Source organism: Flagellimonas crocea, assembly GCF_033441595.1.
Classification (GTDB): domain Bacteria; phylum Bacteroidota; class Bacteroidia; order Flavobacteriales; family Flavobacteriaceae; genus Flagellimonas; species Flagellimonas crocea.
The window spans coordinates 605,671-721,013 of the sequence record NZ_JAUZVX010000002.1; the positions used below are offsets into that span (position 1 = coordinate 605,671).

The following is a 115,343-nucleotide window of genomic DNA, read 5'->3' on the forward strand; positions in this document are numbered from 1 at the left end:
CACTTCGGCATCCACGTAGTTTTTCGTTGCGGCGTCCTGAGGGTCTGTGGGGTCCACGACGTTCAGGATTCTGTTGGTTCCAAGGTCTACGTCCGCGGCTGCGGCCCCAAACCCGCTTAATGGAATGTTGCCTTTATCAAGTTTATCGTTGGTGACATTTGCGTTTGCTATTTTAATCGTAGTAACCGCATCAGTGGCCAAATCTTCCGTAAGAATGGTTTCATTCAATATTTCATCTGTGGTCACCGCCCCTGTGTCAATTTCAAAAGCTGTGATCCCGCCTTCGGAAACATCCAAAGTGTAGGGGTTGATTTCATCGCCGTCGCCTTCCAACCTTAAAGTAGTATCAAACGGCCCTACCACTTCGTTTCCCACGATACTGTCCAGCTGGGTATTTAGCAGGTCGGCCCGGTTCACAAAATTCCAAGCGCTGCCATTGTACATATAAAGGTCACCGGCGCTGCTGGCATCCGCAAGATTGCTCAATCCAACCGCATCTTCCGCCAATTTGCGGCGGGTAACGGTTCCATCCTGTAACTTGGAATCCGCATTAATGGAGGTGTCCACAATGTTGGCACCCGTAATTCGATATACCTCAAAGTTGTAATTGGTGCTCCCGTCCGGGTTGGTCGATTGCAAAATGGCAATGGTATTTTCTCTGGCCTGTGGGTTGACCTGTCTTAAGGAATCTGCCCGTGTGCTCACCGTAAAGGAATCGTCCAATGCTTCGCAGATATTGATCCAGGCACTGCCGTTAAAATAGTGCAGGCACTCTTTGTCCGTATTGTAGACCACGGCGCCGCGCAATGGGTTAATGGTGCTCATCTGGGCATCGTTTACCCGGGTGATTACCAGGGCCCGGGTGGTGCTTTCCAGTTCTAAAAGGGAGGCAGGGTTCAGGTTTTGCGGGTTGTCGCCAATTTTTACCTGCGCGCTCAGGGAATTGATCAGGAGTAGGCCTATGACCAAGTAGACAATTGAAGTTTTCACAGTGTTTGTTATTTGAGGATTTCCAAACGTAAGCAACAAATCTAAACTTATGTTTCAAAATGATCAATAAATACCGTCAAAACACGCAATTCACGGGTGAACGGAATTCGGTTTGGTATATTTGTACAGCACAGAATTAACAAAAGTTTAGAATGGCTTAATTTTTTATATCATCTTCATGGGTTTTCTTTAACTTGTATTAAACATTCACAAATGAAAAATGCTTTTTTGATATTGTTCTCCCTATTGGTGTCCGGTTTTTCGCTGGCGCAGGAATCCCGACAAATGCTCAGGGGAAAGGTGCTCTACCGAAGTACGAGCGTGCCCAATGAGAACGTTATCAATTCCACCAGTGCCCAGGCCACCATCACCAATGACGATGGAGAATTTGTCATCGCGGTGAAGGAGGGCGACCAATTGGTATTTACTGCCGTGAACTACCAGTTGGAAGTGGTGACCATAACCCCCGAAATATTGGAAAATAACCGCTTGGTAGTGGAGGTGAACGAAAAAGTGCAGGAGCTGGACGAGGTGGTGGTGACCCCGGAAAACCAAGAAAAGTTCCTTCAGGTGAAGAATGAGGACTTTAAGCAGTTCGACTACGAAATTGATAGGAGCACCGAAGTGGAGAACGTGGCCAATTCCCGGATTACCCGCGGCATGAAGGACGGCCTCAACTTTGTGAACATTTTCAAGGCGCTCTTTAAATCCCAAGAGGTGGACGGACAGCAAAGGGCACCGCTCAAAGTGAGCGAGGTGCTACGACATGTGTACGATGACGAGTTTTTTGTGGTGGACCTTAGGTTGCCACAGGATAAAATAGATGCCTTTCTTTTGTACTGTGATGATAAAATACCATCGCAGACATTGCTGAGAAAGGAAAACGAATTTCAATTGATTGATTTTCTGGTGACGCAGAGCAAAGAGTATAGGGCAACGTTGAGCGAGGAATGAAAAACGGCTTTCTGCTATTGGTGTTTTTTGCCGCTCAATGGACTTTTGCCCAAGAGGATGAAGGCAAAGTGCTGCAGGGAAGGGTAGTGAGCACGGACAAGGACGTTGTAGGCGTGGTGGTGCAGAACCTCACCACCCGGGATGCCGTGATCACGGATATGGACGGTAATTTTGCCATTCGAGTGCGCTTGCAGGATACCTTGGTGTTCTCGGCGGTCCATTTTTTAAAGAAAACCATTACGGTGACCCCCAGCCTATACCAGTCCAACTTTGTTGAAGTGCCCATGGAAGAGTTTGTGAACCAACTACGGGAAGTAGTGGTGAGCCCCTACGACCTTACGGGCGACCTGAGCAAGGATATTGACCGGGTAACCCTGGAAAAGGATGTGAGCGCCGAAGCACTGAACCTGCCCAACGCCCATAGCAAGATTCCCACGCAGAGCGAAAGACGATTGCAACAGGCAACGGCCGGAAAATTCAATATGGGCATGATTCTGAGTCCTCCGCTAGATCCCATCATCAATGCGATAACCGGTCGCACGAAAATGCTGAAAAAGCGCGTGAAGATTGAGGGTGAATATGCAAAAACGCAAGAAATACAAGAATTTTACGGTGACTCCCTTCTAGTGACCACCCTTAAGATTCCCATGGAGAAAATGGAGGATTTTATGTATTTCTGTCAGGTGGACGAAACGTTTCAGGCAGCCATGGAATCAGAAGATAGACTTCGTATTTTGGACGTGATGCTGCAAAAGAGCCGTGATTATCGTAAAAACAATGGGCTGGATTGATTTTCTTTGCCGAGTTCTGATGTCTGAATACTAGTTTGGCAAGTTAATTGTAATCCTAAGAGCAAAATCAAAAAATAAAAGACCAAAACCCTATGGAAAAACTGAAAAAAACGAGAATGTTGGTGCTGCCCTGGGCAATGCTTTTGTTCCTTTCCTTTTCGTCCGCCCATAAATTTTATGTGAGCGTGACCAATATGGTATACTCGGAAGAGGACAGTGCTTTCCAGATTACCAGCAGGGTTTTTATAGATGATTTGGACAAACTGCTGAAGGAACGCTATGGTATAGAGGCCAAACTGGCCACTCCCAAAGAATCCAAAGTTGCGGATGAGTATATCGAAAAATATTTCAGGTCAAAGTTCGTGCTACAGTTCGACGGGGAGCCCGTTACCTATAATTTTCTGGGCAAACGGTACGATACCGATGTGGTGATCTGCTATTTGGAGATCCCGAAGGTAAAATTGTCGGAAATAAGCACGATTACCATCCAGAACGAGGTGCTCACCGACTTGTTCGACGAACAGCAGAACTTGGTCCATGTAAAGTGGAACGAAAACAAAAAAAGTTTTGTGTTGATCAAAGAGAAAAATAAAGGAATGTTAAACTTATGACGTATTCTTAACATTTGGTTAAAATATGTTATTTTTCACCTTTTAAAAATCAAATAGAAAATGAACAGATTCAAGTATTGCGTTGCTTCCGTATTGTTCCTTTTTGGAGCTGTGGCCATGGCCCAGGAAGAAGGAGACGTAAAACCGGAACGAGAGCCCGGCCATTACAACCAAAGTAAATTCAAACAATTATACGAGGAGTTTTCCACTCCCAACACCTACAGGTCCGCATCTGGTGCTCCAGGCCCTGATTACTATCAACAACAGGCGGACTATGTGATGGACATTTATCTGGACGATAAAAATGCCAAGATCAATGGGGAGGAAACCATTACTTACCACAACAATTCACCGGACGACCTTGAGTTTCTTTGGGTACAGTTGGACCAGAACGTCCGTGCCAAGGATTCCAAGTCGCCGCTTCGCGACGGGAACGGCGTAAACATAGCCTATACGGCCGGTAACTTTGCCGAAACGTACATCAGCGAGCCTTTTGATGGCGGTTTCAATATAGAATCCGTAAAGGACAACAGTGGAAAACCATTGTCATACACCATCAACCAGACCATGATGCGCGTGAATATTCCCCAACCGCTTAAAAGTGGCGAGAGCATTTCATTTTCCATCAAGTGGTGGTACAACATTCCGGACCATACCGTAAACAGGGCGCGTTCTGGATATGAGTATTTTCCCGAAGATGGCAACCGTGCCTACGTGATCGCCCAGTTTTTCCCAAGAATGGCCGTTTACAATGATGTGGAAGGATGGCAGAACCATCAATTCTGGGGAAGCGGAGAGTTTGCATTGCCATTCGGTAACTACGATGTCAGCATTACCGTTCCTGCCGATCACGTGTTGGACGCTACCGGAGAGTTGCAGAACCGCGACGATGTTTTCTCCAAGGAAATGATGAAACGTTACAAGCAAGCCAAAAAGTCGTATGACAAACCGGTGATCATTGTGACCCAAGAAGAGGTCGAAGCTGCGGAAAAGGGCTTCTCCACCGATACAAAAACATGGAAGTTCAAGGCTACCAATGTTAGGGATTATGCCTTTGCCACTTCCAGAAAGTTTATCTGGGACATGCAGGCCGTTAAAATCGGAAACAAAGATGTAATGGCCGTATCGCTTTATCCAAAAGAAGGTAACCCACTTTGGGAAGAACTGTCCACCAAAGCTGTGGCGCAGACCTTGAAAACATATTCTGAGCACACATTTGACTATCCTTATCACAAGGCTATTTCCGTTCATGCGAAAAACCAAGGTATGGAGTACCCAATGATCTGTTGGAACTACGGACGTCCCAACGAGGATGGAACCTACTCCGATAGGGTCAAGTATGGTATGATCAGTGTGATCATCCACGAAGTGGGCCATAACTTCTTCCCTATGATCGTAAATTCCGATGAGCGCCAGTGGGGATGGATGGATGAAGGTCTGGATACCTTTATGCAATATTTGGCAGAGCAGGATTTTGGAGAGAACAATCCAGAGGTCATCGCTCCAAACGAAAAATATCCATCAAGAAGGGGAGAACCTTCCAAGATAGTGCCGTACATGGCAGGTGATCAAAGCTATATCTCACCGATCATGTCCAATCCTGAGAACGTATATCAGTTAGGTCCCAACGCTTATGCAAAGCCCGCGACCGCTCTCAATATTCTTAGGGAAACCGTAATGGGAGAAGAGCTCTTTGACCATGCCTTCAAGACCTACGCACAACGTTGGATGTTCAAGCACCCGACCCCAGAAGATTTCTTCCGTACCATGGAAGATGCTTCCGCTGTGGATTTGGATTGGTACTGGAGAGGATGGTTCTACACCACCGATTATGTGGATATAGGTGTTTCAAATGTTAAAAAATACTTTGTATCCAATAAGCCTACCAAGGAAATGGAAAAATATATGGCCGACAGAAACCTTACCGAAGCCGACCTTCCACCATTGGTTTACTTGGCCGAAGAGGACAGTGAGGACTTTTCACCGGAGCTAAAAGGAAAATCTCCAACGGAAACTTCACAAAACCTCAAGGAATTTATGATGGACAACATGACTGAGGCCGAAAGATCTCAGGTTAAGGAGCCAAAGTATTTTTATGAAATCACTTTTGATAAGCCAGGAGGTATTCCAATGCCATTGATCGTAGAGTACACCTACGCGGATGGGACTACTGAAAACATCACCTATCCTCCTGAAATCTGGAGAAAGAACGATAAAGAGGTAAAAAGAGTGATGGCCACGGAAAAAGAATTGGTCGGAATCGTAGTAGATCCAAAATTGGAAACTGCCGATATCGATACTACCAACAACTCTTGGCCCAAGAAAGAAGAGAAGTCCGACTTTGATAAATTCAAGGAAAACATCAAAGGAGACAAATAGTATTAAAAACTATGTTAAGAGCCTCGTGATTTCACGGGGCTTTTTTTATTTTGGAATGAAGTTCTGATTATATTTGTGCCATGCAATTTCTATTTATCAGCGGAGCCGAAATTTTTTTCATCCTATTTATAGTGGTGATGGTGTTCGGCGCGGACAAGATTCCTGGAATAGCCAGGGGGCTAGGGAAAGGAATGCGACAGCTTAAGGACGCAACAGACGATATTAAAAGAGAAATCCAAAAGAGTGCGGATCATGTGGATACCGACTTTACGAAGAACATCCGTAAGGAGATCGACGATGTAAAGAAGAACGTTGACGAAGTTTCCGGCTCTATCAAAAGAGACCTCAATAAGTAGATTCCTATGCTGGAAAAACTGCTCAAATGGGATAGGGACACTTTTGTTTATCTCAACGGTTTGGGCATTGAAGATTACGATGTTTTCTGGTCCACTGTGACCGATATTACCACTTGGATTCCTTTATTTATCCTTTTCCTGCTACTTTTTTACCTTAAATTCTCCAGAACGGAAGCCCTTTATAAGTTTTTGACCATGCTAGGTTTGGTGGTCTTTATTACCCTGATTACCCATTTGACCAAAATATCCGTGGCACGGTTACGACCCAATAATACGGAAGAAATCAACACACTGATCCGTATTTTAAAAAGCCCAACGGATTACAGTTTTTTCTCGGGCCATGCTTCCAGCTCCTTTTCCATTACAGTTCTGGTTTTCCTTTTTCTCAGGCATAAGGTAAGATGGGCCTTTCTGTTTTTTATCTGGCCTATTTTGTTTGCCATGAGCCGTATTTATGTAGGGGTACATTTTCCCATAGACATTATTGTGGGAACTGTGGTAGGTATCCTATCCGGCTGGCTGTTTTATGTGCTGTACCAACGATTTATAGCACCCTACTCAACGTCAGCCCGTCCCTAATGGGCAACAATACCGTTTCTACCCGGGAATCCTCCTTTAATTTTTGATTGTATTCGAGCAAGGCAGTTGTGGCCTTGTCCGATTTTTGTACGGGCTCTACCACTTTTCCCGACCAAAGTACATTGTCCGATAGGATTACACTGCCCGGTTTGGTTTTTTGTATTACGGTCTCAAAATAGGCATTGTAGTTTACCTTTTGCGCATCAATAAAAACAAGGTCAAAAGTGTGCTTCAATTTGGGTACAATATCCAGCGCATCCCCAATATGTTGTTTAATTTGGGGCCCAAACCTACTTTTATCAAAATATTTACGCTGCATTTCATGGAGTTCCTCGTTTACTTCGACGGTATGCAATTCCCCATCCTGTTGTATGCCTTCGGCCAAGCATAAGGCGGAATAGCCTGTGTACGTTCCGATTTCCAAAATGTATTTGGGGTTGATGATCTTGGACAACATGCTCAATACCCTTCCCTGAAAATGCCCGGTGATCATTCGTGGCTGAACCACCTTCAAGTGCGTTTCTCGGGTAAGCTCCTGCAACAATTCAGGTTCGTCCTGCGAACTATTGGCAATGTAACTCTCCAGAATGGGCGATAGGAAATGCATGATATATTTTTCGCAAAAATATAGAAAAGAACTACATTGGAATACTTGTTAAACCAAAACCATCCTATGGCATTACCAAAGGTAAACATACGAACAGCAACACTGGACGACCTCCCCGTGCTGCTACAGTTTGAACAGGAGATCATAAAGGCAGAACGACCTTTTGATGTTACCATAAAGGAAGGACGGATAAGCTATTACGATATTGCCGAAATGATCAAAGACCCAAAGGCCCATGTAGCAGTCGCAGAGGCCGATGGGAAGGTGGTCGCTTCGGGCTATGCCATTCCCAAAAGGGCCAGACATTATCTAAATCACGAGCTTTATGCTTATTTGGGCTTTATGTATACTGACGAGGATTTTCGCGGTATGGGAATCAATGCGCAAATTGTTGATGAACTTAAAAAATGGTCCGAGCATGAAGGCTACACAGAAATCCGATTGACCGTTTATAACGAAAATCTGCCTGCCATCAAGGCCTATGAAAAAGTGGGTTTTAAAAAGCACATCATCGAAATGCGATTGCAGTAATTTTCTTTTCGTCAGATTACTTTCACAAATCGTATTTTTGATGCAAACCAAAAGAGCATGACGTTCGAAAATACCCTTGAATTTGCTAAAAATCTAGATGCATCCGATGCATTGGCTTCCTATAGAAATGAATTTCACTACCCGCAGGTCAATGGAAAAGATGTAATATACTTTACAGGAAACTCGCTTGGGCTTCAACCCAAACGGACCCAAAAATTTGTGGACGATGTGATGAAGGATTGGCGGGAATTGGCCGTGGAAGGTCACTTTTATGCCGATAAACCTTGGTGGGACTACCATGAAAGATTGGCCGAAGGTCTAGGCAAAGTCGTCGGGGCCATGCCCAAAGAAATTTCGGTGATGAACACCTTGACCGTAAACCTTCATTTGTTGATGGTTTCCTTTTACAGGCCCACTGAAAAACGTTTCAAGATTATCTGTGAGGAAAAAGCATTTCCGTCCGATCAATATATGCTGCAAAGTCAGGTGCGCTTTCATGGATTGGATCCCAAAGAAGCCATTGTTGAGGTGAAAAAACGGGAAGGCGAACATGCATGGCGCACGGAAGACATCATCCAGAAAATAAATGAGGTAGGGGATGAGTTGGCTTTGGTACTGATGGGCGGTGTCAACTACTACAACGGGCAAGTGCTGGATATGGAAGCCATTACCAAGGCAGGTAAATCCGCAGGTGCTTTTGTAGGTTGGGATTTGGCCCATGGCGTTGGGAACATCAAACTGAACCTGCATGATTGGGATGCCGATTTTGCTGCGTGGTGCAGTTACAAATATATGAACAGTGGCCCAGGGAACGCATCTGGGATTTTTGTGCACGAACGACATTTGGACAAAGAAGATATTCCCCGTTTTGAAGGTTGGTGGGGTACCAAAAAAGAGACCCGCTTTTTAATGAAACCTGAATTTGACCCTATAGAAAGCGCCGATGCATGGCAGTTGAGCAATCCGCCCATCTTATCGGTTGCCCCCTATTTGGCCTCTTTAGAGATATTTGATGAGGTGGGCATGGATGCCCTTATCGAAAAACAAAAGACCATTGTGGCATATTTGGAATTTGTGCTTCATGAAATTGATAAGGAGGTGGATTCCACATTTGAAATCATTACCCCAGAGGCGCGAGGTTGTCAGCTTTCCGTGTTTTTGCATGGAGAGGGCAAGGCCATTTTTGATTATTTAATGAAAAACGGTGTAATCACCGATTGGCGGGAGCCCAACGTTATCCGATTGGCCCCTGCGCCCCTGTATTGTTCGTACGAAGATATGTACCGCTTTGGACAAATCTTAAAAGAAGGAATACAGGGCAAATAATACCACGTACCGGAATGAACCGACCAAAACCGACCATTAAATGAAATCCCTGTGGCTTATTCTGTCCAATCCAATGTATTTTGGAGTGGCATGGGTCTTTACCAGTATCAATATTTGGTTTGGTACCTGGGCCATTTATATCCCCACGGTAAAGGAAAAACTGGAAATCAATAAGGCCGATCTCGGAATCGCGCTTTTTTGTTTGTCCCTTGGGGTTTTCACCATTTTTCCCGTAGCCTCCAAAATCATTAATAAACTTGGGGTGGGCAGGGCCTCGTGGTATGGGGTGGTTTTTGTTTCGTTAACGGCCATGCTGCCCCTGATGGCACCCAATTATTATTTGTTGATGGCGGCCCTTTATCTTTTTGGCGCTGGCAATGGTTTTATTGATATTGCCATAAACACCTTGGTCACCGAGATTGAAAAGGAGGATAAGCAAAACTTTATGTCCGCGGCCCATGGCTTCTTTAGTTTGGGCGGTATTTTGGTAGGTCTCGGCAGTTTCCTGATTCCCGTGATCGGAAACCCTGTTTTGCACATGGGGATTACCGTGGTCCTGGTCTTTTTCATCAACTTTTTTCTGAAGAAACATTACATCCATGTAGTGGCTGCTCCTGTGGAAAAAGAGCCCTTCAGCCTAAAATTGTTCAAACCGTTGCTGCTGTTGGGTATTATCGGTTTTGTGTCCTTTGGTAGCGAAGGCGCCATTATCGATTGGAGTGCGCTATATCTCAAAGAAATGACCATGGCCCCAGAACTTCTCATCGGAGCTGGGTTCTTGGCATTTTCCACCACCATGACCTTGGGTCGGTTTCTCGGGGATGGCATCAGTGCTAAAATAGGCCCTATAAAAATAGTGGGCCTGGGCGCCCTCATTGCCGCTGTTGGTTTTGTTCTGGTGCTGATGCAGCATACAGTTTGGTCCATTGTTGGATTTGCCTTTAACGGCCTTGGTTTTTCGGTCATCGTGCCCGAGTTGTTCCGAATTGGGGGCAATGTAAAAGGTGTGGATTCTTCCCAAGGGGTTGCTTTTATTGCTGGAGCGGGATATATGGGTTTTTTGTTGGGACCGGTAATTCTCGGATTTATAGCCGAAAGCGCCTCCTTGAACTATAGTTTCATTTTACTATTGTGCATGTCCCTATTGGTTTTTGGAATCACTTTTTTTCTTCGTAGAAGAGGTAGGTGAAGTGTTTCTTCCAAGAAGCACCAAAAAAAATCGGACATATTTGCCAAAGCTTACTGGGTATGTTTTTTATTGGCTAGATACAGGGATAAATTTTCCATTTAGAATTACGGAATAAATTTTTTGCGTGTTGGATATATGCTCCAATGGATTTTCATTGAGAATGACCAAATCTGCCAAGAACCCTTCCTTTATGGTCCCTAGGGAATTACTAAGGCCTAAATATTTGGCAGGATTGGTTGTGGCCGTTTGTAATGCTTCCAAGGGGGATAGCCCTGCTTCTACAAAAAGTTCAAGTTCTTGATGCAAACTATATCCAGGATAAATAAATAGTTGTCCGTAATCCGTGCCTGCCAACAAGCCCACATCATTATCCGAGAGAACAGATACCATTTTTTTATAGGTTTTCCAGCCTTGTTCCAATGATAGGGAGTCCCCAAAGAAAGTGTCATTGTTTTCTGCCAACGCCCTCATCCAATTTTCCCTCTCTTGTTTGGGCAATTGTGCCAAAAGAGAATCGATTACCCTGTCTTTTGTAATCCCAAGATACCATCGTTTTTCATTGATAAGTGTAGGTACTTGCCATTGGCCACCAGCTGAAATTGATCGGGCAATTTGTGTAAAAATAGAATCGTTATAAATCGTTGCGGCCTCTAACATTTGTTGGTCCAAAAGTCTGTATTCGTCTTCTACCTCATATGGATTATCATAAAACACTTTTCTTTCGTTCAAAAAAGCAGCTTCTCTATCAGTTCCTGCTATTTGCACCTGCCAAAGATGTTCATTTGTTTTTTGACCTACTTCCAGGGCCTTTGCCAATTCAACTTCCACTGGAATATGTCCACTAACCTCCATATCCACTTTATTGGCTTCGTCCACAATTGCTAAATAAATATTGGGTCGGATATGAGAATAGACCTTGACAAAGTCATACCCCACCTTTTTGGTTTGTCTTACAAATTCCCTGGCTTCTTCTTCATTGTTGACCAATGGCATGTTGGGTACCCATGGTGTATTTCCTCCTTCAACCAGACTGCCTACTGCGAGTATTCTTGGTAAAATTTCTCCTGAATCAAGCTCTTGCCGCCATTTTTGAATGGTTTTAACGGAATCCAAAGGAGTCCACATTTCCCTAATTCCCGTTACCCCATTTTTGATAAAAAGTGGAAGTGCCCACTCGTTGGGCGGTTTCTGAGATACATTGTTGAATAAATGGACATGCATGTCCATAAGGCCCGGTATCAAATATTTGTCGCTACAATCATAAGTCTTGGTGCCCGGATTTACGTTGCCATTGTAATCGATGGAAGTAATGGTGTTTTTCCGAATCAAAATGTTCCGATTCGCTAAAAGGTGGCCTGTAGCTATATCTACAATGGTTATATCCTTTAATAGTAGTTCATTGTCGGTATTCTTAGCTGTCTGACATGATAGCACTGTTACTAGAATAAGAATAAACGATATGGTCTTGATGTTTTTTATCATCCTTTTATTACCTATTGCTTAGAATCACTACCTAAAGGTGCTAAAATTTTTAGCGATTCATTTCTGATGGAAAACCAATCCTTTGATTTTTTGAATCTTAAAAGTATGAAAATTAGTTATGGAGAAGGAGAGCAATGAAATTCGGTCTATTTTTTCTCAGCAGTTTATGTTTTAAAAGGAATCCTTAAATCCTCCGTCTTGAACGTGGTTTTTAATTCCATTTTTCTTAGAAATTCCACAAATCCAGTTGAGTGTTGTAAAACATTTATTTTTTCAATCTTCGAATAAAGCTTCAAATACCCTGAAGTTTTATTGAATTTTATATTTTCAATATCAGTCCATTGAATAATTCGTTTTTTTCCTTTCCAGTTCGTTGAAATTATTTTCCTGTCATCAAAAACTAATTCATAGTTATAGTACAATACTAAAATTATGATTCCCATACCGTAGAATGTAAATATTACAATCGTTGCCATTGCAGCTATATCCTCATTCCAATGGCTTATTGCAGCACTCAAAAGGAATGAGGCAATAAGACAACAAACAGTTCCCGTCCATTTATAGCTGCTGTTCAGTTTTAGCGAGAACTGTCCATGAAGATTTTTCCTTAGTTTCTTTCCTGACTGTAAATCGGCGTAAAAAAGAAGTAAACCAGTTATAGTTGGTAAAATTAGTTCCATTTCTGTCAGTAAGTCATAACTTGAATAAATTTCTTTAAATGGATGTTAAACACAGCGATACACTCCCAAAAATGGGTGTTAAGTGATAAAAAACATCAAGTTTTAATTTGGGGGAATTTAATATGTTTCCTTTGTGGGCTTGGTTCATCCACAATGAATGGCTGCTACCTTACTCTTTGCTCACTGAAAGCCCCGTGAAATAAAGGCTGGTACCACCTTCGGGCCGGTTGTGCTGTTGTGCTAGTTTTAGCCCTTCCAAATCGGTATAATCTTCCCAAGTTGAGACCAGGTTCGGCTCTTCTTGGTTGGATTTGCGATAGGCCCACTCCCTGATAATATGGTCATCCTTGAAATAGAAATCGTAGGCATCGCCGGGGGTGTAACCGCCCTCGTTGGCATATACAATGGTAAGCTTGTGCATGGCCTCATTACTTATAGGTGCTGTAGCCCCTTCAGTATGTTCGTAGGTGTAGTTGCCTGAGTCCCACATCAAATTAAAAGGAGCCATCAACCAGTAACGGTCGTTGATAAAACCACTGTTGGTCTTTAACGCGATACTGTCCATTTTGGCCCTGTCGTAGGTCAATGTATCCGCACCGGAAATGGATGTCACCATATTGGTCTTTGGCTTCCAGTCCCAACTGCGTTCAAAATGCATGGAATCCCTATCCACGTTAAAAGTGAACGTTATTTCCGTTACATCCTTCCAGTTTTCAAAACCGTGTGCCGCCGCTATTTTTTCGGGAACCGTTTTTTCAGTTTCGGTAGGTTCTGCTGTTTCTTCGGTTTTTTTAGTTTCTGTCTTACAAGCTGAAAGGAACAATATGGAGCATAGTGCAAGGAGGTAATAGGTCTTCATGTCTGATTTTTAATCAAATATAACATGAAAATCCGTTATCCTTGACTTTTTCCCGCAAACATGGACAAATCCCGTTCCAGGAAGGCCCTGATTGGATGTTTTCTTGTTTGGAACGTGCTTATGAAACCCATTAATCGGCATTGTGAAAAACAAGTGGGGTAACTTCCTTGGAATTTGATTATTTTTGAAGTCTTACAACACATAAAAAATGAGTTCAAAAAAAGGAAAAGTTCAGGAATTGATCCAAGAGAAACTGTTAGAAGACCGCAAAGTGTTTTTGTGGGGCCAAGTAGACGATGATTCTGCAAAGCACGTGATAGACAGATTGCTGTATTTGGACATGTTGAACAATAAAGAAATTCAATTGATCATCAACAGCCCAGGAGGTTACGTAACCTCTGGTTTTGCTATTTACGATACCATTAAACAAATAAAAAGCCCTGTGTCTACCGTATGTTCAGGTTTGGCCGCCTCTATGGGTTCCATACTTTTATCGGTGGGCGAAAAGGGTAGAAGGTTTATCCAACCGCACGCCCGTGTCATGATTCACCAGCCAAGTGGTGGTGCAAGGGGGCAGGCTTCCAATATCGAGATTCAGGCAAGGGAAATCATCAAAACAAAAGAACTTGGCGCTAAAATTCTATCGGAGAATTGTGGACAGCCATTTGAAAAGGTCATGAAGGATTTTGATCGCGATTACTGGATGAGCGCCGAAGAATCGGTAGAATATGGTATTGTGGATGGAATCCTGTAAATAGGACCATAACTCTTAAAAAGTGAAAAGTCCTTCGCAACGTATTGTGAAGGACTTTTTATATATAGGCGCCGTAGCGGAATATTTTATTTGATAGATATACGACAAGGTAGCAGCCCACAGATTTTAAAGAATTGTTAAAATCAAAAATTGTCAGGATTTTGTATGATTTTTTCTGCTCGTTCCTTTAATTCAGAAAGTTCCTGCTGACTTTTCTTTTCCAGCAAGCTCAACATCATCGACATGCGTTGGTTGTTTTTAAAATGTGCTTTCTTTTCCTCCAAAAAGTTCCAGTAAAGCGAATTAAATGGACAAGAGTTCTCACCTGACTTTACAGTATGACTATAGGAGCATTCCTTACAATAATTGCCCATTTTATTAATGTAATTGGCACTGCTCACATAGGGTTTGGTGGCAATAATGCCTCCATCGGCAAATTGGCTCATTCCTCTGGTGTTGGTGATCTCTACCCATTCAATGGCATCTATATATACACCTAGATACCATGCATCTACTTCGGAGGGGTCTACTTGGGTGAGCAGAGCGTAGTTGCCGATGACCATTAAGCGTTGAATGTGATGGGCATAAGCATCGTCCAAACTCTGTGTGATGGCTTTTTGCAGACAGTTCATTTTGGTTTTCCCCGTCCAAAAGAAATCCGGGAGCGGATTATGGTTCTCCAGTTTGTTCAATTCAGCGTAGTTTGGCATTTCTTTCCAATACACACCGCGCATATATTCCCGCCAACCCAATATCTGGCGGATAAATCCCTCGACTTGCGAAATATCGATATCATCTTTATGCTCGTAATAGTGTTCCAGCACGGTGTTGATGACTTCTTTTGGCGAGAGCATTTTACTGTTCATCGCAAAGGACAATCGGGAATGGAACAAGTATTTCTCTTGGTTATGCAATGCATCCTGATAGTCCCCGAAATAGATCAATAGTTTGGAACAGAAAAAATCCAATAGCTCCGTACATTCTTCGTAGGAGGTAGGCCAAGGAAAGTTTTTGGCATCAATGTTCCCAAAGGTCTTTACTTCCGCGCTTTGGATTTCTTCCAGCAGTTCGGTAACATCCGCGTTGAATGACAGTTCCTTTGGAATGCTAGGGGAACCATCCCATTTTTTACGGTTGCTCTGATCAAAATTCCATTTTCCGCCTTCAGGCTGGTCGTTCTCCATCAGAATGTTGTGCTTCTTTCGCATCATCCGATAGAAACTTTCCATCAACAATTGCTTTTTGCCCTTAAAGTGATCTTTGAGTTCTTCCCTTTTCGTGTAGAAGTGTTCCGTATCAAAAACTTCTGATGGAACGGAAATGGATTCGCAAATTTCTTGAAGCTGTTGGTCCAATCGGTATTCATCGGGCAATTGGTATTCAAACTTTTCAATTTTGTGCTCGGAAATAGTTTGCTCAATAAGATCGGGCAGGTTTTGGGGATTGTTTTGATCACCGATTTTAAAATAAACCACGTTATGACCCTTTTTTTTCAAGGCATCCGCAAAATTTCGCATGGCACGGAAAAAGCCGACCACTTTTTGAACATGGTGCTTTACATAATCCGTCTCTTGCCGCATTTCGGCCATCAGGTACATATGGTCATCGTTCTCTTGGTCCAGCCAGCTGTGCGATAGATTAAGCTGGTCGCCGAGTATAAGTCTGAGTGTTTTCATGAATCAAAATAAAGTGGGTTGGAGCCAAAGGCTTTGGAATTTTCTGTTCGGGTCGTAGCGTTCTGCCTGACTTTTGGTATTAAAGGTCCTGTTCCTAGGGTCGTTCCCCACGCCACTGTTGTACATCCAATTGCCCCAATTGCTATGCACATCGTAATCAATGAGCATAGCTTCAAAATAGGAGGCTCCGATACGCCAATCCTGTTTAAGATGCTTGGACCAATAACTGGCCACGTTCTGGCGGCCACGGTTGCTCATCCAACCTGTTTTTTTGAGCTCTATCATATTGGCATTGACAAAGTCATCATCCGTTTCTCCATTGATCCAGTCACGTTTAGCGACTTCGTTCGAGTGCCAGTCATACTCCTTTTGAAGGATGCCATCAATTTTAAAAATCTGGTTGCCATGCTTTAAGGAAACGTACTTGAAGTAATCACGCCATATCAGTTCAAAAATCAACCAATAGGTGTCCTGATTTTTCTTGATTTCGTTTTCAAAACGATTTACCTCCCAATAAATGGTACGGGCAGATATACTGCCATTGGCCAGCCACGATGAAAATTTGGAACTGTAATCCGTGCCAACGAGTCCGTTTCTGGTTTTTTTGTAGTAAGCCAGTTTTTTGGTATCCCAGAAGTAATGTTGCATTCGATGGAGCGCATCGTTTTCACCACCAATAAATGGGAAGGCCGATCTATGGTCCGTATCAAAGGAAGAAAATCCCAGGTCATGTAGGCTAGGGAGATTTTTGGGTGGACCTACCCGATTTTCCTTTGGAAATACTTTTGGTTTCTCAAAACAAGGCCTTACCTGAACGTGCTTCTCGCACTTTTTGCGGAAAACCGTAAATACCTGCGGAATCTGTGAGTAAGAATCAAAAGGAATGTCCTCGGGATGAAAAAGGAACTGGTCCCATGTCTTGTGGAACTCCACAGTATCAGGTACGCGGTTCTCAACATTTTGTATGACCTTGTCCTCCTCGGATGTCCATTCCTTTTGCAGAAAAATATGGTCGATGTTGAATTGCCCCACCAATTCGGGAATTCGGTCTTCAGGTTTTTCATGGTAAACCATCAGGGTAATGTTGAGTTCTTCCAGATTCTTTTGAAGCTGATGTACCGATTCCAGTAAAAATTTTGCCCTGAAACGTTCTGTTTTTTTGAAACCAAAGGAACTCAACTCAAATTGTCTTGGGTCAAAAAAGTAAACGGCAACCGCACGATCGGATTGTGCAGCCCTATACAACGCTTCATTATCAAGAACACGTAGATTGTTTCCGAACCAAATAAGGCTAGTTTTCATGTTTGTTTTTATTTTTTCTGCACCGTTCACTGCAATAGATTACCTGTTCCCAGTCTTTGGCCCATTTTTTCCGCCAGGCAAAGGGTCTTTTGCAAACAGGACATAATTTGGTGGGTAAATGCGGTTTCTTATGTGTCAACCTATTTTATTGTTTAATAAAAATACAAAAATATTAAACAAAATATTGAAATGGCTTTTTGAATAATTCAGATTCCCCGGTTTAACCTACAAAATGCTTATTTTTACGATTTAACCAGAATTCGCCCGCAGGGCATCTATGGCACAGACTTCAAAAAATATAGCCATCATCGGTTCCGGATTGGTGGGCTCACTACTAGCGATATATTTACGTAGAATAGGACACCAGGTCACTGTTTTTGATAGAAGACCGGATATTAGGACGATTAAGTTCTCGGGCCGTTCCATCAATCTTGCCATGAGCAACAGGGGATGGCGTTCATTGGATGAGGTGGGCATTGGCGCAAAAATCAAAGAAATTGCAATTCCGTTGGACAAGCGTGCCATGCACGTGAATGATAAGCCCGTGTATTTTCAAAAGTATGGAAAGGATGGCGAGGCCATTTGGTCCATATCCCGAGGGGTACTCAATAAAAAGATGATAGACCTCGCAGAAGGCGAAGGGGCTGTTTTTCGCTTCAATGAGAAAGTTTGGGACGTTAATTTACCAGAGGCTAAAATATATACCGGGGAAACCGAGAAAAGTGAATGGCAGGAGTATCAGTACGATTTGATTTTTGGGTGTGACGGGGCTTTCTCGCGCGTCCGTCACAAAATGCAGCGTCGTAGTAGGTTCAATTACTCCCAGAATTTCATCGATGTGGGCTATAAGGAGCTGACCATCCCTGCCAACGAGGACGGAACCCATAAGTTGGATAAGAACTCATTTCATATTTGGCCGCGCGGCGAGTTTATGCTCATCGCCATGCCGAACATCGATGGTACGTTTACCTGTACGTTGTTTTTGCCGTTTGAGGGCAAGGTTTCTTTTGAAAGCCTAAAGACCGAAGATCAGGCAAGGGAATTTTTCAAGGAGTATTTTCCCAATGTAAGAAAGGAAATAGAGAATCTTACCAAAGACTTTTTCAATAATCCTACCAGTGCCATGGTAACCATGAAATGCTATCCATGGACCTATTGGAACAAAGTGGCACTTGTTGGTGATTCGGCACATGCCATTGTTCCTTTTTATGGCCAGGGTATGAATGCAGGTTTTGAAGATATTTTTGTTTTGAATCAGTTAATGGAAAAGCATGGAGATGATTGGGAGGCCATTTTTTCCGAATACCAAGAAAGTCGCAAGCCAAATGCGGACGCGATTGCAGAGCTCAGTTACAGAAACTTTGTGGAGATGAGCAGTAAAACGGCCGACCCTAAATTCTTGTTGCAGAAAAAGATTGAAAAGCATTTTGCAAACAAGCATCCCGAAAAGTGGGTGCCTGTGTATAGCCGCGTCACTTTTTCGGATAGACCTTATTCCGAGGCATTGGCGATAGGGGATATGCAAGAGGACATTATGCAACAGGTGATGCAGATTCCCGATATTGAAAATCAATGGGACTCCAAAGAAGTGGAGGATAAAATATTGGCTCTTTTAAAGGACAGTTAAGGAGATTTAAAACGTATTTATATCAAAAGAAAAAGCCACCTAAAAAGGTGGCTTTTTTATTAGTTTACTTTAGACTAGCTTAAAGCTTGGCAAAAAGTTTTTCCATTCTATCTTGCTCTTCTTCAGCTAAAAGTGGGTCGACCAGGATTCTTCCACTATGCTCATCGGTGATGATTTTTTTACGGGAAGCAATCTCTACCTGAACCTGTGGTGGAATGGTAAAGAACGAACCTCCTGAAGCACCACGCTCCACGGGAACTACGGCCAAACCATTTTTTACATTATGGCGGATTCTTTTGTAGGCCTTGATCAAGCGATCCTCGATCTTATCTTCGTATTCTTCCGATTTTTTCAGAAGTGCTTTTTCTTCTTTCTCGGTTTCGGCAAGAATCGCGTCCAACTCACCTTTTTTATGCTTTAAGTGACCCTCGCGCTCGGATAATTTTTCCTTGGTCTGGGCAATCACTTCTTTTTTCTGCTCAATCTGTGCCTTGAACTCCTTAATGTTTTTCTCGGCCAATTGAATCTCCAATTCTTGGAACTCCACTTCCTTGGTCAACGAATTGAACTCACGACTGTTTCTGACGTTTTTCTGTTGTTCGCTGTATTTTTTGATAAGCGCCTTGGCCTCATCAATAAGGTTTTTCTTGGCAGTGATCTCAAAGTTGATGGTCTCAACATCTGTTTTCAACTTGTCCATTCGTGTTTTAAGACCAAGAACCTCGTCTTCCAAGTCCTGTACTTCCAAGGGTAATTCGCCTCTTACGTTGCGGATTTCATCCACTCTGGAATCAATAAGCTGTAGGTCGTACAGTGCTCTTAACTTTTCTTCCACAGTGCTTTCTTTCTTGTTCGCCATATATTTATAAATACTTGATGGGATTCGTTATACTCTCTGATAAAGAGATTGCAAAATTAGGAATTTTTTTCGTAAGATAATCAACCAATAAATCTTTTGTAAACTGCTCAGTTTCAAAGTGCCCGATATCCGTAATTACGAGTTGGTCTTCGGCTTGGTAAAATTCATGATATTTAATGTCCGCGGTTACAAAAATATGGGCCCCGGCTTTCTTTGCTGCACCTATTGCAAAGGCCCCACTTCCTCCCAAAACGGCAACCTTTTTCACCTTTTTTCCCAGTAACTTGGAATGGCGAACCACTTCGGCGTTCATTTTATCCTTTACAAATAGCAAGAACTCCCTTTCCTCCATTTCGGTACTCAAAGTACCGATCATGCCCATTCCCAAATCCTGATTGGTGTTTTCCAGTGTCAATATTTCGTAGGCGACTTCCTCGTACGGATGGGCCTCAAAAAGTGCTTTTAGAATGGTTTTCTCTTTTTCAAAGGAGTAGATAACGTTGATCTGAGTTTCTTTCTCATAGTGCAGCTCACCTAGCTTGCCTATGGTCGGGTTGGCACCGTTTTCTGCTTTATAGCTCCCTACACCGTCCAGACTGTAGCTGCAATTGCTGTATTTTCCGATTTCACCGGCACCTGCTTGGAAAAGAGTGGATTTTATGTTTTCTGCATCTGCCAGCGGCGCATAAGTGGTCAATTTTTTGATACTCTTGGCCCTGGGAATCAGGATTTCTGGATTTTTCAGTCCCAAAACTTCACAGATTTTGGCATTGACGCCCATTTTACTGTTGTCCAAGGCGGTATGCATGCTGTATATGGCAATATTGTTGGCGATGGCCTTTAAAACCACCCGTTCCACATAATTGCTCCCGGTCAATTTTTTTAGGCCCTTGAATATGATGGGATGAAAGCTCACAATGAGGTTGCATTTTTTTTGGATGGCCTCTTCCACAACGTTTTCCATGGTATCTAGGGTCACTAGGACACCATTTACCTTCATGTTCGGATTTCCTACCAAGAGGCCCACATTGTCAAACGCTTCGGCATGGGCCAAAGGTGACAACCCTTCAAGTATTTTTGCAATGTCGTTAACGGTCATTTTAAAAATGTTAAGTGGGCTAAAGATAAAATATTATATTTTCGTTCAATGCTTCAATTGCTGCGCAAAATTGCTTTTCCCATTTCATTGCTATATGCTTTGGTGGTACACATTCGAAACTTCTTGTTCGATATGGGTATTTTTTCATCCAAATCGTACCAAACACCAACCATTTGTATAGGTAATCTTAGTGTTGGGGGTACGGGAAAAACGCCGATGACCGAATATCTGCTGGGCATGTTGAAAAATAAAAAAACAGCGGTTTTGAGTCGAGGTTATAAGCGAAAAACAAAAGGATTTTATTTGGCAGGCCCCAAAAGTACTGTTTTGGACATAGGAGATGAACCGTTCCAGATACATAAAAAATTTCCAGAGGTGGCTGTGGCCGTTGATGCCGATAGACAAAATGGCATCGAACAACTGGAAAGTACCATTTGTCCGGATGTCATTGTGCTGGACGATGCTTTTCAGCATAGAAAGGTCAACCCCACGGTTTCTATTTTGCTGACCACGTTTGATGGTCTTTACGTGAATGATTGGTACTTGCCTACGGGCAATTTGCGCGATGCCAAAAAAGAGGCCAAACGGGCCGATGTGATCATCGTTACCAAATGTCCGATGGACATGGGAGATGATGACAGAAAAAAGACTAGGGCAAAATTAGACCCAATGCCACATCAAAAGGTATTATTTGCCGTTCTGCGTTACATGGATTTTGTATGTGATGGCAGGGAAGTAAAAATAAAGCTCGAAGCCTTGAAAGGAAAAGAGCTGGCCTTGGTGACCGGGATAGCTTCTCCGGGACCGTTGGTCCAATTTCTTACATCCCTTGGGCTCAATTTTGTGCATTTTGAATTTGGGGACCATCATCATTTTACGGATGCAGAAATTGCACGGTTCAAGGATTACAAAACTGTCTTGACCACGGAAAAGGACTTTGTCCGCCTGCAAGGGCGATTGGATAACTTATATTTTTTGGGAGTCGCGCACAGTTTTGGAAAAAACGACGAAGAGGTTCTGGGCGATTTGGTCAATGGCTTGTTTTAAATGAAACCTTCCATTTTGCTCCTAAAGATGTTTTCGCCAATTTTTTGATAGAATACCTCTGGCTTAAAGGGTTTGGTCACCACATCGTTGCATCCTGCTTCGTAAAAACTTTCGAGACTGTCATCCAGAGAGATTGCGGTTAGGGCAATGATTGGGATCACGCTATCGAATTTCCGGATCTGTCTTGTAGCTTCTTCCCCGCTTATTCCGGGCATGTGGATATCCATTAAAATGGCATCGTAGGTGTTTTTCTTGGCAAAATCAATGGCCTCGTTACCGTTGTTGGCTATGTCGCAGGTTATTTCTTTTTTGGTGAGCATTTTCTTTGTGATCACCTGATTGATCTTATTGTCTTCCACCACAAGTACGTGCAATCCCTTCAGTTGGAACTCCTCGGGACTCAGTTCAAAGGATATGTCCTCACCTTGTTTGCTCTCATAGTCCAGGTCCATTTCAAAATAAAAGGAGCTTCCTTGGCCCAACTCACTTTCCAGATTGATCGTACTGCCAAAAAGGCCGAGCAAACTTTTAACAATGGTAAGCCCCAATCCTGTTCCCCCATATTCTCTGTTGATTTGGATGGAACCTTGCTCGAAGCTTTCAAAAATATTTTTTTGCTGATCTTCCGAAATCCCGATACCGTTGTCCCTTACCTCAAAATACAATTTTACTTGATCCTCTTCCTTTTTCAACATTTTGGCAATGACCTCCACTTTGCCATTTTTGGTGAACTTAAGGGCATTGCCCACGAGGTTCATGAAAATTTGGGACATTTTGATAGGGTCTCCCAATAATTTTTTTGGAATGGTGGGATCGTAATCCAGAATAAGCGCTGTTTTTTTCTCATTGGCGTTCTGTTGCAACGAGTCTACCACATCGGTGAGCACCTTGTGAAGTTTGAACTCAATGCTCAGCGGTTCCAGCTTTTCTGCATCGATTTTATTTATCTGGAGGATATCATTAATAAAATTCAACAGGTATTCCCCGGAGAATTTTAACGATTTTAAATGTTCTTTTTGATGTTCCGATGGGTTTTCCTCCAACAGTAGATGCGTTAGCCCAGTTACCGCATACAACGGGGTCCGGAGCTCATGTGTTACCGTGGAAAGAAAGTTTGTCTTGGCCTCCATGGCCGATACCGCAGCATCCCTGGCCAGCTCCAACTCCTTGTTTTTGGTATACAGAAGGTCGTTGGTCTTGAGCTTTATTTGATTATTTCGGAACAGTGAAACGGCCAAGAGGGAGATAATCGTCAAAAATGCGGAAGTCAAGATTGCGGTGATTTCCGATCGGTTTTTGGATTCGCTCAATTCCGCATTTTTTGCCTGCAGTTTGTTGAGCTCGTTCATTTGATGGTCGAACCTTACTTTGTCCGCAGTGTCCGCATCCAACTTTATTTTTTCTATATTGAAAATGGAATCTTTTATTTTGGCCAGTTCTTTGGCATAGAGCAGGGATTCGTTAAAATCTCCCTTACTTTCATAAATACTGGACAGTTGTTCCAGGGCATTTTTGACCTGTTTGGCAAAACCGTGCTTCTCCGCTAGTTCCAGAGCGGCCTTGGAATGGATGATTCCTTCTTCCAGGTCGTTCACCGTTACACTTATGGCTGCTAACTGTAAATTAGCCTTTGTGGCAAGGTAGGCCCGTTCTTTGTCATCAGAATTGACAATGAGCGCATGCAGGTTTTTAATGGCATCCTCATGCTTCTCAATATTGGTGTAGATGTTGGCCTCCAACAACAAAATGTTGTTGGTAAGGTTTCTGTTGTTGCTCAATTTTCTGGATTCCTCCAATAGCTTCAACGCTTGGAAATTATTTCCTTCGTCGTATCTAAGGGCAGCGTCCAAATACAAATGGAATGCCTGTCCGTAGGAATAGGCAGTGTCTTTTAATAGTATACTGGCCCTGTCCCAATAAAAAAGGGCGGTTTCCCGATCACCTTCCTCTAAAAATAATCTTGCGTATTGATGGTAAGTGTCCAGAAGTAGCTTGGAGTCTTCGTTGCTCTCTGCAATATTGGCTGCTTGGTCCAACGATGCCAAAGCTTTGTCCACTTTGTTCTCGTGCCGATACTGCATAAATTGGTCAAAAATCGATTTGACATCGGAAGCGGTATTACCATCGTTTTGGGCACAAGAAAGGTGCATGCACAGTATTGCGCACCATAGAAGCAATGATTTTTTGCCTATCCTCTTGTTTACCAGGTTGAAAGTCAAATGTAATTTTTCTTTATCAGCAAAGCTATTAAATCAATAATTCTGGAGCAATATCCAGTTTCATTATCATACCATCCAATGATTTTCACCATTTTACCGATCACTGAGGTCATCAATGAATCAAACGTACAAGAGTGACAACTATTGTTTATGTCGATGGAAACAATGGGGTCTTCTGTATAATTGAGTATGCCCTTGAGGCTATTTTCTGCTTGCTTCTTAAATATAGCGTTTATTTCTTCAATAGAGGTTTCTTTCTTCACATTGAAGGTAATATCCGTTAATGATCCATTGGGCACGGGAACACGTATGCCACATCCGCCGATTACGTTGGATAACTCGGGAAAAATACTGGTCAATGCTTTTGCCGCGCCTGTTGTCGTAGGAATTATCGATTGTCCTGCCGCCCTTGACCTCCTGAGGTCCCTATGCGGGCTGTCGTGCAGGCTTTGATCGGATGTATAGGAATGGATCGTGGTTATATAAGCTTGCTCAATGCCGCACAATTCGTTGATCACCTTGATCATTGGGGCGGCATTATTGGTAGTACAGGATGCATTGGAAATTATCCGGTCATCACCGTTTATTATGCCTTCGTTCACCCCCAAAACCACCATTTTGATGGATTCGTCCAAGGGTGGTACGGAGAGAATCACTTTTTTGGCACCATTCTTTAGATGAAAATCCAATTCCTGCTTGGTCTTGAATTTTCCTGTGGATTCCACAACAATATCCACATGGTTTGATTTCCAGTCGATTTCTTTGGGATGTTGGTGATTGAGCACGGGTATTTCCCTGCTATTGACTAAAATCTTGTTTTTATGGTAGGAAAAATCGATGTCCAAGGTGCCATGGATGCTGTCATATTTTAACAGATGGGCCAAAGTCCGTGCATCGGCCAGATCGTTAATGGCAACCACTTTGATGTTTGGATGGTCCAGCAAAAGCCTGAAAAGGGTCCTGCCGATACGGCCAAAGCCGTTGATTCCAATTGAAACGTTTTTCATGACATGATCGGGGGAGGGGGTGGTTAGTGGATATGCTTGTGCGCTTTGTACGATGACCGGACCAAAGCTCCACTCTCCACATGCCTAAAGCCCATTTCCAAACCTATTTCCTCATATTTTTTAAACTGTTCCGGCAATATGAATTGTTTTACCGGTAAATGTTTTTTGGATGGCTGAAGATATTGACCAATGGTTACAACATCTACATTGACCTTCCTTAGGTCTTCCATTGTGGCAATGACTTCTTCCTCCTCTTCACCCAGACCTAGCATAATGCCAGATTTGGTTCGGTTTGCCCCATTTTGTTTTAAATAATCCAAAACTTCGAGGCTTCTTTCATATTTGGCCTGAATCCGTACTTCCCTAGTGAGTCTTTTTACCGTTTCCATGTTATGCGATATCACTTCTGGGGCCACTTTTAGGATTCTGTCCAAATGGGTCGATATTCCCTGAAAGTCGGGGATGAGCGTTTCCATAGTGGTATTGGGATTCATTCTTCTTACGGCCTTTACGGTCTCTGCCCATATTATGGAACCCATATCTTTTAGGTCGTCCCTGTCCACGGAGGTGAGCACGGCATGCTTGATGTTCATGATTTTTATGGAACGGGCCACTTTTTCGGGTTCTGCCCAGTCCACGGTTTCGGGACGTCCTGTTTTTACGCCACAAAATCCGCAGGAGCGGGTGCATATATTCCCCAAAATCATAAATGTAGCGGTACCTTCTCCCCAACATTCGCCCATATTTGGACAGCTTCCGGAGGTACAGATGGTATGCAGGTCGTACTTGTCCACAAGTCCGCGGAGCTGCGTGTATTTTTTACCTGTAGGGAGCTTTACCCTTAGCCATTTGGGCTTTCCTTTTGGAGGAAGAACGTTTTCTGCTACGCTTGTGCTCATACAACTGATTTTGATTTACAAAGATACGAAACTGGGAAAGAAACTTTATGCCCGATCGGGGTCACTTTTTTTTGATGATTTCCGCTAGAAGTTTTTTGGCCCTCAACAACTTTACCTTGACATTGTTCACCGGTTCGTCCAGTTCTTTCGCAATGTTGGCATAGCTCATTTCGTGAAAGTATCTAAGGTTGATTACTTTTTGATAATGGGGCTTTAATTTTTTGATGTCGCGAAGTAAATTGGCAAGATTTTGTTCGGTGATCAAACGGTCTTCCACGGTGGGCGTTTCGTCCAATACTTTTTTAACCTCGTCTCCACGGGAATCCATCTCGTTCATGAAATTCCTTTTGCGTTTTCGGAGAAGGTCTACATGAAGATTTTTGGAAATGGTGATGAGCCAGGTCTTGAACTCGTAATTTTCATCATAGGTGTCGATTTTGTCAAAAGCCCGTGAAAAAGTTCGAATGGTAATGTCCTCGGCGTCATTCTCATTTTTGGTCCGTAGTACTTGAAAACCGTAAACATCGTTCCAAAAAGTGTCCAAGAGGGTACTGAAGGCAATTTGGTTTCCTTCTTTTGCCTTTTGTATAATCTCTTGAATGGAATCGTCGGTTTTTTCCAAAAAATGAGGATTGCCTAGAAAATGAGAGTTATTGGGTACTTGTTACGGTGTCTTTTTTGCAGTCTTGTTCTTCGGGCAGTTTACCACAAAAACCACAAGCTTCGCCCTCTTTGTTCAAAAAGGGACTTTGGCTCGCACAGGTTCCTGCAAACTCACCGTTCTTTTTCCCCCAGATTTTGATAGCTATCCCTGCGAATGCAAGTGCCAACAAACCTATGGTCACTAAAGCTAACTTCATATCTATGAATTTTGTACAAAGGTACAAAATACGTTGCTAAAGCCTGCCTCGTTTAAGGTTTCTTTAAAGTTACCGTTTAATATCTGATGTTGGCCACAATGTTTTCCACGGATGGGGTGGAGTTTCCACCTTTGGGCTCTATGGTGATGTAACCTACCGCATTATCAGCGTAGGGGAGTGCCAAAAGTTTGTCCTTTTCATCAAAATCCTTGATCACACCCAAATTCACCAATTCACCGTTTACCTCGGCCCACATTTGGAAACACTTGTTCTCGGGAAGTTCCGGAACATTGCTAACATTGATGTAGGAAAGTTTTTTAACAGGATTGATGTAGGCAATCGCCTTAAGTTCCTTCGCTTCTCTTTCCCCCTTCACCTGATATTTTTTGGTGGCGGGATTGTTCAGAACAATGAATTGGTTCCTCATATCGGCCAATTGGTCCTTCATGTTATTTTCCAAATACTTGATTTGGTTGGTGACCATTGTGTTTTCTTCCTGCAATGTTTTGTTCTGGTTCCAAAAGAAAAGTGAGGAGCCGGCGAAAATCATGATGGCCACACTAGCTGCGACCGCATAGCGCAAAAACCTTTTGCTAACCATGGTTTCCTTTTTGGCGCTGGCAAGAATAATTTCCCTAAGGCCTTCTGGAGTCTTTTTGGCGTACATGTTGGCAAAGGTCTCCAGATTTTTTTGGAGCACGTCGTATGTTTCCCTTACTTCAGGGTACATGGCGATATACCTTTCAGCCTTTTGGGCCTCCTCTTTGGTAGTGTCCCCCAAGAGGTATTTTTCCAAGATGTCGGATTCTAAAAATATTTTAACTTTTTCCTTCATGGCAATAAATTTAAGATGAGGAGCAGGGACATCGTTGTTCCATAAATCTTTCCAAGTTCCCTAAGCCCAATTTTTAATCTCGATTTTATGGTTCCGAGGGGAATATCCAGTTCGTCACTTGCCTCCTGCTGTGTCATTCCCTCAAAAAATAAGGCCTCTAAAACTATTCGATACTTATCTTCAATCTTATCCAAGTTTTCTTGGATGTCCAGATGTTCGGGGTTTATGCCCTTTACTCCAACATTATATACGTTGGAAACATCAATTTGGATTTCCTTGTCCGCTTTATTGTTTACGCTTCTTAATTTATCGATGGCCGTATTTCTTGTAATCCGGAAAAGCCATGTAAAAAGTTTGGCTTTGGAAGCATCATAGGTATCCGCTTTCTTCCAAATTTTTATGAAGCTTTCCTGCAGTACATCCTGGGCCAAATCTTCGTCCTTTACCACTTTGTAGGCAACACCAAAGAGCGTATCCCCGTAATTTTCATAGAGTAGGGAAATAGCCTTGTCGTCTTTTTCCGCAAGGAGGGAAACAATATGTCTCTCTATCAATGTGCTCATTTATGAAGCTTTTGGTAATTTTTTTTTCAAGGGCAAAAATCTAAAATAGGATTTATCTCGTATATAAAACAAAGCTAAGGCAGAAAAAGATATTTTGGCTTTTACATTATAAAAGAAAACGGGTCCCAGGGCCCTTACGACATACATAAATTTGGTTAGTTTGGTTTGGTATAACCCTCGTTATTGATTTCAATGCGAGGGTTATTTTATTATGTTCACTTCGGGTTGAATTTTTATTTTGAAGGTTTTTTGTACTTCTTCCTGAATCTTTTTTGCGAGATAAAGTATTTCTTTTCCAGTTGCATTTCCGTGGTTTACCAAGACAAGGGCCTGTTTTTCGTGAACACCGGCGTCCGCAAAACGTTTTCCTTTAAAACCGCACTGTTCTATGAGCCACCCAGCCGGAATCTTAAACTCATTATCATCTACCTCGTAAAAGGGAGCGCTGGGATTCTTTTTGATGAATTTTTCAAACGTTTTTTTCGAAATAACGGGATTCTTAAAAAAACTGCCGCAGTTTCCTATTTCCTTGGGGTCTGGCAATTTACTTTTTCTAATAGCGATCACGGCATCGGAAATATCCCGGATGGTCGGATGTACAATGCCTTTGTTTTTTAATTCGTTTTCGATGGAGCCATAACCGGTTTGCAGCACATGGTTCTTTTTGGTAAGCTTGAGCACTACCGAGGTGATTATGTATTTGTCCTTGGCCTCATTTTTAAAAATGGAATCCCTGTAGCCAAATTCGCAGTCTTCTCTATCAAAACCTACCAATTCTCCCGTATGCACATCCATTGCCGCGCAGCTCACAAAAACATCTTTGAGTTCCACACCGTAGGCCCCTATATTTTGGATGGGTGCGGTACCTACGTTTCCTGGGATCAATGAAAGGTTTTCCAGTCCGCCATACCCTTTTTCCAAGGTCCACATCACAAGTTCGTGCCAATTTTCACCAGCCATCGCCTTTACCTCAACGGTATTGTCGTCCTCTTCGACTATGCTGATGCCCTTCAACTTGATGTGCATAACAAGCGCATCAATATCCTTGGTCAGCAGCATGTTGCTTCCGCCGCTTATGATGAACTTTTTGGGATACGCCTTTAGTTCAAGGGCCTTTTGCAGTTGAACCAAACCTGTGATCTCAACAAAAAACCTTGCTTTAACATCAATACCAAAGGTATTGTGGTTCTTTAAGGATATGTTTTCCTGTATGTTCACTTGGCGTTGTACTCGGTTAGGGCCTTGCCCAAAATCTGGACGGCCTTTACAAGTTGCTCTTTTTCCAGCACATAAGCAATTCTAATCTGATTTTTCCCCAATCCCGGCGTTGCATAAAAACCGGCAGCCGGAGCTACCATCACCGTTTCGCCGTTCAGTTCAAAGTTCTCCAACAACCATTGTGCAAAATGGTCTGCATCCTCAATGGGCAATTGGGCCACACAGTAAAAAGCACCTTGGGGCACAGCAACCTTTACGCCTTCCAGTCTGTTGAGTTCCGTAATGAGCAAATTTCTCCGTGACACATATTCCTCGATAACATTGTCAAAATAGGATTGTGGGGTCTCCAGGGCCGCTTCACTGGCAATCTGTGCGAAGGTTGGAGGGGACAAACGCGCTTGCGCAAACTTCATGGCCGTAGCGATGACCTCAGTGTTTTTTGAAATCATACAACCGATACGGGCGCCACACATGCTGTACCTTTTGGATACGGAATCAACTACAATGGCGTGCTCTTCCAATCCCTCGACCTGAAGAATTGAATAGTGTTCCCTGCCGTCATAAGTAAATTCACGGTACACCTCATCTGCAATAAGGAAAAGATTATATTTTTTTACCAAAACGGCCAATTGCTCTATTTCTTCCCTACTGTACAGGTAACCCGTAGGATTTCCTGGATTACAGATAAGAATTGCTTTGGTCTTTGGAGAGATAAGGTCCTCAAATCTGGAAATAGGGGGAAGCGCAAAGTTGTTCTCAATGGATGAAACAATAGGTTTTACATTGACTCCTGCTGCGGTTGCAAATCCATTATAATTAGCATAAAACGGTTCTGGAATGATTATCTCGTCCCCTTGGTCCATAATGGTTCCCAATGCAAATGACAATGCTTCGGAGCCACCAGTGGTAACAATAATGTCTTCGGCATCGACAAAAATATCTTGCTTGGTGTAATAGGCCGCAATTTTTTTACGATATTCCTCAGAACCTTGGGTCATGCTGTACTCAAGCACTTCAATATTATGGTTTCTAACCGCGTCCAATGCCACTTTTGGTGTTTTGATATCAGGCTGTCCGATATTTAGGTGTATTACATGGACTCCCTTTTTTTTGGCAGCTTCCGAATAGGGTACCAATTTACGAATGGGAGATGCGGGCATCTGTTTTCCTTTTTGAGAAATACTTGGCATGGGCATAAAGTTTTGGCAAAAATGAGAAAAGCAACCATCCAAAGCAACAACTTTATGGAATAATTACTTGCTTATCGAAATGTTAAACTTATCTCAAGAATGAATCCGATTTTGTATATTTAATAGATATGACTTGTTGAAATTAAGTATGTTGAGGAAAACACACATCTTCATTGCACTATTGTTATTTGCACCGTTTTTGGTTTTGGGGCAAGGATATCGATTGCCCGAAGGTGAAAAAGTCGAAAAAATAAAGTTCGAGCTGATCAATAACCTGATTATAATTCCTGTTGAGGTAAATGGCGTGCCGCTTACCTTTATACTGGATTCAGGTGTCAGCAAACCCATATTGTTCAATCTTACGGAATCCGATTCCATTCCCATAAACAATGTTTCCGAGGTCACCATACGTGGTCTTGGCGGTGGGGAACCCATGAAGGCGTTGAGCTCAAGAAGAAATACCTTCCAACTGGGCAATGCAAAGAATTATACACAGGATCTATATGTTGTTCTGGATAGGGGCATCAACTTCTCGACCACCTTGGGTATTCCGGTCCATGGTATTATGGGGTACGATATTTTCAGGGATTTTATTGTTGAAGTGAACTATAATTCCCAAAGGATAAAATTGTATGATCCTGAATTATATAGATACAGGGATAGAAGGAAAACACAGACCTTACCGCTTATCGTGGAAAACCGAAAGGCTTTTGTTGAAGGTATGGTATTAATGAAAGATACTTCCAATATTCCGGTCAAATTATTGGTGGATACCGGCAGTAGTGATGCATTGTGGCTATTTCCTGAGCCCGAAAAGGGGCTGGAAATACCTGAAAAAAATTATGAAGACCACCTGGGTAGAGGATTGAATGGAGATATTTTTGGTAAACGAAGCAAAATAAACGGTGTTCGTATCGGTGATTTTGAGCTGAAAGAGGCCAAGGTTGCTTTCCCTTATCTCGAATCGTTTCAGGGTATGGACAATTTGGGAGACCGCAACGGTAGTGTTGGTGGTGAGGTGTTAAAGCGATTCAATATGATCTTTGACTATGGCCGAGGATTGGTGACACTCAAAAAGAACGGAAACTTTAGGGACCCTTTTCAGTATAACCTTGCAGGTATCGATTTGCAGCATAATGGATTGCGATATATTGCCGAGAGCATTGCAGATGTCAACGGTATTGTAAAAGAGGATGATGCCGATTCGTTCGGGAACGTGCAAATTTTGTTGGAAAACAAGACCAGATTAAGTTTGGTACCCGAAATCGTAGTTTCAGGTATCCGTGCCGGAAGCCCTGCTGCCGAGGCCGGTTTGCGTGAAGGCGACGTAATTTTGGCGGTGAACGGGAAAAGGGTACACCAGTACAAGCTTCAGGAAATCCTTAAAATGATCAATGACAAGGAAGGAAAGCGCGTCAAAGTCCTTATCGAAAGGTACAACCGGGATTTATTGTTCACTTTTGTCCTCAAAAAAATGTTCGACGACGACTAAAAAACAAAACCCCAAAACCATATGGTTTTGGGGTTAAAAATTTAATTTTCTTTTTGCTTACTTCGCTCCAGGACTTTTTACGGTACCCTTTATTTTCAAAACTTTCGTCGGGGTATCCGCATTGGAGGTAACAGTTATTGCCTTTCTAATGGGACCAACTCTGTTGGTATCATATTTAACTTCGATTTTACCTACTTTACCGGGCATGATAGGCTCTTCGGGTTTTTTCGGGATGGTACATCCACAGCTGGATCTAACATCACTGATCACCAAAGGTACATTGCCCGTGTTGGTAAATTCAAATACACGTACACCATCACTACCTCTTTCGATTTCTCCGTAATCAATGGTCTCGCTCTTAAATTCGATTTTAGCAGTTTCTTGAGCGTAAATCCCTAAGGATAAAAGCCCTACAAACAGCATGAGTACAGTTTTTTTCATCATTTTTGGTTTTTGGGTGAACTTCAAATGTAGATGTTTTGATACCTGCATCCAAAATTCTTTTGTTATAGAATAACGTTACTTATTTTTGTTTCGTATTTCTGGATTGGCCCTCATCCGAAGAATAGCGTAAAATTAACATTTAGCTTCCCCTTCAAAAAAACCAATCACAGTCCAAATAAACAAAAACTGTACCGAAAAATGGAAATTCCATCAAAATATGACCCAAAAAGGGTCGAGGAACATTGGTATGCCTACTGGTCCGAGCATAATTATTTTAGTTCAAAACCAGATAAAAGGGAGCCATACACCATAGTAATACCCCCACCCAACGTGACCGGGGTGCTCCACATGGGCCACATGCTCAACAATACCATACAAGATGTTCTTATCCGTAGGGCCAGACTTTTGGGAAAAAATGCCTGCTGGGTTCCAGGAATGGATCACGCGTCCATAGCCACGGAGGCTAAGGTAGTTGCCAAGCTCAAGGCGGATGGTATCGATAAATCCAAGTTGACCCGCGATGAATTTCTAAAACATGCCTGGGATTGGACCAATGAGTATGGGGGAGTAATTCTTCAACAATTGAAAAAACTCGGCTGTTCCTGTGATTGGGACCGCACCAAGTTTACGATGGATGACGATATGTCAGCATCGGTAATCAAGGTTTTTGTTGATTTATACAATAAAGGTTTGATTTATAGGGGATACCGAATGGTGAACTGGGACCCCGAGGCCAAGACCACGCTTTCCGACGAGGAGGTAATCTATGAAGAGCGGCAGGGCACCCTATATTATCTGTCCTATGCCATCGAAGGTTCCGATGAAAAAGTGACCATTGCCACCACCCGTCCAGAGACTATTTTGGGCGATACCGCTATCTGTATCAATCCAAATGATGAAAGATACCGTCATTTACGTGGCAAGAAAGCCATTGTTCCGATTTGCGATAGGGTCATTCCTATCATTGAAGACGAATATGTCGATGTGGAATTCGGAACAGGGTGCCTAAAAGTTACCCCTGCACACGACGAGAACGATAAAAACCTTGGCGATAAGCACAATCTTGAAGTAATCGATATCTTCAATGAAGATGCCACTTTGAATTCTTTTGGCCTTCATTACGAAGGAAAAGACCGCTTTGTGGTGCGCAAAGAAATCTCGAAAGAGCTTGAAGAGAAAGGATACTTGGTAAAAACAGAACAGCACACCAATAAAGTGGGTACTTCCGAAAGGACCAAAGCGGTAATCGAACCACGATTGTCCGACCAATGGTTCTTGAAAATGGAGAATATGGCAAAACCTGCCTTGGAAGGCGTTTTGGAGACCAAGGATGTAAAATTGTACCCTTCCAAATTCGATAATACCTATCGCCATTGGATGGAAAACATCCGCGATTGGAACATTTCCCGTCAATTGTGGTGGGGACAGCAAATCCCTGCTTACTATTATGGTGATGGCAAGGAAGACTTTGTTGTGGCCGAAACTCCAGAAGAAGCTTTGCAACTTGCCAAATCCAAAAAACCAAATATTCAACTTTCCGATTTGCGTCAAGATCCCGATGTTTTGGATACTTGGTTCTCCTCTTGGTTATGGCCCATCAGTGTTTTTGGTGGCATTTTGGAACCAGATAATAAAGAAGTCAATTATTATTACCCGACCAGCGATTTGGTCACGGGACCCGATATTCTGTTCTTCTGGGTGGCCAGAATGATCATGGCAGGATACGAATACCGAGGAAAACGACCGTTTGAAAACGTTTACCTCACAGGGTTGGTACGTGACAAGCAACGTCGAAAAATGTCCAAATCCCTGGGCAACTCGCCCGATGCCCTGCAACTGATATCCGATTTTGGTGCCGATGGTGTTCGTGTTGGATTGTTGTTGAGTTCCGCAGCAGGTAATGATTTGTTGTTTGATGAAGCTCTTTGCCAGCAAGGAGCCAACTTTGCCAATAAAATATGGAATGCCTTCCGATTGGTAAGGGGATGGGAAGTTGCGGATATTCCGCAGCCCGAGGCCGCACAAAAGGGAATCGAGTGGTACAAGGCCAAGTTCAATCAAACCTTGGTGGAAATAGAGGACCATTTTTCCAAATACCGTATTTCTGATGCGTTGATGGCTACCTATAAATTGGTATGGGACGATTTCTGTTCTTGGCTGTTGGAAATCGTGAAGCCTGAGTATCAAAAGCCTATTGATCAGAAAACGTATGATGAGGTATTGGGTCTTTTTGAAGAAAACCTGAAGTTGTTGCATCCATTTATGCCATTCTTAACAGAAGAAGTTTGGCAGCATATCGCCGAACGTACTCCAGAGGATGCTTTGATTGTTTCCCAATGGCCCGAAGCAAAAGAAGTGGATTCAGCCTTGATTGCAGATTTTGATTTTGCTTCCGAAGTGATTTCAGGAATCAGAACCATCAGAAAGGAAAAAAACATTCCGCAAAAAGATGCCTTGGAGCTATTTGTGTTGAATGCCGAAGGCGTAGGTTCCCAAATGGATGCCATTATCCTGAAATTAGGTAACCTATCAAAAATGGAAACGATAGATACCAGTTTGGACGGAGCCCTGACCTTTAGGGTAAAGAGCAACGAATATTTTATCCCGATAAGCGGCGCCATTGATGTTGATGCCGAGATTGCCAAGATTACTGAGGAGCTCAATTATACCAAAGGATTTTTGAAATCTGTGGAGAAGAAACTGGGCAACGAGCGTTTTGTGAACAATGCGCCTGAACAAGTGGTTGCCATGGAGCGCAAGAAAGCTGCCGATGCCGAAGCCAAAATTGAAACCTTGGAAAAAAGTTTGGCCAGCTTAAAATAAGCTTTGGTGATATAATGATATGATTTTAAAGAGGGTGTCTTAAAAGTATTGAAATACGTCATTCTGAATTCATTTCAGAATCTCATTATACTGATAAATAAATCATTATGAGAACCTGAAACAAGTTCAGGTTGACGGAAACCGACTTTTTAGACACCCCTTTCTTTTTATTTTTTATACTTTGGAAGGCATAATAACCAAGTGACGTTAAAATCAATGAAAAACCTCGATAGAAGGAGTTTTATCCAAAAAACTTCGTTGACCGCCGCAGCTGTTTCCATAGCCCCGACCTATTTAAGAGCCAATTCCGAGAGACCTATCTCATCGACCTATATGGGTGGCTTTGCTGCTCCAAAATTGGAAAAGGTCCGTGCCGCTTTTATTGGAGTGGGAGCCAGGGGAGGAACGCATGCCAAATTTTTTGCCGCTTTGGAAGGGACCGAGGTAGTCGCTATCTGTGATCTTTATGAGGATTTGGTCAAAGAGAAGACGCGTTGGGTAAAAGAAGCAGCAGGAGAAAATCGCCATAAAAACATAGCCCAATACTGGGGAGACGAGGATGAATGGAGGACCATGCTCAAGGAAGTAAAGCCCGATGTGGTGTTTATTGCCACCAATTGGTCGAATCACGCACCAATGGCCATCGGGGCAATGGAACACGGTGCCCACGCCTTTGTTGAGGTACCCATGGCCACCACCATTCAGGATATGTGGGACATTGTGGATGCCAGTGAGCGTACCCAAAAGCATTGCATGATGCTGGAAAACGTGAACTATAGCCGCGATGAACTCATGTTTCTCAATATGTGCCGACAAGGCTTGATCGGGGAAATTTTACATGGGGAAGCGGCCTATATCCACGAGTTGCGCTGGCAAATGGAGGAGCAGGAGCGAGGTACGGGCTCATGGCGAACACCTCATTATGCCAAGCGTAACGGAAATTTATATCCAACACATGGTTTGGGACCAGTGGCCCAATACATGAACTTGGCACGGCAAGAGGATACCTTCGGTAGCTTGGTTTCTTTCTCTACGCCGTCAAGAGGGCGTGAGTTGTATGCTGAGAAAAATTATCCTGCCGACCACAAATGGAACCAGTTAGATTTTAAAGGTGGCGATTTGAATACATCCATCATCAAAACCCATTTTGGAAAAACCATTATGGTGCAATGGGACGAAACCAGTCCAAGACCGTATTCCCGACTGAACATGATACAGGGAACCAAAGGGGTTTTGGCAGGATTCCCGACCCGCGTAGCGTTGGAAGGTGGTGTGGAAGGACTTACGAAAGACCATCATTCCTGGGTGCAGGGCGAACAACTCGAAAAATTATATGAGAAGTACGATCACCCGCTTTACAAACGACTGAATGAAGCTGCGAAGGGCAGCGGACATGGAGGCATGGATGGAATAATGGTGTACCGTATCGTGGAATGCTTGCAAAAGGGGCTTCCGCTCGACCAAAATGTTTATGAAGGGTGTCTATGGAGCGCCGTATCGCCATTGAGTGAACGCTCCGTGGCAAGTAATGGAGCACCGCAACCTTTCCCTGATTTTACTAGGGGCAACTGGAAGGACACCGAACCGTTACAAATTATTAGTTAGTAGAAAATATTCATGATTGAAATAAAAGTACCCGCCCGAATTTGTTTTTACGGCGACCATCAAGATTATTTGGGACTTCCTGTGATCGCGGGAACCATTGACAGATTCATCAATTTAAGGGCAACCCAAAATCCCAATAGAGAATATCTGTTGAAATTGTTGGACCTGAACGAAGAAACATCAATTTCGTTGGATGATGATTTGAAGGTGATTCAGCCCGATGATTATTTTAGGTCGGTGATGTCCGTTTTAAAACAACAAGGTTTTCAGTTTGATAAAGGGTATGATATCGAAATTTCTGGAAATATTCCTGTGAATGCTGGCCTGTCCAGTTCTTCCGCTTTGGTGGTGGCCTGGATTCGTTTTTTGGTGGCAACACAGGGAAAATCGGAGGAAATCAGTGATCATCAAATCGGGAGATGGGCCTACGAGGCGGAAGTGCTCTTTTTTGATCAACCTGGAGGCTTGATGGATCAGTACACCATAGCCCAAAAAGGATTGATCTATATCGATACCAAAAGCGGGGAAAGCACATGCCTAAACGCCCACTTGGGGAAATTGCTGGTTGCTGAGTCGGGCGTTCCCAAAAAGACCCTAGAGGTACTTAAAAATGCCAGGGTGTATCAACAAAGAACAATAGATGCCGTAACAAAGGCTCATCCTGAATTTAAATTGGAGTATGCCACTGTGGAGGATTATGAAAAATATGTAGAACTGGTGCCAGAGGAACTCCAAGGCTATTGGTATGCCGCCATCTATAATTATCACATAACGTTGGAGGCCAAAAAAGAGTTGCTGAAGCCAAGCCCCGATGTCCAAGTGTTAGGAGGTTTGATGAACCAGCACCAAATCATCCTTCAGAACGAAATCAAAAATACACCCTTGGAAATGGTTGAAATGATGGATGCTGCCCGTGATGCGGGTGCCATTGGGACCAAGATAATAGGTTCGGGCGGCGGTGGCTGTATGGTAGCCATGGTTCCAGATAATATGAAAGAAAAAGTAATACAGGCATTTTTGGGCAAAGGAGCGAAAGCAGTGTATGCCGTAGAATTAACAAGTTGAATATAATGGAGAACACGAGTTTGATCATCATGGTAGGTGGTGCATCATCAAGAATGAAAAGGAGTTTAAAACAACGGGATGACCAGGTTATGGACAACATCCCTCACAAAAGTCTGATTCCCGTAGGGAAAAAGGGGAGGCCATTTCTGTATTATTTGGTCCAAAATGCGGTGGAGGCTGGTTACACCAAACTGTATTTGATCACAAGCCCGGAAAACGAAGCCTTTCAAAACTTAAAGGATCAGGGCGGTCTTCCTGCTGGATTGGATGTTTTTTTGGCCGTGCAATCTGTCCCGGAGGGAAGAACCAAACCATTGGGCACCGCCGATGCCCTTCAGCAGTGTTTGGACCAGTATCCTGAGTTAAAACAGACCACGTTTACCGTTTGCAATGGCGATAATCTATACTCCGTTGGTGCCTTACAAGATTTAAGGTCGGCTAGAAAAGCGCCCCACGCTTTAATCAGTTACGGAAGTTCAGGTTTTGATTATACCGAGGAGCGTATTGCCAAGTTTGCCGTAATGGATATTTCCGAAGATGGATTTTTACAACAAATTGTTGAAAAACCAAATTTGGAAGATGTTCCCAAGTATAAGGACGCATCCGGACAGCTAAGGGTGAGTATGAACATTTTCAGTTTTTCTGGAAACGAGATCTATCCCTACTTAAAAAACTGCCCCATCGACCCCGTTCGCGATGAGAAGGAATTGCCAAAGGCCGTTGCGGTTTTGGTGGATAAAGAACCACGAAGTGTGCTCTGTATTCCCCGCTCGGAACACATTCCAGATCTAACGGATGCAAATGATATTCAGTTATTTAAAAATTTAGATTAACTTAAAGGAATATAATCCCATTCTTGCTGCGAGCAATATTTAAATTTTTGAAATGGAATCGTATGCAACGGCATTGTTATATGCTACACCGTTTTTTATCGGCCTGGTATTGATAGAAATTCTTTACGGCCGTTTTGTTAAGGATCAAAAACACAACCTTATGGATACCGTGAGCAGTCTTAGCTCTGGTTTGACCAATGTGGTGAAGGATTCCTTGGGATTGGTGCTTATTTTGATCAGTTACCCTTTTTTATTGGAGCATTTGGCGCTTATTGAAATTAAGGCTACGTGGTTGGTCTGGGTGGTGGCCTTTATTGCTCTTGATTTTGCAGGGTATTGGAACCACAGGTTGAGCCATCATATCAATTTTTTTTGGAACCAGCACGTGATTCATCATAGCAGTGAAGAGTTTAATTTGGCTTGTGCGTTGCGACAGCCCATTTCAAATTTGTTGGGATATTATGCACTTCTTTTGATTCCGGCCGCACTGTTGGGCGTGCCGCACCAAGTGATTGCCATTTTGGCGCCTATTCATTTGTTTGCCCAATTTTGGTACCACACCCAGCATATTGGAAAACTTGGTGTTTTGGAATACGTGATTGTGACCCCCTCGCAGCATCGGGTTCACCATGCCATTAATCCAGAGTATATTGATAAAAACCTTGGTCAGATTTTTTGTGTTTGGGATCGAATCTTCGGAACCTTTCAAGAAGAACTGGATGAGGTTCCCCCACAATATGGCGTGCTGAAACCAGCGAATACCTGGAACCCCATCATCATTAATTTTCAACACTTATGGAGATTGACACAAGACGCTTGGAGGACCAACAATTATTGGGATAAATTACGCATCTGGTTTATGCCCACGGGATGGCGGCCAAAGGATGTAAAGGAAAAATATCCGATTCGGATTATAGAGAACGTGTACAATTTCAGAAAGTATCGGCCAGAGGCCACCAGTTCTTTAAAAGGCTATGCATTGTTCCAATTGATCGTCACCACCTTTTTAATGCTCTTTATGTTCTACAACTATTCGGATATTGGTTTTGATGGATTATTGTTGTTCGGTACATTCATATTTGTGGGTATTTATGGATACACGACTTTAATGGACCGTAAAAATTACGCAGTTTGGATTGAGGTGGTCAGGGGCCTTGGCGGTCTGGTATTGATTTTTTTTACCAATGATTGGTTTGGAATAGATAACTACCTTGCTCTGGGAAGCTATCTGGTGGCCCTGTATTTTTTGATCACTATTTTTGGGGGAATCTACTTTACGTATTTTGAAAAGTCCTTCGCGACCCCAGATTTGGCCGCTTAGAGATTTTTAAGCTCTTTTTCTACCAGTTCCACATAGTTCTGCATGGCTTCTTCCACACTTATGGTTTTGGCTTGGAACAGGGCATTTGCCTTAAATGCATTGATTAGTGGGGTTCTACTGCCCGGATTTTCAAAGTTTTTGTTCGCAATCTTAAAATAGGCGTAAAGTTTTAGCAGAAGGTCGGCAGGCAAGGGGTCGGTGTAGTCGTTAACAAAGTTAACGGCATCCTCGAATCTTTTATGTAACTCCTGGTCAATCATCTAAAGGTCTTACGGAAGCAATACAAGTGCGTGCTCCAACTACTTTTTGATTTAGTTTTACGGTAATGTCACAGTCCAAGGGCAATAACAAATCCACCCGTGATCCAAATTTTATGAACCCTGCGTCCTCTCCTTGGGTCACTTGTTCACCCTCTTCGGCGTAGTTTACGATTCTGCGGGCCATGGCACCGGCTATCTGTCTGTAACCTATTTCTCCGAATTTTGGTGTGTGCAGAATTACCGTGGTACGCTCGTTATCGGTGCTGGATTTTGGATGCCATGCTACTAAATATTTTCCGGGATGGTATTTGGAATATGTTACGGTGCCGCTTGCCGGGTACCGGGTCACGTGCACATTTGTGGGGGACATGAATATGGATACCTGTTTTCTTCTTTCCTTGAAGTATTCCGGCTCGTCCACTTCTTCAATGACCACGACCTTTCCGTCAACCGGAGAAAGTATTTCATCAAAATTGGGGGTGAGCAGTCGCTTGGGATTCCTAAAAAATTGAAGGATGGCGACCAAAATCAAAAATGCTGTTACCTGAACGGCAAAACGGGTCCATTCCACATCGATGTAATATTGTGCGGCCAAGATACCTGCCACCACAATAAAGAATGTGAATATTATAATTTTTTGACCCTCTTTATGAAACATAGGAAAAAATGGTTAAAATCAAATATGCAAAAGGTGCAGCAAATACCAAACTATCCAGTCGGTCCCAAATTCCGCCATGTCCCGGCAAAATAGCTCCGCTATCCTTTACTCCGGCCATACGCTTGAATTTCGATTCCAATAAATCGCCCAAACTTCCTGCAACCACTATTAAGCAAGCCATTGCCATCCATTCTATCACGGTAAGTCTTGTTTCGTACCAAGATAAAAAGTAAGCGGCCACCAATGCAAAAATAAGACCTCCAACAGAACCTTCAATGGTTTTTTTAGGAGAAACTGTCGGAAATAATTTTGTACGCCCCAAAGTTCTTCCTACCAAGTAGGCAAAAGTATCGTTAACCCATATCAAAATAAAGATCCCCATGATTAAAAATTGGGCAAAATCATCGTGTTTGTAGGGTATCATCGTCAAAAAGATACAACCGCCACCAATGTAGAAAAGTCCAATGATAAATTTTTGGACCGTTGTAAAATGTTTGGGTCTTTTGGAGAACAAAAACATGAGCAGGGCAATATCGACGGTAATGGTGCACATCATCAACAGATTCACGGCTGTGCTGTCCTTGGTCAAATAGATGAACACCCACCAGAGTGCCAAGTATGCCATGAACACGTGGTACCCCCTAAGTTTTACAATGCGTTTGTATTCATAAAGGCATGCCAGTCCAAAGGTCATAAAAAGAAAGTCGAACGCATCGGAACTTAAAAAAACCGCACCTAGTAAAAGTACCACGTAAATCACCCCGGTTATGGAGCGTCTTAAAATTTCTCTCATGTACTTAGAAATCTTCTAGGAGTAAAAGATATACATTTTTTGAGGCACTTCCGTAGGAAAGAAAGTCATCTTTGTTTTCCTCCGTGGCTTGAAAGTGTTTTAATGTGGTAATGTTGTTGGGAATATTTTTTTGGTATTTTTCCTTGATGACCTTTAGTGCTTCGCTTATGGAGTCCACCAGTTGGCTGGTTGTGGCAAAGACTACGAGATTGGAAGGCAGCTCATTCAATTTTTTTTCTTTGATTTGATTGGAACAGACCAAAATAGAGCCATTGTGTGCCACCAAATGCTCGCAAGTGGTAAAGAAAATATTGCTTTCGCTGCGTTTATCGGTAAACTCAAGTTTCTCTGAGGAAAAACGGGCCTCTAACCTTGGGTCAAGGGAGTAGAAGAGATGATTTTGCCAGTCATTTTCCGAAATAATGTTTTTCAGCGCCTCGGAAACCTCATCAAAGTCTTCGCAGTAAATAAATTTTCCACCATTCTTTTTAAAGTAGATGGTAAATTTTTCATCCACGGGAATTTTTAAATCGGGCATATGGTCACCGCGGGTCTCCGCAGTTTCCTTGGAAACCTTTTTTCCTCCTCCGAAAAGTTTTTTAAAAACTCCCATTTATGGTATTGTATTCTGAATATATCGAATCGAATAAAATTCTTTTGATTGCTTTTTAAAATTAATTACTTGGCCGGTTCCAACGTTTCTTTTTCCTTTTCGAAAGGTCGTTGGCCAAATATCTTTTCCAAATCGTCTTTAAAAATAACCTCTTTGTCCAAAAGTCGTTCCGCCAGTTCGGTGAGTTTATCTTTGTTGTCCTCCAACAATTTAATGGCCCGTTGATACTGGAGCTCTATCATTTTTGATATCTCTTGGTCAATGGTCTGGGCCGTTTCTTCACTGTATGGCTTGGTGAATCCATATTCGTTTTGCCCGGACGAATCGTAATAGGTGATGTTTCCAAGTTTTTCATTGAGTCCATAAATGGTTACCATGGCCCGCGCTTGCTTGGTTACTTTCTCCAAATCGCTCAATGCACCGGTGGATATTTTACCGAACATAACTTTTTCAGCGGCTCTACCTCCCATGGTGGCACACATTTCATCCAGCATTTGCTCCGGTCGAACGATCAAACGCTCTTCGGGCAGGTACCATGCGGCACCTAAGGACTGTCCCCTTGGCACTATGGTAACTTTTACCAATGGGGCGGCATGCTCCAACATCCAACTTACGGTGGCATGTCCTGCTTCGTGGAAGGCTATGGTTTTTTTCTCATCAGGGGTGATGATCTTGTTCTTTTTTTCCAGACCTCCCACAATTCTATCCACAGCGTCCAAGAAATCTTGCTTGGTCACCGCTTTTTTCTCTTTTCTGGCAGCAATAAGGGCTGCTTCGTTACAAACATTGGCGATATCGGCACCGGAAAAACCTGGGGTCTGCTTCGCCAAAAAGTCCAAATCCAATGTTTCGGCGGTCTTTATGGGGCGAAGGTGTACTTCAAAAATTTCTTTTCTTTCGTTAAGGTCCGGTAGGTCAACATAGATTTGGCGGTCAAAACGTCCTGCACGCATCAATGCTTTGTCCAATACATCGGCCCTGTTGGTTGCAGCGAGTACAATTACGTTGGTATTGGTGCCAAAACCATCCATCTCGGTCAACAACTGGTTCAATGTGTTCTCGCGCTCATCATTGGAACCTGTGAAGTTGTTTTTGCCCCTTGCACGTCCAATGGCGTCGATTTCATCAATAAATATAATGGCCGGGGATTTGTCCTTTGCTTGTTTGAAGAGGTCTCGCACCCTTGATGCTCCAACACCCACGAACATTTCAACAAAATCCGAACCGGAGAGCGAGAAGAAAGGCACTTTGGCCTCGCCTGCAACGGCCTTGGCCAATAAGGTCTTACCTGTTCCGGGAGGGCCTACCAATAAGGCGCCTTTTGGTATTTTTCCACCCAAGGAGGTGTATTTATCGGGATTTTTAAGGAACTCTACGATTTCCTGTACTTCTTCTTTTGCTCCCTCCAGACCGGCAACATCCTTAAAGGAGGTACGTGTGTCCGTTTTTTCGTCAAATAGTTTGGCTTTTGATTTTCCAATATTGAAAATCTGACCTCCAGCACCGCCTCCAGCACCGCCGGACATTCTGCGCATAAGGTATATCCAAATACCTATAATCAGAGCAAAAGGCAACAATGTCAAAAATATTTCACCGAGCACATTGGATTCCGTGTCGAATTCCACGATGGTATCCAGATTGTTCTCTTTTTTGATTTCGGTGATCTCATTTTGAAAGATCTGTAGGTCACCATAATCCAGAACATACTGGGGAACCAATCCTGTGGATGGGAAAAGCGGCTTTTCGGCCACCCCTTTGTGCACATCTTTTTTGAGCGCCTCCTCTGTAAGGTATACTTTGGCCTGACGCGTATTGGTAATGATGACGATCTTGGAGATGTCACCATTGCGCAAAAATTCCTGTAATTCGGATGTTGTGGTTTTTTCTGTACTTGAGAAACTACTTCCACCAAAAAATTGGAAACCGATGATCAAAGCTATGACCACGCCATATATCCACCACGAGCTTAAACGTGGTTTTTTTGGGGTATTATTCGGATTGTTTTCTTTTGCCATTTTTTTTTAAGAATTGTAACTGCTTTCCACCATAGTGACTTTGGCATCTCCCCAAAGCCCCTCAATGTCATAGAATTCCCTAATGTGTTTTTGAAATACATGGACCACAACATTTACATAATCCATCAATACCCATTCGGCGTTTTCGGAGCCTTCGATATGCCATGGCTTATCTTGTATGGCCTTGCTTACCTTTTTTTGTATTGAGGATACTATTGCGTTCACATGCGTGTTGGAAGTACCATTGCAGATTATGAAATAGTCGCAAACTGTGTTTTCGATTTCCCTAAGGTCCAGTAGATTTATATCAACTCCTTTTACGTCTTCTATCCCTTCTAAGATCAAGGCAATCAATTCGTCTGCGCTAGCTTTCCTTTTCTGCATTCAAAAATTTTAGTTTTTACAAAGTTATGTTTTTTTTGTTTTCTTAGCCCTAGTTTTTAACAAATCATAAAGGCTGTTCACATTGGGAAAACATTTTCAGATACTCAAACTTGATGCCACGGATTCCACAAATTTGTTTTTGAGGGATTTGAAACGTTCGGAGAACCCTGCCGATTTTACCGTTGTTGTTACGAAAAGACAGCTTAACGGAAGAGGACAAATGGGGACTGTTTGGGAGTCGGAAGGTGGTAAAAATCTAACGTTCAGTGTTTTGAAATTATTTGATTCACTAAATGTGCATAGCCAGTTTGTGCTCAATATTGCTGTTTGCAATGCCGTTTGCAATGCGCTAACTGAGTTTTCCATACCCGATATAAAGGTAAAATGGCCCAACGACATTATGTCAGGTTCCAAGAAAATTTGCGGTATTTTGATTGAAAACGTGTTGAAAGGTCCCTATGTGAACCATTCGATTATAGGAATAGGGCTTAATGTGAACCAGACCCGTTTTGAAAATTTGGATAAAGCGTCCTCTTTGAAGTTGATTCTTGGTCAAAGTGTTGATTTGGACGAGCTTCTTTTCAAAATTTTGAATCACATCCAAATACAATTGGACGGAATTGAGGGAAAAACAGTTTCGCAGTTATTGCCCGCTTATGAAAAAATACTGTTCAGAAAAGATAAACCCTCGACCTTTACGGATGCCAATGGACAAATGTTCATGGGATATATCCGAAACGTATCGTTGTCCGGAAAACTGGTCATTGAAATGGAGGACCAAATTTTCAAAGAATTCGACCTCAAGGAAGTTTCCCTTCTTTATTAATCGATTTTGTCCAAATTATTGGACAATGTTTCCATAAAGTTGGTGATGGGCGATTTGATCATCATGGCCATCATGGCATTGAACTGTCCTTCGAAGCTTAGGCCTACCTCGCTCTGATTTTCTCCCAAGGATTTGATATCAGCGGTAAGGGTAAAGGGAAGCTTGTCGCTGGCAGCTCCAAGGACCACTTTGTCGTTGGGTTGTTGTTCTTTGAGCCTGAGCACAATTTCGGGCATACCCTTTAATGCGAACTTAAACGTGTTTTCGTCCAACACTTCAAATTTGTCAATGTTGTCGGGCATTAACTTTTCAAAGTTTTTGATGTCGGTCAAGAAATCAAAAACTTCTTTGTCGCTTTTGGCTACTATTTTTTTTGAGGATTCAATGTGCATGTCAAAATATTATTTCCATTCTTGTGGATTGGATCTCCACTCCAATAGGGTCTGTAATTGGTTTTGTTGGATGTAATTGGTTTCCGATGCCTGCTCGATCAGGTTTTCGTAATCCGAAAGGGTGTGCAGTTCCACGCCTTCTTTTTTGAAATTTTCCGTTGACACCGGAAAACCGTAGGTAAAAATGGCAATCATTCCTTTAATGTTGGCATTTTGCTCCTTAAGAGCATGTACTGCATTAAGGCTGCTGCTTCCGGTACTTATCAAATCTTCGATGACCACCACGCTCTGCCCCGGTTCAAAATAACCTTCAATCTGGTTTTGCCTGCCATGCTCCTTAGGTTTTGGCCTCACGTAAACAAAGGGAAGTCCCAAGGCTTCTGCGACCAATATGCCTATCCCAATGGCCCCTGTGGCCACTCCGGCGATCACATCCGGTTTTCCGTAAAGCCTTTCAACTTGCTTTGCAATTTCTTCCCGAACATAGTTTCTTACCATAGGGTAGGAAAGCATGATCCTATTGTCGCAATAGATCGGAGATTTCCAACCTGAAGCCCATGTAAAAGGATTTTCAGGTTCCAACTTAATTGCATTAATTTGTAATAACAGCTCAGCTGTTTTTTTTGCGATTTCCTTATCTAAAACCATTTCGCAAATGTATGAAGTTTTTGTTAATGAGGCTCCACTGATTTTAACAAACGAGCGCCCCCAAGACTCCAATGGAAACTTGTTTTCTTTGGATGGCGATTCCATTGTTGAGGCAATCCGACTTTTGTCCAAAAAGAAGCTGAAAAAGGCCTATCTATATCATCCGGACGATAAAAAAATCCTTAAACTTTTTATGCACAAGATACCTGTGGTCGTGGCCGGTGGCGGTTTTGTGATCAATAGAAAGGGAAAGGTCCTTTTTATTTATCGAAACGGGAAATGGGACCTTCCCAAGGGAAAGGTGGACAAAGGCGAGTCCATAGAACAGGCCGCAGTTCGTGAAGTGGAAGAAGAAACCGGTGTAAAGAATTTGGAGATCGAAAGATTTTTGCATACTACCTTCCATATCTTCAAAAGAAACGGCGAGTATCGATTAAAGCAGACCCACTGGTTTATCATGTCAACGGATTATACGGGCAAATTGGTGGCCGAAAAATCCGAGGGCATCAAAAAGGTGAAGTGGAAAGGCCCCAGAAAAACCAAAAAGGCACTGAAAAATTCCTACCACAATATTAAGGTGCTTTTTACGGATTGGCCCTTTAATTAGGGAGCAGTCCGGAGGCATCACTATTTTTTGCCACCCTAAAAATAGGGTAGGTCCTATACGCATCCTCAAAATAAATGGAGCGTTCGAACAGCCAGTCCAATTGTGCGTACCAATTGTTCGCAAAGTTAAGGTCCTCCTCTTTTTTAAGATTGAACTCTTTGAATAGCGTAGTATCCTTTTGAAGCATCTCAAGGGCTACGTCTTCAAAAACGTAGGGAGAGAAACCTTCTTTTCGCTGTAGAACGGTATCAAAGAAATTCCAGTTGAAAAACGAGTCTGCGCCCTGTGGTTCCAGTGTTTCCATCAAATACCTTATTCCGGGCTGCTTGGTCGGTATCAACAGGTCGCCTTCCCGGAAATGAACGTTTTTACGGCTTTTTTCCACCTTTGTGTCCGAATGGGGGTAATGGCCTTCGTACGGGGCATTTCGTGTTTCAAAATCAACGATTTTGTAAACTTCCACGTTGAGGGTGGTATCCTTTTTTAATGGAATGTACTGGATTTTGTTGGCATCCAACCGTTCTATGACCCTTTGCCAGCTTCTTTTTACGATGTAGGCATCCGGAACGCTCACCGTATCTGCCGGATAATAGTAATCTTGATAAACCGTCTTTTTTACAAATGGTTTGCTGCGGTCATACTTTATCCGTGGCAGTCCGGTCACTTCACTGGTAAACAGTTCTGCCTCAAACCCTTTAAAATCCAAAGTGGAGGTCTGGGTGGTGTCCACTTTCCAATTAAAGTAATACTCGGATAAATTCAGGTTGCTTTCCAACGTTTCCCTACGCAGGGATTTTATCTTCTCGTGCTCAGTCTCCACAACTTCGATCAGGCTTTGCATCAGATCATAAGTGCCTTCCACACGTTGTTTGTAGGGTTTGAGCATATGGGTTTCTACCATCAGCCCCAAGGTGCTCCATAAGGTGGTATAGCCCGTGGAGTAACGCGGGTGGTCCATAAATTGACTGAATCCGAGTTCTGGTGGAACATTGAAAACGTTCACGTAGGGAGTTATGTCCCATTCCTTTTCGGTCAATGAAGTTTCTAGGCTGGGCATCAGGGTATCATGAAGGTATTCACCCAGTTTCCCGCCCAATTTATTGTGCTGCGTGAACAGATGGGTCAAGGTATATTGATAGTCGGCACCGTTGCTTACATGGTTGTCTATAAACACATCGGGCTTTACCATATGGAAAATCTGTGCGAACGTCTTGGCATTCTGTGTGTCCATTTTGATGAAATCCCTGTTCAAGTCGTAGTTGCGGGCATTTCCCCTGAACCCATATTCGTCAGGGCCGTTTTGGTTTGCCCTGCTGGTGGAGTTCCTGTTTAGGGAACCGCCAACATTATAAATGGGAATCGTTACCAGAACGGTGTTCTTTGGACTTGGTAGCTTATGGGTCGCCAAATCGCGATACAGCATCATGGTGGCATCAATACCATCGCTTTCCCCGGGATGGATGCCGTTATTGATCAAAATAATGGATTTCTCCTTGCGTATGTTCTCGTAATTGAAATCACCATCCGGATTGTAGGTGACCATGTGCAAGGGGATGCCACTGTCCGTTTTTCCAATGGTATGAATGTTTATTTCTGGAAAATCCTTGGCGAGCGCAATATAGTAATCAATGGTTTCCTTGTACGTTGCCGTTTCCTTTCCTTCGGAGGCTTCGTAATGGGTCTGGTATGAGGGTTTCTCGTCCTGTGTTTCCGATGTACAGGAGATTAAAACCAAAAGGACCGCTAAAAAGACTGGATGCTTCAAAATATTTTGGGAACTTTAGTTTGCACAAATACATGTGCCTGGCGGTACCAAAAATACAGAATATTATAATTTATGATGCTATCTCCATGCAACCAAGATCGTTGCTGTCTATTTTAAAGATGGGTTTGTTCTTAAAATTGAGGCTATAGGGGCATCTATCTTTGAACGAATTCCATTTTTTGTAATCCAGCGGGTCTATGGAAGAAGTGATCATATTGATGATAATGTGCTCCTTGATGTCCATCTCGATGAGTTCGTTCAGGAAATCCCACCCATCCATAATCGGCATATTGATATCCAAAAAGATGGCTTCTGGAATATTTTCGCCCTGATTATGTCTTTCTTTAAGGGCATCAAAGGCTTCTTGCCCGTTCTGAAAAATTTGGATGTCGTCGCAATCGGCAACGGACTTCAACATTTTTTTAATACCAAAAACGGTAATTGGATCATCGTCCACAATAAAAATACAACTAACTTTCTTCATTGAAATACACATTAAATGTAGTGCCCTTGTCAACTTCGCTCTGCACTGTTATTCTTCCGCCCATGGCTTCTATCTGGTTTTTTACAAGGTAAAGACCAAAGCCCTTGGCATCTTCTCTATTATGGAACGTTTTGTACATTCCGAAAATTTTGTCCCCATATTTGTTCAGGTCTATTCCCAATCCGTTGTCGGAAATGCTCAATACGATCCCTTTTTTGGATTTTACCGCATTCAGGGTTATGATCGGGTGCCTGCTTTCACTTTTATATTTTACTGCATTGGATATCAGGTTGAGTACAATACTGTCCATGTAGGCCGGAACACAGTTGACTTCGATATCCTCGGCAACATTGTTTATGACTTTGGACTGGTTATTTTCCAACGCGGTGGAGAGGTTTTGCAACGACTTGACAATGCTGTTTCTGAGGTTCAGCGGTTTTTTGCTTTCCGCTGCCTTGGTATTTACATCCACTACCTGATTTAGGTTTTCCAAGGTTTCCAACAAGTTGTCCGATGCCTGGAATAGCATTTTTAATATACGGTTACGCTCTTCCGGGTCCTTTTCCGAATTTAAAAAACCAAGAAGCATGGAAAAGTTGGCGGAGTGGGATCTAAGGTTATGGGAAACAATATGGGCGAAACCGATCAGTTTTTGGTTTTGTGTGGACGTAATGTCGATTAAGTTCCGTAATTGCTCCTCTTTCTTTTTTAAGGCGGTAATATCCAAACTCATCCCAATAAGTCCGCAGACTTTGCCTTCCAGATCAAAATAGGGAATCTTGGAAGTCAGAAAATAAGTGTCCTTTCCGTTGATTGTATGGATGGTCTCTTTGCCAATGATAGGAGTAAGGTTTTTCATCACCTCCAGATCTTCTTCCCTGGATATTTTGGCCATATCCTCACTGTAAAGATCAAAATCGTTTTTTCCGATAAGCTCTTCTACAGGTTTGTTGGCATATTTGGACTCGCCCTTGTTCACCAATATTTTTCTTGATTCAAGGTCTTTGACATAAAGGTTCAAAGGAAGGCTGTCCACCAGAGTTGTGAGCAGTTGTTGGTGTTCTTTAACCTGTTGCTCAGCAATTGCCTGTTCGTGAATGTCTTTAAATGTTCCCAAGACTTTGATGACCCTGCCGTTTTCAATGATAGGCTTTCCGGTGGCACGCACCCATCTTTCCTCACCTTCGAATGTGACGATCATCAATTTAGCGTCATAGGATTGATGCTTATGGATGGCCCTGTGGAACAGCATCGATATCGTGTTACGGCTGTATCCTATCTTGTAAAAGTTTATGGCTTCTACCGTGGTAGGTTCAAAACATTCCGGTACTTGATGGATTCGTTTTGTTTCGTTGCACCAATAGAGCTTTTCCGATTCAAGGTCATATTCCCACCATCCGGTTTTCGATATTCCTACCTTGGTTTCCAGAACATTTTTGAACCATGCTACTTTTTGTTCTTTTTCTACTTCTGAAGTGATATCATCGGTCTGGACAATAGTCCCTATTACGTTTTCCTTATCGTCGAACCAAGGTGCGAAGTAACTTTTAAAATGGAGGGTTCCATCACTGTTGGTCCTTTTATGTTCAATCGTAAAGGGTTTATGGGTCGCAAGTTGTTTTTTAAGGTCCGAAACCTCGGGGAATATAGTGAAAGCGGTTATTTTTCGTTTACTGTTGAGAGGTGGCAACCCGTAAAGTTCGAGCCATGAGCCGGAAGCATCAAGCACAGTACCCTTCGTGGATAAAAGCGCTGTTGCCTTGGGTAGCTGCTTTAGTAAATAAAATTGGTCGATTCTCTCAACTGCTTTCAAAACTCGGGGGGTTGTTTAAAAACGTTAGCCTCTTAAGAAATTTCTCACCAAAGTATTACAATTGCTCGATTAACGGCATTTATTGTTGTGAAAGAGATGATAACTGTGGTATTTCCCGATTACGGCATTGTTAGCGAAAATCAAGATAGGGAAATTACGTGCTTATGGATGTTTTGCGCCCTGGGAAAGGACTTTTTATTGTTTGACCACCACGGTCTCGGGGACCAGACCGGTATAATCACCTCCATTGCGTATAACATCCCTGACAATAGAGGAACTGATATAGGATTTCCCGGACGATGTCAAGAGAAATACGGTTTCGATCTCCGACAGTTTACGGTTGGTGTGTGCAATGGCTTTTTCAAACTCAAAATCCGCAGGGTTGCGCAAGCCCCTTAAAATAAAGTTGGCCCCGATTTCCTTGCAAAAATCCACTGTCATACCCTTATAGGTGGCCACTTTTATTTTTGGCTCATCTTTGAACGCCTGTTCAATAAAGGACACGCGCTCTTCCAGAGAAAACATATATGTTTTATCCGCATTGATGCCTATGGCTATGACCAATTCATCAAAAAGGGTAACTCCTCTTTTTATAATATCGTAGTGGCCTAAAGTAAGTGGGTCAAAGGAACCAGGGAACAATGCGCGTCTCATGTAGTTGAATAAAGTTTCTTAAAAATACGGTTTCTATCGCAAAGCTTCAACAATGGCGCTGTCAAATAGTTCCTCAAGCGAAATCCCGGCGGTTTTTGCCTGCTGTGGCAAAAGGCTTTCCTCGGTAAGTCCGGGCGTTGTATTTATTTCCAGCAAGTGTGGTACGTCGCCAATAAAAATGAACTCACTTCGCGTATAACCTTTTAACCCAAGGGTCCGGTAAATAAACTCCGCCAACTTTTTTACATTGGATTCTTGTTTTTCCGAAATTCTTGCCGGCGTAATCTCCTGTGATTTACCCAGATATTTCGCCTCAAAATCAAAAAAATCGTTTTCCGAAATAATCTCGGTGGCGGGAAGCACGGTCACCTCGTTTTTAAAGGTGATCACCCCCACGGAAACTTCTGTTCCATCCAAAAAAGATTCGATAATGATCTGGGTATCCTCCTTCAATGCATTTTCTACGGCTTTGCCCAAATCTTCTTTGTTATAAACTTTGGACACCCCGTAGCTACTTCCTGCCCTGTTGGCTTTCACAAAACAAGGAAGTCCCACTTTGTCCACAATGGCATCTTCATCAATAGCATCTCCCTTGTTCAAAAAATAGGAGGTCGCGCATGGCACGCCATAAGGCTTCAATGTGCTCAACAGGTCCCTTTTGTTAAAGGTCAGGGCCGCTTCGTAATGATTACAGGAAGTCTGCGGAATTCCCAATAGTTCAAAATAGGCCTGCATCAGACCATCTTCTCCCGGAGTTCCATGGATGGCATTGAAAACACAATCAAAATAAACTTTTTCATCATCAATTTGAATACTAAAATCAGACCTGTCCACCGCATGTTGCTTATCAGTTTCATCCAAATAATACCACTTTTCCCTGGTGATAAAAATGCGGTACGGATTGTATTTTTCCCTTTCCAGATACTTGTGCACTACATTTCCGCTTTTTACTGAAATATTGTACTCGCTGGAATGGCCTCCCATGATTATGGCAATGTTCTTTTTCATTTACTTAAAAATATCGCGGAGCCAAAATAAAGAAAAAAGGGTTGGCTTTCCTATATTTGTCCCGATAAGGTGAACTACATGAAAATTTTTTTCAACTTTTTGAAAAGCAAGACTTTTTTGATTCAGCTAGGGTTGGCGGCAGTAGCTGTTTTGCTTTTGGTGTTCCTTGCTCTGCAATGGCTCAAGAGCACCACCAACCACGGTGAGTTTGTGGAGGTGCCCGACTTCTCAAAAATGTCGGTATCCGAGATGCGCAAAGCGGTAGAGGATGCAGGACTCAGATATCAAGTTTTGGACTCATCGGAATACAATCCCGACTATCCTCGATTCTCTATATTAGATCAAAACCCTCCTGCTGGAAACAAGGTGAAGTCCAATCGTAAAATATATTTTACGGTCAATCCATCAGGATACAAAAAGGTAACTGTACCGGATATTGTTCAGGTCACCCAAAGAAATGCAGCTTCCATGCTGCGTGCCGTTGGACTGGAAGTTGAGCGGGTCACTTACATTGATGAGTTGGGCAAGGACATGGTCTACAATATGAAGCACAGGGGAAAATATATAAAACCCGGAGACAAGCTGCCCAAAACATCCAAAGTGGAACTGATTTGTGGCAATGGGACCATTCCCGGTAGCGCCAGGGTACAGGCAGACTCCAACTAGCCATGGATATTTCGGACAATCAGGACGAGCTTTCCCAGGACGAGCTCTATGAACATCATGGTTTTGTGGCCTCCAAGGGCCAAGAGCCGTTGCGCGTGGATAAATTCTTGATGAACTTTATCGAGAACGCTACGCGAAACAAAATCCAGCAAGCTGCCAAGAAAGGCCACATTTGGGTAAACGGTACCATCGTAAAACAGAATTACAAAGTAAAGGCTGGGGATGAAGTAAAGGTGATGTTCGAGCATCCTCCCTATGAGTTTTTGTTGACCCCCGAGAACATTCCCTTGGACATCGTGTACGAGGATGATGTACTTTTGGTGGTCAACAAACCAGCAGGTATGGTCGTGCATCCCGGGCATGGAAACTATTCGGGTACATTGATCAACGCCTTGGTGTATCATTTTGAAAACTTACCAAACAATAGTTCGGACAGGCCTGGACTCGTTCATCGAATAGATAAGGACACCTCCGGCTTATTGGTAATTGCCAAAACCGAATCCGCCATGACCCATTTGGCCCAGCAGTTTTTTGATAAAAGTAGCGAACGCGAGTATGTGGCCTTGGTCTGGGGAAATGTTGAGGAAGATGAGGGTACCGTTGAGGGGCATATTGCCAGAAATCCCAAAAACCGTCTGCAAATGATGGTTTTTCCAGAAGGAGATGAAGGCAAGGAGGCTGTCACACACTACAAGGTGCTGGAAAGGTTTGGGTATGTCACTTTGATTTCCTGTAAATTGGAAACCGGTAGAACCCATCAGATTAGGGTGCACATGAAATATATCGGCCATACGTTGTTCAACGATGAGCGCTACGGGGGCGATAAGATTTTAAAGGGAACCACCTTTACCAAATACAAGCAATTTGTGGAAAATGCCTTCAAGGTACTGCCCAGACAGGCATTGCATGCCAAAACACTGGGTTTCGAGCACCCGGTAACAGGCGAGTTTATGAGGTTTGATTCCGAACTGCCCGAGGATATGGTCAACGGAATTGAAAAATGGCGTGGCTATTCCAAGCATCACGAATCATAGTTTTCTTCAATCTTTGGATTGAAAACACCATTGGGATATCTTTCCAAAAAAGTAAAATCCTCGTTATTTTTACAAAAACTTGAACAAAATGAAAATTGTGATATCTCCGGCAAAGTCACTCGATTACGATACGGCTTTGCCCATATCAAAATATAGCCAGCCCCAATTTTTGGAACAGGCAGAAAAACTGAATTCCGTTCTTAAAAAGAAAAAGCCCAAAGCTTTGATGGACCTGATGTCCATTTCAGATAAATTGGCCGACCTGAACTGGGAACGCAACCAAAAATTTGAGCTTCCCTTTACTACGGACAATGCAAGACCAGCCATTTATGCGTTCAACGGGGATGTGTACCAAGGTCTGGATGCCTATACCATACCAGAAGATAAATTGGATCGCCTTCAAGATTCCTTGCGAATTCTTTCCGGACTCTACGGCGTTCTAAAACCTTTGGACCTGATGCAACCGTATCGTTTGGAAATGGGAACACAATTAAAGGTGGGCCGCAAAAAGAACCTGTACGAATTTTGGAAGGGACAGATCACGGAATCACTGAACAACGAATTAAAGGACGACGAGCTTTTTGTAAACTTGGCCAGTAACGAATATTTTGGGGCCGTGGACGATAAAAAACTCAAAGTTCCCGTAATTGCCCCGGTCTTTAAGGATTGGAAAAACGATAAGCTGAAAGTTATCAGTTTTTACGCCAAAAAGGCACGTGGTTCCATGGTCCGCTATATTTTGGATAAGGAAGCGGAAACGTTGGAAGACATCAAGAACTTCGACTACGATGGTTATCTTTATAGTGAGGAACACACGGTAAATAAAAACGAACCCGTTTTCATACGATAAAAAACTTTGGTAAAATCCAAAGTAATCTTTAAGTTATCGACCATGCAAGGCAGTTGTTACGATTGATCGGCACGCCGCCTTAAATTGTGATACGCTTAAATTTAACCCACAGGTTACACATTATTCACGACCTTTGGGTGTTTGTCCATTTTTAACACTAACATAGAAAATACATGCAGCAATCTAAACGGTTAGAAGAGTTCAAGAAATCGGTAACCAATAAGTTCAACATCTACAACAGTCTTTTCCTGAGTCTGCCCTACAAGAATGTGGAAAACGTGGGAATCCTGATTCCGCTATTGTTGGATCAGTGCGAAAAAGGACTCAAGGCGGGCAAGGAGCCCCAAGAGATTTTGGAAGTATTCTTTTCCAACTTTGTGGATATACAGGACGAGAGGGAGCGATTGGACTTTATGTTCCGGATCATCCAGTATGTGGAGCGCCAAGTGGTGCTCTACGATAGCGTAGAGGATTCCGCGTTCCCAAAACTGCAGGAGTACAGTAGTTCGTTGACCATAAAGGATTATTTTGAATTGGTGAACCGTACCAAAAATTGGGACAAGGTTTCCAAGAAACTTTCAACGTTCAGCGCGCGCATTGTCCTGACCGCTCACCCTACACAATTTTATACTCCAGCAGTACTGGACATTATTGCAGAGCTACGTTCCTTGATCGATGAGGATAGAATCCATGATATAGATGTAACGCTACAGCAATTGGGACTCACCTCTTTGATCAATGCCAAAAAGCCCACTCCTTTGGATGAGGCAAAAAATATTATTTACATCCTGCGGAATACTTATTATGATGCCGTAGGGGAGTTGTACCAATATGTGAAGAGCAATATCCGGGACGAGAAATTTGAGAATTATAACCTGATGAAACTTGGATTTTGGCCTGGCGGTGACCGGGACGGAAATCCGTTCGTAACAGCAGATATTACCAAACAAGTGGCCGATGAGTTGCGACTGACCTTGATGAAATGTTACTATAACGAACTGAAAAACCTTCGCAAAAAATTGACATTTCAGGGAATGCAGGTAGAACTTAATGCGTTGAGCAGCAAACTCTATCATGCTATGTTCGATCCCAACGCACCCATTTCCTACGAAGGCATTATTGAGCATTTGGATGCAATCCGTCAAGAACTTATCGAACATTATCACGAACTGTATTTGGATGAGCTGGACCAGTTTATAGATAAGGTGCACATTTTTAAGACCCATTTTGCCACCTTGGATATCCGTCAGGACCACAGCAAGCATTTATTGGTGGTGGAAACCGTATTGAAAAAACAGGGAATCATCAAGGAAAGCATAGATGAACTCAAGGAAAAAGAATTGGTGAAATTGTTGCTTCAAGAGAATTTTAAACTCAATGCCAAGGATTTTGATGACGATATCGTTAAAGATACCATTATCAATATCCAAAACTTGAAATCTATTCAGGACAAGAACGGAGAGGATGGCTGCAACCGCTATATCATCAGTAATTCAGAGGACATTTTTTCAGTATTGTTCGTGTTCGGATTGTTCAGATGGTGTGGATGGGATGAGAAAGAGATCACTTTCGATATTGTCCCGTTGTTCGAGACCATGAAAGGTATGGATGCCTCCGAAGAAGTAATGCAGACCTTGTTCGATATACCAAAATACAGACAGCACCTAGAGCGACGAAGGGATATTCACACCATTATGCTCGGCTTCTCCGACGGTACCAAGGACGGTGGCTATCTAAAGGCCAACTGGTCCATTCTAAAGACCAAGGAGACCCTCAGCAAAGTATGCAAGAAAAACGGCATAGCCGCTATTTTCTTTGATGGTAGGGGAGGACCACCGGCAAGGGGTGGAGGCAAGACCCACAGGTTCTACGCCGCCCAGACCAAAGATGTGGCCAACCACGAGATACAGCTCACCATACAGGGGCAGACCATCACGAGTACCTATGGGACCAAGGAGCAGTTCATGCACAATTCCGAGCAGTTGCTCACTGCAGGTTTGAGCAACAACCTGTTCGGTAAGGAACATACGATTTCTACCGCACAGCGAAAATTGATCGAGGAACTTTCAGAGCTGAGTTTTGATAAATATGATGCCCTAAAACAGCATGAAAAATTTATCCCTTACTTGGAAAATAGAAGTACCTTAAAATATTATACCAAAGCAAATATCGGGAGTAGGCCCGGAAAACGGGGCAATAAAGAAAAGTTGACGCTGTCCGATTTAAGGGCGATATCGTTTGTGGGCTCTTGGAGCCAGCTTAAACAGAACGTTCCCGGTTATTTTGGATTGGGATCTGCCATACAGCAACTTAAGGAAGAGGGCCGCTTGGGCGAAGTAAAAAAACTCTACAAGGAAGTTCCTTTCTTTAAAGCATTGATGCTGAACAGTATGATGTCCCTGGCCAAATCCAATTTTAACCTGACGAGTTATATGAAAGAGGACCCTGAGTTTGGCGATTTCTGGAACATTCTGCATGATGAATTCCAATTATCCAAAAAGATGCTCCTGCAGATTTCGGGGCTCAAAATTTTAATGGAGGACGAAGCCGTATCGAGGGAATCGGTGAAAATCAGGGAAAAGATTGTATTGCCATTGTTGGTGATTCAGCAAAATGCCCTGTACCACATTACCCAAAACTCCGAGTACAGGGAGTTGTACGAGAAAATCGTGACACGTTCCCTGTACGGAAACATCAATGCAAGTAGAAACTCGGCTTAACGGCTGGTTTCTCACAAGTATATTAATTACGATCAGTATGGTGCAGAACGAATGGGCATCATGCTGATTGTTTATTTTTGCCCCAATACGGAATATCTTCAGTTTTGAGCACACAATTATTTCAGCATACACACCCGTACGAACCCTTTTTGTTGTCCAAGGCCACCAAACTGATCGTTGGCACCCTACCACCCCCTCGGTTTACCACTGGCGATTTAAAGGAACAAGACGTGGATTTTTGCTACGGCAGTTGCAATGGGATGCTATGGCCTATTTTGGACAGGATTTTTGATTTGGGTTTGCTGTATGAAAATACCGAAGAAGCCGTGGTACAGCGAAAAAATTTTCTGATCAAGCAAAAAATTGGGATATGTGATATTGTAGAAAGTGCCGAACGTGAAAAAATTGATGCATCGGATTTGGGCATGCAAAATGTAGTGCTTCGGGATTTGGTCGGTTACCTGAAGAAGTACCCCAATATCGATACATTATTGTTCACCGGGGGAAATAGTAAAAATGGCCCGGAGTATTTCTTTCGAAAACAGTTGAAAACCTATGGACTGCAATTAAATATGGTTTCCAACGAGGTTCCCCGAATCCATCATTTGGAACTGCCGATCGACTCCAACTCGGTTCAAGCACAGTCGAGAACGATTAAAACGGTCTCGTTGACCGCGCCTTCGGGAGCCGCTAATCGTGCAGTAGGGAGTTTGCAGGCATACAAAGACCTTAAAAGTAAAAATCCCGAATTCAATACAGTAGATTTTAGGGTGATGCAGTACAGCGAATTTTTCTGAATTTATGTTGTTCCATTCAAACATTTACATCCAATTTTACGTTTTGCCCGTACATATACTGATTAATAAAGCTAAATATTGAATTATGAAATCAATGAGTAAAGTTATCGGAGTTGTATTTGCCGTTCTATTGTTTGGATCTTGTTCCGTGCACAAAAATGCAGGAAAGAGCGCTACGGCTCCGGGTCAAGTGAAAAAGATTACGGGTGCAAAAAGTGCCAAGGCCTATGCTCCCGGGCAAAGAAAGAAAAATGGCAACGATTAACCATTGTACAGCATAACCTCAGAAAAGCCCCGAAATATCGGGGCTTTTTTTATGTGCAAATGATATTTTTAATTCATCTCAGAAGAAAGGATCGCATAAAAAGATTTTATGCCGTAGGCCAACTGACCGATTTTTACATTTTCGTTAGGGCTATGTTGATTGTTGTCCGGATTTACAACCGGTACAATAAACGCAGGAATCTTCAACTCGTTGATGAACGGGGAAATGGGCACGGTTCCGCCCATGGTGCGTATCTGAATCACTTCTTTACCAAAGCTTTGCTTTAAGGTTTCAACAATAAATTTGCCGTACGGATTGTCCAGATCGGTGCGGAAAGCATCTGTCACGCTACCTTCTTCCACCGTCACGATCTTATCAAATTGCATACGCTCCTCCTTGGAAGGTACATGGTCCAATACTTTGTATCCTTGCTTTGCAATATGGTCTTTCACCAGCTTTTTTAGTCGGTTGCCATCACTTTCCACCACCAGTCTTAGGTCCAGTTCTGCCGTGGCACTTTCCGGAACAATGGTACGTGCTTTGTCTCCGACCCATCCGGAGCCCAGTCCGCGAATGTTCAATGAAGGATATTGCAAGGCCTCCTGATAAAATCCGCCCACTTTTTCAGCAGTTTTGAACTGTAGTTTTTCTGCTATGGCCTCGTCACTATCGGGAACACTTTTTAAAATGGAATCCGTTTGTTTGTCCATGGAGATACCATCATAATAACCGGGAATGGTCACTCTGCCCTCGTCATCTTTCATCGTTGCCAATAATTTCGCCAACTGAAAGCCCGGGTTTGGGGCATAATTGCCATAATGCCCGCTGTGTTGAGGTTTAATGGGACCATAAGTGGTCAATGTCAATGTGGTGATGCCCCTGCACCCATATACCACTGTCGGTTTTTCAGAGGCATGTACCGGTCCGTCAACGATCATCAAAAAGTCGGCCTCCAAAAGCTCACGGTACTGTTTCACGGCAGCAGGCAAAGGTTTGCTGCTTCTTTCCTCCTCACTGTCCAGAATTACCTTTACGTTGAACGGGATTTCCTTGTTGTCCTTTTTTAAGAGGTCCATGGCGTTCAGGAACATGACTATGGGCGATTTGTCATCCGAAGTAGACCTCCCGAACAATCGCCAATCATAATTGATATCATCGTCCAGCTCATCAAAAGAAACCGTTTCGAAATCACCGTCTTTTGGCGCTTTTAGCACCACTTGGTATGGATTTGGCTGGTCCCATTTGGAGGGATCCACTGATTGCCCATCAAAATGCATGTAAATAAGTACCGTAGGTTTGTCCGTGCTCATGGGAGTGGCCGCAAAAAACAACGGAAGTCCCTCCGTGTCCAGAACTGCGGTGTTGAAACCACGGTCGCCGAACTTGCGCTTCAGCCACATGATGTTTCGGTCGATATCCGCGGCATCCAAAGCATCGTTCGGAATTGCGATAAATTCACGGATTTCGTTGATGGCATCGGCCACTTGCGATTTTATGGCCATATCATCTTGAGCAAAAAGCGAAAAAGTAAGAAAAAGGGAAACTAGGGACAGTGTTTTTCTCATGGAACAAATCTTCTTGATTTTAAAAGTTGAAATTTAGCGAATTTGCTTCACAAAGTCAGCAATACCATCCACTCCATTTGCTGTTAAATGTTTGATGAAGGCCGAACCAATGATGGCGCCTTTTGTTTTCTGCGTAGCTTGCTTAAAAGTTTCCGCATTACTGATGCCAAAGCCGACAATTTGCGGGTTGTTCAACTGCATTTTTGAAATACGGTCAAAGTAGTCCGACTGTTCCGCCCCGAACCCTTGTTTTGCCCCAGTGGTGCTTGCCGAACTTACCATATAAATAAAACCTTCGGATGCCGCATCAATCGATTTTATGCGTTCGTCACTAGTTTGTGGAGTAATCAGAAAGACATTGATCAAACCATGTTTTTTAAAAAGGGCTTCGTACTCCTCTTGGTACACGTCCAAGGGAAGGTCCGGTAAAATGAGACCATCAATGCCGATTTCCTCGCATTTGGCGCAAAACGCCTCCACGCCATATTGTAGCACCGGATTAAAATAGCCCATCAAGATCAGGGGAATGGAAACCGATTTACGAATATCTTTCAGTTGCTCAAACAGCAAAGCAGTGTTCATTCCGTTTTTAAGGGCGGCGGTGGAACTTTGTTGGATCGTTGGTCCATCGGCCAAAGGGTCGCTGAACGGAAGCCCTATCTCAATGAGGTCCACACCGTTTTTTTCCAAATCTTGAATGATTTTTACGGTATCGTCCAAATTGGGGTAACCTGCGGAAAAATATATGGAAAGGATTTTTTTGCCCTCTTGTAGTTTTTGTTTGATTCTGTTCATTTTAAAGTTTGTTTTTGTCATTCCGCACTTGATGTGTAATCCACTATTGATCTTGTTTTGGATTGCTGCTTCCGCGGGAATGACATTCGGCTATAATTTAAAATAATCAATATAGTTCTGTAGATCCTTGTCGCCACGCCCTGATAGGTTGACCACCACTACATCATCGGGATTGAACTTTCTGTCCTCAAAAATGGCCAGTGCATGTGATGTTTCGATGGCGGGAATGATCCCTTCGAGCTTGCATAGTTCCAAACCGGCTTTCATGGCGTCATCATCCGTAATGGAAATAAATTCCCCACGGCCCGAAGCGTACAAATGGGCATGCATGGGGCCGACTCCCGGATAATCCAATCCTGCCGAAATGGAATAGGGTTCGGTAATCTGTCCATCTTGGGTCTGCATCAACAAGGTTTTACTGCCGTGGATGATGCCCACCTTGCCCAGTGCCGATGTGGCGGCACTTTCACCGGAATCGATTCCTTTTCCAGCAGCCTCAACAGCAATGATGCCCACTTCCGGAATATCCAGGTAATGATAGAAAGCTCCTGCGGCATTGCTTCCACCGCCCACACAGGCCACTACGTAATCAGGATTTTCCCGGCCTTCTTTTTTTAGGAGCTGATGCTTGATCTCTTCTGAAATAATGGCCTGAAAACGCGCCACCATATCCGGATAGGGGTGGGGCCCCACTACCGAACCGATGATATAATGGGTATCCACCGGATTATTGATCCAATCGCGAATGGCCTCGTTGGTTGCATCCTTCAAGGTTTTACTGCCCGATGTGGCCGGTCTTACCTCGGCCCCCAACATTTTCATACGGGCCACGTTCGGTGCTTGGCGGGCAATATCGATTTCGCCCATGTACACCACGCATTGAATCCCCATTAATGCACAAACGGTCGCGGTGGCCACGCCATGTTGACCTGCACCTGTTTCGGCAATGATCCTGTTTTTGCCCAACTTTTTGGCCATGAGAATCTGGCCGATGGTATTGTTGACCTTATGGGCCCCTGTATGGCAAAGGTCCTCACGTTTTAAATAAATCTTGGTACTGTATTTTTCGGACAGGCGTTTGGCAAAATAAAGCGGGGTGGGCCTACCTACATAATCCTTGAGCAATTGATGAAACTCTTCTTGAAACGAAGGTTCCTGCATGATGCTGAGGTAGTTTTGTCGAAGCTCCTCGCAATTGGGATAGAGCATTTCCGGGATAAAGGCACCCCCGAACTCCCCATAGTATCCTCGTTCATCTACATGATAGCTTTTCATTGGTTTCTTGTTTTTTTGTTGTAATCGTCGCTCAGCGATTCGATAAATATTTTAAGGTCATCAATATTTTTTAGTCCCGGTGCTGTTTCAAATTTACTGTTCACATCGATGGCGAAGCAATTTTTGGAAGCGGGACTGTTTAAAAAGTCCGCTAATTTTTCCTTGGAGTCCAACCCGATGCCACCACTCAAGAAATAAGGTTTGCTGGAAGGATATTTTTCCAAAACCGACCAGTCAAAGGTATATCCATTGCCTCCCGGTAACTTTCCTTTGGTGTCAAAAAGAAAATAATCACAGACCTCCTCATAATCTTTCAGGATATCAAAATCAAAATCATCCTTGATGGAAAAAACTTTGATGATGTCAAACACGTCAGCCCCAACTGGTTTCGAGGTCTCCTCCCTCTGAGATGCTGAATCAAGTTCAGCATGACGAAGGGCCCTACAATATTCAGCACTTTCGCTGCCATGGAGTTGTACGGCATCCAATTGATAATGGTCCACTTTCTCCAATATTTCTTCCAAAGTTGCGTTCACAAAAACCCCGACCTTTTTGATGGAACTGGGCAATTTTGGCATTTCCCCCGAGAAATAACGGGAGGAAGGTTCCCAAAAAATAAACCCCAAGTAGTCAGGTTGCAAGGTCGCCACCTCTTCAGGGTTATGGTTCATGCCGCAAATCTTTAGTTTCATATTTTTAGTCGTTGTCATTTCAAAATGAGCTTGGGATGGAGGAATCTCTGGATAGATTTCTGACTGTTATTTCGACAGCGCTCCATCTGAAAGTTCGAAATGACGTTATGCGATTATTTTTTGTATAAATTTTTTGGCACTTTCGCCCGGTTCATCGGTCTTCATGAAATTTTCCCCGATCAAAAAACCTTGATAGTCAAATTCTTTCAATTCGCGAATCGCTTCAACGGAACTGATGCCACTTTCGGAAACTTTCACAAAGTCGTCAGGAATTTTCTTTGACAATGTTTTACTGATCTCCAGATCTACTTCAAAGGATTTGAGATTTCTGTTGTTCACTCCCAACATGTCCAGACTTGGCATTAGTGATTTTTCCAGTTCCTCCTCGTTATGGACCTCTAGCAATACATCCAGCCCCAGCCCTTTGGCCAGCTCGGAAAAGGTCTTGATTTCTTCTTTGGACAGGATGGCCGCAATCAATAGAATAACATCGGCACCATAGGCTTTGGCCTCCACGATCTGATACTCATCTATGATGAACTCTTTTCGCAAAATGGGAATATTGGTGGACGCTCTTGCGAGCACCAAATCATCCAATGACCCGCCAAAATATTTTCCATCGGTCAGTATGGAGATACCGCAGACACCGGCATCCGCATAGCCCTTCGCCACATCCTGTACGCTCAAATTTTGGTTGATGACGGATTTTGATGGGGAGCGGCGCTTGTGCTCGGCAATTATGCCGGAGTTGCTCTTGCGCAGTACTTCTGCCAGTGACACGGAGGTGCGTTCCATCATCACGGATGCCTCCAGTTGGGATGTTGTAATGAGCGATTTTTTTAAATCGACTTCTTTGCGTTTATCCGCTACTATTCTTTCTAGTATGTTCATTTTTTATTTCTGCCATTCCGCACTTTATGCGGAATCTGTTTTTTTGATTCCTGCTTTCCCTTCGACTCCGCTCAGGGTCCTGCAGGAATGAAAATTGTTTTTACTTGATTTGTCATCCCGCACTTGATGCGAGATCTATATTTTATTCATAATGGGTTCCTGCTTTCCCTTCGACTGCGCTCAGGGTTCCACAGGAAGAACACCTCACTAAATTTGATTTCTACTCAATTCCTGTAATTTTTTCAAAGCGGCCAACCCTTTGCCTCCAAACAATGACTCTTTGGCCTTTTCAAAACCTTCTTTTGGGGTGATGCCCTCCACTGTGGAAATGGCAACACCTGCATTTGCGCAAACGACATTGTTCTGGGCTTCGGTGCCTTTGCCTTGTAAAATGCTCATGAAAATTTGTGCGGACTCTGCGACATCGGCCCCACCTGCAATATCTTTTTCCGATACGTTCTCCACACCAAAATCCTTTGGGGATAGCATGGTTTCCGTATTGTTGGAGATGGTTTTTGTATCTCCCGTCAACGATATTTCATCATATCCGTCCAAGGCATTCAAAATGGTAAAGTTTTTGTCCGTGTTCTGGTAAAGGTAGCCATACATTCGGGCCAGTTCCAGATTAAAAACCCCTACCATTTGATTTTTTGGAAAAGCGGGGTTGACCATAGGGCCCAACATATTAAAGAATGTTTTTACGGCCAATTCCCTTCGGATGGGGGCCACATTCTTCATGGCGGGGTGGAACAAGGGTGCATGCAGCACACAAATTCCAGCTTCTTCAATAGTTTTCTTTAGAAAATTGGCATCATTACTGAATTTTATACCCAAGAACTCCATCACATTGCTGCTTCCACATTTGGAGGATACCCCGTAGTTTCCGTGTTTGGTGACATGGATTCCGGCACCGGCCGTTACAAAAGAGGCGAGCGTGGAAATATTAAAGGTATCTTTTCCGTCGCCGCCCGTTCCGCAAAGGTCTATGGGGTTGTATTCGGCAAGGTCAACGGCCAGACAGAGTTCCAAAAGGGCGTCGCGAAAGCCTTCCAGTTCTTCTATGGTGACGCTGCGCATCATGTACACGGTCAAAAAGGCCGCGATCTGTGAGCTATTGTAATCTCCTTTGGCAATGTTCACCAATATTTGTTTGGCTTCGTCCTTGGGGAGTATTTCGTGATTGATGAGTTTATTTAAAGTCTCTTTCATATTGCTTAATTGTCATTCCGTACTTGATGCGGAATCTTACGTTCAATTAGATTTAATTGGATTCCTGCTTTCCCTTCGACTACGCTCAGGGTTTCGCAGGAATGATATATTTCTAGCTTTCCAACCAATTTTTCAACATTTGTTTTCCTTCAGGCGTCAATACAGATTCCGGGTGAAACTGTACTGCGGTAACATCGTATTCCTTATGGCGGAGTGACATAATCTGTCCATTTTCATCGACCGAAGTCACCTCCAGTTCATCGGGAAGCTTTGTATCCACGACCCAAGAATGGTAGCGCCCCACCTTTAGCGATTTTGGCATTCCAGTATAAATAGGGTCGTCCTTGGTCACGGTAATGGTCGTGTCCACTCCGTGGTATACTTTGTCCAGATTTACCAAGGTGCCCCCAAATACTTCCCCAATGGCTTGCAGCCCCAAGCAAACCCCAAAAATTCGCTTTGAGGGCGCGTAGGTCCTTATTATCTCCTTTAATAGTCCAGCCTCATCGGGTATTCCGGGTCCTGGGGACAGTACAATATGGTCAAAAGGTTCCACTTCGTCCAAAGTGAGCTGGTCGTTTCGTTTTACGGTAACCTCGCAATCCAAATCTTCCAGATAGTGCACCAGATTATAGGTGAAACTATCGTAGTTGTCTATCATTAAAATCTTTCTTCCCATGATTAGATCGTTTCGGCAATTTCCAGCGCTTTGTTCAATGCGCCCAATTTGTTATAGGTTTCCTGCAATTCGTCATCCGGGTTGGAGGCAGCAACGAGCCCGGCCCCTGCCTGATAGTAGAGTTCATGGTCCTTGCTCAGGAATGTTCGGATCATGATGGCATGGTTAAAATTGCCATCAAAATCCATGAACCCGATGGCACCACCGTAATATGACCGGCTTGTTTTTTCATATTTTTCAATGAGCTGCATGGCCATATGCTTGGGCGCCCCGCTCAACGTTCCTGCGGGAAAAGTATCTGCCACCACTTTCATGGTGGTGCTGTCCTTTTTCTTTTGTCCCGTTACTTTGGATACCAAGTGGATAACGTGCGAGAAATATTGTACTTCCCGATAGGTTTCCACGTTAACGGTGTTTCCGTTTCGGCTGAGGTCGTTGCGGGCAAGGTCCACAAGCATTACGTGTTCGCTGTTCTCTTTTTTGTCCTGTGCCAGTTTTTTTGCCAATTCGGCATCTTTTTCGTCGTTGCCGGTCCGTTTATAGGTGCCTGCAATTGGGTGAATCTCGGCTTTGCCATCTTTTACGATGAGCTGGGCTTCTGGAGAACTTCCGAATATTTTAAAGTTTCCGTAATCAAAATAGAATAGGTAAGGAGAGGGATTTATGGAGCGAAGCGCGCGATACACATTGAACTCGTCTCCCTTGAATTTTTGTTTGAACCTTCTGGAGAGGACCAATTGGAATACATCGCCCCGTTGACAATGTTTTTTGGCCAAGGCGACCTGCTCCTTGTAATCTTCATCTTTTAGGTTGGATTCCGGCTCCCCTTCTTTACTAAAGTTGTAAGAGGAAAAGGTTCGGATATTGAACAGTTGTTCCATTTCGTCCACATTGCTTTCGGAGTTATAGCAATGCGCGAACAAATAGGCCTCATTTTTAAAATGATTGATTGCGATAATGTTTTGGTACACGGCATAATAAATGTCGGGAATGTCAACAGAGTCTGCTTTTTTAGAAATTACCACATCCTCAAAATAGCGAACAGCGTCATAGGCCATGTATCCAAAAAGTCCGTTGTAGATAAATTTGAAATCCTGTTCACCCGAAACAATGTCAGTTCCAGAAGTTTGGAATTTTTTTCCAAAGTTATGGATGACCTCGGTCACATCAACTTCTGGAGTAATCTCCGTAATTTCCTTTGTGCCATCCGGAAACTTTTGCGTAATGGTCTCATTGGCAACCTTGATGGATGCGATGGGATTACAGCAGATATAGGAAAAACTGTTGTCGTTGGCATGGTAGTCGCTACTTTCCAAAAGGATACTGTTCGGAAACTTATCTCTTACCTTTAGGTAAACGCTCACGGGCGTAATGGTGTCCGCAAGGATTTTTTTGTAGTGTGTGGTCAGCGTGTAGCTCATTTCGGTACTATATAAATTAAAAAAGGCCTGTCGTGATGACAAGCCTCTTGTATGGTTATAATGGGGACTTAGCTCACGACGTTTGTTGTAAGTTGATCCACCACCAGTTATTTATTGTTCTGTTAATCATAGTGTCAAATATAGGGAGGAATTTTTAACGGACAAACTTACTTTTGTTTAAAATTAAAAATCCCGCCAAAGGATTTCTCCAGCGGGATTTTCACACACTAAACAGAAGTTGATTACATCTGTAGATCAACTACCAAATCAAATTCATCATAGATCAATTTGTCCTTGGCCGTACCAATGATTCCTGATCCGTATTTTACATCATACTTGGTTCTGTCAACCTTCAAGGTTGCTGTGGCTTTGTCACCGTATACAGAAACGTCGAATGTTACAGGCTCGGTAGTACCTTTTATGGTAAGGTCACCGGTTACTTCATAAGAATTTTTCCCTGTTGATTTAACTTTGGTGAAAACCAATGTAGCGGTTGGATGATTTGCAGTTCCAAAGAAATCATCGGATTTTAGGTGACCGTCCAACTTATCCTTGTATTCGCCTTCCAAATCTGTAGTGTTTATGCTTGACATATCCACAACAAACTCACCACCTACCAAGTTTTCTCCATCAAACTCCAAAGCACCGGATTTTAGGCTTATGGTTCCGTTGTGGGAACCACCTACTTTATAACCTTTCCAGGTTACTGTGCTCTCTGTGGTTTTTACTTCTTTGGTCTCTTTTTCGGTCGAGTTCGCGATTGCGGAAGCCCCAACTACTGTGGTAAGGGCCAAACTTAGAATTGTCTTTTTCATGATTGTTTAAATTTCTGTTTTTAATTGTTAAGGTTCAATAATTATATATGAGTGAATAATTCTTCTTTTGATTTTCTCACTTTGGGCAAATGTTGGGTCTTGTCTTCTTCGGAACGATAACCAATCGGCAATACCACGGCGGCATTGAGGTGTTTTTCATCAAGCCCCAAAATTTCGTTGTATTTGGCAGGCTCAAATCCTTCCATTGGACAGGCATCTATTTTGAGCTCGGCAGCGGCTTGTAGCGCATTTCCCAAAGCAATATATACTTGTTTGGCGGCCCAGACGGCCTTTACATCGGTTGGCAGGTTCATTAAGCTGCCCTTCATCATTTGAGTGTAATCACCCAAGTTCTCGATTGGAATATTTCTGGTTTCGCTCGTGTTGGTGATAAAATCATCGACCAATTCTTCACCAAAATCTGAGAAACTGGCAAAAACAATGAGATGGGAAGCTTCCGTAATCTGTGTCTGCCCCCAAGAAACTGGTTTTAATTTTTCTCGAATTTCCTCATCGGTGATCACCAAAACTTTGTAGGGTTGCAATCCGTAGGAAGATGCGCTCAAACGAATGGACTCCAGAAAGGTCTGTAGGTCTTCCCCGGAAATTTTTTTCGTGGCATCGAATTTCTTGGTGGCATAGCGCCAGTTTCTATGTTCTAAAACGGTGTTCATTATATTTAAAATTTATCTAAAAGATTATTTAATAGCTCCAGTTCGTTGGAGTTGAAGTTTTTTAAGATGAGTTCTTGGGCCTGTGATAAGGCCTCGTCCATTTGTTCCAAGGCTTTGAGTCCCTCATCCGTAATCACTATTTCAACTTTGCGTCTATTGGAGGGGCAAACGTACCTGTCTACAAAACCTTTGGCCAAAAGTTTGTCCACCAACCGGGTCGTATTGCTCATTTTGGTGACCATTCTTTCGTTAATGGTGGATAGGTTGGCGGGTTTTCCCTGCTGACCTCGTAAAATGCGCAATACATTGAACTGTTGTAGAGAGACCTCAAAAGGTTTCAAGGCCCCTGTCATAATTTCATTGATCTTGTTGTGTACCAACTCCATATGAATCACGGTTCGGGGTTCCAAGGGAATTTTTTTTGAGGTTTTAATGATTTCTTCTACATTCATGTACAAACAATATTTGTATATACAAATGTATATTAATTTTTGATTCCCATCCAAATTTCAGATAGATAAATTTTTGTTAAAGACCTATAGAATCGGTTATGAGTATGTATTTTTAGGATGGATATAAAAATCGGATAATGAACAAGTTATTAGTGATAGGAGCAGGAATTGTGTTATTTTTTGGGTGTGCCGAAAAAAAGAAGGACAAGGAAAATGCAGCCGAAACCTATCAGGAAGAAACCGCTTTGGACCAATATACTGCCCCAGAAGTAAATTTCCCGATTTATGATTTTGATGGTTTGGAACCTCTGCTCCATAAAGAGGACGGCAAAACCTACGTTATCAATTTTTGGGCAACCTGGTGCAAGCCATGCATTGAAGAAATGCCCTATTTTGAAAGAGTGAACGCTGAACAAAAGAGCAATAACGTGGAAGTGATACTGGTCAGTTTGGACATGCCCAATATGTGGAAGACCCAGTTGGAGCCCTTTGTTGAAAAAAAGGACATCCAGTCAAAGGTGGTGATTCTGGACGACCCCAAACAAAATGATTGGATTCCAAAAGTTTCCGAAGATTGGGGCGGTGCCATTCCTGCTACCTTAATATATAATAAGGACAAACGAACTTTTTACGAGCGTGGTTTCACGTACGAAGAACTGAATGAGGAAATAAATAAATTTATAAACTAACATATCATGAAAAAAACAAGGATTTTGGGATGGTCGGCGTTGTTGCTCATTTTTGTGGCCGCGTTCGCCATGGGATTCAAAGTGGCTACCGAAAACGTTTTGGATGAAGGTTATGAAGTGGGCGATATGGCAGCGGATTTTTCATTGAAAAATATCGATGGAAACATGGTTTCCTTATCGGATTTTAATAGTGCCAAAGGTTTCTTGGTCATTTTTACCTGTAATACCTGCCCGTATGCCCAGGCCTATGAGGATAGGATCATTGCGCTGGATGCTAAGTACAAACCGCAGGGCGTGCCCGTAATCGCCATCAACCCTAACGACCCCAGTGCCAAACCAGGGGATAGTTTTGCCAAAATGAAAGAGAGGACTCAGGAAAAGGGATTTACTTTCCCCTATTTGTTGGATGAAGGACAAAAAGTGTACCCTGAGTACGGTGCAACCCGCACACCGCACGTGTTTTTGCTGGAAAAAACGCCATCGGGCAACGAGGTAAAATACATCGGTGCCATTGACGATAATTATCAAGATGCCTCACAGGTGGAGGAAAAATTTGTGGAAGATGCGATTGATGCCATGTTGGCGGGCAAGGAAATCAACCCAAAAACAACAAAAGCCATTGGCTGTGGTATTAAATAGCCGATATCCAAAATAAAACAATCAGAAATCCGGAGTAACGCTTCGGATTTTTATTTTTGTAGTAATCTAAATGAAAAAAAATGTCAGATTTATCACAAGAAGAATGGGCGGAGCAATTGGAAAACGATGATAACGCCGTTATTTTGGATGTACGGACCCCAGAAGAAGTAGAAGAAGGCTACATTCCCGGGTCAACGAACATCGATATTTATTTGGGACAGGAGTTCGTGGACGAACTGGAAAAGCTGGACAAGTCCAAGAACTATTACGTCTATTGCCGATCGGGGAACCGAAGCGGGCAGGCCTGTGCCATTATGAACAGTATCGGATTTGAAAATGCATACAATCTTGAAGGTGGTTTTATGAACTGGGAAGGTGAAGTAGCGGAATAGGCCTCCATTTATCCCAAATCAATGCGAGAAGACCTACTTTATTTTATCTGGAAGCACAACAAGCTTCCAACAAAACAGCTATGCACCGGAAACGGTGAAACTATTGCGGTCCGGTCCACCGGAACCCAAAATAGGTTTGCAGGTCCCGATTTCTTCAATGCAAAGGTCGAGATCGATGGACAGTTATGGGCAGGCAATGTGGAGATGCACCTTAAATCTTCAGATTGGTATGTGCATCATCACGAAACCGATGAAAATTATGACAATGTCATTCTCCATGTAGTTTGGGAGGATGACATTGCTGTTTTTAGAAAGGACGGTTCACAGATACCTACCTTGGAGGTGAAAAAATATATTTCCGATGAACTGCTGCTCGGTTATCAAAACCTTTTTGAAAGTTCAAGAACCAATTTTATCAACTGTGAGCAGGATGTAAATAGCATTGATGCCTTTTTAATGGAGAATTGGCTGCATCGATTGTATATAGAACGCCTGGAACAAAAGTCCATGTTGATCACGCAATTGCTGGAAGCTTCCAAGAATGATTGGGAGGCCGTCCTCTTTGTGCTGTTGGCAAAAAACTTTGGTTCCAAAGTAAACGGAGCCTATTTCTTGGAGCGTGCGCAACAACTTAATTTCTCCACTGTCCGAAAGACCATAACAAAACCGTTTGAACTGGAGGCTTTGCTTTTTGGCTTCTTTGGTCTGTTGGAAGTCGATGATTGTACGGACACCTATTTTTTAAACCTCAAAAAAGAGTATCAATATCAATCCCATAAATTTGGTTTGTCCAAAAATACAGTGAAACCTGAGTTTTTTGGGTTGAGGCCCCTCAACTTTCCCACTGTACGGATTTCCCAATTGGTCAATTTATATGCGAACGAACAGCAACTATTTTCCAAACTGATGGATTTGCGACAACTTGATGCCATTTATAAGGTTTTTGAAGTAGGTGCCGGACCCTATTGGGAAGAGCACTATACCTTTGGTAAGCCTTCCAAAGGACGTACCAAGAAGTTATCGAAAAAATTCATAGACCTTATCATTATCAATACCATTGTTCCGCTCAAGTTCTGTTATGCCAAAAGCTTGGGGCAAGAGTGTAACGAAGGGCTGATCGGATTGGTGTCGCAGTTGGCAAGGGAGGACAATTCCATTATTGAAAACTTTGAAAAAATAGGCTCAAAAACCAGAAATGCACTCGAAAGCCAGGCTAAATTGGAGCTGTACAATAATTATTGTTCCAAAAATAAATGCATGCAATGTACCATTGGCACTCAATTATTGAATAGAAATACATAATTTTAACCATGTCTTTATTCTATAACATCCTATATTACTTTCAAAAAAGGGGCTTCGAGGTCTGTGGGCGTATTGCCGAAAGACTTGGTATTAGGGCCCGGGTGGTCAGGACCAGTTTTATTTATTTGACTTTTGTTACCCTTGGATTTGGATTTGCCCTTTATCTTTTTATTGCGTTCTGGCTAAGGATTAAAGACTTGATCTATACAAAAAGAACCTCCGTATTTGACCTTTGATCATGATAAGATTAATGCGTTCCAGAATCTTGTTGGCCCTTTCCTTAATGGTTATGGTGCTTCTTTTCGGGGTGATCGGGTACAAGGTCTTATCCGACTTTACTTGGATAGAGGCCATTTATATGACGATCATTACGGTGACCACCGTTGGTTTCTCCGAGGTAAGGCCCTTGGATGCCAACGCAAAGATTTTTACCGTATTTTTAATCGTCACCAGTGTATTTATATTTGGTTTTGCCATTTCGGTGGTTACCGAATACATTTTGGGGAGAAACTCATTGGAAGTACTAAAAAAGAGAAAAGTGAAAAAACAGATAGACAGTTTTTCAAACCATGTTGTGGTCTGCGGTTTTGGTAGAAACGGGATGCAGGCCGCTGAAAAATTGATTGCTTACAAGAAACCCTTTGTGGTCATCGAAAAAGATAAGGAGATCATAGAGCGACATGGAGAGGACGTGCTGTTTGTGGAGGGCGACGCGAACGAAGACGAGGTCCTGCTCCAGGCCGGCATTGACCGCGCCCAATATCTGATAACCGCAGTTCCAGACGATGCCGCCAACCTTTTTATTGTACTTTCCGCAAGGCAACTCAACAAAAATCTTTTTATAATCAGTAGGGCCTCTCAAATCACATCGGTGAAAAAATTACAATTCGCAGGTGCTAACAAGGTCATAATGCCCGATAAAATAGGAGGGGACCATATGGCCTCCTTGGTAGTAATGCCGGACCTGATTACTTTTTTGGACCAACTGTCCCTTGAGGGAGAACATACTACAAATTTGGAGGAGGTGAGCATCGAGGATTTTACCAATCAAATGGATTGTCACTCCCTCCGTGATCTAGACCTGCGAAGAAAAACAGGTTGCACCATAATAGGCTACATAGATCCCTTTGGCAAATATATCATCAACCCCGAGGCAGACATGGTTCTCCAGCCCAATAGCAAGGTAATTGTATTGGGTAGACCAGAGCAAATCAGGAAGTTGAACCAAATGTTTCAGATAGGCTAGTTAAAAAAACATAAAATTTGATAGCGTTGATTTTTTTTTAGATATTGCTGCCTTTACCATACCGAAAACTAACTAATTCCAACATATGAAGTATTTTCTTATTCTATTGTCTTTTTTTGCACTGACCACTGGATTTTCTCAGGAACTGACCGTAGTCGGCAAAACATACAATGTCTCTGATAACATTAATGACGGCGCTATAGAACTTGAAGTTGACGGCGGAGTTGAACCCTACACCTACAAATGGAGCAGTCAAAGTACACCGCTTACCTCCAAATCTGCCACAGGGCTGGTCGAGGGCATACCATATAGTGTGGTCGTTACAGACGCCGCAGGTAATTCCGTTACCAAGGAATTTAAAGTGGAGACAGAATCCATTACCGAAGTTTTTAATGGTACAATGACCCCGGCGGTAAGCGCATTGGGTTCCGTACTTTTCTGGGATCCTTTTGCTGCCATTGGGATTTATGATCCTGTAGCCTATGCCGATGTAAAGTTGATCGGGATTCCTGATTGGAACAATGAGACCCAGGATAAATTTATACTTAAGGAATGGCTGAAAGGAGATGGTGAAAGTGTCACCAAGGGCGAAGATATTGCTATAATAACCAGTGGCAAGCAAGGTGATATTACCATCAAGTCCAATGCCAAGGGAAAACTTCAGCATAAGGTCAAAGAAGGCAATGTCATCTACAACTCTGAAAATCTTGAACATGTTATAGAACAGGGCGCGCACTATTTTGCGGAAATCGCTTATGATGAGCCAGTGGCAATGATACACCCAAATGGAGACCCGATAATCAAGGGTATTCCGTTTATCGTGATCTGGTTGGTGCTAGGTGCGTTGTTCTTTACCATTCGAATGGGCTTCATCAATGTGCGTGGATTTAAACATTCCATTGACTTGGCCAAAGGAAAATATGATGACCCCAATGCTCCTGGTCAGGTGACCCACTTTCAGGCTTTGGCCACAGCAGTTTCCGGAACCGTAGGTCTTGGAAATATTGCAGGTGTTGCCGTTGCTGTTTCATTGGGTGGGGCAGGAGCTACTTTTTGGATGATCGTTTGTGGTTTGTTGGGTATGTCTTCCAAATTTGTGGAATGTACCCTTGGGGTAAAATACCGCGATATCCTTCCTGATGGACGTGTATTTGGTGGTCCCATGAACTATTTAAGATACGGACTGGAAAAAAGAAATATGAAAGGGTTCGGAAAGGTACTGGCAGGTGTATTTGCCGTACTAGCCGTTGGAGCTTCTTTCGGTGGAGGAAATATGTTCCAGGCAAACCAATCCTTTGAACAATTGGCCGGCCAGTTCCCTGTTTTGGCAGGAAATGGATTTTGGTTCGGTGTGGTTACCGCAATACTGGTAGGTGTCGTAATTATAGGAGGAATCAGCAGTATAGCCAAGGTAACAGGAAAGATTGTACCGATCATGGCATCCATTTATATTGTGGCTGCCCTTGCCGTGATCATCATGAATATTCAAAATATCGGCCCTGCGTTTTCAGCTATTTTTGAAGGAGCTTTCAGCCCTTCCGCTTTAAAAGGTGGAATACTGGGCGTTCTCGTAATAGGTTTTCAGCGAGCGGCATTTTCCAATGAGGCCGGTGTAGGTTCTGCGGCCATCGCACACAGTGCGGCCAAAACGAACCATCCGCCATCCGAAGGTTTTGTGGCATTGCTGGAGCCTTTCATCGATACGGTAGTGGTGTGTACCCTTACTGCCTTGGTTTTGATCTTTACGGGAATGCACGAAGTGGAAGGTATGGCCGGAGCACAGTTGACCTCGGATGCTTTTGGTAGCCAAATATCTTGGTTCCCGTACATTTTAGCATTGGCAGTATTCCTTTTTGCATTTTCAACCATGATTTCATGGTCATATTACGGAATGAGAGCCTGGACCTATCTTTTTGGAAAGAGCAAACGTTCCGAAATGGTCTACAAAATGCTTTTCTTGGTATTTGTTGTAGTGGGTGCATCCGTAAGTTTGGGCGCGGTGCTGGATTTCTCCGATATGATGATTTTGGCGATGTCCTTCCCGAACATCATTGGACTTTATATAATGTCCGGTGAGGTCAGAAAAGATTTGGATGGCTATTTACAGAAATTGAAGGCCGGCCAACTCTTCAAGAAATTGAAAGCTTAGGTTTTGAACTAAACATATAATGAGAAAACAATCCCACTTCAGGTTCAACAAACAAGAACGAAGTGGGATTTTCTTTTTGTTGCTGATAGTCATCCTTTTGCAGGGTGGATATTATTTCGCAAAGGCAAACACGTCACGTCCGGAATCCAGGTTTGTTTTGGATGCTTCGGAACAAGCTAAAATAGACAGCCTTAAAATTCAACAGTCCGAAGCAGCATCAAAAATTTATCCATTCAACCCAAACTATATTTCTGATTACCGGGGCTACTCCTTGGGATTGTCCACAGTGGAATTGGACAAACTTTTTGGGTATCGGGAGCAGGGCAACTTTGTGAATTCCGCTAGCGAGTTTCAAAAAGTCACAGGCATTTCAGATTCATTATTGAACGCACTTTCCCCATATTTTAAATTCCCCGATTGGACACATAAGAATCAAAACCCAAGGAAGACGGAAAGTAAAACCGTTGAAAAGACGGTGGTCAAAGATTTGAACGGGGCCACGGCGGAAGATTTGGAAGCTATTTATGGTATCGGGAAAACTCTTTCCGCAAGGATAATTAAATTTCGTGATAGGCTGGGCGGCTTTTTGGCAAACGAACAACTTTACGACGTTTATGGCTTGGAACCCGAGGTTGTGGAGAAGACTCTGCTCAAGTTCCAAGTGTTGAAAACCCCATCTGTGGAGAAGATCAATATAAACAAAGCTTCCGTGGATGAGCTGTCAAGATTGGTCTATATTCCCAAAACCTTGGCGTACAATATGATCTCTTATCGAAATCAAAATGGTCCGTTCGAAACATTTGAAGATTTGAAAAAGGTCGATACATTTCCATCCGAAAAACTAGATAGAATAGCCTTATATTTGTCCTTATAAAAAAGGTGGTATGATCAATATGTACTTCACGGAAGAGCACAATCTTTTCCGGGAGAGTTTAAAAAGTTTTCTACAAAAAGAAGTTGTTCCCCATATCGAAAAATGGGAGGACTCTGGTAAAATAGATAGATTTATTTGGAACAAGTTCGGGGAGATGGGGTATTTTGGACTGATGACCCCCGAAGCTTATTCAGGCATGGGGCTCGACCTTTTTTACACCGTTATTTTTCTGGAAGAATTACAAAAGATCAACTCCGGGGGTTTTGCCGCCGCCATGTGGGCGCATCAGTACTTGGCCATGACCTATTTGAACAAATTGGGTAACGATGAGCAAAAGAAGGCCTATTTGGAACCTAGTGTTCTAGGTGAAAAGATTGGTTGTTTGGGTGTTTCCGAACCATTTGGTGGCAGTGACGTTGCCGCTATGCGGACCACTGCTGAGAAAAAAGGTGATGTTTACATTGTGAACGGCTCCAAAACCTTCATTACCAACGGGGTGTACGGGGACTATATCATTTTGGCCGCAAAAACCGATATGGATGCCGGTCACAAAGGGATAAGCATGTTCGTTGTGGACAAGAATGCCAAGGGTGTCACTTCCAGTAAATTGAACAAATTGGGATGGAGGGCATCCGATACCGCAGAACTGGCTTTTGACAATGTGGAAGTTCCGACCTCAAATTTATTGGGAGAGGAAAATTCCGGTTTCGGGTACATTATGGAAGCCTTTGCTTTGGAACGTTTGGTCATGGGCATCAATGCGCATGCAAGGGCCGAGTACGCATTGGACTATGCGCTGCAATATATGTCCGAGCGTGAAGCTTTTGGCAGAACCATTGATCAATTTCAGGCTTTGCGCCATCGACTGGTGGACCTGTATTCGGATATGTTGCTTTGCAAACAATTTAATTATACTACGGTTGCCCAAATGGAGAAAGGTGCCTATGTGGTGAAAGAAGCTACGATTTCCAAGCTCAAATCAACGAAAATGGCCGATGAGGTCATCTACCATTGCCTCCAGTTTTTGGGCGGTTATGGCTATATTGAGGATTACCCCATGGCAAGATTGAGCCGCGACAGTAGGTTGGGGCCGATAGGTGGGGGCACTTCGGAAATTTTGAGGGAAATTTTGGCAAAGATCATCGTGGACAAGAAGGAGTACAGAAAGAGCTCGGAATAGCCGTTCGTCAAAAAAATAAATTATTTCTTTTACGGTTGAATTTCATTTGTATATTTGCACTCCAAAATCTAAAAGAAAGGAGGTTGTAGCCCATGTTAATAATACCAGTAAAAGAAGGAGAAAACATCGATAGAGCCCTAAAACGTTTTAAACGTAAGTTCGACAGGACAGGTACAATGCGCCAGTTGAGATCAAGGCAGCAGTTTACAAAGCCTTCTGTAGAGCGTAGAGCGCAAATTCAAAAAGCACAGTACATTCAAAGTCTTAGGGACCAAGAAGAAGTATAGGGCAGTCGCTTCACAAAATATATATATATCCCGTTCCAATATTGGAACGGGATTTTTCGTTTTAGGAATACAGTAATTGTAATCGCTACCTTTGGTATATGTCCGTATCCGCTTTTATATCCTATTTGAGATTGGAAAAGAATTATTCCGAGCACACCATAAAAGCTTATGAAAAGGATATTGGGTCTTTTGCCAAGTATTGCCAAGAGCATCACGGAGAACATAATATTGTATCCGTTTCCTATCCATTGATCAGGAATTGGATCGTTGATTTGTCCGATCAAGGGGTTTCCAATAGATCCATCAACAGAAAAATATCTTCACTGCAGGCCTATTATAAATTTTTGTTGAAGGTTGGGGATATTACTATTTCTCCTTTGGTGAAGCACCGGGCACTCAAGACCAGTAAAAAAGTGGAGGTTCCTTTTTCCGAGGGCGAAATGGAGGCCATTTTGTCCGAAATCCCATTTGATGATGATTTTGAGGGTATCCGGGACAAACTTATTATAGAACTTTTGTATACGACCGGAATACGAAGGGCGGAATTGGTCAGCCTTAAAATGCAGGATGTGAACCTGACAGGACAGGTTATCAAGGTATTGGGAAAAAGGAACAAAGAACGCATACTTCCATTGCTCCCGCCCACTATAGAACTGATAAAAGATTACCTTATAAAGCGCTCCGAGCAAAAGGAACAGTCGCAATCGCCCTATTTGTTGTTAACAAAAGAAGGTCTTAAAATTTATGAAACGCTTGTTTATCGAACCATAAATAAGTATTTTAGTTTAGTGTCCCCCAAAGTAAAAAAGAGTCCTCATATATTGAGGCACACCTTTGCAACGCACTTGCTGAACAGAGGGGCAGATTTAAATTCCGTAAAGGAATTGTTGGGTCATTCCAGTTTGGCATCTACGCAAGTGTACACGCACAACAGTATTGCCGAACTGAAGAAAGTACATCAAAAGGCCCACCCAAGAAACAAGAAGTAACATTCTTGTATTGTTTAACTTCACTGTCCAAGACAGTATTAAAAACTTCGTCTTATGAAAGTAAACGCACAATCGGTAAATTTTACGGCTGATGGAAAGCTCATCGACTTTGTCCAAAAGCGAATGGACAAATTGGAATTGTTCTACGACAAGGTCATTGAATCGGACGTATATCTGAAAGTTGAAAACACAAGTGCAAAAGAGAATAAGATAGTGGAAATCATGGTATTTGTTCCACGGGATAAAATCATGGTAAAAAAACAATGTAAGTCGTTTGAAGAGGCGGTCGATTCGGCATGTAGTTCCTTGGAAAGACAACTGGTCAAAAAGAAGGAAAAGCTTAGGGCGAAAGCTTGATGAAAATTTTTCAAAATTTATTTTGAATTAAAATATAAATATATACATTTGCAGTCCGTTAGAAATAGCGGGCTTTTTTAGTGAGAAAAAAGCGGTGAAATGCCGATATAGCTCAGCTGGCTAGAGCAGCTGATTTGTAATCAGCAGGTCGTGGGTTCGAGTCCCTCTATCGGCTCGTAAGTTACTGAAAAATAAGGCGGGGGGATACTCAAGCGGCCAACGAGGACAGACTGTAAATCTGTTGGTTTTTACCTTCGCAGGTTCGAATCCTGCTCCCCCCACAACGATTGTTCGTCGGAACAATTTGGGCGGAAGGTTTTTTGAAATATTGAAATCTTTGGATGAAAATCCAAAAAAATGCGGGAGTAGCTCAGTTGGTAGAGCGTCAGCCTTCCAAGCTGAATGTCGCCGGTTCGAACCCGGTCTCCCGCTCAATAAACTTGAATCTTTACAGATACAAGTAGAAAAAGGTTGAAGTTTTGACGAGCTAAGCTTGTAACTTTAAACTCTAAACCTGATAACCCATAGGCCGGTGTAGCTCAGGGGTAGAGCGTTTCCTTGGTAAGGAAGAGGTCACGGGTTCAATTCCCGTCATTGGCTCAAAACGATTTGTACACTAATATAAACTAAGATTAAAATTATTTTAAAATGGCAAAGGAAACTTTTGATCGTTCCAAACCACACTTAAATATTGGTACCATTGGACACGTGGATCACGGTAAAACAACATTGACTGCTGCTATTACCACTGTATTGGCTAACGCTGGTTTGTCCGAGCTTAGAAGCTTTGACTCCATCGATAACGCTCCTGAAGAAAAAGAAAGAGGTATTACTATCAACACTTCGCATGTTGAGTACCAAACTGCTAACCGTCACTACGCACACGTTGACTGTCCTGGTCACGCGGATTACGTAAAGAACATGGTTACTGGTGCTGCTCAGATGGACGGTGCTATTTTGGTGGTTGCTGCAACTGATGGTCCTATGCCACAGACTCGCGAGCACATCCTTCTTGGTCGTCAGGTAGGTATTCCACGTATCGTTGTTTTCTTGAACAAAGTTGACATGGTAGATGATGAGGAGCTATTGGAGCTTGTTGAAATGGAAGTAAGAGAATTGCTTTCTTTCTACGAGTACGATGGTGACAATGGACCTGTAATCGCTGGTTCTGCACTTGGTGCTTTGAACGGTGAGCAAAAATGGGTTGACACTGTTATGGAATTGATGGAAGCTGTGGATAGCTGGATCGAGGAGCCAACACGTGAGGTTGACAAAGACTTCCTAATGCCTATCGAGGACGTATTCACCATTACTGGTCGTGGTACCGTTGCTACTGGTCGTATCGAAACTGGTGTTGCCAATACTGGTGACCCTGTAGATATCATCGGTATGGGTGCTGAGAAGTTGACTTCTACCATTACAGGTGTTGAGATGTTCCGTAAAATATTGGATAGAGGTGAAGCTGGTGATAACGTTGGTCTTCTTTTGAGAGGTATCGAGAAATCCGATATCAAAAGAGGTATGGTAATCTGTAAGCCAGGTTCCGTTAAGCCACACGCCAAATTCAAAGCTGAGGTTTATATCCTTAAAAAAGAAGAAGGTGGTCGTCACACGCCGTTCCACAACAACTACCGTCCACAGTTCTACGTTCGTACAACTGACGTAACAGGAAATATTAACCTTCCTGATGGAGTTGAAATGGTTATGCCTGGTGATAACTTGACAATCACTGTTGATTTGATTCAGCCAATCGCGTTGAACGTGGGTCTACGTTTTGCTATCCGTGAAGGAGGTAGAACAGTAGGAGCTGGTCAGGTTACTGAGATTCTAGATTAATCATTTTTACAATACAATTGCACTCAAGGGTGTTCCGATTTACTCGGGATACCTTTCAGTGTAATTATAAACGGGTGTAGCTCAGTTGGTAGAGCACTGGTCTCCAAAACCAGGTGTCGGGAGTTCGAGTCTCTCCTCCCGTGCGAATAGAAAGACATAGGCATGATGGGATGAAAATCTCTACTAAGACTCCGCTTTGCGCAGTTGAAGCATGCAAGCAAAATACGGTAAATCATGGTCACTTACATAAAAGAATCCTTAGAAGAACTTAAAAACAATGTTACTTGGTTGGAGAGAAGCAAAGCTTCCAATCTAATGGTTATTGTAGCGGTCTTTTCCATCTTGTTCGCTTTGGCCACATGGGGAGTGGATTCTTTGTTCAGTAAGTTGATTACATTGTATTTTGAAAAATTAATAGGATAAAGATCGGTCGATATGTCTGAGGTTCTGGAGAAAAAATGGTATGTGGTTAGAGCGGTCAGTGGTCAGGAAAATAAGATCAAGGGCTATATTGAAAGCGAGGTAGAACGAGCCGGTTTTGGTGACTACCTTGACGAGGTTCTGGTCCCTACCGAAAAAGTTGTTCAGATTAGAAATGGAAAGAAAATAAACAAAGAGCGAGTTTACTTTCCAGGATATATCATGATAAAGGCCAATCTTGGCGGGGAAATGGTCCATATTATCCGTTCCATAACCAATGTTATTGGTTTCTTGGGCGAGGTAAAAGGTGGTGACCCTATTCCTTTGAGGAAATCTGAAGTTAACCGAATGCTCGGTAAAGTGGATGAATTGGCCGTGAATACGGACAATGTTGCAATTCCTTTCGTGCTCGGTGAAACTGTTAAGGTTATTGATGGACCTTTCAACGGATTCAATGGAACTGTTGAAAAAATCAATGAAGAAAAACGCAAGCTGGAGGTAATGGTGAAAATTTTCGGAAGAAAGACACCATTGGAACTCAGCTATATGCAAGTTGAAAAAGTATAAATAGAGCTGTTACATATATAAAGCTGTGTTGCTTCCAATTGACACACTTTGAATTTAATTAGAAACAATGGCAAAAGAAGTAGATAAGGTAGTTAAATTACAAGTTAGGGGAGGTGCTGCGAACCCATCGCCACCGGTTGGACCCGCCTTAGGTGCTGCTGGTGTTAACATCATGGAGTTCTGTAAGCAGTTTAATGCTCGTACACAGGACAAACAAGGCAAAATATTGCCCGTTGTTATCACCGTTTACAAGGACAAATCTTTCGATTTCGTTGTAAAAACACCACCTGCGGCAGTTCAATTGATGGAAGCGGCTAAGATTAAAAAAGGATCGGGAGAACCTAACAGGGTTAAAAATGGTTCAGTTACCTGGGATCAGGTAAAAGCAATCGCCGAGGACAAAATGGCGGACCTTAATGCTTTTACCGTGGAATCTGCAATGAGTATGGTTGCAGGAACTGCAAGATCTATGGGTCTGAAAATAGCAGGACCAAGACCTTTTTAAAATCTGAAAGCAATTAAGAAATGGCAAGATTGACTAAAAAGCAAAAAGAAGCCCAGGCCAAGATAGATAAGAACAAACTCTATACTTTGGAAGAGGCCTCCGCTTTAGTAAAAGAAATAACCAATGTAAAATTTGATGCATCTGTGGATATTGCAGTTCGTCTGGGCGTAGACCCAAGAAAGGCAAACCAAATGGTGCGTGGCGTTGTTACCCTTCCCCATGGAACAGGTAAGGACGTTAAAGTTTTGGCTTTGGTGACCCCGGACAAAGAAGCAGAAGCTAAAGAGGCAGGTGCTGATTTTGTTGGGTTGGACGAATATTTGGATAAAATCAAAAACGGTTGGACGGATGTTGATGTTATCATCACTATGCCAAGTGTTATGGGTAAATTGGGGCCATTGGGACGAGTTTTGGGACCTAGAGGTTTAATGCCCAATCCAAAGACCGGAACCGTAACCATGGATGTGGCAAAAGCCGTATCCGATGTTAAGGCCGGTAAAATCGACTTTAAAGTGGACAAAACAGGTATTGTACACGCTGCAATCGGAAAAGCTTCATTCTCCGCGGACAAAATCGCTGGAAATGCAAGGGAATTGATTGATACCTTGATCAAAATGAAGCCATCCGCTGCAAAAGGGGTGTACATGAAAAGTATCTATCTGTCCAGCACCATGAGTCCTAGTGTTCAATTAGACCCAAAAGCAGTTCAGTAACTGGTAGTTCAATTTTTTTAACATGACAAGAGAAGAAAAAGCAACAGTAATAAAAGACTTGACTGCACAGTTGGCCGATAATCCAAACATTTATTTGGCGGATATATCAGGATTGAATGCCGTGGACACCTCTAACTTAAGAAGAGCGTGTTTCAAGGCTAACATTAAGCTTGCGGTCGTTAAGAACACATTGCTTGCAAAGGCAATGGAGGCTTCTGATAAGGAATTCGGCGAACTTCCCGAAGTTTTGAAAGGAAATACATCTTTGATGTTGTCCGAAACGGGAAATGCACCAGCGAAACTTATCAAGAACTTTAGAAAAAAATCAGATAAACCATTGTTGAAAGGTGCCTTTATTGAAGAGGCAGTGTATATCGGCGATAACAACCTTGATGCACTTGTTAATATCAAGTCCAAGGAAGAAGTTATCGGAGATATCATCGGATTGTTGCAATCCCCAGCCAAAAACGTTATTTCTGGACTTAAGTCTGGTGGCGGTAAATTGGCAGGTATCCTTAAGACTTTGTCTGAGAAAGAATAATTCGCGCACAATAAACTAAGTATATTTTTAAACATTTTTATTAAACGATAGAAAAATGGCAGATTTAAAAGATTTTGCAGAACAGTTGGTAAACCTTACAGTAAAAGAGGTAAATGAGTTGGCCGACATTTTAAAAGAAGAATACGGTATCGAGCCTGCTGCTGCTGCAGTAGCTGTTGCCGCTGGTGGTGGAGCCGCAGAAGGTGGTGAGGCTGCTGAAGAAAAATCAGAATTTGATGTAATCCTTACTGCTGCTGGTGGTTCTAAATTGGCAGTTGTTAAATTGGTGAAAGAATTGACAGGTCTTGGTCTTAAAGAGGCTAAAGATATCGTTGATAGCGCACCAAAAGCTGTTAAAGAAGGTATTTCTAAAGACGAAGCAGAAGGTATCAAAAAATCATTGGAAGAAGCTGGAGCAGAAGTTGAGCTTAAATAATCGCTTTTCCCATTAGAACTTGGTTAAGGTCTTTCCATTTTTGGTTAGACCTTAGCCTATTTATATAAGGAGTGTATAAAGCCGTACACCAACCCACTTAGTAATCACGATCAAAATTTGTCCATAGATGTTCACAAACACTATTGAAAGAGTTAATTTCGCATCCGCTAAGAACATACCGGAATACCCGGATTTCTTGGACATTCAGATAAAATCGTTTCAAGACTTTTTTCAGCTTGAGACTAAATCTGACGAAAGAGGAAACGAAGGTCTCTACAACACCTTCATGGAGAATTTTCCAATCACCGATACCAGAAATCAGTTTGTACTTGAGTTTTTGGATTACTTCATTGATCCACCAAGATACTCCATCCAAGAATGTATCGAGCGTGGACTTACCTATAGCGTACCGTTAAAGGCACGTCTAAAATTATACTGTACCGATCCAGAGCACGAAGATTTTGAAACCATTGTACAGGACGTGTATTTGGGAACCATCCCTTACATGACTCCAAGTGGTACTTTCGTGATCAACGGAGCGGAACGTGTTGTAGTATCCCAGTTGCACAGATCTCCAGGAGTTTTCTTTGGACAATCTTTCCACGCAAACGGGACAAAATTGTATTCGGCCAGGGTAATCCCGTTCAAAGGATCTTGGATCGAGTTCGCCACCGATATCAACTCGGTGATGTATGCCTACATCGATAGGAAGAAAAAATTACCGGTAACCACTTTGTTCCGTGCCATCGGGTTTGAAAGGGACAAGGATATTTTGGAAATCTTCGACCTTTCGGAAGAAGTAAAGGTTTCCAAATCCGGACTTAAAAAAGTATTGGGCCGTAAATTGGCCGCTAGGGTGTTGAACACATGGCATGAGGATTTCGTGGACGAGGATACAGGAGAAGTGGTTTCCATCGAAAGAAACGAAATTGTACTTGATCGTGATACAGTTTTGGAAAAAGAGCATATCGATGAGATCATTGATGCCGATGTGAAGACCATTTTGCTTCACAAGGAAAACAATGCGCAATCCGATTACGCCATCATCCATAACACCTTGCAAAAGGACCCTACCAACTCTGAAAAGGAAGCGGTAGAACATATCTATAGACAATTACGTAATGCCGAGCCGCCAGATGAAGAGACCGCTCGTGGTATTATCGATAAATTGTTCTTCTCCGACCAACGTTACAACTTAGGTGAGGTAGGTCGTTACCGAATGAACAAAAAACTGGGATTGGATATCGGAATGGACAAACAAGTTTTGACCAAAGAAGATATCATCACCATTATTAAATATTTGATCGAGTTGATCAACTCCAAAGCGGAGATTGATGATATCGATCACTTGTCCAACCGTCGTGTTAGAACCGTTGGGGAGCAATTGTCCCAGCAGTTTGGCGTAGGTTTGGCACGTATGGCACGTACCATCCGTGAGCGTATGAACGTTCGTGACAACGAAGTGTTTACACCGATAGATTTGATCAACGCAAAGACATTGTCTTCCGTGATCAATTCTTTCTTCGGAACCAACCAGTTGTCCCAGTTCATGGACCAGACCAACCCGTTGGCCGAGATTACACACAAAAGAAGATTGTCCGCATTGGGGCCAGGTGGTCTTTCCCGTGAAAGAGCCGGTTTCGAGGTGCGTGACGTTCACTATACGCACTACGGAAGATTGTGTCCCATCGAGACACCTGAAGGACCGAACATTGGTTTGATATCTTCATTGTCCGTGTTTGCCAAGGTGAACAATATGGGCTTCTTGGAAACTCCTTATCGTAAAGTAGAGAATGGTAAAGTGGATACTAAAAATCACATTTACCTAAGTGCAGAGGAAGAGGAAGGAATGAAGATTGCCCAAGCCAACATTCCATTGGCAGATGACGGTACCATTGAAAGGGAGAAGGTAATTGCCCGTGAAGAAGGTGATTTCCCGGTTGTGGACCCAACAGAGGTAAAATATACCGACGTTGCGCCTAACCAGATTGCTTCCATTTCCGCATCGTTGATTCCGTTCTTGGAGCACGATGATGCGAACCGTGCGTTGATGGGATCGAACATGATGCGTCAGGCAGTTCCATTGTTGAGACCAGACTCTCCGATTGTAGGTACAGGTCTGGAAAGACAAGTAGCTACCGATTCCCGAGTATTGATCAATGCCGAAGGAGATGGAGTTGTTGAGTATGTGGATGCACAGAAGATCACCATTAAGTACGATAGAACCGATGAAGAAAGGTTGGTAAGCTTTGACGATGACTCGAAGACCTACCAATTGGTGAAGTTCAGAAAAACAAACCAAGGGACCAGTATCAACTTGAAACCAATCGTAAGAAAAGGGGACAAGGTGAAAAAAGGTCAGGTACTTTGTGAAGGTTATGCTACCGAAAAAGGTGAATTGGCCTTGGGTAGAAACATGAAGGTGGCCTTTATGCCTTGGAAAGGATACAACTTTGAGGATGCGATCGTAATCTCTGAAAAAGTGGTGCGCGAGGATATCTTTACCTCTATCCACGTGGATGAGTACTCTCTTGAAGTAAGGGACACCAAATTGGGTGCAGAGGAATTGACAAACGATATTCCAAACGTATCCGAAGAGGCAACAAAGGATTTGGACGAATACGGTATGATCCGTATCGGTGCCGAAGTGAAGCCTGGTGATATCTTGATCGGTAAGATTACTCCTAAAGGAGAATCGGACCCAACTCCAGAAGAAAAATTGTTGCGTGCCATCTTTGGTGATAAGGCAGGTGACGTTAAGGATGCTTCATTGAAAGCTTCTCCATCATTGAGAGGTGTTGTTATCGATAAGAAATTGTTCTCCCGTTCCATCAAGGACAAGAGAAAACGTTCAGAAGATAAAGAGGCCATTTCAAGATTGGAGTTGGACTACGAAGTGAAGTTCCAACAACTTAAAGATGAATTGATCGAGAAGTTGTTTGGATTGATCAGTGGAAAAACATCTCAAGGTGTAATCAATGATTTGGGTGAAGAAGTACTTCCAAAAGGAAAGAAATACACCATCAAAATGTTGAACGCTGTTGACGATTTCGCTCACTTGGTAGGAGGTAGCTGGACAACGGATGACGATACCAATGCTTTGGTAGCCGATTTGTTGCACAACTACAAAATCAAATTGAACGATATTCAAGGTAACCTTAGAAGGGACAAGTTCACCATCTCTGTTGGAGATGAACTTCCTGCAGGTATCATGAAGTTGGCCAAAGTTTATATCGCTAAAAAACGTAAGTTGAAAGTAGGTGATAAAATGGCAGGTCGTCACGGTAACAAAGGTATCGTGGCCCGTATCGTTCGTCAAGAGGATATGCCGTTCTTGGAAGATGGAACCCCAGTGGATATCGTATTGAACCCACTTGGTGTACCTTCAAGGATGAACATTGGTCAGATCTATGAAACCGTATTGGGTTGGGCCGGATTGAAGTTGGGTCAAAAATATGCGACTCCAATTTTCGATGGTGCCTCATTGGATGAAATCAATAAGATTACCGATGAAGCAGGTATTCCAAGATTTGGACACACCTACCTATATGATGGAGGAACAGGTCAGCGTTTTGACCAACGTGCAACCGTTGGTGTCATCTACATGTTGAAACTAGGTCACATGGTAGACGATAAGATGCACGCAAGATCTATTGGGCCATACTCCTTGATCACACAGCAACCATTGGGTGGTAAAGCTCAGTTTGGTGGTCAGCGTTTTGGAGAGATGGAAGTTTGGGCATTGGAAGCTTACGGAGCGTCATCTACCCTTAGGGAGATATTGACCGTTAAGTCCGATGATGTTATCGGAAGAGCCAAGACCTATGAGACCATCGTAAAAGGTGAGACCATGCCAGAACCTGGTTTGCCAGAATCTTTCAACGTATTGATGCACGAACTTAAAGGTTTGGGCTTGGATATCCGTTTGGAAGAGTAGAACACTATATTACATTAATTATATCATCACCATATTGTTATGGCTAGAATAAAAGATAATAACGCACAAAAAAGGTTCAACAAAATTTCCATCGGATTGGCATCTCCAGAGTCGATTTTGGCAGAGTCCCGTGGAGAAGTGTTGAAGCCTGAAACCATTAACTATAGAACGCACAAACCAGAGCGTGATGGATTGTTCTGCGAGCGTATTTTTGGTCCTGTAAAGGATTACGAATGTGCCTGTGGTAAATACAAGAGAATCCGTTACCGTGGAATCGTTTGTGACCGTTGTGGTGTTGAAGTGACGGAAAAGAAAGTACGTAGGGACCGTGTGGGACACATCAATTTGGTGGTTCCCGTAGCACACATCTGGTACTTCCGTTCGTTGCCGAACAAAATAGGATACCTTTTGGGATTGCCTTCCAAAAAGTTGGACATGATCATCTACTACGAAAGGTATGTGGTCATCCAGCCCGGTATTGCCAAAGGTCCAGAAGGTGAGGAAATCCAAAAAATGGATTTCTTGACCGAAGAGGAATACTTGAACATATTGGAAACGCTTCCTTCCGAGAACCAATACTTGGAGGACAACGATCCAAACAAGTTCATCGCCAAAATGGGTGCCGAGTGTTTGATAGAGATCTTGTCCAGAATCGATTTGGAACAATTGTCCTACGAACTACGTCACAAGGCGAACACAGAAACCTCTAAACAACGTAAGACCGAGGCCCTGAAACGTCTTCAGGTAGTGGAAGCTTTGCGTGAGTCGCAAGGAAATCGGGAGAACAACCCTGAGTGGATGATCATGAAGGTAATTCCTGTGATCCCACCAGAATTGCGTCCGTTGGTGCCGTTGGACGGGGGTCGTTTTGCGACTTCCGATTTGAACGACCTGTACCGTAGGGTAATCATCCGTAACAACCGTTTGAAGCGTTTGATGGAAATCAAGGCGCCCGAGGTGATCTTGAGGAACGAAAAACGTATGCTTCAAGAAGCGGTGGATTCCCTTTTCGATAACACAAGAAAGGCATCTGCGGTAAAAACAGAATCAAACAGGCCATTGAAATCCCTTTCCGATTCCTTGAAAGGTAAGCAAGGTCGTTTCCGTCAAAACCTTTTGGGTAAACGTGTGGATTACTCCGCCCGTTCCGTAATCGTCGTTGGGCCGGAATTGAAATTGTACGAATGTGGTCTTCCCAAAGATATGGCCGCCGAGCTGTACAAGCCTTTCATCATCCGTAAGTTGATTGAAAGAGGTATTGTAAAGACCGTTAAATCTGCGAAAAAGATTATAGACAAGAAAGAGCCCGTAGTATGGGACATTCTTGAAAACGTCCTTAAAGGACACCCAGTATTGTTGAACCGTGCCCCCACATTGCACAGATTGGGTATACAAGCGTTCCAGCCAAAACTTATCGAAGGTAAGGCGATTCGTTTGCACCCATTGGCATGTACCGCATTTAACGCGGATTTTGATGGGGATCAGATGGCAGTTCACTTGCCATTGGGACCAGAGGCCATTTTGGAAGCCCAATTGTTGATGTTGGCTTCACAGAACATCCTTAACCCAGCGAACGGTTCTCCTATCACCGTACCATCTCAGGACATGGTTTTGGGATTGTACTATATGACCAAGGAGAAAAAATCTACCGAAGAGGAACCTGTAATGGGTGAAGGTTTGACCTTCTATTCTTCCGAGGAAGTGGAAATTGCCTTTAATGAGAAGAAAGTTTCGCTGAACGCGGGCATTAAGGTAAGAACCAAAGATTTTAACGAAGAAGGTGAGTTGGTCAACAAAATTATTGAGACCACAGTGGGTCGTGTATTGTTCAACACTGTAGTGCCAGAACAAGCAGGATTCATCAACCAAGTATTGAACAAGAAGGCCCTAAGGAATATTATCGGGGACATTTTGGCTGTGACCGATGTACCGACAACAGCCGATTTCTTGGACAAAATCAAGGCCATGGGATACGATTTCGCCTTTAAAGGTGGTCTATCCTTTAGTTTGGGAGATATCATCATTCCAGCGGAAAAGCAGGATATGATCAGCGAGGCAAACGAGCAGGTCGATGGTATCATGATGAACTATAACATGGGTCTTATCACCAACAACGAGCGTTACAACCAGGTAATCGATGTTTGGACATCTACCAACGCTATGTTGACCGAATTGGCGATGAAACGAATCCGTGAGGACAAGCAAGGGTTCAACTCCGTGTATATGATGTTGGATTCCGGTGCGAGGGGTTCCAAAGAGCAGATCCGTCAGTTGACCGGTATGCGTGGATTGATGGCCAAGCCTAAAAAATCTACCGCTGGTGGTGGTGAAATTATCGAAAACCCGATTCTTTCCAACTTTAAAGAAGGATTGTCGATTTTGGAATACTTTATCTCTACCCACGGTGCGCGTAAAGGTCTTGCGGATACCGCTTTGAAAACGGCGGATGCAGGTTACTTGACCAGACGTTTGGTAGATGTTTCGCAGGATGTTATCGTTAACAGCGAAGACTGTGAAACCTTGAGGGGTATCGAAGTGGAGCCATTGAAGAAAAATGAGGAAATTGTTGAAACCTTAGGTGAAAGAATCTTGGGTAGGGTATCGTTGCACGATGTGTACAACCCATTGACCGAGGAGCTTATCCTAAGAGCTGGACAAGAGATCAATGAGGTCGATGTAAGACGTGTTGAAGCTGCTCCAATTGAGAAAATCGAAGTAAGATCACCGTTGACCTGTGAGGCTGAACAAGGAATTTGTGCAAAATGTTACGGTAGAAACCTCGCGACCAACAAAATGGTACAAAGGGGTGAAGCTGTTGGTGTTGTAGCCGCGCAATCCATTGGAGAGCCCGGTACACAGCTGACATTGCGTACCTTCCACGTGGGTGGTATTGCAGGTAACATATCAGAGGACAACAAGTTGGAGTCCAAATTCGATGGTATTGCAGAGATTGAAGATCTAAGGGTCGTTGAAAGTGAAAACAGTGATGGTAGCAAAACCAACATTGTAATTTCCAGAACTTCCGAAGTTAAGATCGTTGATCAAAAAACAGGAATTACCCTAAGCACAAATAACATTCCTTATGGTTCTCAGTTGTATATCAAGGACGGCGAGAAAATATCCAAAGGAACCGTAATCTGTGAATGGGATCCATATAACGGTGTTATCGTTTCTGAGTTTACAGGAAAGATTGCATACGAGAATATTGAGCAGGGTGTAACCTATCAAGTTGAAATCGATGAACAGACCGGTTTCCAAGAAAAGGTTATTTCCGAATCTAGGAACAAAAAACTGATACCTACCTTGTTGATACAAGATGGTAAAGGTGAAACATTACGTTCGTACAACTTGCCAGTTGGTTCCCACCTTATGATTGATGATGGAGACAAGGTGAAGGAAGGCAAGATCTTGGTGAAAATCCCACGTAAATCTGCCAAGGCAGGGGATATTACCGGTGGTCTTCCAAGGGTGACCGAGCTTTTCGAAGCACGTAACCCATCCAACCCAGCAGTGGTATCCGAAATCGATGGTGTGGTTTCTTTTGGTAAGATCAAACGTGGTAACCGCGAGATCATTATCGAATCCAAGACTGGCGATGTCAAAAAGTACTTGGTCAAATTGTCCAACCAAATCTTGGTACAGGAGAATGACTACGTACGTGCAGGTATGCCATTGTCCGATGGTTCCATTACACCAGAAGACATCTTGGCCATTAAAGGACCATCTGCGGTACAGCAATACTTGGTGAACGAGGTACAGGAAGTATACCGTTTGCAAGGTGTGAAAATCAACGACAAACACTTTGAGGTCGTTGTAAGACAAATGATGCGAAAGGTTAAGATCCAAGATCCAGGAGATACGATCTTCTTGGAGAACCAGTTGGTACACAAAGATGACTTTATCAATGAAAACGATGAGATTTTCGGTAAAAAAGTGGTCGAGGATGCCGGTGATTCCGAAAGATTGAAACCAGGTCAAATCGTAACTATCCGTGAACTAAGGGATGAAAACTCTATTCTAAGAAGAGAGGACAAGACCTTGGTTACCGCAAGGGACGCTGTTGCTGCAACAGCGACACCGATTTTGCAGGGTATTACCAGAGCATCGTTGCAGACCAAATCCTTTATTTCGGCTGCATCGTTCCAAGAAACTACCAAAGTGTTGAACGAAGCTGCGGTAAGCGGTAAGATCGATACCTTGGAAGGATTGAAGGAAAATGTTATTGTAGGACATAAGATTCCGGCCGGTACAGGTATGAGGGATTATGATAGTATCATCGTAGGTTCCAAAGAGGAGTACGATGAGATCATGGCCCGAAAAGAGGAATTCAAATTCTAAATAAAAACAAACCCTGGCCAGTTGGTCAGGGTTTTTCTTTTTAAGACGAGATTACGTTATGGCAGAAGAAAATAAAAAGCAAAAACAGATCAATATAGAGTTGGATGAAAAAACGGCAGAAGGAACATATTCCAATCTGGCCATTATCAACCACTCCGTTTCCGAGTTCGTTGTGGACTTTATTAGCCTAATGCCCGGAGCGCCCAAGGCCAAGGTGAAGAGCAGGATAATACTGACGCCCCAGCACGCCAAAAAGCTATTGAAGGCACTGAATGATAATGTCAGTAAGTTTGAAAAAGTACACGGACCTATTCAGGATTACGAGCAACCAGCAATTCCCCTGAACTTTGGACCTACTGGTGAAGCATAAAAAAAGCCCCGAAAATCGGGGCTTTTCTATTTCTTTATTTCAACCAACCTTTTTGGAAAGCCTTTTTTGAGAAGAAAATCAGGTAAATTCCTATAAAGACAACTACAATTGGCATGGCATAAGTAGAAGGTCCAAAAGCTTCCACTGCATTGGAGATGAACAACCAATGGAAGAATTGGGCCACAGCGGCGAACAAGGAAATTGCAAAAAGTGTGATTGCCCATTTTTTGCGTACCAAAAGACCAATGGAGGCCAATGTTCCTGAAAAAACGGCAATGGCAAAAGCAGCAGTTGCCCAAGCGGGAATGCCCTCAAAAGCTTCGCGTTGGACTTGGTCCATACCTTCCAATAGCGCCACTTGGTTATAGGCTTGATTGAGATAGTTCATCACCCCGATAAGATTCCACAAAAGAGCGATTACGCTCACCACCCAGAACCAAACAGGCGGTTTAACAGAAGTCATCATAATTAGATTATTTATTGGTTACGTTAATCAATGTACGAAAAAAAGTCATTCGGTGATTGTAACCAATTCTTTTACAGTGGTGTACTGTTCATTCCAAGGTGGCCCAAAGCTATTCAAACTCCGAGGTGTAGTGCAGTTTTACCGATGGATATTTTTGTTGTGTCATCTGTAGCGAAAAAGGGGAGTCTGCCAAAAATACCAGCTGCCCTTTTTTGTCCGTGGCCAAAAACTTCTGCTTTACCCGTTTGAATTCTTGGAACTCCTCACTTTTTTCATCCTCTGGTTCTACCCAACAAGCCTTGTGCACCGGAAAGTTCTCGTAGGTACATTTGGCCCCGTATTCGTGCTCCAATCGATACTGGATTACCTCGTATTGCAAGGCTCCAACAGTACCGATGACTTTCCTTCCGTTCATTTCCAAGGTAAACAACTGGGCCACTCCTTCGTCCATGAGCTGGTCGATTCCTTTGTACAATTGTTTGGCCTTCATGGGGTCCGCATTGTTGATATACCTAAAATGTTCCGGAGAAAAGCTTGGGATTCCCTTATAATGCAATTCTTCCCCGCTGGTCAATGTATCCCCTATCTTAAAATTTCCCGTATCATGAAGACCGACAATATCGCCTGGGAAAGAAATATCCACAATCTCCTTTTTCTCGGCAAAAAAGGCATTGGGGCTCGAAAATTTGAGTTTTTTGCCCTGCCTTACATGCAGATAGGGCGTATTTCGTTCAAACGTACCGGATACGATTTTTACAAACGCCAAACGATCTCGGTGTTTAGGGTCCATATTGGCGTGTATCTTAAAGACAAAGCCGGAAAAATCCTTTTCGTTGGCCATGACCAATCGTTCCTCTGCTTTTTTGGGCCTGGGAGACGGTGCAATGTTCACAAAGCAATCCAATAACTCGCGAACCCCAAAATTGTTCAGGGCAGAGCCAAAAAACACTGGTTGAAGCTCACTCTTCAAATAGGCTTCCTTATCGAACTCAGGATATACACCAGCCACCAGTTCCAGATTGCCGCGAAGCTCTTCGGCAGCCTTGGTGCCAATAATTTTTTCAAGTTCAGGGTTGTCCAAATTATCAAAAGCAATCGTCTCCTCGATGTTTTTTTTGCTGTTTCCGCTAAAAAGGTTGATGTTTTTCTCGTAGATGTTGTAGATGCCCTTGAAGTCGTAGCCCATACCAATGGGGAAACTTAACGGGGTTACCGTCAGGCCCAATTTTTGTTCCACTTCGTCCAAAAGATCAAAAGCATCCTTTCCCTCACGGTCCAATTTGTTGATAAAGACAATCATCGGAATATTGCGCATTCGGCAAACCTCCACCAACTTTTCCGTTTGCTCCTCCACACCTTTGGCCACATCGATTACAACAATAACACTGTCCACGGCGGTAAGCGTACGGAAGGTGTCCTCTGCAAAATCCTTGTGCCCTGGAGTATCCAGAATATTGATTTTTTTGTCCTTATAAATAAAGGCCAAAACGGAAGTCGCTACCGAAATCCCTCTCTGGCGCTCAATTTCCATAAAGTCGCTCGTGGCGGATTTTTTGATTTTATTGCTTTTTACCGCACCCGCTTCCTGAATGGCACCACCGAACAAGAGCAATTTTTCGGTCAAGGTGGTTTTCCCCGCATCAGGGTGGGATATGATACCAAAAGTTCTTCGTTTAGCTATTTCCTTTTCAAATTCCATCAACAAAAATTTCGGCAAAAATAGGGGAATTATATCTTTTGTCACTCATTTTGGCAATGATTCGGGATTGTTGATATTATTGCAAAAAAATCAAACAATAAAAGCCGCAAAGTCCAAAAAAGAGAAGTATTTTTCGCCCGTTTTATGTTCACTGACCATTCTTTCCAAAGATTATCCGTTTGCAAAATATACAGATGAGGTAAATAATGATGAGGAATACGCCTTTTATCGATAAAAATAGGAGGTGTAGGTCAAATGGTTTAATTATGTGACCGATTGTTTGATGTGTGTTGAATGACATGTGAACAATAAAACCAGATAGGAAAACCCCAATTTTCTTACAATTACGAGAACCTCCTGTTGCCATGGTGATTAGTTGACCAAAACTTATCATTTATGGAGAACATTACTTTTGTGAGACTAAAGAGCATCTTGGTCCAAAATATCAGCGCCATTCTTTTGCTATTGGTATTTGGACTTGGTTCCTCGTTTAGTACTGCACCTCTTTATAATTCCAATATCAACATTTCTGAATTGTCCATTGATGGCAAGAAATACCATTCTGATTTTTCTTTATGGAGAATCACAGGTTTGTGGAATCCTAATACCATTCAAATATTCCAAACAGATGTAGATGGGGACGGGGTAACGTGTGACCAAGAAAATAAAGATGGCACGAACCCAAATGACCCCTGCGATTTTATTTTGGAACATCAGGACTGTTCTCCTTCGGATGCATGGAAACAAGCGGACTGTGACGGCGACGGAGTGAGCAATGGAAAAGAAAAGCAAGATGGCACGAACCCAAATGATCCCTGCGATTTTATTTTGGAACATCAGGACTGTTCTCCTTCGGATGCATGGAAAAAAGCGGACTGCGATGGCGACGGAGTGAGCAATGGAAAAGAAAAGCAAGATGGCACGGATCCCTTGGACCCCTGCGATTTTATTTTGGAACATCAGGACTGTTCTCCTTCGGATGCATGGAAAAAAGCGGACTGTGACGGCGACGGAGTGAGCAATGGAAAGGAAAAGAAAGATGGCACTGATCCATTGGACCCCTGTGATTTTATTTTGGAGCACCAAGACTGTTCCCCTTCAGATGCTTGGAAAAAAGCGGATTGCGACGGCGACGGAGTGAGCAATGGAAAGGAAAAGGAAGATGGCACGGATCCCTTGGATCCCTGCGATTTCATTTTGGAGCACCAGGACTGTTCCCCTTCAGATGCTTGGAAAAAAGCGGATTGTGATGGTGATGGTGTCACCAACGAAGATGAAAAAGAGGACGGCACGGACCCATTGGATCCTTGCGATTATAATCCTGAAAGTGTGACCTTACCAAGAAGTGGGGACTACCTAACCGTGGATTGTGATGGTGATGGTGTCACCAATGAAGATGAGGAGAAAGATGGCACTGACCCTCAGGATTCCTGTGATTTTGTACTTGATAGCCAAACTGTAGATCCTTCGTCCACTTGGAACAGTTCCGATTGTGATGGCGATGGTGTTACCAACGAGGATGAAAAGAAGGACGGCACGGACCCATTAGACCCTTGCGATTACAACGCGGAAAGTGTGACCTTGCCTCAAACGGCAGATTGGAAGACCCTTGATTGTGATGGTGACGGTAATCCGAATGGAACAGACCCTGACCCCTTGGTCGCCAATGCAAGTGATGATTACGGTGCTACTCCGGCTCTTACGGAAGTTGCCATAAACATTTTGGAGAATGACGACTACCTTCCCAATAATGATGCAAATAATATTGGGGTTACCAACTTGACAAGGATTGGTGGAGACGCACAGGGAATTGTTTTTTTTGATAATGAAACAGGTTTTGTAAACTATACTCCGGTACAATCAGAATCAAATACTACGGTTGCTATAATGTATCAGGTTTGCAATGTGGCACTTGACCCAAGTGTTTGTGCCACTGCGACCATTTATGTAGAGATTGGTGCCAACACGCTAGATGCAGTTGATGACGAATACACGACGACCGCAGATGAAGACGGTACCATTGCTGATAGTGATGTACTTTCCAACGACACCCTGAACGGTGGAGCAATCACTCTGGCCGATGTCATCCTGAGCTCCACACCAACCGACCAACTTACCATCAATGCGGACGGCAGCGTAACGGTAGCGGAAGGAGTACAGGCAGGGACCTATACCATTGAATACACGATATGTGAAGCTGCCAATACGGATAATTGCGATACGGCCACTGTTACCGTCGAGGTAATGGAAAGGACCGGCAAAGTTATCGATGCAGTGGATGACGGATACACGACGACCGCAGGTGAAGACGGAACCATTGCTGATAGTGATGTACTTTCCAACGACACCCTGAACGGTGGAGCAATCACTCTGGCCGATGTCATCCTGAGCTCCACACCAACCGACCAACTTACCATCAATGTGGACGGCAGCGTAACGGTGGCCGAAGGATTACAGCCAGGGACCTATACCATTGAATACACGATATGTGAAGCGGCCAATACGGATAATTGCGATACGGCCACTGTTACCGTCGAGGTAATGGAAGGGACCGGCAACGTTATCGATGCAGTTGATGACGAATACACGGCGACCGCAGGTGAGGACGGGACCATTGCTGACAGCGATGTACTTTCCAACGATTCACTTAACGGTATGGCAATCACTCTGGCCGATGTCATCCTGAGTTCCACACCAACCGACCAACTTACCATCAATGCGGACGGTAGCGTAACGGTAGCGGAAGGAGTACAGGCAGGGACCTATACCATTGAATACACGATATGTGAAGCTGCCAATACGGATAATTGCGATACGGCCACTGTTACCGTCGAGGTAATGGAAAGGACCGGCAAAGTTATCGATGCAGTGGATGACGGATACACGACGACCGCAGGTGAAGACGGAACCATTGCTGATAGTGATGTACTTTCCAACGACACCCTGAACGGTGGAGCAATCACTCTGGCCGATGTCATCCTGAGCTCCACACCAACCGACCAACTTACCATCAATGCGGACGGTAGCGTAACGATAGCGGAAGGAGTACAGGCTGGGACCTATACCATTGAATACACGATTTGCGATGTTACGGATATCGATAACTGTGATACGGCAACCGTGACCGTTGTGGTCAACGAAAGTGGAAATATCATTGACGCAGTGGGGGACGAATATTCCATTTCTGGCACCAATGGAGGAACAATTCCAAACAGTAATGTACTGGATAATGATACGTTGAACGGAGAACCGGTCAATGCATCAGAAGTTATATTGACGCCAGACCCGACGAATGAATTGACCATCAACGAAGATGGGAGCGTCACGGTGACACCAGGTACCCCCGTAGGCTCCTATATTATTAAATATACGATTTGTGAGGTCGCTGATCCAACCAATTGTGATACGACCACGGTACTTGTTGAGGTATTGGAAGGAACTGTCAATGTTATCGATGCAGTGAACGATAGTTACAATGCTGGAACTGTGGGAGGAACAATTCCAAATAGCGATGTCTTGGATAACGATACTCTGAACGGAGAACCGATTGACCTTGCCGATGTCATCCTGACTTCGACACCGACCAATGAGCTAAGAGTGAACGAGGACGGTAGTGTAACTGTTACTCCGGGAACAGAATCAGGAACCTATACGATTGAATATACCATTTGTGAAGCTGTAAATACGGATAATTGCGATACGGCCACGGTAAGGGTAGTAGTGGAGGCCATTGAAGTCAACCAGATGCTTACGCCCAATGGAGATTTGAAAAATGACTTCTTGTTTATTCGGGGAGTGGAATACATCAAATCCAGCACCCTTAAAATATTCAACCGATGGGGTACTTTGGTATTTGAAGGCAAGGACTACGATAATGTCAGCAATGTATTTGATGGTAGGGTAAGGGGCAAATCAGCCTTGAGTGTCAACGATTACCTTCCGGCAGGGGTGTATTTTTATATATTTAATTATCAGACCGAACAAGGAAGTTTTACGGACTCCGAATACATTTATATAAGCAGATAAGGAATTGATAGAATGATAAAGAAACATATTTTAATTACGCTATTGTTTATTGGAATTGTATCCACGGGTGCCATGGCCCAGCAAGATGCCCAGTACACGCAATATATGTACAATACATTGAGTGTAAATCCGGCCTATGCAGGATCTAGGGGACAGCTTAGCTTTGCCGCATTGTACCGATCACAATGGGTGGGTCTGGACGGTGCTCCAGAAACCTTTACCTTAAATCTCCACTCGCCCATTAGGAACAGTCGTTTGGGTTACGGTATTTCCGTTGTAAACGATAATATTGGGGATGGTGTGGTGCAGGAAACGTATTTGGATGCGGTGGTATCCTACACCATCGATGTTTCTATGGATGCCAAGTTGTCCTTTGGTTTAAAAGCGGGCGGTAATATGTTAAGTCTGGACTTCAGTGGGTTGAGGAATTTTGATGAGGAAGTAGTAAACCAAAATAACATTGACAATAGGTTCACCCCTAATTTTGGGCTAGGTATATACTATCATACGGATAAGTTTTATGCTGGGGTATCCGCTCCCAACGTATTGGAATCGGAATACTTTGATAACGATAATACCGACGACGGTGTAAATTTTCTGTCAGCGGAACGAATGAACCTTTATCTCATCACCGGTTATGTTTTTGATTTGGGCGCAGACCTTCAGTTTAAACCTGCACTGCTTACAAAAGCTGTTGGTGGCGCACCATTACAGGTCGACCTTTCCGCCAGTTTTTTGTTCGCCAATAAATTTAGTTTTGGAGCGGCCTATCGTTGGGATGCAGCGGTCAGCGGACTTGTTGGGTTTCAGGTAACCGACCAAATTATGCTGGGACTGGCCTATGATCGCGAAACAACGGAATTGGGCGGAACACAGTTCAATGATGGCTCTTTCGAAGTTTTCTTAAGATTGGAATTGTTGAAATCCTTCCAAAGAACCATATCACCACGATTCTTTTAATATAGTTTAGAATGCTAAAAAGAATACTCATAGTATTATGTATCGTTAACGGATGTCCGGCAACAGTAAATGCCCAGCAGGACAGTATTCCCGATAAGCAAATTGCAAGGGTAATGGAAAAGGCCGATGAACGGTACCAACAATATTCCTTTAGCCCGGCAATCGATATTTACAAAAAAGTGTTGGACAAGGGGTATACCTCTTCGGAGCTTCTCAAAAAACTGGGGAATTCCTATTACTTCAATGCGAAGTACAAAGAAGCGGCCGAAACCTATAAAAAGTTGGAAAAGGCCTATCCAGATGAAATGTCCGTAGAGGACATATTTCGCTATGCACAAAGTTTGAAGTCCGTGGGCGAATATGAAGAATCTTCAAGGGTCATGGAAAATTTTAAGGAGATGACCTCTGCCATGGTTGACTTTGACGAGGATTACATGGCCAAAATCGAGAAAAATTCTGGACGGTACACCATAAAGCCTTTTCCCTACAATAGCAAATATTCCGATTTTGCCGCAGCCTATTACGAGAAAGGACTCATTTTTGCATCCGACCGGGATACCGGAAACTTTGCCAGATATAGGCATACATGGAACGCAAAGGATTTTTTGGACCTCTATAAGGTCAATGCCGATAGTGTTTCAAACAACAATGTGGTGAAATTGGAAGGGGATATCAATACCCGTTTGCACGAATCCACATCGGTAGTGACCAAGGATGGAAACATGATGTATTTTACCCGTAACAACTTCTTTGATGGCAGAAAAAAGAAAGACGAAGCGGGAATCATCCGATTAAAGATATACAGTGCGGAAAAGGTGGACGGTCAATGGACAAACATTGTAGAACTCCCGTTCAACAGCGATTCGTATTCTGTAGCGCATCCGATGCTCAGTCCGGATGGGAAAATGCTCTATTTCGTTTCCGACATGCCCGGGAGTATTGGGGCTTCAGATATTTTTGTCACCGAAATAATTGGTGACGGCACCTATGGCCCAATTCAGAACTTGGGAGATAATATCAACACCTTGGCCAGGGAAACATTCCCTTACATCACACAGGATGGGGTATTGTACTTTTCTTCGGATGGACATCAGGGATTGGGAGGATTGGATGTTTTTGCAACAAAAATTGCATACAACGATTACCAGCAGCCCGTGGTCAACGTGGGGAGCCCGATAAACACACTTAAGGACGACTTTTCATTTATTTATGATGCCAAGGATAAAACAGGCTACTTTGCCTCTAACCGCGATGGCGGTATGGGAGATGATGATATTTATGAATTTGTGGAAAACGAGCCTTTGACCCTGGACTGTATCCAAGAAGTTACGGGAACGGTGAGGGACCGAATCTCCAACGAAGTTTTGGCGGGCGCCACTGTTAAAATCATTGACGAGGAAAACAATGAGATATCTTCGACCATAACCGATTCCGATGGCAACTATATTTTGCTTTTGGATTGTTCCAAAGGAAATTTTGTAAGAGCATCGCGCGACGGATATGTACCGGCAGAAGAATACTTGCCAATATCCGATGGCAAACCTAGAATAGTGGATTTTTATTTGGAAAGAGATTTGGTCACCGGGGGATTTGGTGATGACTTGGCAAAACTGTTGCAGTTGAGTACCATATACTTTGATTTGAACAAGTACAACATCAGGCCCGATGCCGAGGTTGAAATTCAGAAAGTTATTGTGGCCATGGAAAAATACCCAAGCCTAAAGATCAAGGTAAATTCTCATACCGACAGCAGAGGTGTTGATGCCTATAATCTCTGGTTATCTCAAAAAAGAGCCGAATCAACGGTCAATTATATGATTTCCAAAGGTATTTCGGCCGATAGATTGGATGGTGAAGGATTTGGGGAAACCCGACTCGTCAATGAATGTGCCAACGGGGTCAGATGCTCCGAAGAAGAACATCAACTGAACAGGCGTTCGGAATTTATCATCTTCGAATAAAATTCGATAATAACCCCATAATTTATACGGCTCCTTTAAGGGGTCGTTTTTTTTTGCCCTATTAGAATCGAAACTAAGGGTTCAAGGGTAATTTTTGACTCCGTTCAGACTTTCAGAGATAACTCATTCTGTAAGATTAAACTCACGTAAATCCCTGATTATTTTAGGCTTAATCGATGAATGGCCATGGGAAAATCAGAAAAAAATAAAGTTGTTACCTCAAAATTGTGATGCTATACAGTTGGTTTCAACATGTTCACAACAATTATTTTCCTGCCCTAAAAGCAGGGGTAATTTTGTATGCGATTGAAAATTCGGTGTATTGAATAGCACAAGAAAGATCATTCATAAATAACGAATCAGCCAGACCATATTAAATACAACCTCTTATATTAGTAACCTCATGAAAAAGAGCATTTTAGCCCTACTGTTTCTTCTTTTTACAGGAATTGCCTTTTCTCAAACCACAGTTACCCTTCAAGATCAATGCAATTGCGAAGTCCTAAAAGGTACCGATGTATCCAGTTCCGGAGCGCTGACGCCCACCGGTGCAGATTTGGGAGATATCTATGTCAATACCAATACGGGAACCATTTACTTCTGGGATGGTGATTCGTGGGAATTGACATTTACGGATACCAATACTGTAAATGCCAGAATGGAGGTTATCGGAAATGATTTAGTACTTACGGACTCTGATAACAACACAGTTTCAATTCCTCTTTCTCAAGTGGCTTCAGCCGGAGCGGTGGGTCCCCAGGGTCCACAAGGTCCAGTGGGAGATAAGGGAGAAACTGGAGATAAGGGAGAAACCGGTGATAAGGGAGCCACAGGAGACAAAGGTCCCCAAGGTGACCCCGGTATCCAAGGACCCCAGGGTCCACAAGGTCCAGTGGGAGATAAGGGAGAAACTGGAGATAAGGGAGAAACCGGTGATAAGGGAGCCACAGGAGACAAAGGTCCCCAAGGTGACCCCGGTATCCAAGGACCACAGGGTCCACAAGGTCCTGTAGGAGATAAGGGAGAGACCGGTGACAAGGGGGTTCAAGGTGACCCAGGTGTCCAAGGCCCACAGGGCGACCCCGGTATCCAAGGCCCTCAGGGTCCTCAAGGTCCGGTGGGAGATAAGGGAGAAACCGGTGACAAGGGGGTTCAAGGTGACCCAGGTGTTCAAGGCCCACAGGGCGACCCCGGTATCCAAGGTCCCCAGGGTCCACAAGGTCCAGTGGGAGATAAGGGAGAAACCGGTGACAAGGGAGTTCAAGGTGACCCAGGTGTCCAAGGCCCACAGGGTCCACAAGGTCCAGTGGGAGATAAAGGAGAAACTGGAGATAAAGGTCCCCAAGGTGACCCCGGTATCCAAGGCGACCCCGGTATCCAAGGTCCCCAGGGTCCACAAGGTCCAGTGGGAGATAAGGGAGAGACCGGTGACAAGGGAGTTCAAGGTGACCCCGGTGTTCAAGGCCCACAGGGCGACCCCGGTATCCAAGGTCCCCAGGGTCCACAAGGCCCAGTGGGAGATAAGGGAGAGACCGGTGACAAGGGAGTTCAAGGTGACCCAGGTGTTCAAGGCCCACAGGGCGACCCCGGTATCCAAGGTCCCCAGGGTCCACAAGGTCCTGTAGGAGATAAGGGAGAGACCGGAGATAAGGGAGAAACAGGTGACAAAGGCCCTATTGGTGACCAAGGTCCTCAAGGCATACAAGGGGAACACGGTCCAGTAGGTGACAAAGGTCCTATTGGCGACCAAGGCCCCCAAGGGATACAGGGAGAACAGGGTCCGATTGGTGACCAAGGTCCCCAAGGTATACAAGGGGAACAGGGGCCAGTAGGTGACAAAGGCCCTATTGGCGACCAAGGCCCCCAAGGAATACAAGGGGAACAGGGTCCGATTGGTGACCAAGGTCCCCAAGGTATACAAGGGGAACAGGGACCAGTAGGTGACAAAGGCCCTATTGGCGACCAAGGTCCTCAAGGCATACAAGGGGAACAGGGTCCAGTAGGTGACAAAGGTCCTATTGGCGACCAAGGCCCCCAAGGCATACAAGGGGAACAGGGACCTATTGGCGACCAAGGCCCCCAAGGAATACAGGGAGAACAAGGTCCTGTAGGCGATAAGGGAGAGACTGGTGACAAGGGAGTTCAAGGTGACCCAGGTGTCCAAGGCCCACAGGGCGACCCCGGTATCCAAGGTCCCCAGGGTCCACAAGGTCCTGTAGGAGATAAGGGAGAAACCGGTGACAAGGGAGTTCAAGGTGACCCAGGTGTTCAAGGCCCACAGGGCGACCCCGGCATCCAAGGTCCCCAGGGTCCACAAGGTCCTGTAGGCGATAAGGGAGAGACCGGAGATAAGGGAGAAACAGGTGACAAAGGCCCTATTGGTGACCAAGGTCCTCAAGGCATACAAGGGGAACAGGGTCCAGTAGGTGACAAAGGTCCTATTGGCGACCAAGGCCCCCAAGGCATACAAGGGGAACAGGGACCAGTAGGTGACAAAGGCCCTATTGGTGACCAAGGCCTTCAAGGCATACAGGGAGAACAAGGTCCTGTAGGCGATAAGGGAGAGACCGGAGATAAGGGAGAAACCGGTGACAAGGGAGTTCAAGGTGACCCAGGTGTTCAAGGCCCACAGGGCGACCCCGGCATCCAAGGTCCCCAGGGTCCACAAGGTCCTGTAGGCGATAAGGGAGAGACCGGAGATAAGGGGGAAACAGGTGACCAAGGCCCCCAAGGAATACAGGGAGAACAAGGTCCTATTGGCGACCAAGGCCCCCAAGGTATACAGGGAGAACAGGGACCAGTTGGTGACAAAGGCCCTATTGGCGACCAAGGCCCCCAAGGCATACAAGGGGAACAGGGACCTATAGGTGAACAAGGTCCTCAAGGCATACAGGGAGAACAGGGACCAGTAGGTGACAAAGGTCCTATTGGCGACCAAGGCCCCCAAGGCATACAGGGAGAACAAGGTCCGATTGGTGAACAAGGTCCCCAAGGGATACAAGGGGAACAAGGTCCTATAGGTGAACAAGGCCCTGTTGGACTGCAAGGCCCAACGGGTGAACAAGGTCCCCAAGGCCCCATTGGCGATAAAGGTCCCGTTGGAGATCAAGGTCCTGATGGACTAGCTAACTTGGTTGTAACGACTTCGGAACCCGCAGGTCTTAATTGTTCAGCAGGGGGAGTAAAAGTTGAAACCGGTATCGATGATAACGGGAATGGAACATTGGATGTTGGTGAAGTTGATTATACGGAATATGTATGTAACGGAGACCCTTCAACAGATGATCAGGATGCATCCGAGGTAAACTCAGATTCTCCAGTAGATGTTGATGGTGATGGTAATACAGAAGCAACGGTAGAAGACGTTATTCAGGATATAGCCCCGATTACATCAAAAGCCGCTAGAATATTTTATCCTCCGTCCATTGCAATCGACGCATCGACCAATGGTACCTTCAGTCTTGATCTTTATCAGGAGTATATCAACCAATATGGTTCGCCAACGGTAGGGAGCGCAGGGGCACCTGCAGCAATTCCGACCTATGGTCGTACAGAACTATATTATTATGTGACCTATGCTGACCCTACGGTATTTGATATAGGTGCTATGACCATTGATGCGAACGGAAACCTAAGCTATAAAATTGATGCCCAACCAGCCGATTACAATGCATTGATCAACGTGGTGTTTGTGGTGAAATAATAATGATCAAAGACGACTCGATTTTGAAACCCAATACCTCATACAAGTCTTTATTCATTGGACTATTGTTCATCCTGTTTTTAGGGATGAAAATGGCGAGTGCGCAGTTCTTGTTGCAAGCACCCAATACCGGTGATGAAAACAATTATAAATGGTACGAGGCATCGGACCCGGGAACAGTATTGGGAACAGATTCTTTTTATGAAGCTACCCGTCCCGGTGTCTACTTTGCCACTTACGATGGTACACTTTGTGGTTCCAACGCAACAGGTTATTTTATTTTAACGGATTGCCAAGCGCCAAACAATGAGGTGGTTTTGGATATTTCGGCAAGCATCCCTTCGGGGGCCACAGTGAGCTGGAGTCCGACATTGAACGGTGATCAAACCAGGCCTAAGGTAACAAGCACACAGACCGTAATGCGGTATGTGGCCACCATAACCAAGGTTGGGAACAGTACCGAATTACCCCGCTTTACCGTGGTGTGTATGAGCCAGGCAGCCAACCTTGCGGACGATATGATCGTGGTGAATGAGGATGCTTCTGTTACTGTACCCATCTTTGACAACGACACAGATTTACCCTCAACGGGAGTAATGACCGTTACGGGTCCATTAAACGGAAATGTAACTGTTGATGACAATGGAACGGCCAACGACCCCTCTGATGATGTATTGACGTATACACCAAGTCCGAATTATAATGGTCCGGATAGCTTTGATTACACCATCTGTAATGCTTTTGGAGACTGTAGCACCGCTACTGTCACTGTGGAGGTCCTTCCCATTGTGGATGCCAATGACGATTCGGCATCAACGGATATTGGTATGGAAGCCGTTATTTCGTGGAGAGCCAATGATAACGATATCCCTTCTTCAGGTTCAATTACCGCTACGGACCCGGCAAACGGAACCATTGTATTAAATGAAAATGGTACCGTCAACAACCCATCGGACGATAATATTACCTATGTTCCAAACCCTGGATTTACAGGAACGGATTCCTTTGAATATACCGTATGTGACTCAAACGGAAATTGCAGTACGGCCACCATTACCGTAATCGTAAGTCCTTCTGGAATTGATTTGGACAGCGACAACGATGGAATAGTTGACAGTTTCGAAGATTTGAATGCGGATAACGACAATGATCCATCAACCAATCCAACGGATACCGACGGTGATGGATTCCCGGATTACTTGGATATTGATAGCGACAACGACGGTATTCCCGACAATGTGGAGGCCCAACCTGCCTTAGGATACATTCCGCCCGGCATGACCGACACCAATGGGAACGGGTTGGACGATGCCTACGAAACAGATGGAAACGTAGGACTTATTCCAGTTGATTCCGATAATGATGGTCTACCGGATTATGTGGATAACGATAGTGATAATGACAATGTGCCGGACGCCATAGAAGGACATGATAATAATCATAATGGAGTGGCCGATATAACACTGATAGGTTCGGATAAGGACAATGATGGTTTGGATGATGGATACGAAGGGGAAACTGTGATCGATATCGATGTGAACGATGAAATGGATGACCCAAGTACTGCCTTGCCAGATAATGATAGCGACGGAATACCTGATTTTAGGGATTCGGACGACGACGACGATGGTATCGAGACCATCGATGAGGATTTGAACGGAGATGGTGATTACGCCAACGACGATGCCAATGAGAACGGCATTCCGGATTACCTAGATCCAGATTTGGGCGAATTGACGGTAGATGGTGAAGTTCCCGACCCAATAAACGTCATTACACCGAATGGAGATACTGTTCACGATATTTTTGAGATACGTTATATCGAGAACTATCCGAACAATACCGTACGAATTTACAATAGATGGGGAGTAATGGTTTATCAGACAAAATCCTACAATACAAGCGGAAACGTTTTTGACGGAACCTCGCAGGGTAGGGTTACCGTAGATCAGGACAATAAACTTCCCGTAGGCACATACTTCTACGTCATCGATTATGAAGATCTCACTGGAAGTATGAAACAGCTTACAGGCTATCTATACATAAACAGATAAAATGGTTACTGTGGAGAACAAACTTTTTAAGGGAAAAACTCAATGGCTGCTTGCCCTATTGCTTTTGGCACTGGGAAACATGCATGCACAGCAAGATGCACAGTACACCCAGTACATGTACAATACCGTAAGTGTAAACCCGGCCTATGCTGGCTCACGTGGACACTTGAGTATAGCGGCGTTATATCGTAACCAATGGTTGGGACTCGATGGTGCACCGGAAACTCAGACCTTGAACGTGCATACCCCAGTTGGTTATCGCGGTGTGGGATTGGGACTTTCCATTGTGAATGATAAGATTGGCCCAACTTCCGAAACCTATTTTGATGTGGATTTCTCCTATACCATTCAGACCGGTTGGGAAGGTAGATTAAGTTTTGGTCTCAAAGCTAGCGCACACATGCTGGATATTCGCTATTCCGAACTCGATGAGTATGAAGTGGATTCACAATTACAGTCACAGCAGGATATTCAAAATAAGTTTTCGCCCAACATTGGAGCCGGTGTATACTACCATACCGATAAATTTTATGCGGGGCTTTCCGCACCCAGGATATTGGAAACAACCCATTTTGATTCGTCTTCCGTATCCACAGCGAAGGAACAGATGAATTTTTACCTTATTACCGGGTATGTTTGGGACCTGAATCCCGTATTGAAGTTCAAGCCCACCTTGTTGACCAAAGCAGTGCAGGGATCACCCTTACAGGTGGACCTTTCCGCAAATTTTATGTTCAATGAAAAATTTATCGGAGGTGTGGCCTACCGTTGGGATGCCGCTTTTAGTGGACTTGTTGGCTTTCTATTGTCCGATCAGCTTATGATCGGTATGGCCTACGACCGGGAGATTACGGAGCTGGGCGCCGCCACCTTCAACGATGGGTCCTTTGAAATCATTTTGAGATACGACTTCATCAGAAATATAGGCAACCTAAAAAGCCCACGTTTCTTTTAGGAATAATTTACATACCTATATCCATTATTTTACCTCAAAGGTCATATTTTTACCATATGAGAGAGGAAAATGTGATACTTGTAAATGAAAAGGACGAACCCATTGGGTTGATGCCCAAGATGGAAGCCCATGAGAAAGCATTGCTGCATAGGGCTTTTTCTGTTTTTGTAATGAATGCGAAAGGAGAGACCATGCTTCAGCAACGTGCAAAGGACAAATACCATTCCCCACTGTTATGGACCAATACCTGTTGTAGCCATCAGCGGGAAGGAGAAACCAATATTGATGCCGGAAAGCGAAGGCTTATGGAGGAAATGGGCTTTACCACCGAACTCAAGGAGCTCTTCAATTTTGTATACAAGGCGCCGTTTGACAATGGCCTTACCGAGCATGAGTTCGATCATGTAATGGTGGGTTATTTTGAAGATGAGCCCAATATCAATCCCAAGGAAGTAGCTGACTGGAAATGGATGTACCCGGAGGATATCAAAAAAGATATCAAGGATAATCCGGATGACTACACGGCATGGTTCAAAATTATTTTTGAACGATTCTATGACCATCTAATGGAAAACACCCCTGTACAATGAGAGTGAAAGCCAGTAGAAAGGCCAGTTTTAATGCGGCCCACAGATTGTACCGACCGGACTGGGACAACGAGAAGAACGATGCCGTTTTCGGCAAATGCAACAATCCAAAATTTCACGGACACAATTACGAATTGATTGTGAGCGTAACAGGGGAAATAGACCCGGAAACTGGGTTTGTGATGGACCTAAAACTGCTCAAGGATTTGATTAACGAACATGTTGAGGAAGCACTGGACCATAAAAACCTGAACCTGGATGTCCCTGAATTCAAAGATTTAAATCCCACCGCGGAGAACATTGCAGTGGTGATTTGGAACAAGTTAAGACCACATATAGATAAAAGTAAGGATTTGGAGGTGGTGCTCTATGAAACCCCTCGTAATTTTGTAACCTACACCGGATAAAAAAATGAACTTATACCCACTAAAATTTGAACCGATCCTAAAAGAACGTCTATGGGGAGGTACCAAGCTCAAAGATGTTTTGAACAAACCGATTGAAAGTGACATCACCGGAGAAAGTTGGGAGTTGTCCGGAGTGCAGGGCGATATTTCCAAAGTGTCCAACGGAGACCTAAAAGGGAAATCCTTGCAGGAGTTGATGGACGAGCAAGGTGAAGCACTTTTGGGAAAAAGTGTCCTAGAACGGTTTGGAAAGGACTTTCCAATTCTCATTAAGTTTATCGATGCCAAACAAGATTTGTCCATACAGTTGCATCCGAACGATGAACTGGCCAAAAAAAGGCACAACTCCTTCGGAAAAACGGAAATGTGGTACATCATGGATGCCGATCCAGGGTCTAAGTTGATCGTGGGTTTCAATAAGGACGTTGAAAAGGAGGAATACGTGAAAAGCATAGAAGATGGCACCTTAACGGATTTAATGAACTATGAAAGGGTCCGTGAAGGGGATACCTTCTTCATCAATACAGGAAAAATACACGCCATCGGTGCAGGTGTTCTCTTGGCCGAAATCCAACAAACATCGGATATTACCTACCGTGTGTACGATTTTGACAGAAAGGACAAAGATGGAAACCTAAGGGAACTGCATACCAGTTTGGCGGTGGATGCCATTGATTACGAAAAGAAAAACGATTTCAAGGTCAGGTACAACAAAAAAACAGATCATGTCAACCCAATGGTGAACTGTCCTTATTTTAAGACCAACTTTATGGAGCTCACCCAACCTATAAAACAGGATTTCTCCAAAAAGGATTCCTTTGTCATTTATATGTGTGTGGGCGGTGAAGCTGTCATCAAAAACAATTGGGGAAGTGCCCCGATACGAAAGGGCGAAACCGTTCTGGTTTCCGCATCCAGTACTCGTATTGATATAGATACCCAGGGAACTAAACTTTTAGAAGTTACCATTTAATGGTATCTTTAATCAAAACCACTGCGTTATGCCAAGTATTCGAGATTTAAAAAAGGATATCAATTATGTCCTGGGCGACATTATTGAGGCCGTTTACATTTGGGAGGCCGGTTCTGGGAACAAGGAATCAGAAGAAGGGACGGTAATCATAGATGAGGCCATTGAGGTGTACGATAACCTTATGGACAAAATCAACAAAAAGCCGGTCGGGGACACCAAGGCCCATTTCAAATCTGTTCGCAACGAATTGGAGGAAAAGGCCACCAAGCTTGTTGAACAATTGAACAGTCTGGAAGCTTAATTGCTTTGCTCCAAAAATGCTTTGAACTCTTTTCCGTATTTCGATGATGCCACCTCAGGGGAAAGGCTCTTGTAGATGGAATCCAAATATTTTGGATTTGCCTCGCTCACCTCTGTGATCATAATATAGGGTGTGGCATAGGAATCTCCATTGTTCAGACCAAAATTCAACGCATAGCGATATCTGCTAATGGTATTTTGATTGATCAAACGCTGCAGGGAATCCAAGGCGACGGAATCTTCTTGTATTTCAGGTGAAGAAGCTTGCTGCACCAAGAAAAGTTCCTTAATGTTGAATTTGGACGCCATTTCTTGGAATTCCAACAGTTTTTCATGGGATTTGGAACCGGATATTTCCACATTGGTATCAAAAGTATTCCATGCCGTATTGATTACGATATTGCCGGGTTCTCCAAAAAATGTGATCCTATCGTTAATGTCGTTGTTGTCCTTTTTGTTTAGGTACAGATAAAATACTTCTGGATTTTCCACTTCTGCTGCAAAACTGAATTTACCATCTCCTTGGATCTTCAAGGAATCCAGTACTACAAGTGTGGAATCCTTAAATTGCTGCAAGTAGAGGGTCCCTTTTTTAAGACCTTTGATGTTGCCACTTACCGTCATGGTGTTTTCCGTACTCTTTTCACAGGCCAGTACGGCGATTCCTAATAGCAATACAAACAATATCCGCTTCATCATATATTTTTAGCTGCGCAAATATGCATAATCTTCTTAAAATATTTAAACATTCGAGGCGACTTCCATCAACAAAGCACACAAATAGGCACCGGCCGTGCCTACAACATATCCGAAAACGGCCAAAAGAATGCCCACAGAGGTCAGGGATGGATGAAACTCAGCGGCTACCACTGGTGCCGATGCGGCTCCTCCCACATTGGCCTGACTCCCTACCGCCAAGAAAAAGAAGGGTGCCTTGATAATTTTTGCCATTAAAATAAGCAGTCCGGCATGGATGGTTATCCAGATGAGCCCAATGGCTATGAGTCCCGGATTGTCCAACACCTTTCCCAGATCCATTTTCATACCAATGGTGGCCACTAGAATATATATGAACATCCCACCTATTTTACTGGCACCGGCCCCTTCGTAACTTTTTGCCTTTGTAAACGATAGCCCAATTCCGATAGCTGTGGCAAAAACGACCATCCAGAGAAATTCCGAACCAAGGGATGACAATATTTTCTGTGGGTTTCGAACGACTTCAAAGTTGTTTTGAAGAAAGTTGGCGAAATGATGGCCGACCAAATGGGCAACGCCCACGCCAGCAAAGGCAAAAAACAAGATCATGATGAAGTCCTTCAGCGTTGTGACCCTAGCTATTTTTGCGGTATAACTGGAAACTTTTTCTTTGAGTTGTTCAATGGAAGAGGTGTCCGCTTTGAGCCAGCGATCTATTTTTTCGGTCTTTCCCACACCCAATAGAATTATCGCCAACCAAAGGTTGGCCACTACGATGTCGATCAGTACCATGCCTCCGTAACTTTCTTGATTATACTTGAAAACTTCCAACATGGCCGCTTGGTTGGCCCCTCCACCGATCCAACTACCGGCAATGGTCGCCAGTCCACGCCAAACGGCATCCACGCCGTTGCCACCAACGGTTTCGGGAGAAAAAATGGAAACGATCAAAATAGCAATGGGTCCTCCAATAATTATGCCTACGGTCCCTGTCAAAAACATGACCAAGGCCTTGGAACCAAGATTGAGGATTGCCTTTAGGTCAATGCTAAGGGTCATTAAAATTAAAGCTGCCGGCAATAAGTAACGGCTTGCCACGTAATAGGTCTGCGAAGCGGATTCGTCCACAATGCCGATACTGGCCAAAATGGCCGGCAGTAGGTAACACATGAGCACTGTTGGAACCACGCTGTAAAATTTTCCCCAAAAACCTGTTTTGATGGAAGAAGTATAAAAAACGAAACCTAAGCAGAGACATAAAAGTCCAAAGATCACGGTGTCTTGGGTAAACGGTAGTTGATCCATATATTTTTTAAGCTAAAAAGCCAAATATAGGAAAATAGTAATGGTCTGTAATGTAATGTGTATTGTCCAACTTAGAGGAACTATGTTTTGTGCTTTCTTGACCAAATGGTTCCGTTGTGTTAGCAAGGACATTCTATTTTGCCATCATCATCCACTTCACAATCACACTCGTACCTACAGGAATTTAAGAACAATGACGAAATAATAAGTGCTGCAAAAACGTAGAGTTTTTTCATAATGTTATTTGTTTTGATGTACTGATTTCAAATGGTTCCACGAAATTTTATTTCTTATGGTTGTTTTTTTCTTGTGCGGTAATAGAGGTTCCATGTGCCGGAATTGGATTCGACAATATCAGGAAGTCCATCTTGGTTCAGATCTCCGATTTCAATGTTATAGGTGTCTTCGAGCAGGTCTTCTCTTAAACCGATTTCGAGATATGTTCCGTTGCTTTGTCCCAAATAAACGTAATTACGTTCTTCTGAATTCCCCTCGATGATATCCAAATGACCATCTTGGTCCAGGTCCGCTATTCTGATTGAGGCCGTCATGTGGTTTGTTGAAAGGTCAATGGTTTTTGAAAAGCTCATATTTTTGTCTCCAAAATAAATACTGTTTTTTGACCCCAAGTTACCTGTGACAATATCCAGGAATCCATCTTGGTCGATATCCGCAATATCAATAGATCGCGTTTCCTCTTCATCCCCACCAAATTCCCTAAATTTTGAAAAGTTCAATTTCCCATCATTGAGGTAGATTTTATTGTAGGACTGCCTTTCCGCAGTAACGAGGTCCACAAAGCCATCCTTGTTGATATCCATGGTTCTTGTTTGAATGGTTTGGTCCAATTTATCGCCAAACGGAACGGTTTGACTAAAATTCCCCCTGCCGTCATTCAAACAGATTTCATTTCTGGCCTTTCTGTTGGAAAGCACTAGATCTAGATCGCCATCATTGTCCATATCCACTATTTCAAGGTTACGGGAGGGAGCAATGGAGCCAAACGTTGTTCCATTGATAAAACTTTGGTCGGCAGTCCCAAAATATATTGTATTCGGGACATTGTCATTGGCCACTGCGATGTCCATAAAACCGTCTCCATTCAAATCACCGGCTTTTATCGCATATGAAGCATCCATGAATCTACCGATGGGCTGTGCAACCTTAAAGAATCCGTTTCCATCATTATAAAAAATGTAGTTCTGCTCTGCCCAATGTCTTCCGTTGGCGACCAGTGCATCCAAATCCCCGTCCTGGTCAATGTCGAACAGGGTAATGGAAGCTGTTCTGTTAGATTTTGTTCCAATGGAGAAAAAGCCGTCGGCGTTAAAAAATGATACTTCCTGACAGAAAATCGAGGAAGAGAATATCAAGAAAGTAAGTGTTATGGTTGGGACAAGTATTTTTTTCATTTTGATTAGGCAGGGTTTGATTCAAAGATATTGGTTTTTGCAAGAAGGCATCAATTATTCTTTTACTAACGACTTGAAACACAAAGTGAAGTAAGTTCTTTTACTATGCAACGGTATTGAGTTAACAATTCAATGAATTGAAATAACCTTCTGAATGTTTTTTAAATACATTTATTTATATAAACACTAAAACAAAAGATTATGAGAAGTTTACTTTGGCTAGTAGCCGTAATTTGTATAATAGTTTGGGTATTGGGATTTTTTGGTGTGGTCGCAG

General features: G+C 43.3%; 108 protein-coding genes and 5 tRNA genes (1 of these 113 running past the window's edge). 64 read left to right on the forward strand and 49 right to left on the reverse strand.

Annotated features, from left to right (window positions below; all coding sequences use genetic code 11):
* Positions 1-990, reverse strand: a 990-nt coding sequence (locus SD449_RS07940; protein WP_318309809.1) for a hypothetical protein, incomplete at its 3' end; no start/stop codon positions are given.
* Between the two features lie 213 nt (positions 991-1,203).
* Between SD449_RS07940 and SD449_RS07945 the strand changes: the two genes are divergently transcribed.
* The 6 genes from SD449_RS07945 (at position 1,204) to SD449_RS07970 (ending at position 6,660) form a co-directional block, all read left to right on the forward strand.
* Positions 1,204-1,944, forward strand: a complete 741-nt coding sequence (locus tag SD449_RS07945; protein ID WP_318309810.1) for a carboxypeptidase-like regulatory domain-containing protein — start codon at positions 1,204-1,206, stop codon at positions 1,942-1,944.
* On the forward strand, positions 1,941-2,735 hold the full coding sequence (locus tag SD449_RS07950) for a carboxypeptidase-like regulatory domain-containing protein (RefSeq protein WP_318309811.1): 795 nt from the start codon (positions 1,941-1,943) through the stop codon (positions 2,733-2,735). The genes SD449_RS07945 and SD449_RS07950 overlap by 4 nt, the downstream gene beginning before the upstream one ends.
* A 92-nt stretch (positions 2,736-2,827) precedes the next feature.
* Positions 2,828-3,346, forward strand: coding sequence for a DUF6702 family protein (locus SD449_RS07955; protein WP_318309812.1), 519 nt, complete (start codon positions 2,828-2,830; stop codon positions 3,344-3,346).
* Between the two features lie 60 nt (positions 3,347-3,406).
* Positions 3,407-5,725, forward strand: a complete 2,319-nt coding sequence (locus SD449_RS07960) for a M1 family metallopeptidase (protein WP_318309813.1) — start codon at positions 3,407-3,409, stop codon at positions 5,723-5,725.
* 80 nt (positions 5,726-5,805) lie between these two features.
* Entirely contained in the window at positions 5,806-6,081 is a 276-nt protein-coding gene (locus SD449_RS07965) for a Sec-independent protein translocase subunit TatA/TatB (RefSeq protein ID WP_318309815.1), read from the forward strand.
* Between the two features lie 6 nt (positions 6,082-6,087).
* Positions 6,088-6,660 (forward strand): phosphatase PAP2 family protein, encoded by a 573-nt coding sequence (locus SD449_RS07970; RefSeq protein WP_318309816.1) that lies wholly within the window; start codon positions 6,088-6,090, stop codon positions 6,658-6,660.
* On the opposite strand, the gene SD449_RS07975 is transcribed toward SD449_RS07970, so the two are convergent.
* A complete protein-coding gene (locus tag SD449_RS07975; protein WP_318309817.1) occupies positions 6,626-7,267 on the reverse strand; it encodes an O-methyltransferase in 642 nt (213 codons plus the stop codon). The two genes, SD449_RS07970 and SD449_RS07975, sit on opposite strands and share 35 nt — an antisense overlap.
* Positions 7,268-7,333: 66 nt before the next feature.
* Here SD449_RS07975 and SD449_RS07980 point away from each other — a divergent pair, with 66 nt between their 5' ends.
* The 3 genes from SD449_RS07980 to SD449_RS07990 are packed head-to-tail and all read left to right on the forward strand — an operon-like array spanning position 7,334 to position 10,313.
* Complete coding sequence (locus tag SD449_RS07980; protein ID WP_318309818.1) at positions 7,334-7,798, forward strand: GNAT family N-acetyltransferase; 465 nt, start codon at positions 7,334-7,336, stop codon at positions 7,796-7,798.
* A gap of 57 nt (positions 7,799-7,855) precedes the next feature.
* Complete coding sequence (kynU, locus tag SD449_RS07985) at positions 7,856-9,124, forward strand: kynureninase (protein ID WP_318309819.1); 1,269 nt, start codon at positions 7,856-7,858, stop codon at positions 9,122-9,124.
* Positions 9,125-9,164: 40 nt separating this feature from the next.
* Positions 9,165-10,313, forward strand: a complete 1,149-nt coding sequence (locus tag SD449_RS07990) for an MFS transporter (RefSeq protein ID WP_318309820.1) — start codon at positions 9,165-9,167, stop codon at positions 10,311-10,313.
* Positions 10,314-10,379: 66 nt separating this feature from the next.
* Here SD449_RS07990 and SD449_RS07995 read toward each other — a convergent pair whose 3' ends face one another.
* The 3 genes from SD449_RS07995 to SD449_RS08005 form a co-directional block, all read right to left on the reverse strand.
* Positions 10,380-11,795 (reverse strand): amidohydrolase family protein, encoded by a 1,416-nt coding sequence (locus SD449_RS07995; protein ID WP_318309821.1) that lies wholly within the window; start codon positions 11,793-11,795, stop codon positions 10,380-10,382.
* 164 nt (positions 11,796-11,959) lie between these two features.
* Entirely contained in the window at positions 11,960-12,475 is a 516-nt protein-coding gene (locus SD449_RS08000) for a hypothetical protein (RefSeq protein WP_318309823.1), read from the reverse strand.
* 169 nt (positions 12,476-12,644) lie between these two features.
* Positions 12,645-13,334, reverse strand: coding sequence for a hypothetical protein (locus SD449_RS08005; protein WP_318309825.1), 690 nt, complete (start codon positions 13,332-13,334; stop codon positions 12,645-12,647).
* Between the two features lie 208 nt (positions 13,335-13,542).
* On the opposite strand from SD449_RS08005, the gene SD449_RS08010 reads away from it, so the two are divergent.
* The gene (locus tag SD449_RS08010; protein WP_318309826.1) at positions 13,543-14,088 is read left to right on the forward strand and encodes a ClpP family protease; all 546 of its coding nucleotides are present in this window, start codon (positions 13,543-13,545) and stop codon (positions 14,086-14,088) included.
* A 143-nt stretch (positions 14,089-14,231) separates the two neighbouring features.
* On the opposite strand, the gene SD449_RS08015 is transcribed toward SD449_RS08010, so the two are convergent.
* Genes SD449_RS08015 through SD449_RS08025 form a run of 3 tightly spaced genes read right to left on the reverse strand, consistent with a single transcriptional unit; the run spans position 14,232 to position 17,205 of the window.
* Complete coding sequence (locus SD449_RS08015) at positions 14,232-15,764, reverse strand: cryptochrome/photolyase family protein (RefSeq protein WP_318309827.1); 1,533 nt, start codon at positions 15,762-15,764, stop codon at positions 14,232-14,234.
* 3 nt (positions 15,765-15,767) lie between these two features.
* On the reverse strand, positions 15,768-17,066 hold the full coding sequence (locus tag SD449_RS08020) for a DASH family cryptochrome (RefSeq protein WP_318309828.1): 1,299 nt from the start codon (positions 17,064-17,066) through the stop codon (positions 15,768-15,770).
* The gene (locus tag SD449_RS08025) at positions 17,056-17,205 is read right to left on the reverse strand and encodes a DUF2256 domain-containing protein (protein WP_207033483.1); all 150 of its coding nucleotides are present in this window, start codon (positions 17,203-17,205) and stop codon (positions 17,056-17,058) included. Before SD449_RS08025 ends, SD449_RS08020 begins: the two co-directional genes overlap by 11 nt.
* Positions 17,206-17,343: 138 nt before the next feature.
* Between SD449_RS08025 and SD449_RS08030 the strand changes: the two genes are divergently transcribed.
* The gene (locus tag SD449_RS08030) at positions 17,344-18,693 is read left to right on the forward strand and encodes an FAD-dependent oxidoreductase (protein ID WP_318309831.1); all 1,350 of its coding nucleotides are present in this window, start codon (positions 17,344-17,346) and stop codon (positions 18,691-18,693) included.
* A gap of 79 nt (positions 18,694-18,772) precedes the next feature.
* On the opposite strand, the gene SD449_RS08035 is transcribed toward SD449_RS08030, so the two are convergent.
* Together SD449_RS08035 and SD449_RS08040 are read right to left on the reverse strand one after the other, a co-directional pair.
* Entirely contained in the window at positions 18,773-19,552 is a 780-nt protein-coding gene (locus SD449_RS08035; RefSeq protein WP_318309832.1) for a zinc ribbon domain-containing protein, read from the reverse strand.
* A gap of 4 nt (positions 19,553-19,556) precedes the next feature.
* Entirely contained in the window at positions 19,557-20,651 is a 1,095-nt protein-coding gene (locus SD449_RS08040) for a Nif3-like dinuclear metal center hexameric protein (RefSeq protein ID WP_318309834.1), read from the reverse strand.
* A gap of 48 nt (positions 20,652-20,699) precedes the next feature.
* Here SD449_RS08040 and lpxK point away from each other — a divergent pair, with 48 nt between their 5' ends.
* On the forward strand, positions 20,700-21,698 hold the full coding sequence (gene lpxK / locus SD449_RS08045; RefSeq protein ID WP_318309836.1) for a tetraacyldisaccharide 4'-kinase: 999 nt from the start codon (positions 20,700-20,702) through the stop codon (positions 21,696-21,698).
* Here the strand turns inward: lpxK and SD449_RS08050 are convergent.
* The 9 genes from SD449_RS08050 to SD449_RS08090 form a co-directional block, all read right to left on the reverse strand.
* Complete coding sequence (locus SD449_RS08050; protein ID WP_318309837.1) at positions 21,695-23,848, reverse strand: hybrid sensor histidine kinase/response regulator; 2,154 nt, start codon at positions 23,846-23,848, stop codon at positions 21,695-21,697. The two genes, lpxK and SD449_RS08050, sit on opposite strands and share 4 nt — an antisense overlap.
* 65 nt (positions 23,849-23,913) lie before the next feature.
* Positions 23,914-24,924, reverse strand: coding sequence for a type I glyceraldehyde-3-phosphate dehydrogenase (gene gap / locus SD449_RS08055; RefSeq protein WP_318309838.1), 1,011 nt, complete (start codon positions 24,922-24,924; stop codon positions 23,914-23,916).
* Between the two features lie 23 nt (positions 24,925-24,947).
* Positions 24,948-25,823 (reverse strand): lipoyl synthase, encoded by an 876-nt coding sequence (gene lipA / locus SD449_RS08060; RefSeq protein ID WP_318309840.1) that lies wholly within the window; start codon positions 25,821-25,823, stop codon positions 24,948-24,950.
* Between the two features lie 61 nt (positions 25,824-25,884).
* Entirely contained in the window at positions 25,885-26,445 is a 561-nt protein-coding gene (locus tag SD449_RS08065) for an RNA polymerase sigma factor (RefSeq protein WP_318309841.1), read from the reverse strand.
* 28 nt (positions 26,446-26,473) lie between these two features.
* Complete coding sequence (locus tag SD449_RS08070) at positions 26,474-26,683, reverse strand: membrane or secreted protein (RefSeq protein WP_318309842.1); 210 nt, start codon at positions 26,681-26,683, stop codon at positions 26,474-26,476.
* Between the two features lie 76 nt (positions 26,684-26,759).
* Positions 26,760-27,518 (reverse strand): anti-sigma factor, encoded by a 759-nt coding sequence (locus SD449_RS08075; protein WP_318309843.1) that lies wholly within the window; start codon positions 27,516-27,518, stop codon positions 26,760-26,762.
* On the reverse strand, positions 27,515-28,081 hold the full coding sequence (locus SD449_RS08080; protein ID WP_318309844.1) for an RNA polymerase sigma factor: 567 nt from the start codon (positions 28,079-28,081) through the stop codon (positions 27,515-27,517). Before SD449_RS08080 ends, SD449_RS08075 begins: the two co-directional genes overlap by 4 nt.
* Before the next feature lie 201 nt (positions 28,082-28,282).
* On the reverse strand, positions 28,283-29,299 hold the full coding sequence (gene murB, locus SD449_RS08085; protein WP_318309845.1) for a UDP-N-acetylmuramate dehydrogenase: 1,017 nt from the start codon (positions 29,297-29,299) through the stop codon (positions 28,283-28,285).
* A complete protein-coding gene (locus SD449_RS08090) occupies positions 29,296-30,489 on the reverse strand; it encodes a pyridoxal phosphate-dependent aminotransferase (protein ID WP_318309847.1) in 1,194 nt (397 codons plus the stop codon). The genes murB and SD449_RS08090 overlap by 4 nt, the downstream gene beginning before the upstream one ends.
* A 148-nt stretch (positions 30,490-30,637) precedes the next feature.
* Between SD449_RS08090 and SD449_RS08095 the strand changes: the two genes are divergently transcribed.
* Positions 30,638-31,981 (forward strand): aspartyl protease family protein, encoded by a 1,344-nt coding sequence (locus SD449_RS08095; RefSeq protein WP_318309848.1) that lies wholly within the window; start codon positions 30,638-30,640, stop codon positions 31,979-31,981.
* A gap of 57 nt (positions 31,982-32,038) precedes the next feature.
* On the opposite strand, the gene SD449_RS08100 is transcribed toward SD449_RS08095, so the two are convergent.
* A complete protein-coding gene (locus tag SD449_RS08100) occupies positions 32,039-32,425 on the reverse strand; it encodes a DUF1573 domain-containing protein (RefSeq protein ID WP_318309850.1) in 387 nt (128 codons plus the stop codon).
* 198 nt (positions 32,426-32,623) lie between these two features.
* Between SD449_RS08100 and SD449_RS08105 the strand changes: the two genes are divergently transcribed.
* From SD449_RS08105 to SD449_RS08125, 5 genes are all read left to right on the forward strand, one after another.
* On the forward strand, positions 32,624-35,248 hold the full coding sequence (locus SD449_RS08105) for a valine--tRNA ligase (RefSeq protein ID WP_318309852.1): 2,625 nt from the start codon (positions 32,624-32,626) through the stop codon (positions 35,246-35,248).
* A gap of 216 nt (positions 35,249-35,464) precedes the next feature.
* Entirely contained in the window at positions 35,465-36,853 is a 1,389-nt protein-coding gene (locus tag SD449_RS08110; RefSeq protein WP_318309854.1) for a Gfo/Idh/MocA family protein, read from the forward strand.
* A gap of 12 nt (positions 36,854-36,865) precedes the next feature.
* Positions 36,866-37,918 carry a GHMP family kinase ATP-binding protein gene (locus SD449_RS08115; RefSeq protein WP_318309856.1) on the forward strand — a complete coding sequence of 351 codons (1,053 nt, stop codon included), beginning with the start codon at positions 36,866-36,868 and terminating at the stop codon, positions 37,916-37,918.
* Between the two features lie 5 nt (positions 37,919-37,923).
* Positions 37,924-38,751 (forward strand): sugar phosphate nucleotidyltransferase, encoded by an 828-nt coding sequence (locus SD449_RS08120; RefSeq protein WP_318309858.1) that lies wholly within the window; start codon positions 37,924-37,926, stop codon positions 38,749-38,751.
* A 52-nt stretch (positions 38,752-38,803) separates the two neighbouring features.
* A complete protein-coding gene (locus SD449_RS08125; RefSeq protein WP_318309859.1) occupies positions 38,804-40,072 on the forward strand; it encodes a sterol desaturase family protein in 1,269 nt (422 codons plus the stop codon).
* Here SD449_RS08125 and SD449_RS08130 read toward each other — a convergent pair.
* From SD449_RS08130 to rsfS, 6 genes are all read right to left on the reverse strand, one after another.
* Positions 40,069-40,332 (reverse strand): acyl-CoA-binding protein, encoded by a 264-nt coding sequence (locus tag SD449_RS08130; protein WP_318309861.1) that lies wholly within the window; start codon positions 40,330-40,332, stop codon positions 40,069-40,071. The genes SD449_RS08125 and SD449_RS08130 overlap by 4 nt on opposite strands.
* On the reverse strand, positions 40,325-40,990 hold the full coding sequence (locus SD449_RS08135; RefSeq protein WP_318309862.1) for a phosphatidylserine decarboxylase family protein: 666 nt from the start codon (positions 40,988-40,990) through the stop codon (positions 40,325-40,327). The genes SD449_RS08130 and SD449_RS08135 overlap by 8 nt, the downstream gene beginning before the upstream one ends.
* Complete coding sequence (locus SD449_RS08140) at positions 40,980-41,783, reverse strand: phosphatidate cytidylyltransferase (RefSeq protein WP_318309863.1); 804 nt, start codon at positions 41,781-41,783, stop codon at positions 40,980-40,982. The genes SD449_RS08135 and SD449_RS08140 overlap by 11 nt, the downstream gene beginning before the upstream one ends.
* A gap of 4 nt (positions 41,784-41,787) precedes the next feature.
* Positions 41,788-42,396: an LUD domain-containing protein gene (locus SD449_RS08145; RefSeq protein WP_318309864.1), complete on the reverse strand. Its 609-nt coding sequence runs from the start codon at positions 42,394-42,396 to the stop codon at positions 41,788-41,790.
* 65 nt (positions 42,397-42,461) lie between these two features.
* Positions 42,462-44,411: an ATP-dependent zinc metalloprotease FtsH gene (gene ftsH, locus SD449_RS08150; protein WP_318309865.1), complete on the reverse strand. Its 1,950-nt coding sequence runs from the start codon at positions 44,409-44,411 to the stop codon at positions 42,462-42,464.
* A gap of 6 nt (positions 44,412-44,417) precedes the next feature.
* On the reverse strand, positions 44,418-44,795 hold the full coding sequence (gene rsfS, locus SD449_RS08155; RefSeq protein WP_318309867.1) for a ribosome silencing factor: 378 nt from the start codon (positions 44,793-44,795) through the stop codon (positions 44,418-44,420).
* A gap of 82 nt (positions 44,796-44,877) precedes the next feature.
* On the opposite strand from rsfS, the gene SD449_RS08160 reads away from it, so the two are divergent.
* Positions 44,878-45,621: a biotin--[acetyl-CoA-carboxylase] ligase gene (locus SD449_RS08160; protein WP_318309869.1), complete on the forward strand. Its 744-nt coding sequence runs from the start codon at positions 44,878-44,880 to the stop codon at positions 45,619-45,621.
* Here SD449_RS08160 and SD449_RS08165 read toward each other — a convergent pair.
* Positions 45,618-46,013: an SRPBCC family protein gene (locus SD449_RS08165; protein WP_318309871.1), complete on the reverse strand. Its 396-nt coding sequence runs from the start codon at positions 46,011-46,013 to the stop codon at positions 45,618-45,620. The genes SD449_RS08160 and SD449_RS08165 overlap by 4 nt on opposite strands.
* Positions 46,014-46,022: 9 nt before the next feature.
* Positions 46,023-46,661, reverse strand: a complete 639-nt coding sequence (gene pyrE, locus SD449_RS08170) for an orotate phosphoribosyltransferase (protein ID WP_318309873.1) — start codon at positions 46,659-46,661, stop codon at positions 46,023-46,025.
* 7 nt (positions 46,662-46,668) lie between these two features.
* Here pyrE and SD449_RS08175 point away from each other — a divergent pair, with 7 nt between their 5' ends.
* Positions 46,669-47,268 carry an NUDIX hydrolase gene (locus SD449_RS08175; protein WP_318309874.1) on the forward strand — a complete coding sequence of 200 codons (600 nt, stop codon included), beginning with the start codon at positions 46,669-46,671 and terminating at the stop codon, positions 47,266-47,268.
* On the opposite strand, the gene SD449_RS08180 is transcribed toward SD449_RS08175, so the two are convergent.
* The 5 genes from SD449_RS08180 to SD449_RS08200 form a co-directional block, all read right to left on the reverse strand.
* Complete coding sequence (locus SD449_RS08180; RefSeq protein WP_318309875.1) at positions 47,261-49,033, reverse strand: M14 family metallopeptidase; 1,773 nt, start codon at positions 49,031-49,033, stop codon at positions 47,261-47,263. The genes SD449_RS08175 and SD449_RS08180 overlap by 8 nt on opposite strands.
* Before the next feature lie 70 nt (positions 49,034-49,103).
* Positions 49,104-49,517, reverse strand: coding sequence for a response regulator (locus SD449_RS08185; protein ID WP_318309877.1), 414 nt, complete (start codon positions 49,515-49,517; stop codon positions 49,104-49,106).
* Positions 49,504-51,330, reverse strand: coding sequence for a PAS domain-containing sensor histidine kinase (locus SD449_RS08190; RefSeq protein ID WP_318309878.1), 1,827 nt, complete (start codon positions 51,328-51,330; stop codon positions 49,504-49,506). Before SD449_RS08190 ends, SD449_RS08185 begins: the two co-directional genes overlap by 14 nt.
* Before the next feature lie 195 nt (positions 51,331-51,525).
* Positions 51,526-51,984 carry a pantetheine-phosphate adenylyltransferase gene (gene coaD, locus SD449_RS08195; protein WP_318309879.1) on the reverse strand — a complete coding sequence of 153 codons (459 nt, stop codon included), beginning with the start codon at positions 51,982-51,984 and terminating at the stop codon, positions 51,526-51,528.
* A 33-nt stretch (positions 51,985-52,017) separates the two neighbouring features.
* Positions 52,018-52,992, reverse strand: a complete 975-nt coding sequence (locus tag SD449_RS08200) for a D-alanine--D-alanine ligase (RefSeq protein WP_318309881.1) — start codon at positions 52,990-52,992, stop codon at positions 52,018-52,020.
* A 78-nt stretch (positions 52,993-53,070) separates the two neighbouring features.
* On the opposite strand from SD449_RS08200, the gene SD449_RS08205 reads away from it, so the two are divergent.
* The 6 genes from SD449_RS08205 (at position 53,071) to SD449_RS08230 (ending at position 59,324) form a co-directional block, all read left to right on the forward strand.
* Positions 53,071-53,658: a PASTA domain-containing protein gene (locus tag SD449_RS08205; RefSeq protein ID WP_318309883.1), complete on the forward strand. Its 588-nt coding sequence runs from the start codon at positions 53,071-53,073 to the stop codon at positions 53,656-53,658.
* A 2-nt stretch (positions 53,659-53,660) separates the two neighbouring features.
* On the forward strand, positions 53,661-54,692 hold the full coding sequence (locus tag SD449_RS08210) for an RluA family pseudouridine synthase (RefSeq protein ID WP_318309885.1): 1,032 nt from the start codon (positions 53,661-53,663) through the stop codon (positions 54,690-54,692).
* 88 nt (positions 54,693-54,780) lie between these two features.
* Positions 54,781-55,542 carry a peroxide stress protein YaaA gene (gene yaaA / locus SD449_RS08215; RefSeq protein WP_318309886.1) on the forward strand — a complete coding sequence of 254 codons (762 nt, stop codon included), beginning with the start codon at positions 54,781-54,783 and terminating at the stop codon, positions 55,540-55,542.
* Positions 55,543-55,715: 173 nt separating this feature from the next.
* A complete protein-coding gene (locus SD449_RS08220) occupies positions 55,716-58,262 on the forward strand; it encodes a phosphoenolpyruvate carboxylase (RefSeq protein WP_318309887.1) in 2,547 nt (848 codons plus the stop codon).
* A 104-nt stretch (positions 58,263-58,366) separates the two neighbouring features.
* On the forward strand, positions 58,367-59,059 hold the full coding sequence (locus SD449_RS08225; protein ID WP_318309888.1) for a uracil-DNA glycosylase family protein: 693 nt from the start codon (positions 58,367-58,369) through the stop codon (positions 59,057-59,059).
* Positions 59,060-59,144: 85 nt separating this feature from the next.
* Positions 59,145-59,324 carry a hypothetical protein gene (locus SD449_RS08230; RefSeq protein WP_318309889.1) on the forward strand — a complete coding sequence of 60 codons (180 nt, stop codon included), beginning with the start codon at positions 59,145-59,147 and terminating at the stop codon, positions 59,322-59,324.
* A gap of 68 nt (positions 59,325-59,392) precedes the next feature.
* On the opposite strand, the gene SD449_RS08235 is transcribed toward SD449_RS08230, so the two are convergent.
* From SD449_RS08235 to SD449_RS08285, 11 genes are all read right to left on the reverse strand, one after another.
* A complete protein-coding gene (locus SD449_RS08235; RefSeq protein WP_318309890.1) occupies positions 59,393-60,889 on the reverse strand; it encodes a M20/M25/M40 family metallo-hydrolase in 1,497 nt (498 codons plus the stop codon).
* Positions 60,890-60,922: 33 nt separating this feature from the next.
* Positions 60,923-61,684, reverse strand: coding sequence for a tryptophan synthase subunit alpha (gene trpA, locus SD449_RS08240; protein WP_318309891.1), 762 nt, complete (start codon positions 61,682-61,684; stop codon positions 60,923-60,925).
* A 90-nt stretch (positions 61,685-61,774) separates the two neighbouring features.
* Positions 61,775-62,959 (reverse strand): tryptophan synthase subunit beta, encoded by a 1,185-nt coding sequence (gene trpB, locus SD449_RS08245; protein ID WP_318309893.1) that lies wholly within the window; start codon positions 62,957-62,959, stop codon positions 61,775-61,777.
* Complete coding sequence (locus SD449_RS08250; RefSeq protein ID WP_318309894.1) at positions 62,956-63,651, reverse strand: phosphoribosylanthranilate isomerase; 696 nt, start codon at positions 63,649-63,651, stop codon at positions 62,956-62,958. The genes trpB and SD449_RS08250 overlap by 4 nt, the downstream gene beginning before the upstream one ends.
* A gap of 105 nt (positions 63,652-63,756) precedes the next feature.
* Positions 63,757-64,542 carry an indole-3-glycerol phosphate synthase TrpC gene (gene trpC / locus SD449_RS08255; RefSeq protein ID WP_318309895.1) on the reverse strand — a complete coding sequence of 262 codons (786 nt, stop codon included), beginning with the start codon at positions 64,540-64,542 and terminating at the stop codon, positions 63,757-63,759.
* A gap of 207 nt (positions 64,543-64,749) precedes the next feature.
* Positions 64,750-65,751 carry an anthranilate phosphoribosyltransferase gene (gene trpD / locus SD449_RS08260; RefSeq protein WP_318309897.1) on the reverse strand — a complete coding sequence of 334 codons (1,002 nt, stop codon included), beginning with the start codon at positions 65,749-65,751 and terminating at the stop codon, positions 64,750-64,752.
* Positions 65,752-65,863: 112 nt separating this feature from the next.
* Positions 65,864-66,430 (reverse strand): anthranilate synthase component II, encoded by a 567-nt coding sequence (locus tag SD449_RS08265; protein ID WP_318309898.1) that lies wholly within the window; start codon positions 66,428-66,430, stop codon positions 65,864-65,866.
* 2 nt (positions 66,431-66,432) lie between these two features.
* Complete coding sequence (locus SD449_RS08270; RefSeq protein WP_318309899.1) at positions 66,433-67,851, reverse strand: anthranilate synthase component I family protein; 1,419 nt, start codon at positions 67,849-67,851, stop codon at positions 66,433-66,435.
* 242 nt (positions 67,852-68,093) lie between these two features.
* Entirely contained in the window at positions 68,094-68,666 is a 573-nt protein-coding gene (locus tag SD449_RS08275) for a YceI family protein (protein WP_318309900.1), read from the reverse strand.
* Between the two features lie 41 nt (positions 68,667-68,707).
* On the reverse strand, positions 68,708-69,340 hold the full coding sequence (locus SD449_RS08280) for an NAD(P)H-dependent oxidoreductase (RefSeq protein WP_318309901.1): 633 nt from the start codon (positions 69,338-69,340) through the stop codon (positions 68,708-68,710).
* A 5-nt stretch (positions 69,341-69,345) separates the two neighbouring features.
* Positions 69,346-69,792 carry a MarR family winged helix-turn-helix transcriptional regulator gene (locus tag SD449_RS08285; protein WP_318309902.1) on the reverse strand — a complete coding sequence of 149 codons (447 nt, stop codon included), beginning with the start codon at positions 69,790-69,792 and terminating at the stop codon, positions 69,346-69,348.
* A gap of 137 nt (positions 69,793-69,929) precedes the next feature.
* Here SD449_RS08285 and SD449_RS08290 point away from each other — a divergent pair, with 137 nt between their 5' ends.
* From SD449_RS08290 to SD449_RS08420, 27 genes are all read left to right on the forward strand, one after another.
* Positions 69,930-70,481, forward strand: coding sequence for a TlpA family protein disulfide reductase (locus SD449_RS08290; RefSeq protein ID WP_318309904.1), 552 nt, complete (start codon positions 69,930-69,932; stop codon positions 70,479-70,481).
* A 6-nt stretch (positions 70,482-70,487) separates the two neighbouring features.
* On the forward strand, positions 70,488-71,120 hold the full coding sequence (locus tag SD449_RS08295) for a thioredoxin family protein (protein WP_318309905.1): 633 nt from the start codon (positions 70,488-70,490) through the stop codon (positions 71,118-71,120).
* A gap of 80 nt (positions 71,121-71,200) precedes the next feature.
* Positions 71,201-71,512 (forward strand): rhodanese-like domain-containing protein, encoded by a 312-nt coding sequence (locus SD449_RS08300; RefSeq protein WP_318309907.1) that lies wholly within the window; start codon positions 71,201-71,203, stop codon positions 71,510-71,512.
* Positions 71,513-71,533: 21 nt separating this feature from the next.
* Entirely contained in the window at positions 71,534-72,814 is a 1,281-nt protein-coding gene (locus tag SD449_RS08305; protein ID WP_318309908.1) for a DUF2851 family protein, read from the forward strand.
* A gap of 8 nt (positions 72,815-72,822) precedes the next feature.
* Complete coding sequence (locus SD449_RS08310; RefSeq protein ID WP_318309910.1) at positions 72,823-73,050, forward strand: PspC domain-containing protein; 228 nt, start codon at positions 72,823-72,825, stop codon at positions 73,048-73,050.
* Between the two features lie 2 nt (positions 73,051-73,052).
* On the forward strand, positions 73,053-74,060 hold the full coding sequence (locus SD449_RS08315) for a potassium channel family protein (RefSeq protein ID WP_318309912.1): 1,008 nt from the start codon (positions 73,053-73,055) through the stop codon (positions 74,058-74,060).
* Between the two features lie 85 nt (positions 74,061-74,145).
* Positions 74,146-76,209, forward strand: a complete 2,064-nt coding sequence (locus SD449_RS08320) for an amino acid carrier protein (RefSeq protein ID WP_318309914.1) — start codon at positions 74,146-74,148, stop codon at positions 76,207-76,209.
* A 19-nt stretch (positions 76,210-76,228) separates the two neighbouring features.
* Positions 76,229-77,083: a ComEA family DNA-binding protein gene (locus SD449_RS08325; protein ID WP_318309915.1), complete on the forward strand. Its 855-nt coding sequence runs from the start codon at positions 76,229-76,231 to the stop codon at positions 77,081-77,083.
* Positions 77,084-77,093: 10 nt separating this feature from the next.
* Positions 77,094-78,263: an acyl-CoA dehydrogenase family protein gene (locus SD449_RS08330; protein ID WP_318309916.1), complete on the forward strand. Its 1,170-nt coding sequence runs from the start codon at positions 77,094-77,096 to the stop codon at positions 78,261-78,263.
* 92 nt (positions 78,264-78,355) lie between these two features.
* Entirely contained in the window at positions 78,356-78,550 is a 195-nt protein-coding gene (gene rpsU, locus SD449_RS08335; RefSeq protein WP_318309917.1) for a 30S ribosomal protein S21, read from the forward strand.
* 98 nt (positions 78,551-78,648) lie between these two features.
* Entirely contained in the window at positions 78,649-79,539 is an 891-nt protein-coding gene (locus tag SD449_RS08340; protein WP_318309919.1) for a tyrosine-type recombinase/integrase, read from the forward strand.
* A 54-nt stretch (positions 79,540-79,593) separates the two neighbouring features.
* Positions 79,594-79,896, forward strand: coding sequence for a ribosome hibernation-promoting factor, HPF/YfiA family (hpf, locus tag SD449_RS08345; RefSeq protein ID WP_318309920.1), 303 nt, complete (start codon positions 79,594-79,596; stop codon positions 79,894-79,896).
* Between the two features lie 101 nt (positions 79,897-79,997).
* Positions 79,998-80,071, forward strand: a tRNA-Thr gene (locus tag SD449_RS08350).
* Positions 80,072-80,094: 23 nt separating this feature from the next.
* A tRNA-Tyr gene (locus tag SD449_RS08355) sits at positions 80,095-80,177 on the forward strand.
* Between the two features lie 78 nt (positions 80,178-80,255).
* Positions 80,256-80,328: transfer RNA gene (locus SD449_RS08360), tRNA-Gly, on the forward strand.
* A 96-nt stretch (positions 80,329-80,424) separates the two neighbouring features.
* Positions 80,425-80,496, forward strand: a tRNA-Thr gene (locus tag SD449_RS08365).
* Positions 80,497-80,544: 48 nt separating this feature from the next.
* Positions 80,545-81,732: an elongation factor Tu gene (gene tuf, locus SD449_RS08370; RefSeq protein ID WP_318309922.1), complete on the forward strand. Its 1,188-nt coding sequence runs from the start codon at positions 80,545-80,547 to the stop codon at positions 81,730-81,732.
* Between the two features lie 70 nt (positions 81,733-81,802).
* Positions 81,803-81,875: transfer RNA gene (locus SD449_RS08375), tRNA-Trp, on the forward strand.
* A gap of 91 nt (positions 81,876-81,966) precedes the next feature.
* Entirely contained in the window at positions 81,967-82,155 is a 189-nt protein-coding gene (secE, locus tag SD449_RS08380) for a preprotein translocase subunit SecE (protein ID WP_220114146.1), read from the forward strand.
* 12 nt (positions 82,156-82,167) lie between these two features.
* A complete protein-coding gene (nusG, locus tag SD449_RS08385) occupies positions 82,168-82,719 on the forward strand; it encodes a transcription termination/antitermination protein NusG (RefSeq protein WP_127140999.1) in 552 nt (183 codons plus the stop codon).
* 67 nt (positions 82,720-82,786) lie between these two features.
* Positions 82,787-83,224, forward strand: coding sequence for a 50S ribosomal protein L11 (gene rplK, locus SD449_RS08390; RefSeq protein ID WP_318309927.1), 438 nt, complete (start codon positions 82,787-82,789; stop codon positions 83,222-83,224).
* A gap of 20 nt (positions 83,225-83,244) precedes the next feature.
* Entirely contained in the window at positions 83,245-83,937 is a 693-nt protein-coding gene (gene rplA, locus SD449_RS08395) for a 50S ribosomal protein L1 (protein ID WP_318309928.1), read from the forward strand.
* A 22-nt stretch (positions 83,938-83,959) separates the two neighbouring features.
* A complete protein-coding gene (gene rplJ, locus SD449_RS08400) occupies positions 83,960-84,478 on the forward strand; it encodes a 50S ribosomal protein L10 (RefSeq protein WP_108247117.1) in 519 nt (172 codons plus the stop codon).
* Between the two features lie 55 nt (positions 84,479-84,533).
* Complete coding sequence (gene rplL, locus SD449_RS08405) at positions 84,534-84,914, forward strand: 50S ribosomal protein L7/L12 (RefSeq protein ID WP_207033363.1); 381 nt, start codon at positions 84,534-84,536, stop codon at positions 84,912-84,914.
* Positions 84,915-85,041: 127 nt separating this feature from the next.
* The gene (gene rpoB / locus SD449_RS08410; protein WP_207033361.1) at positions 85,042-88,851 is read left to right on the forward strand and encodes a DNA-directed RNA polymerase subunit beta; all 3,810 of its coding nucleotides are present in this window, start codon (positions 85,042-85,044) and stop codon (positions 88,849-88,851) included.
* A gap of 39 nt (positions 88,852-88,890) precedes the next feature.
* Positions 88,891-93,189 carry a DNA-directed RNA polymerase subunit beta' gene (gene rpoC, locus SD449_RS08415; RefSeq protein WP_318309931.1) on the forward strand — a complete coding sequence of 1,433 codons (4,299 nt, stop codon included), beginning with the start codon at positions 88,891-88,893 and terminating at the stop codon, positions 93,187-93,189.
* A gap of 58 nt (positions 93,190-93,247) precedes the next feature.
* Positions 93,248-93,559, forward strand: coding sequence for a DUF3467 domain-containing protein (locus tag SD449_RS08420; protein WP_318309933.1), 312 nt, complete (start codon positions 93,248-93,250; stop codon positions 93,557-93,559).
* A gap of 34 nt (positions 93,560-93,593) precedes the next feature.
* On the opposite strand, the gene SD449_RS08425 is transcribed toward SD449_RS08420, so the two are convergent.
* A complete protein-coding gene (locus SD449_RS08425) occupies positions 93,594-94,025 on the reverse strand; it encodes a hypothetical protein (protein WP_318309934.1) in 432 nt (143 codons plus the stop codon).
* A gap of 109 nt (positions 94,026-94,134) precedes the next feature.
* Positions 94,135-95,724: a peptide chain release factor 3 gene (locus SD449_RS08430; RefSeq protein WP_318309936.1), complete on the reverse strand. Its 1,590-nt coding sequence runs from the start codon at positions 95,722-95,724 to the stop codon at positions 94,135-94,137.
* Between the two features lie 396 nt (positions 95,725-96,120).
* Between SD449_RS08430 and SD449_RS08435 the strand changes: the two genes are divergently transcribed.
* The 10 genes from SD449_RS08435 to SD449_RS08480 all read left to right on the forward strand — a co-directional run bounded on the left by SD449_RS08435 (position 96,121) and on the right by SD449_RS08480 (position 111,651).
* Positions 96,121-99,750: a T9SS type B sorting domain-containing protein gene (locus SD449_RS08435; RefSeq protein ID WP_318309938.1), complete on the forward strand. Its 3,630-nt coding sequence runs from the start codon at positions 96,121-96,123 to the stop codon at positions 99,748-99,750.
* A 12-nt stretch (positions 99,751-99,762) separates the two neighbouring features.
* Entirely contained in the window at positions 99,763-100,710 is a 948-nt protein-coding gene (locus SD449_RS08440) for a PorP/SprF family type IX secretion system membrane protein (protein WP_318309940.1), read from the forward strand.
* Positions 100,711-100,721: 11 nt separating this feature from the next.
* Positions 100,722-102,671: an OmpA family protein gene (locus SD449_RS08445; protein WP_318309941.1), complete on the forward strand. Its 1,950-nt coding sequence runs from the start codon at positions 100,722-100,724 to the stop codon at positions 102,669-102,671.
* A 403-nt stretch (positions 102,672-103,074) separates the two neighbouring features.
* Complete coding sequence (locus SD449_RS08450; RefSeq protein ID WP_318309943.1) at positions 103,075-106,374, forward strand: DUF7151 family protein; 3,300 nt, start codon at positions 103,075-103,077, stop codon at positions 106,372-106,374.
* A gap of 2 nt (positions 106,375-106,376) precedes the next feature.
* Positions 106,377-108,428: an Ig-like domain-containing protein gene (locus tag SD449_RS08455; RefSeq protein WP_318309944.1), complete on the forward strand. Its 2,052-nt coding sequence runs from the start codon at positions 106,377-106,379 to the stop codon at positions 108,426-108,428.
* Position 108,429: 1 nt separating this feature from the next.
* On the forward strand, positions 108,430-109,383 hold the full coding sequence (locus SD449_RS08460) for a PorP/SprF family type IX secretion system membrane protein (protein ID WP_318309945.1): 954 nt from the start codon (positions 108,430-108,432) through the stop codon (positions 109,381-109,383).
* A 56-nt stretch (positions 109,384-109,439) separates the two neighbouring features.
* Positions 109,440-109,973: an isopentenyl-diphosphate Delta-isomerase gene (idi, locus tag SD449_RS08465; protein ID WP_318309946.1), complete on the forward strand. Its 534-nt coding sequence runs from the start codon at positions 109,440-109,442 to the stop codon at positions 109,971-109,973.
* The gene (locus SD449_RS08470; protein WP_318309948.1) at positions 109,970-110,377 is read left to right on the forward strand and encodes a 6-pyruvoyl trahydropterin synthase family protein; all 408 of its coding nucleotides are present in this window, start codon (positions 109,970-109,972) and stop codon (positions 110,375-110,377) included. Before idi ends, SD449_RS08470 begins: the two co-directional genes overlap by 4 nt.
* 4 nt (positions 110,378-110,381) lie before the next feature.
* Complete coding sequence (locus SD449_RS08475) at positions 110,382-111,350, forward strand: type I phosphomannose isomerase catalytic subunit (protein ID WP_318309949.1); 969 nt, start codon at positions 110,382-110,384, stop codon at positions 111,348-111,350.
* Between the two features lie 28 nt (positions 111,351-111,378).
* The gene (locus SD449_RS08480; protein WP_318309950.1) at positions 111,379-111,651 is read left to right on the forward strand and encodes a hypothetical protein; all 273 of its coding nucleotides are present in this window, start codon (positions 111,379-111,381) and stop codon (positions 111,649-111,651) included.
* On the opposite strand, the gene SD449_RS08485 is transcribed toward SD449_RS08480, so the two are convergent.
* From SD449_RS08485 to SD449_RS08495, 3 genes are all read right to left on the reverse strand, one after another.
* On the reverse strand, positions 111,648-112,349 hold the full coding sequence (locus SD449_RS08485; RefSeq protein ID WP_318309951.1) for a DUF4369 domain-containing protein: 702 nt from the start codon (positions 112,347-112,349) through the stop codon (positions 111,648-111,650). The genes SD449_RS08480 and SD449_RS08485 overlap by 4 nt on opposite strands.
* A 42-nt stretch (positions 112,350-112,391) precedes the next feature.
* Positions 112,392-113,654, reverse strand: a complete 1,263-nt coding sequence (locus SD449_RS08490) for a DUF819 family protein (protein ID WP_318309952.1) — start codon at positions 113,652-113,654, stop codon at positions 112,392-112,394.
* A gap of 290 nt (positions 113,655-113,944) precedes the next feature.
* A complete protein-coding gene (locus SD449_RS08495) occupies positions 113,945-115,066 on the reverse strand; it encodes an FG-GAP repeat domain-containing protein (protein WP_318309953.1) in 1,122 nt (373 codons plus the stop codon).
* A gap of 201 nt (positions 115,067-115,267) precedes the next feature.
* Between SD449_RS08495 and SD449_RS08500 the strand changes: the two genes are divergently transcribed.
* On the forward strand, positions 115,268-115,343 hold the start of the coding sequence (locus tag SD449_RS08500) for a lmo0937 family membrane protein (protein ID WP_318309955.1). It continues 92 nt past the right edge of the window; the window shows 76 of its 168 coding nt (coding positions 1-76); the start codon lies at positions 115,268-115,270; its stop codon lies off the right edge, out of view.

What these genes read in the sequence shown, in the direction of transcription:
- SD449_RS07945 (WP_318309810.1), top strand. Translation starts at nt 1,204, where the DNA reads ATGAAAAATGCTTTTTTGATATTGTTCTCCCTATTGGTGTCCGGTTTT.
- SD449_RS07950 (WP_318309811.1), top strand. Translation starts at nt 1,941, where the DNA reads ATGAAAAACGGCTTTCTGCTATTGGTGTTTTTTGCCGCTCAATGGACT.
- SD449_RS07955 (WP_318309812.1), top strand. Translation starts at nt 2,828, where the DNA reads ATGGAAAAACTGAAAAAAACGAGAATGTTGGTGCTGCCCTGGGCAATG.
- SD449_RS07960 (WP_318309813.1), top strand. Translation starts at nt 3,407, where the DNA reads ATGAACAGATTCAAGTATTGCGTTGCTTCCGTATTGTTCCTTTTTGGA.
- SD449_RS07965 (WP_318309815.1), top strand. Translation starts at nt 5,806, where the DNA reads ATGCAATTTCTATTTATCAGCGGAGCCGAAATTTTTTTCATCCTATTT.
- SD449_RS07970 (WP_318309816.1), top strand. Translation starts at nt 6,088, where the DNA reads ATGCTGGAAAAACTGCTCAAATGGGATAGGGACACTTTTGTTTATCTC.
- SD449_RS07975 (WP_318309817.1), bottom strand. Translation starts at nt 7,267, where the DNA reads ATGCATTTCCTATCGCCCATTCTGGAGAGTTACATTGCCAATAGTTCG.
- SD449_RS07980 (WP_318309818.1), top strand. Translation starts at nt 7,334, where the DNA reads ATGGCATTACCAAAGGTAAACATACGAACAGCAACACTGGACGACCTC.
- kynU (WP_318309819.1), top strand. Translation starts at nt 7,856, where the DNA reads ATGACGTTCGAAAATACCCTTGAATTTGCTAAAAATCTAGATGCATCC.
- SD449_RS07990 (WP_318309820.1), top strand. Translation starts at nt 9,165, where the DNA reads ATGAAATCCCTGTGGCTTATTCTGTCCAATCCAATGTATTTTGGAGTG.
- SD449_RS07995 (WP_318309821.1), bottom strand. Translation starts at nt 11,795, where the DNA reads ATGATAAAAAACATCAAGACCATATCGTTTATTCTTATTCTAGTAACA.
- SD449_RS08000 (WP_318309823.1), bottom strand. Translation starts at nt 12,475, where the DNA reads ATGGAACTAATTTTACCAACTATAACTGGTTTACTTCTTTTTTACGCC.
- SD449_RS08005 (WP_318309825.1), bottom strand. Translation starts at nt 13,334, where the DNA reads ATGAAGACCTATTACCTCCTTGCACTATGCTCCATATTGTTCCTTTCA.
- SD449_RS08010 (WP_318309826.1), top strand. Translation starts at nt 13,543, where the DNA reads ATGAGTTCAAAAAAAGGAAAAGTTCAGGAATTGATCCAAGAGAAACTG.
- SD449_RS08015 (WP_318309827.1), bottom strand. Translation starts at nt 15,764, where the DNA reads ATGAAAACACTCAGACTTATACTCGGCGACCAGCTTAATCTATCGCAC.
- SD449_RS08020 (WP_318309828.1), bottom strand. Translation starts at nt 17,066, where the DNA reads ATGAAAACTAGCCTTATTTGGTTCGGAAACAATCTACGTGTTCTTGAT.
- SD449_RS08030 (WP_318309831.1), top strand. Translation starts at nt 17,344, where the DNA reads ATGGCACAGACTTCAAAAAATATAGCCATCATCGGTTCCGGATTGGTG.
- SD449_RS08035 (WP_318309832.1), bottom strand. Translation starts at nt 19,552, where the DNA reads ATGGCGAACAAGAAAGAAAGCACTGTGGAAGAAAAGTTAAGAGCACTG.
- SD449_RS08040 (WP_318309834.1), bottom strand. Translation starts at nt 20,651, where the DNA reads ATGACCGTTAACGACATTGCAAAAATACTTGAAGGGTTGTCACCTTTG.
- lpxK (WP_318309836.1), top strand. Translation starts at nt 20,700, where the DNA reads ATGCTTCAATTGCTGCGCAAAATTGCTTTTCCCATTTCATTGCTATAT.
- SD449_RS08050 (WP_318309837.1), bottom strand. Translation starts at nt 23,848, where the DNA reads ATGCACCTTTCTTGTGCCCAAAACGATGGTAATACCGCTTCCGATGTC.
- gap (WP_318309838.1), bottom strand. Translation starts at nt 24,924, where the DNA reads ATGAAAAACGTTTCAATTGGAATCAACGGCTTTGGCCGTATCGGCAGG.
- lipA (WP_318309840.1), bottom strand. Translation starts at nt 25,823, where the DNA reads ATGAGCACAAGCGTAGCAGAAAACGTTCTTCCTCCAAAAGGAAAGCCC.
- SD449_RS08070 (WP_318309842.1), bottom strand. Translation starts at nt 26,683, where the DNA reads ATGAAGTTAGCTTTAGTGACCATAGGTTTGTTGGCACTTGCATTCGCA.
- SD449_RS08075 (WP_318309843.1), bottom strand. Translation starts at nt 27,518, where the DNA reads ATGAAGGAAAAAGTTAAAATATTTTTAGAATCCGACATCTTGGAAAAA.
- SD449_RS08080 (WP_318309844.1), bottom strand. Translation starts at nt 28,081, where the DNA reads ATGAGCACATTGATAGAGAGACATATTGTTTCCCTCCTTGCGGAAAAA.
- SD449_RS08090 (WP_318309847.1), bottom strand. Translation starts at nt 30,489, where the DNA reads ATGCCAAGTATTTCTCAAAAAGGAAAACAGATGCCCGCATCTCCCATT.
- SD449_RS08095 (WP_318309848.1), top strand. Translation starts at nt 30,638, where the DNA reads ATGTTGAGGAAAACACACATCTTCATTGCACTATTGTTATTTGCACCG.
- SD449_RS08100 (WP_318309850.1), bottom strand. Translation starts at nt 32,425, where the DNA reads ATGATGAAAAAAACTGTACTCATGCTGTTTGTAGGGCTTTTATCCTTA.
- SD449_RS08105 (WP_318309852.1), top strand. Translation starts at nt 32,624, where the DNA reads ATGGAAATTCCATCAAAATATGACCCAAAAAGGGTCGAGGAACATTGG.
- SD449_RS08110 (WP_318309854.1), top strand. Translation starts at nt 35,465, where the DNA reads ATGAAAAACCTCGATAGAAGGAGTTTTATCCAAAAAACTTCGTTGACC.
- SD449_RS08115 (WP_318309856.1), top strand. Translation starts at nt 36,866, where the DNA reads ATGATTGAAATAAAAGTACCCGCCCGAATTTGTTTTTACGGCGACCAT.
- SD449_RS08120 (WP_318309858.1), top strand. Translation starts at nt 37,924, where the DNA reads ATGGAGAACACGAGTTTGATCATCATGGTAGGTGGTGCATCATCAAGA.
- SD449_RS08125 (WP_318309859.1), top strand. Translation starts at nt 38,804, where the DNA reads ATGGAATCGTATGCAACGGCATTGTTATATGCTACACCGTTTTTTATC.
- SD449_RS08130 (WP_318309861.1), bottom strand. Translation starts at nt 40,332, where the DNA reads ATGATTGACCAGGAGTTACATAAAAGATTCGAGGATGCCGTTAACTTT.
- SD449_RS08135 (WP_318309862.1), bottom strand. Translation starts at nt 40,990, where the DNA reads ATGTTTCATAAAGAGGGTCAAAAAATTATAATATTCACATTCTTTATT.
- SD449_RS08140 (WP_318309863.1), bottom strand. Translation starts at nt 41,783, where the DNA reads ATGAGAGAAATTTTAAGACGCTCCATAACCGGGGTGATTTACGTGGTA.
- SD449_RS08145 (WP_318309864.1), bottom strand. Translation starts at nt 42,396, where the DNA reads ATGGGAGTTTTTAAAAAACTTTTCGGAGGAGGAAAAAAGGTTTCCAAG.
- ftsH (WP_318309865.1), bottom strand. Translation starts at nt 44,411, where the DNA reads ATGGCAAAAGAAAACAATCCGAATAATACCCCAAAAAAACCACGTTTA.
- rsfS (WP_318309867.1), bottom strand. Translation starts at nt 44,795, where the DNA reads ATGCAGAAAAGGAAAGCTAGCGCAGACGAATTGATTGCCTTGATCTTA.
- SD449_RS08165 (WP_318309871.1), bottom strand. Translation starts at nt 46,013, where the DNA reads ATGCACATTGAATCCTCAAAAAAAATAGTAGCCAAAAGCGACAAAGAA.
- pyrE (WP_318309873.1), bottom strand. Translation starts at nt 46,661, where the DNA reads ATGGTTTTAGATAAGGAAATCGCAAAAAAAACAGCTGAGCTGTTATTA.
- SD449_RS08175 (WP_318309874.1), top strand. Translation starts at nt 46,669, where the DNA reads ATGTATGAAGTTTTTGTTAATGAGGCTCCACTGATTTTAACAAACGAG.
- SD449_RS08185 (WP_318309877.1), bottom strand. Translation starts at nt 49,517, where the DNA reads ATGAAGAAAGTTAGTTGTATTTTTATTGTGGACGATGATCCAATTACC.
- coaD (WP_318309879.1), bottom strand. Translation starts at nt 51,984, where the DNA reads ATGAGACGCGCATTGTTCCCTGGTTCCTTTGACCCACTTACTTTAGGC.
- SD449_RS08200 (WP_318309881.1), bottom strand. Translation starts at nt 52,992, where the DNA reads ATGAAAAAGAACATTGCCATAATCATGGGAGGCCATTCCAGCGAGTAC.
- SD449_RS08205 (WP_318309883.1), top strand. Translation starts at nt 53,071, where the DNA reads ATGAAAATTTTTTTCAACTTTTTGAAAAGCAAGACTTTTTTGATTCAG.
- SD449_RS08210 (WP_318309885.1), top strand. Translation starts at nt 53,661, where the DNA reads ATGGATATTTCGGACAATCAGGACGAGCTTTCCCAGGACGAGCTCTAT.
- yaaA (WP_318309886.1), top strand. Translation starts at nt 54,781, where the DNA reads ATGAAAATTGTGATATCTCCGGCAAAGTCACTCGATTACGATACGGCT.
- SD449_RS08220 (WP_318309887.1), top strand. Translation starts at nt 55,716, where the DNA reads ATGCAGCAATCTAAACGGTTAGAAGAGTTCAAGAAATCGGTAACCAAT.
- SD449_RS08230 (WP_318309889.1), top strand. Translation starts at nt 59,145, where the DNA reads ATGAAATCAATGAGTAAAGTTATCGGAGTTGTATTTGCCGTTCTATTG.
- SD449_RS08235 (WP_318309890.1), bottom strand. Translation starts at nt 60,889, where the DNA reads ATGAGAAAAACACTGTCCCTAGTTTCCCTTTTTCTTACTTTTTCGCTT.
- trpA (WP_318309891.1), bottom strand. Translation starts at nt 61,684, where the DNA reads ATGAACAGAATCAAACAAAAACTACAAGAGGGCAAAAAAATCCTTTCC.
- trpB (WP_318309893.1), bottom strand. Translation starts at nt 62,959, where the DNA reads ATGAAAAGCTATCATGTAGATGAACGAGGATACTATGGGGAGTTCGGG.
- SD449_RS08250 (WP_318309894.1), bottom strand. Translation starts at nt 63,651, where the DNA reads ATGAAACTAAAGATTTGCGGCATGAACCATAACCCTGAAGAGGTGGCG.
- trpC (WP_318309895.1), bottom strand. Translation starts at nt 64,542, where the DNA reads ATGAACATACTAGAAAGAATAGTAGCGGATAAACGCAAAGAAGTCGAT.
- trpD (WP_318309897.1), bottom strand. Translation starts at nt 65,751, where the DNA reads ATGAAAGAGACTTTAAATAAACTCATCAATCACGAAATACTCCCCAAG.
- SD449_RS08265 (WP_318309898.1), bottom strand. Translation starts at nt 66,430, where the DNA reads ATGGGAAGAAAGATTTTAATGATAGACAACTACGATAGTTTCACCTAT.
- SD449_RS08270 (WP_318309899.1), bottom strand. Translation starts at nt 67,851, where the DNA reads ATGAGCTACACGCTGACCACACACTACAAAAAAATCCTTGCGGACACC.
- SD449_RS08275 (WP_318309900.1), bottom strand. Translation starts at nt 68,666, where the DNA reads ATGAAAAAGACAATTCTAAGTTTGGCCCTTACCACAGTAGTTGGGGCT.
- SD449_RS08280 (WP_318309901.1), bottom strand. Translation starts at nt 69,340, where the DNA reads ATGAACACCGTTTTAGAACATAGAAACTGGCGCTATGCCACCAAGAAA.
- SD449_RS08285 (WP_318309902.1), bottom strand. Translation starts at nt 69,792, where the DNA reads ATGAATGTAGAAGAAATCATTAAAACCTCAAAAAAAATTCCCTTGGAA.
- SD449_RS08290 (WP_318309904.1), top strand. Translation starts at nt 69,930, where the DNA reads ATGAACAAGTTATTAGTGATAGGAGCAGGAATTGTGTTATTTTTTGGG.
- SD449_RS08295 (WP_318309905.1), top strand. Translation starts at nt 70,488, where the DNA reads ATGAAAAAAACAAGGATTTTGGGATGGTCGGCGTTGTTGCTCATTTTT.
- SD449_RS08300 (WP_318309907.1), top strand. Translation starts at nt 71,201, where the DNA reads ATGTCAGATTTATCACAAGAAGAATGGGCGGAGCAATTGGAAAACGAT.
- SD449_RS08305 (WP_318309908.1), top strand. Translation starts at nt 71,534, where the DNA reads ATGCGAGAAGACCTACTTTATTTTATCTGGAAGCACAACAAGCTTCCA.
- SD449_RS08310 (WP_318309910.1), top strand. Translation starts at nt 72,823, where the DNA reads ATGTCTTTATTCTATAACATCCTATATTACTTTCAAAAAAGGGGCTTC.
- SD449_RS08315 (WP_318309912.1), top strand. Translation starts at nt 73,053, where the DNA reads ATGATAAGATTAATGCGTTCCAGAATCTTGTTGGCCCTTTCCTTAATG.
- SD449_RS08320 (WP_318309914.1), top strand. Translation starts at nt 74,146, where the DNA reads ATGAAGTATTTTCTTATTCTATTGTCTTTTTTTGCACTGACCACTGGA.
- SD449_RS08325 (WP_318309915.1), top strand. Translation starts at nt 76,229, where the DNA reads ATGAGAAAACAATCCCACTTCAGGTTCAACAAACAAGAACGAAGTGGG.
- SD449_RS08330 (WP_318309916.1), top strand. Translation starts at nt 77,094, where the DNA reads ATGATCAATATGTACTTCACGGAAGAGCACAATCTTTTCCGGGAGAGT.
- rpsU (WP_318309917.1), top strand. Translation starts at nt 78,356, where the DNA reads ATGTTAATAATACCAGTAAAAGAAGGAGAAAACATCGATAGAGCCCTA.
- SD449_RS08340 (WP_318309919.1), top strand. Translation starts at nt 78,649, where the DNA reads ATGTCCGTATCCGCTTTTATATCCTATTTGAGATTGGAAAAGAATTAT.
- hpf (WP_318309920.1), top strand. Translation starts at nt 79,594, where the DNA reads ATGAAAGTAAACGCACAATCGGTAAATTTTACGGCTGATGGAAAGCTC.
- tuf (WP_318309922.1), top strand. Translation starts at nt 80,545, where the DNA reads ATGGCAAAGGAAACTTTTGATCGTTCCAAACCACACTTAAATATTGGT.
- secE (WP_220114146.1), top strand. Translation starts at nt 81,967, where the DNA reads ATGGTCACTTACATAAAAGAATCCTTAGAAGAACTTAAAAACAATGTT.
- nusG (WP_127140999.1), top strand. Translation starts at nt 82,168, where the DNA reads ATGTCTGAGGTTCTGGAGAAAAAATGGTATGTGGTTAGAGCGGTCAGT.
- rplK (WP_318309927.1), top strand. Translation starts at nt 82,787, where the DNA reads ATGGCAAAAGAAGTAGATAAGGTAGTTAAATTACAAGTTAGGGGAGGT.
- rplA (WP_318309928.1), top strand. Translation starts at nt 83,245, where the DNA reads ATGGCAAGATTGACTAAAAAGCAAAAAGAAGCCCAGGCCAAGATAGAT.
- rplJ (WP_108247117.1), top strand. Translation starts at nt 83,960, where the DNA reads ATGACAAGAGAAGAAAAAGCAACAGTAATAAAAGACTTGACTGCACAG.
- rplL (WP_207033363.1), top strand. Translation starts at nt 84,534, where the DNA reads ATGGCAGATTTAAAAGATTTTGCAGAACAGTTGGTAAACCTTACAGTA.
- rpoB (WP_207033361.1), top strand. Translation starts at nt 85,042, where the DNA reads ATGTTCACAAACACTATTGAAAGAGTTAATTTCGCATCCGCTAAGAAC.
- rpoC (WP_318309931.1), top strand. Translation starts at nt 88,891, where the DNA reads ATGGCTAGAATAAAAGATAATAACGCACAAAAAAGGTTCAACAAAATT.
- SD449_RS08420 (WP_318309933.1), top strand. Translation starts at nt 93,248, where the DNA reads ATGGCAGAAGAAAATAAAAAGCAAAAACAGATCAATATAGAGTTGGAT.
- SD449_RS08425 (WP_318309934.1), bottom strand. Translation starts at nt 94,025, where the DNA reads ATGATGACTTCTGTTAAACCGCCTGTTTGGTTCTGGGTGGTGAGCGTA.
- SD449_RS08430 (WP_318309936.1), bottom strand. Translation starts at nt 95,724, where the DNA reads ATGGAATTTGAAAAGGAAATAGCTAAACGAAGAACTTTTGGTATCATA.
- SD449_RS08435 (WP_318309938.1), top strand. Translation starts at nt 96,121, where the DNA reads ATGGAGAACATTACTTTTGTGAGACTAAAGAGCATCTTGGTCCAAAAT.
- SD449_RS08440 (WP_318309940.1), top strand. Translation starts at nt 99,763, where the DNA reads ATGATAAAGAAACATATTTTAATTACGCTATTGTTTATTGGAATTGTA.
- SD449_RS08445 (WP_318309941.1), top strand. Translation starts at nt 100,722, where the DNA reads ATGCTAAAAAGAATACTCATAGTATTATGTATCGTTAACGGATGTCCG.
- SD449_RS08450 (WP_318309943.1), top strand. Translation starts at nt 103,075, where the DNA reads ATGAAAAAGAGCATTTTAGCCCTACTGTTTCTTCTTTTTACAGGAATT.
- SD449_RS08455 (WP_318309944.1), top strand. Translation starts at nt 106,377, where the DNA reads ATGATCAAAGACGACTCGATTTTGAAACCCAATACCTCATACAAGTCT.
- SD449_RS08460 (WP_318309945.1), top strand. Translation starts at nt 108,430, where the DNA reads ATGGTTACTGTGGAGAACAAACTTTTTAAGGGAAAAACTCAATGGCTG.
- idi (WP_318309946.1), top strand. Translation starts at nt 109,440, where the DNA reads ATGAGAGAGGAAAATGTGATACTTGTAAATGAAAAGGACGAACCCATT.
- SD449_RS08470 (WP_318309948.1), top strand. Translation starts at nt 109,970, where the DNA reads ATGAGAGTGAAAGCCAGTAGAAAGGCCAGTTTTAATGCGGCCCACAGA.
- SD449_RS08475 (WP_318309949.1), top strand. Translation starts at nt 110,382, where the DNA reads ATGAACTTATACCCACTAAAATTTGAACCGATCCTAAAAGAACGTCTA.
- SD449_RS08480 (WP_318309950.1), top strand. Translation starts at nt 111,379, where the DNA reads ATGCCAAGTATTCGAGATTTAAAAAAGGATATCAATTATGTCCTGGGC.
- SD449_RS08485 (WP_318309951.1), bottom strand. Translation starts at nt 112,349, where the DNA reads ATGATGAAGCGGATATTGTTTGTATTGCTATTAGGAATCGCCGTACTG.
- SD449_RS08490 (WP_318309952.1), bottom strand. Translation starts at nt 113,654, where the DNA reads ATGGATCAACTACCGTTTACCCAAGACACCGTGATCTTTGGACTTTTA.
- SD449_RS08495 (WP_318309953.1), bottom strand. Translation starts at nt 115,066, where the DNA reads ATGAAAAAAATACTTGTCCCAACCATAACACTTACTTTCTTGATATTC.